This window comes from Streptococcus sp. ELY_90, assembly GCF_058314475.1.
Window position 1 is genome coordinate 1 of the sequence record NZ_JBZFUJ010000008.1, and the last position, 97140, is coordinate 97140.

Sequence of the window (97140 nt, forward strand, 5' to 3'; positions counted from 1 at the left end):
GTTATAATCTGGTTTTTCTTTGTGAAACATGGCCTTACCTCACAAACCGTTTTCTTTTAGTATACTCCTAAACAGAGCAAAAAGCTCTTAGAAACCAATTTCTAAGAGCTTTGTCTTCAGTCTGAAACGTGCCAAATTCTGGCACGTTTTCGCTTTTTATTTCCCGCCGAAAAGTCTTTTGACTTTGTCAGCAAGGCCGTCCAGCCCCTTGCCGCCGTCAAGCAGGGCTTTCGCCTGATCAAAGTAATCTCCCAGATCGTTTTTATGCTGATCAATGAAATCCTGAGCAGCAGAGAAATCGCGTTTTTCAATCAGTTCTTTGACCTGATTAAACAGTTCAGTTGGGTTCATAGGCTTACCTCATTTCTTTTTCTCTATTAAACCATAAAAGCCCTGAATTTGGAAGTCCTGCCCTTATTTTTGTGACAGGCTAAGCAAAAAATCATGGCTTTGCAGCTGTTCAATAGGATCCAGCAGATCTTTAAGATTAATTTCATAGATAGAAGTGGCATTTGGATTGAGCAGCTTAAGAACGGCTTCCCAGTCAATCTTTCCTTGCCCCAAAGGCAGGCTGTCATGCGTTTTGCCCATGGAATCCACCAAATGGTAATGAACAATATGGTCTTTTAAAGTTTTTAGTGAAGCAAGGAGTTTGGGGTTGCTCCCTTGCATTTTGATAAAGGCGTGTGAAAGATCGTAGGCCAGTCGGTAGTTTTTGGCAAAGAGCAGAGCATCATAGTCAGGATCGCCAAAGTAAAAGAGGGGTGAGATAGAATTTTCAAACATGATGTGCTCCCGGCCTAAGTCTGAAAACTTATCCAGCCGGTCAAAAAGGTGTTGATTTGCTGCTTCCCAGCTGCCATAATAAGACATCACAGCCTTGTTGCGCATTGTGTAAGAGCCGTGAACCAACACCTGAACATTGTGGTCAAATGCTAATTGCAGCAGATCAGCGGTTGATTTTTCCAAGAAATAAAAGGTTTCAGGAAAAAGTTCTTCAGGCACAATCATCTCCAGAAAGTCACCTTGAAACGTCATAGGCTGATGGAGAATAATTTTATCTGTAGCGCGCGCTTTAACCTCTTGGATGGCTTTGTTCAGGCGTTTGAGCCCGTCTTTTAAAAAATCATCTTGATCCGTATAAAATTCAAGTACTTCGGGCTGATGAATCAGTCGGCTCTCCAATTGTTCGGGGTCGCTGCTGGTTTTTAAACCTAATTTTACCAGCATGTCCATCACACTTTCGTATTTTTAAAGGCTACACAAACCACTTCAGGAGCTTTAAAGTCATGGCTGAGCTCTGTCAGTCGTCCTGTTTGGCTGTCACGCCTAAAAACGGTAATGTTATCAGAATCCTGATGGCCGACAATCAGGTGATGGTTATCGGGCGTGAGATTGAAATCACGCGGCTGCCTGCCTGCTGTTGAGATGATTTGCAGGAATTCTAAAGCACCATCACCAGTGACCTTCAAGGCTGCAAGGGAGTCATGCCCGCGGTTGCTGACGTAGACAAATTTACCGTCTGAACTGATGCGAATAGCAGCGCAGGCATTTTCACCGCTATAGGCTTGCGGAAGAGTGGAGATAGTTTGGCGGTGTGTAAACTGCCCGCAGCCGCTGTAAGTTAGGACTTCTATGCTGGCGTTAAGCTCACAAACGAGATAAGCGGTTTTTAAATGAGGATGGAAGACAATGTGCCGGGCGCCGGCACCAGCTGCTGCCTGATAGCTGCCGATCTCAGCTGTCTGACCGCTTGAGCTGACAGTGTAAGTTGTCACACAGTCTGTTCCTAAATCGCAAGTAAGAAGGCAGTTATCGGGTGTCAGGCCTGCAAAATGAACATGAGGGCTGGCTTGGTTAGGATGTATTCCCGATCCGTGGTGGATTTCTTTATTCAGCAAACGGAGAGCACCGTTATCAGCAATACTGTATATTAGAAGTTCTCCTTTATGATAATTGGCACCGTAAACCAAGCGGCGCTTACAATCAACACTCAGGTGGCAGAGCGGAGCGCCTTCTTCCAAGACTCGGTTGATAAGCTGGCCGTCTTTAGTGAAGCTGGCAATCCCGCCTTTGTCATCTTGTTTTGAGACGCTGAAAAGATGATTTTGCCTATCAAAAGCCAGATAAGTCGGATTTTCTTCAGCTGCGAGCAGCTCCAGATCTGACAAATGTCCTGTCTCAGTATCAAAACGAGCGGTGTAGATACCCTTTGATGTGCGTTTGGTATAAGTTCCAAAATAAACTGTTTCAATCATTTGTGCCGTCCTTTTAGTTTCTTGTCCAAATTATAGCATAATTTTTGTTATAATAATAAAGGAGAAAAGGAAGGACACAAAAAAATGACAAAGTTAGCGACGATTTGTTATATTGATAACGGACGTGAGCTGCTGCTCCTGCACCGCAATAAAAAAGAAAACGATGTGCATGAGGGCAAGTGGATCAGTGTCGGCGGTAAAATAGAAAAAGGAGAAAGTCCCGATGAGTGCGCGCGTCGGGAAATTTTTGAAGAAACGCATCTGAAAGTCAAAAAAATGGACTTCAAAGGTGTGATTACCTTCCCAGACTTTACACCGGGTCACGATTGGTATACTTATGTGTTTAAGGTGACCGATTTTGCCGGCGAGCTTATTTCGGATGAAGAAAGCAGAGAAGGAACACTTGCTTGGGTTCCCTATGATCAGGTTCTTCAAAAGCCGACCTGGGAAGGCGATTATGAAATTTTTAAATGGATTTTAGAGGATGCTCCTTTTTTCTCGGCTAAATTTACCTATGATCAGAAAAAACTCGTTGATAAACAAGTGACGTTTTATGGCAAATAGCTGTAAAACCCTCAGACATAAAGTAGGAAATACTTGTTAGGAGAATACGGATGGATAATAATCAAAGAAAATTTGATGTGACTTGGTTTTTTAAATGGTTTCTAAATAACAAAGCCGTGACCGTTTTGCTGGTCTTGCTTTTAGTCTTTTTGAATGTTCTTGTTTTCACGAAAATAAGTCCTATTTTAAAGCCCGTCATTTCTTTCATGGCTGTTATTATGCTTCCTTTGGTTATTTCAGCTTTGCTTTATTACCTTTTAAAGCCTATTGTTGATTTTATTGAGAAGCGGGGAACCAACCGTGTGACAGCCATTACGCTTGTTTTTCTGGCAATCGCAGGGCTTTTGATTTGGGGAATGGCGAATCTTTTTCCTATGCTCAATGACCAGCTGTCTTCTTTTATCAGGCAGCTGCCGAGCTATGTCAGGTCTGTTGATGATCAAGTGTCGGATCTCTTAAAAAATGATACCTTGGCCAGCTTTCGCCCGCAAATCGAAGAGACGGTTACGGATTTCAGCCAGAAGGCTGTCGATTATGCAGAGTCCTTTTCTAAAGGTGCTGTAACCTGGGCAGGGAATTTTGCCTCTGTGCTTGCGCGTGTTACGGTTTCTGTTTTGATTTCGCCTTTTATTGTTTTTTACCTTTTACGCGACAGCAGCAAGATGAAAAAGGCCTTTATTTCTTATCTGCCGACAAAAATGCGCCAGCCGACTCACCGCGTTCTCAGTGATGTCAGCCGCCAGCTGGCAAGCTATGTTCAGGGTCAGGTAACGGTGGCTATTATTGTTGGCTTTCTGTTTTCGCTGATGTTCAGTATCATTGGCCTGCGCTATGCTGTGACGTTCGGGATTTTTGCCGGCTTTTTGAATCTGATCCCTTATGTGGGAAGTTTCCTGGCTACGATTCCGGTTTTAATTTTGGCACTGGTTGAGGGACCGATTATGGTGGTGAAAGTCATATTGGTTTTTGCCATTGAGCAGACCATTGAAGGGCGCTTTGTGTCACCGCTTGTTTTGGGCAGCAAACTCAGTATCCATCCCATTACCATTATGTTTATTTTGCTGACAGCAGGTTCTATGTTTGGTGTTTGGGGTGTTTTCTTAGGAATTCCTGTCTATGCTTCTCTGAAAGTTCTTGCCAAAGAGATTTTTGAGTGGTACAAGCCTGTCAGCGGACTTTATGAAAAAGAAGAAGAGGTCGGTAAAGAAGATGTTAAATAGTGAAAAAATGCTTGCAGCGCTTCAAAATCAAGATTTGGGGCATGCTAAAAAATATTTAAAACGGGCGCTGAGAGAAGATGATTCAGAAACGCTTCTATCTCTGGCAGAATATCTGCAGTCTATTGGATTTTACCCGCAGGCTAAAGAGATTTATCTGCAGCTGCAGCCTGATTTCCCTGAAGTCAATATCAATCTGGCGCAGATTGCCAGCGAAGACGGCCAGACTGACGAGGCGTTTATGTATCTGGATGCCATTGCTCCAGAGAGTCCTGATTATCTGGGAGCGCTTCTGGTTAAAGCTGACTTATATGATGCAGAAGGCCTGACAGATGTTGCCAGAGAAAAAATGCTTGAGGCCAGCCGCATCAGTCAGGATCCTCTTGTGATTTTTGGCCTGGCAGAAATCGAAATGAACTTAGAGCTTTTTCAGGAGGCGGTTGATCACTATGCTCAGCTGGATAACCGTGACATTCTGGAAGCAACAGGTATTTCAACCTATGAAAGAATCGGCCGTGCTTATGCCGATTTAGGAAAATTTGAAGCAGCAGTTGAGTTTTTTGAAAAGGCCGTCGAAATTGAATTCAATGACCAAACGGTCTTTGAAACAGCTGTCCTTCTCTATGATCAGGACGAATATCAAAGAGCCAATCTCTACTTTAAGCAGCTGGATACTATGAATCCTGATTTTGCGGGTTATGAATATGTCTATGCCCTTTCTCTTCATGCCGAGCACAAAACAGAAGATGCCTTGCGCGTGCTGCAGCAGGGGATCGCTAAAAATGAATTTGACAGCCGGCTGCTGCTCTTAGCTTCACAGCTGTCCTATGAGCTGCACGATAAAAAAGCAGCGGAAGACTATCTGCTTAAGGCTTTGGATGTTGCTGAGGATGACGAAGAAATTTTGATGCGGCTCAGCAATCTGTATTTGGAAGAAGAGCGCTTTGAGGAAGTGGTAAACTTAGACAGCGAGGCTATTGACAATGTGCTGACTAAGTGGAACATTGCTAAAGCCTATCAAGCCTTGGACGCTGATGAAAAAGCTCTCGGGATTTACGATGACTTGGCAGCGGATCTGACCGATAATCCGGAATTTCTCAAGGATTATATCTACATTCTGCGGGAATTCGGTTATAAAGAAAAGGCTAAATCCTTGGCTGATAATTACTTGCAGCTGGTGCCTGATGACAGCGATATAGCAGACCTTTTGGAGCAGCTCTGAGAAAACAAAAAAGCGAACCTTTGTTTTTGAAAGTGTTTTCATGATTTCGCTCAGAAATTCACAAATAAAAATTCACAAAGTCTTGAAAAATCTGTGGTATAATTGACATGAAACTTGTGAAGAAAGGATCTTAAATGACAGAAAACAATAAGAAAAACCATGGGGCTGACTTGATTGTTGACAGCCTCATTAATCATGATGTCAAGTATGTATTTGGCATTCCCGGCGCTAAGATTGACCGCGTCTTTGATACCTTAGAAGATAAGGGGCCTGAGCTGATTGTGGCCCGTCATGAACAAAATGCTGCCTTTATGGCTCAGGGCATCGGACGTATTACCGGAGAACCCGGTGTCGTTATTGCAACCAGCGGACCCGGTATCTCGAACCTAGCGACCGGTCTTGTGACAGCGACAGCTGAAGGCGACCCTATTTTGGCGATCGGCGGTCAGGTTAAGCGGGGGGATCTTTTAAAACGTGCCCATCAATCTATGAACAATGTAGCGATGCTGGAGCCGATTACCAAGTATTCGGCTGAGGTCCAGGATCCGCAGACACTTTCTGAAAATATTGCCAATGCCTATCGTCTGGCTAAGGCTGGAAAACCGGGAGCCAGTTTCCTTTCAATCCCTCAGGATGTGACGGACAGTCCTGTTTCTGTTAAAGCGATTAAACCTCTGACAGACCCTAAACTGGGATCTGCATCTGTTGCTGATATCAATTATTTAGCGCAGGCTATTAAAAATGCTGTTCTTCCTGTTTTGCTTCTAGGAAACGGTGCATCAGCAGCACCCGTTACAGCGTCTATCCGCAGGCTGCTGGGCGCTGTCAAACTGCCGGTTGTTGAGACCTTTCAGGGAGCGGGGATTGTTTCACGTGACTTAGAAGATGATACGTTCTTTGGCCGTGTCGGTCTGTTTCGCAATCAGCCGGGAGACATGCTGCTTAAACGTTCTGATCTGGTTATTGCGATTGGCTATGACCCAATCGAATACGAAGCCCGCAACTGGAATGCTGAAATTTCAGCCCGCATTATCGTTATTGATGTAGCTCCTGCTGAGATTGATACCTACTTCCAGCCTGAACGTGAACTGATTGGCGACATAGCAGAAACACTGGATCTGCTTTTGCCTGCGGTCAACGGCTATGAGCTTCCGGATGGTTCAGTGGAATACCTTAAAGGCCTTCGCAACAATGTGGTAGAAGATGTCAAATTTGATAAGACACCAAGAAAGGGACTTGTCCATCCGCTTGATGTGATTGATGTCCTGCAAAATCAGACCACCGATGACATGACTGTCACTGTTGATGTTGGCAGCCACTATATTTGGATGGCTCGTTATTTCAAGAGTTATGAAGCCCGCCATCTGCTCTTTTCAAACGGTATGCAAACTTTGGGAGTTGCTTTGCCGTGGGCTATTTCAGCCAGTCTTTTGCGCCCCAATACCAAAGTTATTTCTGTTTCGGGAGACGGGGGCTTTCTTTTTTCCGGGCAGGAGCTGGAGACGGCGGTTCGTCTTAATCTGCCTATCGTTCATATCATTTGGAATGACGGCAAATACAATATGGTTGAATTTCAAGAGGAGATGAAGTACGGCCGTTCATCGGGCGTTGATTTCGGGTCTGTTGACTTTGTTAAATATGCTGAAAGTTTTGGTGCCAAGGGCTACCGGGCTGACAGCAAGGAGCAGTTTGATGCTGTTCTGAAAACAGCTCTGAAAGAAGCCGAAAACGGTCCGGTACTCATTGATATTCCAATTGATTACAAGGATAATATTAAACTGGGTGAGACGATTTTACCAGATGAGTTTTACTAGAAAGGAGTTTGAAAATGGAAGCCAATAAATTGTTTCAGTACAATACCCTGGGAGCTCTTATGGCAGGTCTTTACGGCGGTTCGCTGACAGTAGGCGAACTGCTGGAGTACGGTGATTTGGGTCTTGGGACACTTGATTCTATTGACGGAGAGCTTATTGTTTTGGACGGCAAAGCCTATCAGGCTAAGGGATCCGGAGATAAGCCTGAGGTTGTTGAAGTACCTGATGATATGAAAGTTCCTTATGCAGCTGTTATTCACCATCAGGCTGAGGTTATCTTTAAACAGCGTTTTGAAATGACCGATAAAGAACTGCAGGCGCGCATAGAATCTTATTATGACGGCGAAAATCTTTTCCGCTCTATTAAAATTCACGGTAATTTTGCCAAAATGCACGTCCGTATGATTCCGCGTTCGACATCAGACAAAAAATTTGCTGAAGTCGCAACCCACCAGCCTGAATACACAGCAGAAAATATTACCGGGACCATTGTCGGTATCTGGACGCCGGAAATCTTTCACGGAGTCAGTGTAGCAGGCTATCACCTTCATTTCATTTCTGATGATCATACCTTTGGCGGGCATGTCATGGATTATGTGATCACAGAAGGTCAGGTTGAAGTAGGGGCAGTTGATCAGCTGGATCAGCGTTTTCCTGTTCAAGACCGCCAGTATCTTTTTGCGAAGTTCAATGCCAAAGAAGTTCGCGGTGATATTGATAAGGCTGAATAACTGGCAAGCAAAACGGCTGATCAAAGTCTGAATAAGAGCTGCCTGTGCCGGCAGCCGGAAGGCAGAACTTAAAGCTGATTTTTCAAAAAAAGTGAGATACAGAATTAATTCCTAAGGAATACTGATTCTGTATCTCACTTTTAATTTTACGCGTTTATGGCTGGTGCTTAAATTTGAGCTTGCTGTAAAGGCCAAAGCCGATAATCCAAATCGTTGCACCGACAGCACCGATATAGGTTGAATCCTGCAAAAAGAGGGAAACAAAAACAAAGAGAAGAAAGAGTGTGGTGATAGGATTAGAAAGCTTATAAGCCGGCATCAGGTAGCCGTCCGCCATGAAATCACTGGATTGTCTGTATTTGTAGTGGGCAATCATAGTCAGGATATAAATTGCAATATAAACACCTGATGAGGACGCCGTAATCAGGGCGAAAGCATCTGATATTCCCGGCAGCACAGTGATAAAGGCTGAGATAGCAATGACAACTGCTGACATGATAATAGCTCTGCTTGGAACACCTGTCCGTGACAGGCGATTAGCCTTGAAATAACTTAGGACGGGGTTGGGCACTTCATTGGCCAGCTGGTAGAGATGCCGTCCTGTCGAATAAAGAGTGGAATTAAGCGCCGAAGCTGCTGAAGTCAAAACGACAAAATTGATTAAGGCAGCAGCCCATTTGATTCCGGCAAGTTTAAAGACCATGACAAAGGGCGATGCGTTAACCGGCAGAGCCCGCCAAGGGAAGATAGCCATGATGGCAATCAGTGCGCCGATGTAGAAGATGACAATCCGAACCGGAATTTCTTGGATGGCCTTAGGCAGAACCTTTCTGGGGTTTTGCGTTTCCGAGGTTGTAATTCCGACAAATTCGATAGCCTGATAGGCAAAAAAGACCATTTGAAAGGCCATAAAGAACCTCGTCCAGCCCTTAGGGAAAAATTCAAAATTGTTGGTAATATTGCTTAGGCTGGCATGGCCCTGAGACGTTTTAAAATCAGTCAGTACCATGAAAATTCCGGTCGCAATCAAGGCCAAAATGGCAACAATTTTGATCATGGCAAACCAGAATTCTGTTTCTCCGAAAACTCTGACGGCAATCAAGTTGATAGACGACAGCAGTATCAAAAAGACAATCTGGATAATCCAGGCCGGCCAGGTAGGAAACCAATACTGAACATAAGTAGCAACTGCAGTGATTTCTGCCATGCCCAAAAAAATAAGCGACAGCCAGTAGGACCAGCCCGAAAAATGTCCCCAGTCCTTACCGACATACTTGGTAATAAAGTTAATAAAGGTATGCTGGTCGGGGTCGTAATAGAGCATCTCACCGATAGCCCGCATCATCAGGAACATAAAAAAACCTGTAATCAGGTAAACGATGATGATCGACGGGCCGGTCAGGCTGATGGATCTTCCGGCTCCCAGAAAAAGTCCGGTTCCGATGGTTCCGGCGATGGCAATGAGCTGAACGTGGCGGTTCTGCAGACCGCGGACCATACCGTTTTCCAGTTCGTTGGAATCTTGGCTGGTCTGTTTGGTATCTGATTGATCTGACATAATTTCATCCTTTTCCATAATATTTTATTATTATAGTATTATTTTACAAAAAGTACAAATAAAGCTTCAAATGCGCAGGAGCTTAGCAGCAGAAAATAAGAAGGCGGGACCTATAAACTGGGCTGAAAGCGCAGAGTTTTGTCCCGCGTTTTTAAATTTTCATAGCCTTTATCTTATGCTCATCAGGAGTGACACGCAGGGTTTTTTGCCCTGTATAGGTGACAAAACCTGGTTTGCCCCCGCTTGGCTTGTTGAGTTTTTTGGCTTCAATCATATCAACCTGAACAAGGTTGGAAAGGCGGGCTTTAGAAAAATAGGCAGCTAATTCAGCGGCGTCAGTCTTAATCTCATCACTGGGACTGAGATTATCCTTGATGAGGACGTGGCTGCCCGGAATATCCTTGGCGTGAAACCAGAGTTCGCCTTTTTTGGCCATTTTAAAGGTCAGCTCATCATTTTGCAGATTATTTTTACCGACCATAATGATGGTTTTACCGTCAGAAGCCAAGTAGCGTTCAGGTTTTTTGCGCTTTTGAATCTTCTCTCTGTGGCGGCGCTTAACAAAACCTGTTTCGACTAATTCTTCGCGAATCTCGCTGATTTCAGACAGGCTGGCCTGATTGAGAGCCGTATCGACACTTTCTAAGTATTGGATAGTAGCTTTGGTCTCTTCGATCAATCCGCCCAGATGCTTAACAGCTTCTTTTAACTTTTGATACTTTTTAAAATAGCGCTGGGCATTCTGGCTGGGGGTCAAAGCCTTATCAAGTGCAATGGCTACTTTTTCACCTGTATAATAATTATCAAGCACGACACTGTCCTGATTGTTAGGGACCTGATTCAGATAAGTTGTCAGCAGTTCTCCTTTTTGGCGGAAGTCCTCGGCCTTGTCGGTATCCTGCAGTTCTTTTTCTTGTTTTTTGAGTTTTTTCTTATTTTTTTCCAGTTCATTTTGAATGCGGTGAATCAAATCGCTGGCCTGCTGGGCAATGCGGTCGCGTTCGGCCTTGTCTTGGTAAAAATAATCCAGTAAATCAGAAAGACTGGCAAATGTTTCCTGAGAGTTATTCCAGTTGACCGCAGAAAAGGATTTTTCCGTCAAAACAGGACAGACCGGCAGGCTGAAAAACTGCTTAAATGCTTTCAGTCTGTCGGCAGTTAAACAGCTGCTTAATGCCTCAGCCGTATCGCGCCCCAGTCCTTGAAAAAGTTTTTGCAGGCTGCGGGCTTCAAGATTTTGCGTCTGCAGGATTTCAAAGAGCTTTTCATCAGAGATGGTAAAAGGATTTTGCCCGCTCGTTTTTGGCGGTGCCAGATAGGCAGAGCCTGGCAAAATGGTTCGGTAGCTGTTTTGGGAAAAGCCGATATGTTTAATGGACTCAATGATTTTTCCTTCATTTTTGTCAGTCAAAATAATGTTGCTGTGTTTGCCCATAATCTCAGTAATGAGAGTAACCTTGATTTGATCTCCGATTTCATTTTTGTTGGAGACAGTGATTTCGATGATTCGGTCGTTATCAATCTGCTCGATCTGTTCAATCACGGCTCCCTGCAAGTACTTTCGCATAATCATAGTAAAAGTATTGGGATGTTGCGGATTTTCAAAATCCGTTTTCGTTACCTGTATCCGGCCGAAAACAGGGTGGGCCGAGAGCAGCAGCTTGTAATTTTGTCGGTTGTTGCGGACTGATAGAACCAGCTCATGCTCAAAAGGCTGATTAATCTTTTGAATCCGGCCTCCCAGGAGCTGTTCTTTTAATTCCAAGGTTAAATGGTGCAAAAAAAAGCCATCAAAGGACATGGTTTTTCCTCTTTTCTCTTAGTCTTTTCTATTATACCACACGAAAGCTTCGATGCGCCCTTAAAGAACAGCGAAAGCGTTTTAAACTGTATTGAAAAAAGCTGAAAATTGCTGTAAAATAAAGGCAGGACTTATTTGAGGAGGAACTATGAAAAATAAACGTCTAATAGCAGTTCTGTTGGTTCTGGCCCTGCTTGTTATCGGCATCCTTGCTTACCAGTCTCTCAGCAGCAAAAATCAAAAGGCTTCTCAGTCAGATACTTTTAAGGTCGGTGTGCTCCAGTATGTCAGCCACGATGCTCTGGATGAAATTTACCGGGGGATTAAAGACGGCATGAAAGAAGAAGGCTACTCCGGCAAGAAAATCAAAATTGATTTTATGAATGCTGAAGGAGATCAAAGCAAGGTTCAAACCATGAGCCAAAATCTGGTTAATCATAAAAATGATGTTCTGATCGGGATTGCTACGCCGGCAGCACAGGGCTTAGCCAGCGCTACAAAGGATATCCCGATTGTCATGGGTGCTGTGACGGATCCGGTCGGTGCTAAGCTGGTTAAAAATCTTAAAAAACCAGACGGCAATGTCACGGGCGTGTCTGACAAGACGCCGATCAAAGCTCAGGTTGATTTGGTAAAAAGCCTGACACCAGAAGTCAAAACAATCGGTGTTATCTATTCAAGCAGTGAAGATAATTCTAAATCTCAGGTTGCCGAATTCAAGAAAACGGCAGAGAAAAAAGGCTACAAGGTAGTGGAGTATTCTGTTCCTTCAACCAACGAGATTGCTACTACCATGAACGTTATGCTGGAAAAAGCAGACGCTGTCTGGATTCCGCTGGATAATACGATTGCCAGTGCCTTTCCGACTGTCATATCAGCCGCTAAGGCAGCAAAGAAACCTGTTTATCCAAGCGTAGATACCATGGTTGATGAAGGCGGACTTGCTTCGGTTGTGGTTGACCAATATGAACTTGGTGTTGCTACCGGCAAGATGGCAGTGAAACTATTTGAAGGAAAAAAAGTTTCTGACCTGCCTGTTGACATCTTTGACAAGGGGAATCCTGTTGTCAATGAAAAAGTGGCTAAAGAACTGGGCGTAACGATTCCTTCTGACGTGCTTAAAAAGGCAAAAAATAAGTAATTCATATCTAAAGAAAACAAATTCAGACTATAAACAAAGCTTCATTTGCTTATCTTGATAAGCAAATGAAATCCGCAGATTACCGTATAAATTTAACTTTTCACGAGCGGCGAGCTAAAAAAGTATCAAAGAAAAGAGACTTTTGTTTCAAGCTGGACAGATTTCCTTTATTCAAGAGGGAGACAGGGTCAAACAATCACAAATGATTTTTGTCCCCCTCCTTTTTTTGTGTTAAAATAGAAGATATTTATAAGAGAAGGATAAAAGATGTTACTTTCAACAATTTCACAAGGTTTTCTTTGGTCTATTTTAGGTTTGGGCATTTTTATGACCTTTCGGATTTTAGACTTTCCGGATATGACTACTGAGGGTTCTTTTCCCTTGGGCGGTGCTGTAGCGGTGACGCTGATTACGCAAGGCACCAATGCACTGTTAGCAACTGTCATAGCTGTTTTGGCAGGCTGTCTGGCAGGTTTGGTAACGGGTCTCCTTTATACAAAAGGAAAGATTCCTACTCTTTTGTCGGGAATTTTGGTCATGACCTCCTGCCATTCCATCATGCTGATGATTATGGGACGTGCTAATCTGGGCTTGCTCAATGCCAGAAAATTACAGGATCTGCTGCCGTTTTCCGGCAGCGTCAACCTGCTGGTTCTGGGCCTTATCTTTGTCATATTGGTGGTCGGCAGCATGATTTTCTTTTTGAATACCCGTCTGGGTCAGGCCTATATTGCGACTGGTGACAATCACGATATGGCGCAAAGTTTTGGAATCAATACCGATAAAATGGAGCTGATGGGCTTGGTCCTATCTAATGGTCTGATTGCTCTGGCCGGTGCCCTTATCAGCCAGCAAGACGGTTATGCTGATGTTTCCAAAGGCATTGGGGTTATTGTCATCGGCTTAGCCAGTATTATTATCGGAGAGGTGCTCTTTTCAACAAGTCTGACCCTGCTGGAGCGTCTTATAGCGATTGTTATCGGGTCTGTTCTTTACCAATTTTTAATTTTGGCAGTCATTTCTCTGGGCTTTAAAACCAACTACCTCAAACTCTTCAGTGCTGTCGTGCTGGCTGTTTGTCTGATGATTCCGGAATTGAAAAAGAAATTTTTTAAAGGAGTGAAGCTATCCCGATGACTAAAAAAATTGTTGAATTAAAAAATGCCACCGTCAAAGTCAACAATGGTTTTGATGATTACAAGACAATTCTCGACGATGTCAGCCTTGATATCTATGAGCATGACTTTTTGACCATTCTTGGGGGGAACGGAGCTGGGAAATCAACGCTTTTCAATGTTCTGGCCGGGACGCTCAGCCTGACCAGCGGCAGCATTTCAATCATGGGAGAGGATATGACTGCCTATCCGGCCCAAAAACGTGCCAAATACCTATCGAGGGTCTTTCAAGATCCTAAAATGGGAACAGCACCCCGAATGACAGTAGCTGAAAATCTTTTAATCGCTAAGTACCGCGGAGAACGTCGCAGCCTTGTTTCGCGTAACATTCATGCGCATAAAAAGGAATTTCAGGCAGTTATTGATAAAATCGGCAACGGTCTTGAGAAGCATTTGGAAACACCTGCAGGTCTCCTGTCAGGAGGACAAAGGCAGGCCTTAAGTCTTCTTATGGCGACAATCAAGCGGCCGGAGCTGCTTTTGCTTGATGAACATACAGCTGCTCTTGACCCAAAAACCAGTGTGGCTCTGATGGAGCTGACCGAAGAATTTGTCAGCCGTGACCATCTGACCGCCCTCATGATTACCCACCGTATGGAAGATGCTCTCAAATACGGCAACCGGCTGCTGGTCATGAAAGAAGGACGCATTATTCAGGATCTGTCAGCTGAAGAAAAGGCTGAAATGGATATTTCCGACTACTATGGCCTGTTTGAATAAATTGAAAAATAAGCTGAAAAGTTGTATACTACTCATGTATGCAATTTTTTATTGCCCGCAGTAATTCGACTTGTCAGTCTGTGCATGAACGCAGGCGGCGAGGACCGTTTGTATGAAAATAAAAATAGTAAAAAATGGCAGAAAGTCATCCGACTTATGCTGTTTGAAAACACTATGAAAACATAAGGAGAACTAATGACTGACATTAAAATTATGGCCCTGGGAGGAGTTCGGGAGAACGGAAAGAACTTCTATCTGGCAGAGGTCAATGATTCTATTTTTGTTCTGGATGCCGGATTGAAATATCCGGAAAATGAACAGCTGGGTGTCGATGTGGTGATACCCAATTTGGATTATCTGATTGAAAATAAAAAACGAGTTCAGGGAATCTTTCTGACACACGGGCATGCTGATGCCATCGGTGCCCTGCCTTATCTCTTGACCAATGTCAAAGCACCGGTTTTTGGCTCAGAGCTGACTGTTGAGCTGGCTAAACTGGTTGTGAAAAATAATGATGCGACAAAGAAATTTCATAATTTTCATGTAGTTGATGCTGAGACTGAAATTGAATTTAGCGATGCTTTAATTTCTTTCTTTAAAACGACGCACTCAATCCCCGAAAGCTTGGGAATTGTTGTCGGTACGAAGGAAGGCAGTATTGTCTATACCGGCGATTTTAAATTTGATCAGGCCGCAAGCAAGCTCTATCAAACAGATTTAGCCCGCATTGCTGAAATCGGACGTGACGGTGTTCTGGCTCTCCTGTCAGATTCGGCCAATGCTGACAGCAATGTCCAAATTGCCAGTGAAGCAGAAGTAGGCGTGGAAATGGAGCAGGTTATCTCCAACTGGGAAGGACGCATTATTGTTGCGGCAGTGGCCTCTAATCTTGTGCGTATCCAGCAGGTTTTTGATTCTGCTGCTAATAATGGCCGCCGTGTCGTTCTGACCGGTTTTGATGTGGAAAATATCGTCCGTACGGCTATCCGCCTTAAAAAGCTCTCAGTTGTAGATGAAAAGCTCATTGTCAAACCCAAAGACATGCATAAGTTTGAAGATCATGAGCTGATTATTTTAGAGACAGGCCGGATGAGCGAGCCTTTGAACGGCCTTAGAAAAATGGCTATCGGTCGCCACCGCTATGTTGAAATTAAAGACGGAGATCTGGTGTACATTGTGACAACACCGACGGTTTCTAAAGAAGCTGTTGTGGCACAGGTTGAAAATCTGATTTATAAGGCGGGCGGCAATGTCAGACTGATTACACAGGATCTTCGAGTATCAGGACATGCCAATGGCCGGGACCTTCAGCTGATGATCAACCTCCTTAAACCAAAGTATCTTTTCCCAGTTCAGGGAGAATACAGAGAACTGGCTGCTCATGCTGATTTGGCACTTGAAATTGGTATGTTTCCGGAAAATATTTACATCATGAAGCACGGGGACATCATGGTTTACGGCAAGGATGGCTTTGTCCATGAGGGATCTGTGCCTGCAGGGGATGTTATGATTGACGGTAATGCGATTGGTGATGTGGGCAATATTGTCCTGCGTGACCGTAAGGTTCTGTCAGAAGACGGTATTTTTATTGTCGCTTTGACGGTCAATAAGAAAGAAAAGAAGATTATTTCCAAGGCAAGAATCAATACCCGCGGTTTTGTCTATGTGAAAAAAAGCCGGGATATTCTGCGTGAAAGCGCTGATATTGTTAATAATGCGGTTGAAAATTATCTGGCTCAGGACAATTTTGACTGGAGTGAATTGAAGTCTCTTGTCCGCGATGAAGTCGGTAAATTCCTGTTCGATCAGACCAAGCGCCGTCCGGCGATTTTACCGGTTGTTATGGAAGTCAGAGGATAAAGAATATCAAAATAAGGAAGAGCGATAAAATCATCACCTAAAAGCGAGTGATTTTGGCTCTTCCTTTTTTATTGCTATGCTGAGGTCTCTTTTTAGCTGTTTGTGAAGGGGTTATCGGTAAAATAACGGTCATAATGGCGGCTGCAGCCGGGATTAAAGGGATGGCCGCAGTTAGGACAGGCTGCTTTTCCTTTATAGTCTTCAATGGTCAGCTCCTTTTGACAGGCTCCGCAAAAAACGACCCGGTCTTCTTTCAGATGCTGCGGATAAGGTTCAAAAGGATGGTTTTCATGTCGGTTGTGGCATTTAAAACAAGGGTAGTATTTCTGACAGGCAAAGCATTTCAAAGCGACAATATCTGTCGGACCGTGGTAGTCTGTGCATCTTGTTTCTTTGTCAGTCAAATCGCCGTAAATTGTAAGCATTTTTCTTTCCTGCCTTTCTTTTTAAGTTTATCAAAAGAAAATAAATTATGCTATAATGAAGGCAAAAATAAAGAGGAGAAAACGATGGCCTTTTTTCAAATAGAATATCAATCACAAAGCTTAGATATGGTACGCCATGTCAATGTCATTTATCCGGATGCTGCAGAAATCAAAGAACAGTATGTTAATGATACCGATATTCCTGTACTCTATCTCTTGCACGGCATGGGCGGCAATGAGAATTCCTGGCAGAAACGCACAGCGATTGAGCGCCTGCTGAGAAAGACAAATTTAATTGTCATCATGCCATCAACGGATTTAGCATGGTATACCAACACTGCTTACGGCCTTAATTATTATGACATGATTGCTGAAGAATTGCCTAAAGTCATGCAGCGCTTTTTTCCTAATATGACGAAAAAACGCGAAAAAACCTTTATTGCAGGTCTTTCTATGGGCGGTTACGGAGCTTACAAAATTGCTCTTTCCACTGATAAATTTTCGCATGCTGCCTCATTTTCAGGTGCTCTTGGCATCGGTATTGACGGAAAAAATTTAACCGAAGCTACAGAAGGTTCGCTAAGTTATTGGCAGGGCGTTTTTGGTGATTTACAGAAAGAAGAAGAGCTGGAGAAACATTTTTTAACGACACTGGCAAAAAAATCGGATAAGCAGACAAAATTCTATGCTTGGTGCGGCTATGAAGATTTTCTCTACCCGGCTAATGAGATTGCTGTTCAAAAGTTAAAAGAGCTGGGACTCGATATTGACTATCGTACGGATCATGGCAGGCACGAGTGGTATTATTGGGAAAAACAGCTTGATTTTCTTTTAGAATGGCTTCCCATTGACTACCAAAAAGAAGAGCGGCTGTCTTAGTTGTATGCCAAGGCTTCATTTTTGAAGAGCTTGACAGGTTATTTGTAAGGGGTTACAATGAGGAGTATAAATGGAAAGTGAGGAATTTATTTATGAAAAAGAAACTTATCTTTGTTTTGGGAGCATTTGCTGCAGTTTTACTCACAGCTCTGCTGGTTCAAAACACAGCCAGCGCAAAGTCTTCCAATACAAGGGCTGTCTATTATCAAATGTTTAAAGAAGATACAGCAGATGTCCGGCTGACTTACTACCATAAAAAAGGGAGCGATCGCGTCACTAAACAGGTAACACAAAACACGATAACCTATGCAGCACTTAAGGTAGATGATGCAGAAGCAGCTAAGGAAAAGCTTTCTGACGAAGCAGGAAAATACCAAGGTATTACAGGTGTCAAAGAAAGCATCGACTATAAAGATACCTATTTGGTAGAAAAACTCAGTGTTGACTATAACAAAGCTGATCTTGATGAGTTGGCAGAAAAACTGCCGGAAATAGATCTTGATACACCTTCAGGTAAAAGGGCAGCTTATATTAGTTTAAAGAAAAGTGAAAAATTGCTTAAGAAACAAGGATATACCAAGGTTAAAAAAGGACAGTTTAAAGAGCTGAACCTTAAATAAAAGAGCAGCTATAAGCGAAACAGCAAAGCTGAGGCTAAGGCCGGCTGCCTGCTGTCTCGCTTTTTAGTTTTAAAAATCTGTGACGGCACAAGAAATTCTTGCTTTTTATTTTAATGCCTGCTATACTTAAACGTAATTTGAAAGTTTTGGGTCTTTTCTAACAAAAACGAAAGGACATCTCCTTATGAAAAGAATAATTAGAATTTTATTTTTTATTCCCAGGTTAATTTTCAGTCTGATTTGGAGTCTTTTGCGAACGGCCATTATTCTGGCAGTTATTGCAATAGCTTTTTTCTATTTTACCAGTAGCAATAAAGCTGATTTTGGGGCTGCTGTTTCTAATCAGCTCAATAGAATTTCCACTTTTTTCAGCAGTGATTTCAACCTTCAAGATACTATGTCCAAATTGTCTACCGATAATTATGAGCATGAAGGCGGCAGCCGCTGGGCTGAGAACAAAGCTGCAGTTTATATAGCTTCAACTGATGAGACTTTTATTAAAGCTTATCAGACAGCCCTTGCTAATTGGAATGCGACAGGCAGTTTCACTTTTAATCTTGTTTCTAATAAAGAATCTGCTGATATTATAGCTACTGATTATACAGATGCTGCCTCCCAGGCTGCCGGTCTGGCTGAATCTGAAACCAACGCTGTTACCAACCGTATCAGTCATGTTGATGTTAAGCTCAATCGTTACTATCTTTTGAACAAGGACTACGGCTATAGTTTTGAGAGAATTGTTCATACCGCAGAACATGAATTGGGTCATGCTATCGGGCTTAGTCACGATGATAATGAGGCCTCTGTCATGGCGTCATCAGGTTCTTATCACGGTATCCAAGATGTTGATGTTACTGCTGTCAAGAAGCTCTATGCTTCTTAAATGTGAAACAATTTGAGCAGTATAATATAGATATCATATTTATTTAATTTTATTGTTATCTATGAAATAGTTGAACATGGATTTTGTTAATTTTATTTTTCTATTAGAAAAATATGATGTTCTGTTTGAACTCAGCTGAAGGTTAATAAAACAAGGATTTTGAATAATTGAACGCTCTTATTTAATAAGGGCGTTTTTTAATATAATCATAAAATAAGGGAAAAGTTTTTTAAAGAATTCAAAGCTTTTTGTCTTGAAAATGTAATAAAATAGTGATATTATGACAAAGATGTATCATTTTAGTATACATTAATTTAAAATTATCATAAAGAGGAAACATGAAAAAAATTAAAGTTATGCTTGTTTTCGGTACGAGACCGGAAGCCATTAAAATGGCTCCGTTGATCAGGTCTTTGAAAGAGCAGGCTGACCGTTTTGATGCAGTGACAGTTGTGACTGCTCAGCATCGGCAAATGCTTGATCAAGTACTGGAAACATTTCACATTGACCCTGATTATGATTTGAATATTATGAGCAAGGAACAGACACTGTCAACGATTACGACCAATGTAATCAGCAAGCTTGACGAAGTTCTCAAGACTGAAAAGCCTGATGTCATCTTAGTGCATGGAGATACAACGACGACTCTGGCAGCCAGTATCTCTGCTTTTTACAATCAAATCAAAATCGGTCATGTTGAAGCAGGTCTCAGGACGTGGAATAAATATTCGCCATTTCCTGAAGAAGTCAACCGTCAGGTAACTGATGTTGTAACAGACCTTTACTTTGCACCAACCAATCAAAGCCGGGATAATCTGTTAAAAGAAAATCATCCTGCTGAGCAGGTATTTGTCACTGGAAATACGGCTATTGATGCCCTTGAACTGACAGTGAAAGAGGACTACCATCACAAGGTGCTTGATGCTATTAATCCGGATAATCGGATTGTTTTAGTCACTATGCACCGCCGTGAAAATCAAGGTGAGCCCATGCGCAGAGTCTTTAGAACGATAAAATCAGTTTTGGACGACTACCCCGATGTTGAAATTGTTTATCCGGTTCACCTCAGCCCTTCTGTTCAGGAAGCAGCCAAGGAAATCTTAGCTGATGTGAAACGGGTGCACCTGATTGAACCGCTCGATGTTATGGATTTTCATAATCTGGCGAATAAGAGCTATTTCATCATGTCTGATTCCGGCGGTGTTCAGGAAGAAGCTCCTTCATTAGGTAAGCCTGTCTTAGTATTGCGGGACACGACAGAACGTCCGGAAGGTGTAGCTGCCGGAACTTTGAAACTGGTAGGAACCAAGGAAGCTGATGTAAGAAGTGCGATGACAGACTTGCTGGACAATAAAGCAGCCTATGATAAAATGGCGCAGACTAAGAATCCTTACGGAGACGGTCAAGCTTCTGAACGCATTTTAGATGCTATTTCTTATTACTTCAACGGCGGTAAGCGCCCGGAAGAGTTTGGAATGGGGGAATGAGTTCAGAATGAGACGATTACTAAACCTTTCCGGCATGCTTTTGCTCTTGCTGTTAGCTGCCGGTTCAAGCCTCTATATTTCTTTGCAGTACGGAACGATGATTGCGGGCATTTACGGCTTTCTTATTTTTATGGCTGTGCTGACGCCTTGGTTTCTGACTGATTTGCTGGTAACCTGGACAGAGCTCTTTACGCTTATTATCAGTGCCTTTATTCTTGTGATCGGTATTTCTTATATTCCCTTGAGAGACCGTTTAGTTTTGATTTTTGCTCTGCCTATTATTTTAATGATTGCCAATCAGCTGGAAGCTCTGATTTTAGAGAAAAAAAGTGCCATTGCCGTTCAGACTTCTAAGGCTAAGAGCTACTATGAGTATTATGCCCGTAAGGCTCAGCATGATGATGGCATTACCATTCAGACCATGCTGGTCAGCTGGGCACATGCTGAACAGTTTAAGCAAACGCAGCCCAAAGAATACTATGCCAGTATTAAGCGGATTAACCGTGCTATCTTTAAGTCCAAAGAAGACAGCGACAGAGTTTTCTACTTAAGAAATGGTTTATTTCTCATTATTCAAACCAGTTCGGATCCTAATTGGCGCAGAGGACTGGAAGAAGAAATCAGTATTAACCTGAGCAAGATACGCTTCAATAACGAAAACAGTATTCATGAAATCCAATTCCAGTATGGCTATCAACTGGTCGATCATGAAAATTGGCAGCGTTATGCTTATTATGAGGATATTATCAAGAGGCTGGAACGTCTGTTGGAAACTCATATCATTGTAGAATATTAGGTGAGTGGAGTTATGAATTTAACAAATGTATTTTTTAATATCGGGCTTGGCATAAGTCTCTTTTTTGCGGCCTGTTTTGTCATCTTATTCATTAGCTATTTAGTTATTCTCGAAAGAGTCAATAAAAACTTTAAGGCGGTGGATGATGATTAGTCAGATTTTAATGATTATTAGTTTAATCTCAATTTGGTCTTCCTTGGCGATGGCCTTGATTATCCTTATGTCGGCCGTTCATTTTTGGTTTAAACACAGTGATTTTGATGTTGATACCAGCCCGTTGCCGGAATACCCGGTGATAACGGTAGTTGTTCCGGCCCATAATGAAGATGTGGTTATTGCACAGACAGCTAAGGCTATTTTAGACATGAATTACCCGCATGACAAGCTGGAAGTTATTCTTTTTGCAGATAACTGTGAAGATAATACCTATCAGGAAATGCAAAAGGTAAAGGCCCTGCCGCAATATGCCGACCGTGATTTAACCTTGATTGACCGTACCGGTACAGGCGGAAAAGCAGGCGTTTTAAATGATGCCCTGAAAATGGCTAAGGGAGATTACATCTGTGTTTATGATGCCGATGCCATGCCTGAAAGAAATGCTCTGTACTTTCTTGTGCAAAAAGTCATGGAAGATCCTGAACGTCATGTTGCAGCCTTTGGACGCAATAAGACGCGCAATGCCAACCAAAATTTCCTAACCCGCTGTATCAATCAGGAAATCGTTGTAACACAGCGGATACAGCACGTTGGTATGTGGCACTTAGGTAAAATCGGCCGAATTCCCGGAACGAACTTTATCATCAATACCGAGTTTGTTAAGAGTATCGGCGGCTGGCGCAACGGTGCGTTAACAGAAGATACGGACATTTCCTTTAAGATTATGCAGAGCGGCAAGCTGATCGCTCTGGCCCACAACTCTGAGGCCTTCCAGCAGGAGCCGGAAACGCTGAAATCTTACTATTTACAGCGAAAACGCTGGGCTAAGGGAAATTATGAAGTGGTTATTGCCAATTTCAAGCACCTTTTCGGCCGCGGCAACTGGCGTGTAAAATGGGAAGTTTTCTATTATACCTGTACTTTCTTTTGGTTTAATGCGGCCATCGTTTTGTCAGATATTCTTTTCTTCTCTAATCTGATTGCTTTATTTATCGGCTTATTTAAACCGGGAGTGCAAATTCCTTTTGCCTTTGATACCAATAATGTATACATGGCTCAGCTGTTGCTGTTCAACTGGTTCTTGATGATTCTGCTCTATCTGTTGCAGATTTCTATCTCACAGGCCACTCAGTACGGTCAGGCAACGGTTAGACAGATTTGGATTGCCTTATTGTCTTACTTTACTTATACGCAGCTCTTTATCATAGTATCTATCTCATCTATCAGTTCTGTTATCATGGACAAAATCTTACGCCGTGACGGAACGAAATGGGTTAAGACAAAACGATTTGCAGGCTAAAGGAGAAAGAAGTGAAAAAGAAGAAATTAAAGTATATTTGGTTTATCCTCTTTCTTGCCATACTGACTGCAGGGTTTTACCTTATCCGCATTAAGAGCACTGATGATATGCAGCAAAATGTTTATGACGAATGGTCAAAATACTACGTGGTAACCCACGGTAAAAGTGCCTATGTTAAGACGGCAGCAAACGAAGATGAAACAACCGCTCTTTCTGAAGGACAGGGCTACGGGATGTATATTGCTGTTGAGGCGGCTCAAAAAGGTGTCAACAGCAAGTCCGAATTCAGCAAACTCTATCGCTATTACATGGATCACCGCACTGCAGGTACGCAGCTGATGTCTTGGAAACAAAACATCAAAGCAGACGGATCGATTGAAGATCTGTCTAACAGCGCTACAGACGGGGATCTCTATATTGCGTACTCGCTGATCAAGGCTGCTGAACTCTGGTCAGATAAAGCGGACACCTATAAGAAGCAGGCTAAGCTCCTTTTAAATGATATTTTAGCCTACAATTACAATTCGGAAACGAAATCTTTGACTGTCGGAAATTGGGCTGTCAAGGGAAGTGATTATTATGATCTGGTCAGAACGTCGGATGTTCTGCCGGAACAGTTTGATGTTTTCTACAATTTCAGTAAAAATGACACTTGGAAGACGATTAAGGCTTCAATGCTTGATAGCTTGGAAAAAATGAGCGACCAGCACAAGTCAGGCCTTTTCCCAGACTTTATGTGGGTTCGTAAGTCCGGTGAGGTCAAGGCGGCCAAAGCGAATTTGGTTGCCAGCAAGTATGACGGCGACTATTATTACAATGCCTGCCGTATGCCTTATAACTTAGCCAGAAGCAAGGACAAGCAAAGTCAAAAAATGCTCAAAAAGATGATGAATTTCTTTATGAAACAAAAAACCATCTATGCAGGCTATAAACTAAACGGCAAACGCTTGGACGACCATCAGTCTGCCAGCTTTGACGCACCTGTCTTTTATGCAGCTAAGAAGCTGGAGCATAAATATGAACGCCTGCATCAGCAGGAAAAGAAAGTCTTTATCGATGGTCTGTCGTCAACCAACTATTACGACTCAGCCTTGACAACTATGGCTGTTTTGGGAGACTGATTTTTTCTTGAGAAGCAGCAAAGAATAACCAATAATAAAAAGCGGTTTGACTTAAACTCCGGCAGCTGTGCTTGGAGCTGAGCAGCCGCTTTTTTTGGTATTGCTGCTGGCTTAGTTAACAGAGATTTGATAAAATAGACCTATGATTATTTTACAAGGAAACAAGATTGAGCGCTCTTTTGCCGGTGATGTGCTCTTTGATAATATTACTATTCAGGTGGACGAGCGTGACCGCATTGCGCTTGTCGGCCGCAACGGTGCAGGAAAGTCCACCCTTTTAAAAATATTGGTAGGAGAAGAAGCGGCAAGCTCGGGAAGCGTTGATAAAAAGAAGGGCTTGTCCTTGTCATATTTGGCACAGGACAGCCGTTTTGATTCGGGAAAGACTATTTTTGATGAAATGCTCCACGTTTTTGATAATCTGCGTCAGGATGAAAAGCGGCTGCGCCAGCTGGAATTGAAAATGGGAGAGCTGACAGGCTCTGCATTGGAAGATCTTATGCAGACTTATGATAAGCTGTCTGAAGATTTCAGAATCCGAGGCGGTTTTACTTACGAGAGTGATATTCGTACTATTTTAAATGCTTTCCAATTTGATGAGTCCATGTGGCAAATGAAAATTTCAGATTTGTCAGGCGGTCAGAATACACGTTTGGCCCTAGCCAAGATGCTTTTGGAAAAGCCTGAACTTCTGGTTCTGGATGAGCCGACCAATCATCTGGATATTGAAACCATCGCCTGGCTGGAAAATTATCTGGCCCATTATCAGGGGGCGCTGATTATTGTCAGCCACGACCGTTATTTCTTGGACAAAACGGCAACCGTAACGCTTGATTTGACAAAGCATTCGCTGGATCGTTATGTGGGCAATTATTCCAGTTTCATGGAACAAAAAGCTCAGAAACTGTTGGCTGAGGAAAAGCTGTTTGAAAAGCAGCAAAAAGAGATTGCCAAATTAGAAGATTTTGTTCAGCGCAATATTGTCCGTGCGTCAACAACCAAGCGTGCACAGTCGCGGCGCAAGCAGCTGGAAAAAATGGAGCGCCTGGACAAACCCGACAGCAATGCTAAAAAAGCACATATGACTTTTAAAGCGAGCAAGCCTTCCGGCAGGGAAGTTCTAAAAGTTACCGATGGAGCGATTGGCTATGAGGGTGAGATTTTGTCTGCTCCTATTAATATGGACGTCAGCAAGTATGATGCTATAGCTGTTGTTGGCCCAAACGGCATCGGCAAAACAACCCTGATAAAGTCAATTCTCGGGACCGTACCTCTTATTAGGGGCGACGTCAAATACGGTGCTAATGTTCTGCTGGGTTATTATGACCAGACGCAGTCCAATCTGACAGATCGCAATACCGTCTTAGAAGAACTTTGGTCTGCGTTTCCGACAAGTCCGGAAGCAGACATCAGAAACCGTCTGGGAGCTTTTCTGTTTTCCGGCGATGATGTTCAAAAGACGGTCTCTATGCTGTCGGGCGGCGAAAAGGCCCGCCTGCTGCTGGCTAAATTATCCATGGAAGACAATAATTTCTTGGTTTTGGACGAACCGACCAACCATCTGGATATTGACAGCAAGGAAGTTCTTGAAAATGCTCTGATTGATTTTGACGGCACCCTGGTCTTTGTCAGTCATGACCGCTATTTCATCAATCGAGTGGCAACTAAGATCTTGGAAATTTCCAAAAACGGCTCTAAACTTTATCTGGGAGATTATGATTATTATTTAGAAAAGAAATCAGAAGAAGCAGCCAAGGCTGAAGAGCAAGCACCGGCATCATCTTCAGCATCCGCTGCCGCCCAAGACTACCACAGCCAAAAGGCCGGTCAAAAAGAGTTAAGAAAAGTGCTCCGCCGGCTGGAAGAAGCAGAGAAAATGATAGAACAGCTTGAAAATCAGCAAAACACTGTCAGCGAACAGATGGCAGCAACTAACGATGCCAATCGGCTTATGGAACTGCAAAAGGAGATAGACGAGTTAGCGCTTCAGCAGGAGGAGCTTATGGAAGAGTGGGCAGAATTATCTGAAAAGGCAGAAGAGATCAGCAGCTAAAGAGCAGAAAATCTCCGCCGGCAAAAAAGATCGCCAGTTAAAAGTATGGGCTTGTGGCTACGGGAGTTTCTACCGTGTTCAGCTCTAGCAAATTGAGTCCGTAAGAGCTCCGCCTCTTTTTGAACAGTCCAAAGACAAGCAATGGCATGAAAAAAGTGCAGTGAAATCAAATATTCCTAAGAGAAATTGATTTTGCTGCACTTTTTACTGTTTGCTAGTTCTCAAATTCTGCCTTGCTTTTAACATCACCGTATTCTTCGGCGACTTCAAGGCTGAGAATGTCTTGATAGCTGGGGAGGCTGATGTCTTGGCCGTATTTGTTTTTTAAAGCAGTAGTGACTAAGCGGTAGGCAAGATTGGCATTGCGTGAAAGCAAGGGACCGTGAAAGTAGGAACCGAAGATGTTTTTATAATGAACGCCTTCAGTAGCATCTTCCTTATTATTGCCATTGCCGTAGATCACTTTACCCAGAGGCTTTTCATCCTCAGACAGAAATGTCCGGCCCTGGTGATTTTCAAAGCCATAATAGATTTCATCGAATTCGTCGTTGTGGATTTTAATATCACCGATATAGCGATTGTTATCTTGGTTGAGCGTGTAATGTCCCATAACACCGATACCGTCAATTTTTTTCCCATCGGCTTGGATATAGTACTGTCCAAGCAGCTGAAATCCGCCGCAGATTGCCAGACCGACGCCGCCTTTGTCAATAAACCGTCCGATAGCCTCTTTTTTTCCGGGCAGGTCTCTGGCAACGATAGACTGTTCATAATCCTGTCCGCCGCCAAAGAAAATCATGTCATAGTCTTCTTCATTAAAGGGATCTTCCAGTGAGACAATATCAAAGGTCATTTGCGCTTTTAATTTTTCACCGACATATTTGAGCATCAGCACATTGCCGTTATCGCCGTATGTGTTGAGCAGATTGCCATAGAGATGGGCAACTCTGAGCTGATAGCGATAATCAGGCCTGTCAGGAGATTGCAAAGATGTATAAACCATTAGTTCATCTCCTTTCCGACAGCGTGTCTGCTTGCTAAGAGACTGCGAAATTCCAGCATAGCCGTATAGGTCGCAAGAATATAGGCGTGGTCTGTTTCTTGCTGTTCGATCATGGTCATAATGTCCTCTAATTTTTGGGCCTGATGAATCTTTTCCTCGTCATATCCTGTTACCCGCAGGCGTCTGGCGATTTCTGAATGGCGGATACCGCCTGTGAAGATTTCAGGAATATCCATATCCAAGATGCTTTCAAAATTGGCATCCCAAATCCAGCTGGTATCAATGCCGTCAGCATAATTGGCATTGAGAAGCACAGACAAAGTGAAAGGATAAGGAGCCAATTTAATCATATCAAGCGCCTGGCTGGCACCGACAGGATTTTTGATGAGAATCAGCGTACAGGACTTATTGCCGATTTTAAAGGTTTCCTGGCGGCCAAAGACAGCACGGCTCTTGTCAAAACCAGCCTTAATCTGTTCCGGTTCAACCCCGAAAAATTCGGCGACAGCAACAGCAGCCAGAGCATTGTAAATATTATAAAGACCGCCGACATTAATCTTATAGCTGTGCTTATCAATGATAAATTCAGAAGCTGTATTGGTGATTTTAGTCAGATCCGTCAGGGCATAGTCCAGCTGGGGCCGCTTAAAGCCGCAGTTTGAGCAGATATAATCACCCAAATTCGCATAGGTATTGAAGTGGTACTGTAAGATATGCTGACAGTTGGGACAAAGAATACCTTCGGTATTGTAGTGAGCCAGCTCAACATCGTGCTTGTCAATATCAAAGCCGTAGTAGCGCATAGGATTGACCGTTTTGACAGAATGAAAGAGCGGGCTGTCTCCGTTAGCCAAAATAACAGCTTCAGGGGCTTTAGCTGCACCGTCTAAAATCATCTGATACGTTGTATAGATTTCTCCGTAGCGGTCCATCTGGTCACGAAAGATGTTAGTGAAAACGAAAAGACTGGGTGTCAGGTATTTTGTAATCTTAGGGAGGCTGGCTTCATCAATCTCCAAGACTGCAATCTTTTTACCGCTTTTGCTCTTTTTGGCTGTTAAAAAGGTCGCTGTGATACCTGTAATCATATTGGCACCGCTGGGATTTGTCAGCACTTCGCCGTAGGCTTCCTTGAGGATACCTACTGTCAGGGCAGTGGTCAGGGTTTTGCCGTTGGTGCCGGTGACAACGACAATTTCATAATCCTTAGCCAAAGTATTTAAAATATCTTTATCGCATTGAAGGGCAATTTTCCCCGGCAAAGTGGAGCCGCGCCCTAATTTACTAAGAACAAAATGGGCTGTTTTGCCGGCAACAATGCCTAATTGTGTTTTAAGAGTCATAAGACCATTTTATCATAAAAAAAGAGTTTGAGATACAGAAAAATCGCTTGAAAAGTGATATAATGATAAAGCATGTATTGAGCTAGTTTTTACTAAAAGAGAGAGTTGTATGAATACTTTATTTGATGTTGATGCCAATTTTTGGACCAGTCTGTTTGACAGCCCGCTGAAAATTTTTATTCACGTCCTTGATATTGCCATTGTATCGTGGCTGATTTACAGATTTATCAAGGCTCTGGCCGGAACGAAGGTCATGGCTTTAGTCCAAGGGGTTGTCTTATTTGTCCTTTTTAAATTTATTGCAGAATTTCTGGGACTTACGACGATAGCTTTTTTGATGAATCAGGTGATTACTTACGGGGTCATCGCCGGTGTTATTATCTTTGCTCCGGAAATCCGCTCGGGGCTGGAACGTTTTGGCCGGACACCCCAGTCACTTATTCAAAGACAGCAGCTCAGCGATGAAGAAAAGCTGGTCAATGCGTTTGTCAAAGCTGTTGCTTATATGAGCCCGCGAAAGATTGGAGCCTTGGTAGCTGTTGAAGAGACGCAGACCCTGCAGGAATATATTGCGACGGGAATTCCCTTGGATGCAGATGTTTCAGGAGAGCTGCTGATTAATATTTTCATTCCCAATACGCCCTTGCATGATGGAGCTGTTATTGTTCAAGACAATAAGATTGCGGCTTCCTGTGCTTATCTGCCTCTTTCAGAGTCCAGCCATATTTCCAAGGAATTTGGGACAAGACACCGGGCGGCTATCGGACTTTCTGAAAACTCTGATGCCTTTACTTTTGTCGTTTCTGAGGAAACAGGAGCTATATCCATTGCTTATAAAGGCGATTTTGTCCACGACCTGTCTATCGATGCTTTTGAAGTTTTGCTGCGTGATCATTTTATCAAAGAAGAACCCAAGAAAAAGAATCGTCTGAAACAATTCTTCGGAGGTCAACATCATGTTTAAACGAATTTCTACCAAACGCCTCTGGCTGCCTCTTGTTTCAATCTTCTTTGCCATCTTGCTGTTTTTGACAGCAAGTTCTGTTAATTATAATTCAAGGAATAAAACAAACGGTCTCCTGCAGACATACAGTCATACCTTGGAAAACGTTCCTATTGATATCAAGTATGACAGCAATAAATACTTTATCAGCGGTTATTCTTATGATACAGAAGTCTACCTGACATCAACCAATCGCGTCAAATTAGACTCCGAAATCAACGGTGACACCAGACATTTTAAGGTAGTAGCTGATTTATCCAATGCCAGGGAAGGAACCAACAGAGTGCCTCTGGAGGTGAAAGATCTTCCGAGCGGCGTCAGTGCGGAATCTTCACCGACCACTATAACAGTGAATGTCGGCAAGAAAAAGACGAAGACCTTTAGAGTTGAAGGAAGGGTTACTGCTAATCAGATTGCAGACGGTTACAGACTGGCGAAAGTGTCAACCGGTGTATCTGAAGTAGAGGTAACCAGTGATGAAGCAACCATCAATCAAATTGATCATGTGGCGGCTATCCTGCCGGAGGAGCAGATCCTCTCAAAGGATTACAGCAGTATGGTAACCATGCAGGCAGTTTCTGAAAGCGGCAAAATTTTGCCAAGTATCATTAATCCAACGAAAACAGATTTGGATGTTGATGTGGAAGAGCTGTCAAAAACAGTTCCGATTGTTGTTGAGCTGACCGGTCAGCTAAATCATAATCTGTCTGATATTCGCTATGAACTGCAGACCAAAGAAGCTGTTATTTACGGCAAACAGGCAGAGCTGGATAAGACCTCTTTTATTAAGGTCAAAGTCAATATTTCCGATGTTACCAAGGATACGACCAAGACGGTCGGCCTGTCAGCCGGCGATCTTAAGATCAGTCCTAATAAAGTTGCGGTTAAGTTGACAGCTAAGAAAAAATAATATTATAATGACATTAGATTAAAGGGAGGAAGATGCCTAGCATCAAATAATTATGGGAAAATATTTTGGTACCGACGGTGTGCGCGGTGAAGCAAATGTTGAATTAACGCCGGAGTTAGCCTTTAAACTCGGCCGTTTTGGCGGTTATGTGCTCAGTCAGCACGAAAAAGAAAATCCAACAGTTTTTGTAGCGCGTGATACACGTATTTCAGGTCAGATGCTGGAAAGTGCTCTGGTTGCGGGTCTTTTATCAGCAGGTATTGAGGTCTATCAGCTGGGAGTTTTAGCAACACCCGGTGTGTCTTATTTGGTTCGCACCGAAAAAGCCAGTGCCGGTGTTATGATTTCGGCCAGCCACAATCCGGCCTTGGACAACGGCATTAAATTCTTTGGCAGCGATGGTTTTAAACTGGATGATGACCGCGAACTGGAAATCGAAGCACTTTTGGATGCGGAAGAAGACCGGCTCCCACGGCCAAGTGCTGCCGGTTTAGGAAGACTGATTGACTACCCTGAGGGTGTCCGCAAATATGAGAAATTCCTCGTTTCTACCGGTGTAGATTTGGAAGGAATGAAAGTCGCTATCGATGCAGCTAACGGTGCGGCCTCTTCATCTGCCCGTCAAGTATTCCTTGATTTAAATGCCGACATTGCGGTCATTGGTGATGATCCAGATGGCCTTAATATCAATGATGGCGTGGGTTCGACTCATCCTGAACAGCTTCAGGAGCTGGTTAAAGAATCCGGTTCGGCTGTTGGTCTTGCCTTTGACGGCGACAGTGACCGCCTTATTGCTGTTGATGAAAACGGCGAGATTGTTGATGGTGATAAGATCATGTACATTATCGGCAAGTACCTTTCTGAAAAAGGCAAACTGGCTAAGAACACGATTGTTACAACAGTAATGTCAAATATCGGTTTTCACAAGGCGCTGGATCGGGAAAACATTAATGAGGAAGTCACTGCAGTCGGCGACCGCTATGTGGTTGAGGAAATGCGCCGTTCCGGCTATAATCTGGGCGGTGAGCAGTCCGGTCATGTGATTATTATGGATTACAATACTACCGGAGACGGCCAGCTGACAGCTATCCAGCTGACCAAGGTCATGAAAGAAACCGGCAAATCACTGTCTGAATTAGCCGGCGAAGTAACCATTTACCCGCAAAAACTGGTTAATATTCGTGTTGAAAACGGCATGAAAGATAAAGCTATGGATGTGCCTTTAATTGCAAATGTAATTGAAAAGATGGAAACAGAAATGGCCGGCAACGGGCGTATTCTGGTTCGTCCGAGCGGAACAGAACCGCTTTTGCGTATCATGGCAGAGGCACCCAGTTCTGAAGAAGTTGATTACTATGTCGACACGATTGCCAAGGTTGTCGAAGCAGAAATCGGTATTTAAAAACTTTGTACACGTCAATACTAAATGTAATTCATAGGAGTCAGAAATACCTTTATTTCTGCTCCTTTTTGTTTGCCGGTGTACTGTCTGAATCAATGCCAGAAAGCATAATTTGTGCTATACTAAAGTAAACTGGAAAATGTAAGCGTTTAATAAATGTGAAAGGGTGATTTTATGGCAGATAAAATGACTCAGCTGGTTGAGGATTCTCTGGCAGAGGCCAAAGAGCTGGCTGTTTCCCACCGCAATTATCAGGTGGATATTCCCCACTTATGGTCAGCTTTCGTACAGCCGGAGCAGTTTGGCTTTCAGTTTTACGAATCTGTAGGAATAAGCGGCCGTCAGCTGCTTAAAGTGATTGACCAAGAAGTTGCCAAAATCCCTGCTCTTTCAAGTACTGAAAAAAGCAGCTATGCGCGCCTGTACAGTCAGCGTCTGAAAAATCTCTTGGACGATGCCCAAGAAGAGATGACGGATTTAGGTGATCAGGTGGTGACTGCAGAACACCTCATTTTGGCGCTTTTTAACCAGCAGCGCAATCCAATCACCGTTTTTTTGCTGGAGCATGGTCTAACCAAAGATAGGGTCTATCAAAAAATGAACAAGATGCGAAAAGGGAAGCCTGCTATCTCTTCCAGTCAGGAGGATGTCTATGACGCTTTGGAGAAATACGCTGCTAATCTTAATCAGCGTATTATTGATGGCCATGTGAATAAAATTATCGGCCGCCAGGATGAAATCAATGACATCATCCGGATTTTGTCACGGAAAACTAAAAACAATGCCGTTTTGGTAGGACACCCGGGTGTCGGTAAGACAGCTGTTATGGAAGGCTTTGTCCAGCGTTTGGTCAAAAATCAGGTTCCTAAAAATCTTCAAGGAAAATTGATTTACAGCCTTGATATGGGGGCACTGCTGGCAGGAACCAAATACAGAGGTGAATTTGAAGAGCGTTTCAAGGCTCTCTTAAATGAAGTTGTAGCTTCAGAAGGCAAAGTTATTCTTTTTGTGGATGAGATCCACTCCATTGTCAGTGCCGGGCGGACAGAAGGTTCGGTTGATGCCGCCAGCATTTTAAAGCCGCTTCTGGCAAGAGGTGATATTCGGATCTTAGGATCAACGACCTATGCGGAATATCGGGAGAGCATTGAATATGACAAGGCTCTGGAAAGACGTTTTCAAAGGATTCTGATCCATGAACCGGATACAGAGCAGACCATGGACATTTTGAAGGGCCTGCAGCCGATCTATGAAAATTTTCACGGGGTCAGGCTTGCAGACGACACGCTCGAAGCAGCAGTATCACTGTCCAAACGTTACATTTCTGATCGTTTTTTGCCGGATAAAGCTTTGGATTTGATAGATGAAGCCTGTGCGGTCAAACAAATTGCTGCCAGAGCCTATCCTAAGCAAATCGATGACCTGTCCGTACAGATTGTCTCCCAGAAGATTCATCTCCTGCGCTTGGCGGATGCCGAAGAAACAGACCCGTTAACAGATCGTTTGGCAAAATTGGAAGATCAACAAAACGCTTTGTTGGCACAGTGGCAAAATGAGCGTCAGCTTTTGGATCAGGAACAGGACATTCATCTGAAGCTGGCAGAATTGGAAGATCAAGCTGACCGTGCCTTAGAAAACAATCAGATTGCTGAGTACGTTGAGTTAAAAGACAGTAAAATTGCCAAGCAGCATCAGATTATCAAAGACTTGGAGCAGGAGCGCCTGTCTCAAACATCAATGATTGACATTTCAGTCACGAGAGAAGATATTGCGGCCATTGTTGAGCGCTTGACCGGTATTAAAGTACAAGGTGTTATGGAAAACGAGCGTGACCGACTCTTGCACTTAGAAGATTTGCTGCATGAAAAAATCATCGGCCAAAATCAGGCTGTTCAAAAGGTATCACAAGCTATTATTCGTTCGCGTGCCGGGATTCAAAATCCTAAACGGCCGATCGGCTCATTCCTTTTTCTTGGTCCGACAGGTGTCGGAAAGACTGCCTTAGCCAAGCGCTTGGCCGAAGTCCTTTTTGGCAGTGAACTTGAAATGGTGCGTCTGGACATGTCTGAATATATGGAAAAGCATGCCGTTGCCCGTTTGGTCGGACCGCCTCCGGGCTATGTCGGCTATGAGGAGGGCGGCCAGCTGACAGAAGCTGTCCGCCAGCGGCTGTATTCCATCGTTCTTCTTGATGAGATTGAAAAAGCTCATCCGGATGTTTTTAACACGCTTTTGCAGGTTCTTGATGAAGGCCGCTTGACTGATTCCAAGGGGCGGACCATTGACTTTAAAAATACGATTCTGATTATGACCAGCAATATCGGATCGTCTAAGATTTTGCAGAGTCTGCATGACTATGGATGTCTGACTGATGACATTCGGCAAGAAGTTTTAGAGGAGTTAAATCATAGTTTCAGACCTGAATTTCTCAATCGGATTGATGAGACCGTTGTCTTTAATGCACTCTCTGCAGAAAATATGATTGGTGTAGTTAAGGTCATGGTCGCTGATCTGCAGAAACGTCTCTTGGATCAGGCTGTCCATCTTGAGCTGACAGAATCTGTCTATTCATTTTTGGCAGAAAAAGGATTTGATGTGGCCTTTGGTGCCCGTCCCATACAGAGAACAATCATGCAGGAACTGGAAAATCCGCTTGCTCTGCATATTATTAAGAACCAGACAGACTCTAAAAAAGACCTTTTTGCCAAGGTCTCGCTCAAAGATGGGAAGCTTTCCTTTAGCTTTTCTTAGTTTTTAATGTTTCACTAATTTTTGATTTTTGGAAAATAATTTATTGGGAAATCGCTTGATAAAACCACCTTAACCGGTGGTTTTTTAGCTTAAAAAAGTATGATAAAAAGAAATTTCACAAACTTTTTTTGCTTGAAATTCCCTATGGAAAGTACTACAATCAAGTTAGAGAAAGCGTTTTCAACAACAATATATAATGCCCTTTAGTTTTTGGAGAAAGGAGCGTGATATTTTGGCTAAATACGACGTTTTAATTATTGGTGCCGGACCTGGAGGCTATGTTGCCGCTGAAGAAGCTGCCAGGCTTGGCAAGAAGGTTGCCGTTGTTGAAAAGAAGTTTATCGGCGGAACCTGTCTGAATGTCGGCTGTATTCCCTCAAAGGCCTACCTTCAGCACAGCCATTGGCTCTTGTCAATGAAGGAAGCCGCAAAGCACGGAATTTCAACCAATCTTGAAGGGATTGATTTTGAAAAGTTAGTCAATCGTAAAGATCAGGTTGTCTCTGCCTTGCAGGGCGGCATCCATGCGACGTTTAAAACACTGAAAATTGATTATTATGAAGGTGAGGCGATATTTGATAAGGATAAGACTTTCATCGTCAATGGCGAAAAAATTTCAGGAAAAGATGTCATTCTGGCAACCGGAAGCTATCCGTTTATTCCGCCCATTAATGGGATTGACTCGGCAGCCTATCTGACAACAGACACTTTTTTTAGTCTAAAGGTTCTGCCGAAAAAATTTATCATTATCGGCGGCGGTGTGATTGCTATTGAATTGGCTTTTGCCATGAAACCGCTGGGTGTGGACGTTACAGTTGTCGAAGTGGCACCGCAAATTCTCTTAACAGAGGATGAAGCTGCGCGCAGCATTATCAGAAATAAGCTAAAGGCATTAGGAGTGCGTATCTTTGAAGGCGCTTCAATAAAGGAAGTGACGAAACAGGCAGTTGTTCTGGAAGACGGCGGCGCTCAGGAGTTTGACCAATTATTGGTAGCGACAGGGCGCAAGCCAAATACAAAACTGGCTCAGGAAATGGGTGCTGCTTTGACAGAGCGAGGATTCATCAAGGTTGATGACTACTATGAAACATCAATTCCCCATGTCTACGCTATTGGTGATCTGACAGAAAGTTATATGCTGGCTCATGTTGCCAGCATGGAAGGCATCAAGGCAGTCAAGGCTATTTGCCGCAGGGCAGAAGAGCCTGTAGATGCTCTGGGTGTGCCGCGGTCTCTGTATACAAGCCCGGAAGTGGCCTCTTTTGGGCTCAGTGAAGAAGAAGCCAAAGAACAGGGATATAATGTTCAGACTGAACAGCTGCCGTTTTCCTTCAACGGCCGGGCTCTGGCAGCAGCCGAATCAGAAGGATTTGTAAAACTTATCTCAGAAAGGAGGTACCATCAACTATTAGGAGCTGTTATTGTTGGCGAGCACGCAACAGATTTACTGCAGCAGCTGATTTTACTGAGGCAGGCAGAGGGAACCTTGGATCAAGTTGTTGACACTGTCTTTGCTCACCCAACTATTTCAGAACTGATACAGGAAGTTGCTAAACGAATTGTTCAGTAAAGACTTTAACATAGGAGGGAAGCAGAATGCCAAACTATAAAGATTTACCACAAGAATTAACGAGAACCAGAAGCAATACATCTGTTTCAGAACTTGTTGACCTGAAGGTTCACACAGCAACGGACATTGAAGCTGAGGAAGTTTCAAAAGAACAGGCTAAGGCCATGTACAAGACCATGTGGGATATTCGGAATTTTGAAGAAAATGCCCGCCGCTTCTTTGCAGCTGGACAAATTCCGGGCTTTGTTCACCTTTATGCAGGTGAAGAAGCAGTTGCTACAGGGGTCTGTGCCAATCTGACAGACAAAGATTACATTACCAGTACTCACCGCGGCCACGGCCACTGTGTGGCTAAGGGCGGCGATCTGAAAGGAATGATGGCTGAAATTTTCGGAAAGGCGACCGGTCTTGGCAAAGGCAAGGGCGGCTCCATGCACATTGCGGATATCGATAAGGGCATTTTAGGTGCCAACGGCATGGTTGGCGGCGGTTTCGGCTTGGCAACTGGAGCAGCCATGCGCAACAAATATCTCAAAACCGACAATGTCGCTGTCTGCTTTTTCGGTGACGGTGCCGCTAATGAAGGGCTGTTTCACGAATGCCTGAACATGGCGTCTATTTGGAAGCTGCCTGTCATCTTTGTTAATGAAAACAATTTCTTTGCTGAATCAACACCTCAGTGGTATTCATCCGCATCTCCAACAATTGCTGAAAGAGCTCTGGCTTACGACATGCCGGGTATCCGGGTTAACGGTAAAGATCTCTTTGCTGTTTACCAAGTGGCTAAAGAAGCAGTTGAACGGGCTAGAAGAGGTGAAGGACCGACTCTTATCGAAGCTGTTACTTACCGTAATTACGGTCACTTTGAAGGTGATGAGCAAAAATACAAGGCACTTGAGGGTGAAGAAAAGGAATGGGCAGATGTTGATCCTTTGGAAGTCTTCCGCGATCATGTGATTGAGCACGATTTGCTGACAGAAGAAGAATTGGATGAAATTCTGGAAGAATCCAAAAAAGATGTCGAAGAGGCTATTCAATACGCCCAAGACAGTCCGATTCCTGCTCCGGAATCCCTGCTTGAAGATGTATTTGCTGAGTAAATGAAGGAGGTTAGAAATGGCTAGAGAACTGTTATTTATGAAAGCAATTAACGAAGCGCTTGATATGGCAATGGCCAAAGATGACACAGTCGTTTTACTTGGTGAAGATATCGCAGGCGGTGTCGAAGTTAGACGTTTGGAAGAACAAAATGAAGAAGCTTGGGGCGGCGTTATGGGCGTTACGATGGGACTTATGCCTAAGTACGGCCGTGACCGTGTCATTGACACTCCTCTTTCAGAACACGGCTATATGTCAGCAGCTGTCGGCATGGCTCTGACGGGCTTACGTCCGATTCCTGAGCTCATGTTCAATGATTTCCTAGGCTTTTGTTTTGATGCTCTTATCGGTCAAGGCTCTAAAGTACGCTACATGTTTGGCGGTAAGGCCAAGGTGCCTATGACTGTAAGAACCATGCACGGAGCAGGAGCTTCAGCAGCAGCTCAGCACTCAGGCACCTACTATGGTATTTTTGGTTCGATTCCGGGCCTTAAGGTTGTTGTTCCGGCAACACCTTATGATGCTAAAGGTCTCCTTCTTTCATCTATTGAGGACAACAACATTGTCATCTTTTCAGAAGACAAGACTCTCTATGGATTAAAAGGCGAAGTTCCGGAAGAATATTATACGGTTCCAATCGGAAAGGCTGCTGTTCGCCGCGAAGGCAGTGATTTGACTATTGTAACGATCGGCAAGATGCTCTATGTAGCCTATGAAGTGGCTGACCGCTTGGCACAAGACGGTATTTCTGTTGAAGTTATTGACTTGAGAACTGTTGCGCCTTGGGATCAGGAAACAGTCATCGAATCAGTTAAAAAGACCGGACGCTTGATTGTTGTGGATGAATCCAATCCGCATAACAACACCGCGACAGATATTGCTTCTGTGGTTAATGATAAAGCATTTGACTACTTAGACGGCCCAATCAAATGTGTCTGTGCACCAAATGTGCCGGTGCCATTTGCCACCAACCTTGAACAGCTATACATCCCTAATGCAGACCGTGTCATTGAAGAAGCAGCTGAATTAATTGATGACTTGAAGGCCTAGAAGGGGGGATAATATGGCAACAGAAATTGTGATGCCTAAATTAGGTTTAACGATGTCAGAAGGACTGATTAATCAGTGGCTCGTCAAAGAAGGCGACACCGTTGCTATGGGCGATCCTGTATTGGAAATCAGTTCTGAAAAATTAACAAGCGAAGTTGAAGCTCCGGCAGCCGGTGTCATTTTAAAGATTCTCAAAGACGAAGGGGAAACTGTCCCTTGTAAGCAAGTCATTGCCTGGGTAGGTCAGGAAGGTGAGACTGTTCCTGAGTCAGAAAGCACAGAAGAGCCTGAACCAGATCTTACAGCAGAAGACAGCGGCAGTTCTTCAAATGATACAGAAACTGCAGCAGTTCCGGCTGCGGCAGCTGTTAAGCACGAAGGCGGACGAATCTTTATTACACCTCTGGCACGTAAAATTGCTGCGGAAAAAGGTTTGGATATTTCCTCTATTAAAGGAACAGGCGGTAATGGCCGAATTACACGGCGGGATGTTGAAGCCTTTAATCCGGCAAGTGTTCCGGCTGCCAAGCCTGCAGCTGTTAAAGCAGCTCCAGTGTCTGCTGAATACGGAGCTGGTTTGACAGGTATGCGCAAAGTTATCGCTGAGCGCATGATGAAGAGTCTGCAGACAGGTGCGCAGTTAACCATTCACCGTAAGGCAGATATAACATCTTTGCTGGCTTTCCGAAAAAATATCCAGTCTAAGGTTAAGGAACCGTTGGAAAACGGCGAAATCGGAATCACAACACTCTTAACCAAGGCAGTTACTAAAGCTTTGCGGGATCACCCAGAAGCCAATGCTTGGTATGCTGACGGACAGTACCAGTTGCAGTCGGAAATTCACATTGGTATAGCGACTGCTTTAAGCGATGGTTTAGTAGTGCCGGTTATCCATAATGCAGACAAGCGGACCTTGTCGGATTTGGGACGGACTATTAAAGAACAGGCAGCACAGGCCAGAAAGGGAACTTTAGATGCTTCACTTTATTCCGGCTCAACATTCAGTATCACCAGTCTTGGCGGTCAGGGCGTTGAATACTTTACCCCAATTTTGAACACGCCGGAAGTGGCTATCTTGGGTGTCGGTACTATTCAAAAAGCTCTTGCTTTAGATGAAGAAGGACAAATAGTCGAAAAACAATACCTGCCGCTTAGCTTGACCTTTGACCATCAAGTTTTAGATGGGGCACCTGCTGCTGAATTCTTAGGAACAATTGTTTCCTACTTAGAAGATGCTTACAGCTTGATATTCTAAGCAGCAAGGCTTAGAGCTGACAAATTAAAAGGGATCGAGAAATAATTTCGGTCCCTTCTTTGATTCAAATTATATGCTGCATGCTGTCTGAGCAATCTTGTCCAGCAGTTTCTGACGTTTGCCAGCAGATATTTTTTCGACAGGGGTTAACTGGGTTAGTTTCACTGGCCAAATACCGCAGGATTTTAAAATTTGCCGTTTTAAGACCTTCCCGTAATCCTGAGCAAAAGGAGTAATCAAGGTCGGTGTATTGTGAGTCGTAATAATCCAGGCAGATTTTCCCTTTAAATGGCCTGCAAGTCCTGCTTTTTTATAGGAATAAGCAAAACCGCTGACAAAGACCCGATCAATAAATCCTTTGAGAATAGCCGGCATGCCGCTCCACCAGATTGGAAAAATAAAAATCAGCTGGTCCGCCCAAGTGACAGATTGGCGATAGTTTTCCATTTCAGCGACCTTATCTAAATCGCGGCGTTTATGCTGCTCGTCGAATCGCAGCAGCGGATCAAACGCTTCAGCATACAAGTCAATGGTTTTAACTGTATGAGCCTTGGAGAGGTTAGTCTGAACCGTTTTGAGAATTTCAGCATTGAAACTTTTAGGGTTGGGGTGTGCATAAACGATTAAGGTATTCATGAGCGTTCTCCTTTGATATAGATATCAAGCATGTGATTGATGATTGTTTGAATGGCCTTATTATCTAAGTCCGCGCCAATCGGGCTTTTGGTCAAAATCGCTAAGCCTGAAATAAAGCTCCAAAAATGGAAAAGGGTTTCCGTTTCACTGTTTGAAAAGTTTTCTTCTTTGCGAAGCTTTTTAACGATGCTTTTGAAAATATCAAATCCCGGCAAATCATAATAGGTCACGATAGTTTCCTGGGTGACTTCCATATATTTAAAGGGAAATTTGACAAAGAGAGCCTCGAAAAAATATGGATAGGTCTGGGCAAAAGCAATGAAATTAAAGCCCATCTTTGCCAGCTGACTGCGGGCAGATGTCTCTTGCTGAAGTCCTTGCTGCATCTCCTGACTGAGAAAAGCAGAAAGACGCTTTAAAACGACCCTCAGGTAGTCTTCTTTACTTTTAAAATGGCGGTAGGGGGTGGCGTGAGTAACCCCGCAAGTCTTGGCTACTGTCCGTAAAGAGAGTCTGTCAATGCCGTGTTTTTTTATCTCAGCCATACCGGTTTGGATCAGTTTTTCTTTGAGTTCTGCAGTATTTCGCTTCATGGTAAAATCTCCTTAACCAGACAAAGGCAGCAATTATTTCTGATTCGGTCGTTATTTTTTTCTGCTTTGTTTCTTTGTGGTTTCCAAAAAGTAGTCAGTGTCTACTTTTTGGAATAAATTTACACTGTCTACTTTATTTTGTCAAGTCGCTGCTGTAAAAAATTGGGATTTTCTGCTATTTTAAACTAAAAGTGGTAAAATAATAGCATGTATTTAAAACCAAGATCAGCTTATGTGCATATTCCGTTTTGCACACAGATTTGTTACTATTGTGATTTTTCAAAAGTTTTTATCCAAAATCAGCCTGTTGATGCTTATCTAGAAGCTTTGATTAAAGAATTTAACGCTTATTATCAAATTAAGGATTTGCGAACCCTTTATATCGGCGGCGGTACACCGACAGCCATTTCAGCAGAGCAGCTGGATTATTTGCTGAACCATTTGTCCAAAAATCTTAATTTAGACATGCTGGAAGAATTTACCATTGAGGCTAACCCTGGTGATCTGACTCCGGATAAGATAGCAGTTTTGGAGCAATCAGCGGTCAACCGTGTGTCTTTGGGGGTGCAGACTTTTAATGATAAACATCTCAAACAAATTGGCCGAGGGCACAATGAGGCGCAGATTTATGACAGCATTGACAGTCTGAAAAAGGCAGGCTTTGACAATATTTCGATTGATCTGATCTATGCCCTGCCCAATCAAACCATGGCCGATGTCAGAGAAAATGTTGCTAAGGCTCTGGCCTTGGATATTCCCCATCTCAGTCTTTACAGTTTGATTTTGGAACACCATACTGTTTTTATGAATAAAATGCGCCGCGGCAGGCTGAACTTGCCGACAGAAGATTTAGAAGCCGAAATGTTTGAGTACATTATTAAAGAACTTGAAAATAACGGCTTTGACCATTATGAAATTTCCAATTTTACCAAGCCCGGCTTTGAAAGCCGCCACAATCTCATGTACTGGGACAATGTCGAATATTTTGGCTGCGGTGCCGGTGCTTCAGGTTATATCAATGGTGTCCGCTATCGGAATCGCGGACCCATTCAGCATTATTTAAAGGCCATCAAGGAAAACGGACATGCCAGATTGCAGGAGGAAAGACTGAGTCAGTCCGAAAAAATGGAAGAAGAACTTTTTCTGGGCCTGCGCAAGAAATCAGGTGTTTCTGTCAAGCGCTTTGAAGAAAAATTTGCTCGGTCGCTTGAGGAAGTTTACGGTCCGGCTCTTCGTGATTTAGAAGCAAACGGCTTGATTACAGCAGATAAAGACAGGATCAGGATGACTGAAAAAGGCCTCTTTTTAGGGGATACGGTCGCTGAAAAATTTATTTTGGAGTAAAATCATGGGAAAAAAATACAAAACACGTTATCAAATACCTTTTTATGAATGCGATGTCAACCATCATGTTAAGCTCCCGCATATCTTATCGGTTGCTTTGCAGATTGCAAGCAGCCAGTCTGTAGAGTTAGGCATCGGCGATGAGCGGCTGCTTGAAGACTATAATCTGGTCTGGGTTGTTTCCGAGCACGAAATAACCATTAAACGGCTGCCTCAGTTTGGAGAAACCGTGGAAATTGAAACCGAACCGATTTCTTACAACCGCTATTTTTGCTACCGAAAATTCAGACTTTTCGATGCTCAGGGTGAAAAGATTATAGACATTCTTTCCACCTTTGTTCTCATGGACTATGATACGCGCAAGGTTCATGATGTTCCGGAGGAACTTATTGCGCCTTACGGATCAGAAAAAATTCGAAAAATTCTGCGGGGTCCTAGGTACAGACCGCTGGAAAATGCTGACAGTACTCTTTATCATGTGCGCTATTTTGACCTTGATATCAATGGGCATGTCAACAACAGCCGCTATTTGGAATGGATGTATGATGTGCTTGACTTCGAATTTTTAAAACACCATATTCCTAAAAAAATCAATCTTAAATATGTTAAAGAAGTCCAATACGGTCATGATATCAATTCACGCCTGGAACAAGAAGGACTCCTGACCAAGCATGAGATTGCGTCAAACGGCAGCATCAACGCCCAGGCTATCACAGAGTGGGACAGTATACAATAACAGCTGTTTAAAAACCCTGTATGGCTAAGGGCAGGAAAACTCCACAGTGGCAGCTACAAAAGAAAATCAAAAAGAGAGAGGGCAAAAAACGAATGGCGTATAAGGGTTATCTGATTGACCTGGATGGTACGATTTATAAGGGCAAAGACAGAATCCCTGCAGGGGAAGACTTTGTGAAAGAGCTGCAAAAGAGGCAGATCCCTTATATCCTAGTAACCAATAACACAACTCGAACTCCTGAAATGGTGCAGGAGATGCTGGCGACTTCTTTTAATATTCAGACGCCGCTAAAAACCATTTATACAGCAACACTGGCTACTATTGATTACATGAATGATATGAAACGCGGCAAAACAGCCTATGTTATCGGGGAGACCGGCCTGAAGACAGCAGTGGCTGAGGCTGGCTATGCCCATGACAGTAGCAATCCAGCCTATGTGGTTGTGGGCTTGGATACAGAGCTGACTTACGAAAAGCTGACAGTGGCTACCTTAGCCATTCAAAAGGGAGCAGTCTTTATCGGCACTAACCCTGATCTTAACATTCCTACTGAAAGGGGTCTCCTGCCGGGAGCAGGTGCTATCTTATCGCTCCTAGAAAAAGCAACACGGGTTAAACCCATTATTATCGGTAAACCTGAGGCTGTTATTATGAATAAAGCCTTGGATCATCTGGGTGTCAAGCGCCACGAGGCACTCATGGTCGGTGACAACTACCTGACGGACATCACGGCCGGCATCAAAAATGATATTGCTACCCTTTTAGTGACAACAGGCTTTACCAAAGCAGAAGAGGTGCCCGGTCTGCCAATTCAGCCGGATTATGTCTTATCGAGTCTTGCGGAGTGGGATTTCGATGAAAAATAGGCTGCATTTCGGACTGACAATCCTTTTCTTACTGTCTTTTTCCATTTTAGCAACTATTTATTTCGTCTGGCTTTTTTATCCTTTGGAGATTTCCTGGCTGAACTTAGAGAAAACGGTTTATATGAAAAGCAGTCAGATTCACTATAATTTCAACCGTCTCATGCTTTATCTGACAAATCCTTTTAACTGGCAGCTGTCTATGCCGGATTTTCCCTCTTCTAAAGACGGCCTCCACCACTTTAAACAGGTCAAGCTGCTCTTTCATCTGGCTCAGCTGACTGCTCTTATAAGTTTGCCGAGTTTTTTGATGTTTATGAAAAATAGTATTCAAAAGGGCTATGGTCTTTTGTACAGGCGGGCGCTTAGAATTTGTGCCCTCATCCCTGCAGTGCTTACTTTAGCGGCAGGACTTGTCGGTTTTAACACTTTTTTTACGCTTTTCCATCAGGTTTTATTTGCCGGAGACAGCACCTGGCTTTTTAACCCCTACACTGATCCTGTGATTTATATCTTGCCTGAGTCTTTCTTCCTGCACTGCTTTCTGCTTTTTTTCCTTATCTATGAAATTGTTTTTTGCAGTCTTTTATGGGAAATTCGGCGGCAAAGGCACAGCAAAATGAGCTCTAGCGAGTCCTAAGGACTTGCTTTTTTTGATACCTGAGTGATTTTTAGATGTATTTAGCGTGGGACAGACGTTTTTTAACGTTTTTCGTTGCAGTTTCCGGCCTAAAACCTTACAATGATTAGTATAACTATTTAATGAGGAGCTGTGCATGTTAGAGCTAAAACATATTACTAAAATCTATGATACAGCGGGGATCAAGCGGACAGCCTTAGATGATGTCAGTATCAATTTTCGGGCCAATGAGTTTGTCTCTGTTTTGGGGCAGTCCGGATCTGGGAAAACGACCCTGCTGAATATTATAGGCGGTTTAGATCAATATACAGCCGGTGATTTGCTGATTAACGGTAAGTCAACCAAAGATTTTAAAGATAGGGACTGGGACCGGTATCGCAACAATACGATTGGCTTTGTCTTTCAGTCCTATAATCTGATTTCACATCAGACAGCACTTGCTAATGTTGAGTTGGCACTGACCCTGTCAGGTGTTTCCAAGTCAGAGCGCCGCAGCCGCGCTTTAGAAGCTTTGAAACGTGTCGGCTTAGAAGATCATATCCAGAAAAAGCCCAGTCAGATGTCGGGCGGCCAGGTACAGCGGGTTGCTATTGCGCGTGCTTTAGTTAACAATCCGGATATTTTATTGGCTGACGAACCGACCGGGGCCTTGGATTCGGAAACTTCCTTGCAGATCATGGATTTGCTTAAAGAAATTGCTCAGGAACGTCTGGTTATCATGGTAACTCACAATCCGAATTTGGCTGAGCAGTATTCTAACCGCATTGTTCGGGTTTTGGACGGCCGGATTATTGATGACAGCAATCCTTATCACGATAAGGACCTCGATCAGTCAGCAGTTGATTTTAAGAAAACCAAGATGTCTTTTATGACAGCTCTGTCACTGTCCTTTAATAATTTGCTGACCAAAAAAGGACGGACTTTTCTGACCGCTTTTGCAGGTTCTATTGGTATCATTGGAATTGCCCTGATTTTATCTCTTTCAAACGGTGCACAAAAATACATCGCAAAAACTCAGGAAGATACCTTAGTTGCTTATCCCTTATCGATTGAAAAATCTTCCAATGAAAACGTTATGGGCTTGCTTGCAGCCGGCAATGAAGAAAGCAGCAGTGACAAGAAGAAATCAGACAAGAAGACTATTAAAAGTGATAATATCCTGAAAAATATGATTTCAACTCAGGTTGTGGATAATGATCTAGCTTCCTTTAAATCTTATATTGAAAAGCATTCCCGCAAATTCCGCAAGGTCACTAAGGACATCCAGTATTCTTATAAGCTGTCACCAAGAATTTATCAAGCTGATACTTCTAAAGGTGTCAGACCGGTTAATCCCAGCAATCTGAGCAAGGAAGTGAAAAATGCCGGCAGCAACATTCAGGTTTTGCTGTCCAATCTTAATGTTTGGCAGGAACTGTCGTCAAATGCCAAAATGCTGTCTTCTCAATATCAAGTTGTTAACGGTCATCTGCCTGAAAAATATAATGAAGTTGTTCTCATAGCAGACGAAGATGACAAAATCGATGATTATGTCCTCTACAGTCTGGGAATTAAGGACGTCGGCGAATTAAACAACCGCAAAGATCTGAAAAATACCAAAGAAAGCAGCTATAAGTACTCCGATTTAGTCGGTAAAAGCTATAAGCTGGTTGTCAATTCAGATGTCTATCAAAAAGAAGGAAGAATCTGGGTTGATCGCTCTGATAATGATGCTTATATGAAAAAGGTAGTACAGGCAGCTGAACCGATTAAAATTGTGGGTATTGTCAAACCCCAAGAAGGCACTGCTTCAGGCAGTTCAAATGCCGGAGTTGGTTACAGCCAGAAATTGACTGCTTATATTTCTAAAAAAGTTAATGCCAGCAGTATTGCCAAAGAGCAGCTGGCTAATAAGAAGCGCAATATCTTTACCGGTCAGGATTTTTCCAGTTCCGGCAAGCCCTTCTCATCTGATAATTTAAGCGCAGAACAGGGGGCTGCTTTAGCTTCGATGTCAGCAGAAGAGATGGCAGATTATGTCAATCGCTATAATGAAAATGCGACTGCTACCTACGATGACAATTTAGAAAAAATCGGCATTATAGACACCGCTAATCCTGAAACCATCAACTTTTATGCGGATTCTTTTGAAAATAAAGAAGCCCTTAAAGATTTGATCAGTGATTATAATAAGCAGGTCAAAAAAGATAAGCAAAAATCAAAAGTCATCCATTACACGGATACCATTGGCCTGATGATGTCATCCGTTACTACAATGATCAATGCCATTACCTATATTTTGGTTGGTTTTGTAGCTATTTCACTGGTTGTGTCATCTATCATGATTGGTATTATTACCTATATTTCAGTTCTCGAACGGACCAAAGAAATTGGTATTCTGCGTGCGATGGGAGCTTCTAAAAAAGATGTCATGCGCATTTTTACCGCAGAAACCGTCATTGAAGGAGCCATTGCCGGTATTCTTGGGATTCTGATCACCCTCCTTCTCAATATTCCGATCAATATGATTGTCAAAAATCTGCTGGATATCAGCAGTATCTCTTCTCTGCCTGTCTGGTCAGCAGTAGTGCTGATTGCCATTTCGATTTTGCTGACCGTTTTTGCAGGCATTCTGCCATCTCGGGTTGCCGCCAAAAAAGATCCGGTAGAAGCACTGCGGACAGAATAAAAACAAACAAGCGAAACATCAGATTAACATCTTTTGTTTCGTTTTTTATTCCTCAAATCAAATTCTGGGAGCTGGCCAAATTTTTGTGTATAATAAAACAATCATGATGCAAAGGAGAAAAAAATGAAACTGCTGGGAATTGTTGATACGAGCACCTCTTTTTCCTATAATCATTTATTGATGGCTTTTATTCAAGAGCGATTTGGACTGGCAGTTGATTTTGAAACGATTCAACTGGAGATGCTTCCCCTTTTTAATCAAGATGAAAGCTTTGATCAATATCCTATCTTAGAAGAATTAGAGAGCAGCATTTCAGCTGCAGACGGCCTTATTTTAGCCGTAGAAGAATACAATCACAGCCTGACGCCTAATCTCAAATCTCTGTTAGAATGGTTTTCCCGCCAGCAAAGCCCCTTTGAAAATAAACCGATTATGCTTGTTGGAATCTCCCTTGACGGGCATATCCCGCAAAAGGCTCAAGAAGATCTAAAACGAGTTCTCGCAGCTCCCGGCTTAAAAGCATGGGTCATGGCTGATAAGCCTTTCTTTCTGAAAAACGCCTCAGCCGCTTTTGACGAAAACGGTCAAATCAATGACCCTGATCTCATTGCCCGCCTGGCCGGCAGCTTACAGCACTTTATCCGTTTTATCAATCTGACTGGCAGTTTAAAAGAAAAGTAGGCATACCCTTTTAAAGTTTACCCAATATATCTAATTGAAAAAATACAGAAATATTTCTGTATTTTTTCGTTTATATTGTTAAAATATTTCATAGATAGTGGTATAATAGAAGCGCTTACATAAAATAAAAGGGAGTTCTTTATGACAAACGGAAAAATTTTAGATTTAAATATTGGGATTATAAAATAAAAAAGCACCGAATCGGTGCGCACTTTTTCAAGTTGTGTACGGACTGGATTAAAAATCACGGCCTTATTTTAACTTGCTGTGTTGTTTCGAATAATTCCAACACATTTATTTTACAATTTTTAATACTATTTTGCAAGAGATTTTTGAAGGAGAATTTGATGAAAAAGCCTTACTCTATTGGACTTGATATTGGTACCAACTCTGTCGGCTGGGCTGTCATAACAGATGACTACAAAGTTCCTGCCAAGAAGATGAAAGTTCTGGGAAATACAGACAAAAATTACATTAAGAAAAATTTATTGGGAGCTTTATTGTTTGATAGTGGAAATACTGCGGAAGATAGACGCTTGAAACGTACAGCACGCCGTCGTTATACACGTCGGCGAAATCGTTTGCTGTATTTGCAAGATATTTTTTCAGATGAAATGAATAAGGTTGATGAGAGTTTTTTCCATCGTTTAGAAGATTCTTTTCTTGTTGCTGAAGATAAGCGAGGAGACCACCATCCTATTTTTGGAAATGTTGTGGATGAAGTGAAATATCATGAACAGTTTCCTACCATTTATCATTTACGAAAATATCTTGCAGATACTCCAGAAAAAGCTGATTTACGTTTGGTTTATTTGGCTTTGGCACATATGATTAAGTTTAGAGGTCATTTTTTAATTGATGATCCGAAATTGGATGTAAAAAATACTGATAGTCAGGAATTGTTCAGTCAGTTTTTAACGGCTTATGATGTGACACAGGAAGATAGTCATCTGGCAGATGTAAAGCTCAATATCTCTGATATTATTACTGAAAAAATGAGTAAGTCTCGTAAAGTAGAAGCTTTATTATCTCATTTCCCAAGTCAAAAGAAAAATTCATTTTTTGGAAACCTTGTGTCACTTGTTTTTGGATTACTCCCTAATTTTAAGACGAATTTTAATTTAGCTGAAGATGCTAAGCTACAGTTATCTAAGGATTCTTATGATGAAGATTTGGAGAATTTATTAGGACAAATTGGTGATGAATATACAGATGTCTTTGTAGCTGCTCGAAAGCTGTACGACAGCATTTTGTTATCAGGAATCTTGACGGTTAATGATTTGAGTACAAAAGCGATCTTATCTGCTTCTATGGTTAGACGTTATGAAGAGCATAATAAGGATTTAGCTAAACTAAAAGCCTTTGTCAAAGCGAATTTTACACATGATGTATTTAAAGAAGTCTTTTCTGATGCAAGTAAGAATGGCTATGCGGGTTATATTGAAGGTAAAACCAGCCAGGAAGACTTTTATAAATACGTGAAAAATCTAATTGGTAAAGTAGATGGCAGTGCAGACTTTATTGAAAAAATCGATCGTGAGGATTTTCTAAGAAAGCAACGTACCTTTGATAATGGTTCAATTCCTCATCAGGTGCATTTAGCTGAGATGAAGGCTATCTTAAGACGTCAAGGTGAATACTATCCGTTCCTAAAAGAACATGCTGAAAAAATTCAACAAATTTTGACCTTTAGAATCCCTTACTATGTCGGTCCTTTGGATCGTCATGGTCATAGTGATTTTGCTTGGGCAAGCTTTAATTCGGAAGAAAAAGTGACACCTTGGAATTTTGAAGAGATTATTGATAAAAACAAATCAGCTCAGGCTTTTATTGAACGTATGACTAATCAAGATTTGTATTTGCCAAACGAGAAAGTGCTACCAAAGCATAGTCCCTTGTACGAAAAATATACCGTCTATAATGAATTGACTAAAATTAAATATGTTACTGAAACAGGTACAGCTAAATTCTTTGATGCGAATTTGAAACAAGAAATTTTTGATGGTCTTTTCAAGAAAGAACGAAAAGTTACTAAGAGAAAACTGTTAACGTTCTTAGAGAAGAATTTTCATGAGTTTAGAATTGTTGACATCCAAGGCTTGGATAAGGAAACTGAAACATTTAATGCCTCTTATGGTATCTATCAGGATCTATTAAAGATTATTAAAGATAAGGCGTTTATGGACGATTCTGAAAACGCTGATATTCTTGAAGATATTGTTCTTACATTAACACTCTTCGAAGACCGAGAAATGATTAAACAACGATTGGCAAAATATGCGGACTTGTTTGATAAAAAAGTGATTGATAATTTTGCACGCCGTCGCTACACGGGCTGGGGGCGTTTGTCAGCGAAATTACTCAACGGAATTCGAGACAAACTATCACGTAAGACAATCATGGATTATTTAGTTGATGATGGTCGTTCAAATCGTAATTTGATGCAGCTAATTACGGATGATAACTTAACGTTTAAAGATGAGATTGCGAAGGCTCAGTATAGTGATAATAGCGATGATTTGCATCAAGTTGTTCAAGATTTAGCAGGCAGTCCTGCTATTAAAAAAGGCATTTTACAAAGTGTTAAGATTGTTGATGAACTGGTGAAAGTCATGGGATACGAACCAGAACAAATTGTTGTTGAAATGGCACGTGAAAATCAAACGACGGCCAAGGGGCGTCGCAATTCACAACAACGTTATAAACGACTTGAGGAGGCAATAAAAAATCTTGACCGCGATTTAAATTATAAAATTTTAAAAGAACATCCAACAGATAACCAAGCTTTGCAGAATGATCGTCTTTTCCTGTATTATCTCCAAAATGGCCGAGATATGTATACTGGTGAGTCATTAGATATTAATCGTTTAAGTGACTATGATATTGACCATATTATTCCGCAGGCCTTTATTAAGGATAATTCGATTGATAATCGTGTTCTAGTGTCGTCAGCTAAAAATTGTGGGAAGTCAGATGATGTACCAAGTGAAGATGTTGTCAATAGGATGAGACCGTTTTGGAATAAATTGTTGAACTGTGGGCTGATTTCTCAACGGAAATATAGTAATTTAACCAAAAAAGAATTAACACCAAATGATAAGGCTGGCTTTATCAAGCGTCAATTAGTTGAAACACGTCAAATTACTAAACATGTAGCACGTATTCTTGATGAACATTTTAATAAAGAATTTGATGAAGATAAGAAACGGATTCGTAAGGTCAAAGTAGTCACTCTAAAATCCAATCTGGTATCTAACTTCCGTAAGGAGTTTGAACTCTATAAAGTGCGTGAAATTAATGATTACCATCATGCGCATGATGCTTATCTTAATGCAGTTGTGGCTAAGGCTCTCCTAATGAAATATCCTAAACTGGAACCGGAATTTGTGTATGGCGAGTATCCAAAATATAATAGCTACCGAGAACGTAAAACGGCAACTCAAAGGATGTTTTTCTATTCTAATATCATGAATATGTTCAAATCCAAAGTCAAACTAGCAGATGAGCGAATTATTGAACGTCCGATGATTGAAGTGAATGATGAAACAGGAGAAATTGCTTGGGATAAAACAAAGCATATCGCTACTGTCAAAAAAGTTCTCTCCTATCCACAAATCAATATTGTGAAGAAAGTAGAAGAGCAGACAGGTGGATTAACAAATGAAACGATATATCCGCGTGGTAGTTTTGATAAATTATTGAATCGGAAAAATACTTTAGAAGCTAGTAAGTATGGAGGATTTGGCAGTCCAACAGTAGCTTATTGCGTTTTAGTAGTTGCAGATAGTAAAAACGAGAATGGCAAGGTAAAGAAATTAAAATTAGGTTCTGAATTGCTTGGTATTACAATTCTTGAAAAAAATGATTTTGAAAATAATTCCTTAGATTTTTTAAGTAGAAAAGGATATCAAGGAGTTCAAGAGAAAAAGATAATCAAGTTACCTAAATATAGCCTATTTGAGTTCCAAGACGGTAGTAGGAGAATGCTATCAAGTGTTATGGCTAATGATAACAAACGTGGAGATCTGCAAAAAGCAAATGAAATGATTTTGCCAGCTTATCTTGTGAAATTGCTTTATCATGCTAAACATATAAATAGCGTTGGAGAGCCAGCTCATAAAAACTATATAAACGAGCATTGCTCTGAGTTTCAAGATTTATTGAATTATATTAGGCAGTTTGCGGATAAGTTTGTTGATGTAGATAAAAATTTAAGTAAAATAAGATCTCTTTCTAAATCTATGGCAGAGTATTCCGTGAGTGAAATCTGTAGTTCTTTCGTTAATTTATTAACATTAACAGCATTGGGTGCACCAGCAGACTTTAAGTTTTTTGGGACAACAATACCGAGGAAGCGATATGGGTCACCTCAGTCCATTCTCTCTGCCACCCTCATCCACCAATCTATCACTGGCCTTTACGAAACGCGGATTGATCTTAGTAAATTAGGGGGAGACTGATGGCAGGATGGAGAACAGTGGTTGTTAATACGCATTCTAAGTTGTCTTACAAAAACAATCACTTGATTTTTAAAGATGCTTATCAGACAGAGATGATTCATCTGTCTGAAATTGACATCTTATTACTTGAGACAACGGATATTGTTTTATCAACCATGTTAATGAAGCGCTTGGTTGATGAGAATATTTTAGTTATTTTTTGTGATGATAAACGTCTGCCAACAGCTATGCTCATGCCTTATTATGCGCGTCACGATTCCAGCTTGCAGCTGAGTCATCAGATTTCTTGGACAGAAGAAGTGAAATGCGATGTTTGGACGACTATTATTGCACAAAAGATTTTGAACCAATCTTGTTATTTGGGGGAATGTTCCTATTTTGAAAAATCTCAGTCCATTATGGAGTTATATCATAGCTTAGAGCCTTTTGACCCTAGCAATAGAGAAGGGCATTCTGCACGGATTTATTTTAATACCTTATTTGGGAATGATTTTTCTAGGGAACAAGATAATGATATCAATGCAGGTCTTGACTATGGTTATACTCTGCTTTTGAGCATGTTTGCGCGTGAAGTAGTTGTGTCTGGCTGTATGACACAGTTTGGTCTCAAGCATGCCAACCAGTTTAATCAGTTTAACTTTGCCAGTGATATTATGGAACCTTTCCGTCCTATCGTTGACCGTATTGTTTATGAAAATCGAAACAGCACTTTTGTCAAAATAAAACGTGAGCTGTTCAGTATGTTTTCGGATACTTATCTTTACAATAATAAAGAGATGTATCTGACGAATATTGTCAGCGATTATACTAAAAAGGTGATTAAGGCGCTGAATAATGATGGGAAAGGAGTTCCTGAGTTTAGGATATGAGTTACCGATATATGCGAATGATTTTAATGTTTGATATGCCAACAGATACTGCTGAGGAGCGCAAAGCTTATCGTAAATTTCGGAAATTTTTACTGAGCGAAGGGTTTATCATGCATCAGTTTTCCGTTTACAGCAAGCTGCTTTTGAATAACTCTGCCAATACAGCAATGATTGCTCGTTTGAAAGAAAATAACCCTAAAAAGGGCAGCATCACTTTGCTGAAAGTGACTGAAAAGCAGTTTGCCCGCATGATTTATCTCAACGGTGAGCGCAATACCAGTATTTCTAATTCAGATTCACGTCTGGTATTTCTGGGGGAGGACTTCTTGGATGAAGCTTAATTTTTCAATATTAGATGAACCGATTGAACTTGAGGAAACAACTATTTTAGTCATAGAAGATGTGCAGGTTTTTGCTCAAATCGTAAAAAATCTGTATCAATATGACGAAGACAGTGAGCTCAAATTATTTGATGAAAAATTGAAGGGTTTAAAAGTATCCGAGCTGATGCTTGTGACAGATATTCTAGGCTATGATGTCAATGCACCGTCACTCTTGAAGCTGGTTCACGCTGACTTAGAAAATCAGTTTAATGACAAGCCGGAAGTGAAGTCTATGATTGATAAGCTGGCTAACACTATTACAGAGCTGATTGCTTATGAATGCTTAGAAAATGAATTAGATTTGGAGTATGATGAAATTACTATTTTAGAATTGATCAAGGCTTTAGGTGTTAAAATTGAAACGAAAAGTGACACTATTTTTGAAAAAATGTTTGAAATCCTTCAAGTTTATAAATATTTAAGTAAAAAGAAAATTCTGGTTTTTATCAATTCTTTGTCGTATTTTCAGAAGGAAGAAATAGCTCAAATTCTGGAATATATTCACTTGTCTAATATGAATGTTCTATTTCTTGAACCGCACAAAATTGATGGTTTTACGCAGTATGTTTTAGATGAAGACTATTTTTTAATGATAGAAAGCAATAACTAAATACGAATAATAAGACAGTTCCTAAATGGGGAACTGTCTTTTATTATTACTTGACAAATACGTATAATGCGTATAATATAGAAATGAGGTTAGTAGTTTGCCCTTAACTGGAAAAGAATTAGCTAAGCTGGCTGTAAAGAATGGATGGAAAGAGGTTAGAGTACGAGGGAGTCATCATCAGTTCAAGAAAGATGGCATACCTTATATTGTGACGATTCCGATTCATGGGAATCAATCAGTTAAAGTTGGGCTTGAAAAGAAAATCTTAAAAGATTTAGGTTTGCGATGATAGAGGGAGAGTAGCTATGCTGAAAACATATCCGGCAATGTTTCATAAGGAAGAAGAAGGATATTGGGTTGAATTTCCTGAATTTGGCGGCGGTACGCAGGGAGAAGACTTGGAAGAAGCTATGCAGAATGCTCGTCAAATGTTAGAAAGTGTACTGGCATCTTATCTGGATGAGGGAATGAAATTGCCTAAGCCGAGTGATATAAGAAAAATATCTGTTGAGGATGGTTTTGTTAGCCTGATTCAGGCTGATCCCAGTCCCTACCTTAGAAATAATAAAGCCATTCGGAAAAATGTCACAGTTCCTGAGTGGCTGGTGCGATTGGCAGATCGTGATCAAGTGAATTATTCTGAGGTATTAACCAGGGCTTTAGAGAAGAAATTACAATTATGAAACAAGAATAAAAGTGCTGGAAAGCTTGATTTCTAGCGCTTTTTTGAGTATAATATAAGTAATTAAAACATTAAAAAAGGAATCATTTTGAAGCTGAAATCTGGCTGAGATGAATGGCGCGATTACGAAATTTCGAGACGAAAATTGGTCCACGGGGTTTTAGAGCTGTGTTGTTTCGAATGGTTCCAAAACAACGTAGAGTAATAGTCAATCAAGACCAAAGTTTTAGAGCTGTGTTGTTTCGAATGGTTCCAAAACTCATCATCTGAATTTTGAGTTACTTCTTCTGTTTTAGAGCTGTGTTGTTTCGAATGGTTCCAAAACCGATATTCAAATCACAAACCTTAACTATATGTTTTAGAGCTGTGTTGTTTCGAATGGTTCCAAAACTAAAGACACCTCCGACACTACCATCTGAATGTTTTAGAGCTGTGTTGTTTCGAATGGTTCCAAAACAGCAGACACTAGATAATCTCCTAATTCTTTGTTTTAGAGCTGTGTTGTTTCGAATGGTTCCAAAACCTTCTTTCCATGACTTGATAGAGCGGTCAAGTTTTAGAGCTGTGTTGTTTCGAATGGTTCCAAAACTGACTATAGCTCATGGATTGAACAACTTAAGTTTTAGAGCTGTGTTGTTTCGAATGGTTCCAAAACAAACGATATTCCGAACGATGACCAAAATATGTTTTAGAGCTGTGTTGTTTCGAATGGTTCCAAAACGGAGATCGGCAATGATTGAAAACAAAAGTAGGTTTTAGAGCTGTGTTGTTTCGAATGGTTCCAAAACTATGGGAACGGCTATTAAAACTGCTTTGAGGTTTTAGAGCTGTGTTGTTTCGAATGGTTCCAAAACAAGTCAAGAGATTATTCAGGGGGTAAACATGTTTTAGAGCTGTGTTGTTTCGAATGGTTCCAAAACAATTACTCAAAAGACTATTGAAATCAGCGTGTTTTAGAGCTGTGTTGTTTCGAATGGTTCCAAAACACAGAAGAGGATATCCCGTTTTAAAGAAAGGTTTTAGAGCTGTGTTGTTTCGAATGGTTCCAAAACAAACGATATTCCGAACGATGACCAAAATATGTTTTAGAGCTGTGTTGTTTCGAATGGTTCCAAAACGGAGATCGGCAATGATTGAAAACAAAAGTAGGTTTTAGAGCTGTGTTGTTTCGAATGGTTCCAAAACTATGGGAACGGCTATTAAAACTGCTTTGAGGTTTTAGAGCTGTGTTGTTTCGAATGGTTCCAAAACTGAGTAGAGCCAATAAACAACCCTAGGATTGTTTTAGAGCTGTGTTGTTTCGAATGGTTCCAAAACCCGCAAAAGCGTTTGGTTTTACCGGGAAAGGTTTTAGAGCTGTGTTGTTTCGAATGGTTCCAAAACTCGATGTCTTTACTCAAATATCAAGCAAAGGTTTTAGAGCTGTGTTGTTTCGAATGGTTCCAAAACCGGAGTCGTGACCGCTTCTGCACAAAAAGGGTTTTAGAGCTGTGTTGTTTCGAATGGTTCCAAAACTTTTTCCGACAGATAATCAATCATCCAGTCGTTTTAGAGCTGTGTTGTTTCGAATGGTTCCAAAACAGGTCAAGAGATTATTTAGGGGGTAACCATGTTTTAGAGCTGTGTTGTTTCGAATGGTTCCAAAACTTTAAAACAGGTAACATCGGTTCTGAATTTGTTTTAGAGCTGTGTTGTTTCGAATGGTTCCAAAACGATGAACAAATAGACATCATCTTTGACCGAGTTTTAGAGCTGTGTTGTTTCGAATGGTTCCAAAACGTGAACGTGTGCTTTATACACAGCACCACCGTTTTAGAGCTGTGTTGTTTCGAATGGTTCCAAAACCCATTATTTTAGGTTTCTTTTTTCTTTTTTGTTTTAGAGCTGTGTTGTTTCGAATGGTTCCAAAACACCTAGTGAAGATTAAAACGAAAGTTGTGGGTTTTAGAGCTGTGTTGTTTCGAATGGTTCCAAAACTCAGTATCTTCCTCAAATTAGAACAGCAATGTTTTAGAGCTGTGTTGTTTCGAATGGTTCCAAAACCGAAAAAGAGACAATTAAGGAAGCAATTCTAGTTTTAGAGCTGTGTTGTTTCGAATGGTTCCAAAACGCCACTACTACTACCACTATCTTTATAGAAGTTTTAGAGCTGTGTTGTTTCGAATGGTTCCAAAACTTTAAATCAGTTGCATTGATGATAGCTGTTGGTTTTAGAGCTGTGTTGTTTCGAATGGTTCCAAAACTGTCGTGGCTGACAATGTCGACAGACGTCTGTTTTAGAGCTGTGTTGTTTCGAATGGTTCCAAAACAATGCGATTTTCCAAACGGGTGTGAGAATTGTTTTAGAGCTGTGTTGTTTCGAATGGTTCCAAAACTTTGACTGCTTTCTTAGGTTTAGACTTTCTGTTTTAGAGCTGTGTTGTTTCGAATGGTTCCAATGCCATAAGGAATACATTCATAATGGTTTATGTGATTTTGTGAAACCATATTTCAAGGGAAAAAAGAAAATCTGCGGATTTTCTTTTTTTATCATCAAAAAACTGCAGCGCTGTGCTGCAGTTTTGGCTGTTAGGCACAAGGTTTATCAGGTGATAACGGTGCCGATAATTTCAATGTCATCATCTTCCTGCAAAATGAGATCGTCATAATGAGGATTGAGCGAAATCAGCCTGATTTCACGGTCTTTTTTGTAGAGTTTTTTGAGATAGGCTTCATTGTTAACGATGGCAACAATAAACTGGCCGTGGTAGATCTCCTGTGTTTTCTTGACAAAGATGACTTACCCGTTGTAAAAGAGAGGTTCCATACTGTTGCCGTTTACTCTGAGAGCGATATCGTGTTTGGGGATAGGCGCCGGATAGTTAATGGTTTCTTGTTTTTCATGACCGACCCAAATGCCGGTTCCGGCTGAGACTTCCCCGTAAAGTACAATAGACTCGTAACTGTGCCCCAAGGCCTGATAGAGGTCCTTGGCTTTTTTAATACTGTCTAAACGAACAGTATCCTGATGCTTTATTTCATCCGCAATAAATTTATCAACAATTTCCTGGTATTCAGCGCCGCCCGTATCTTTTGAAATTTGCCTGTCGACCAAGTGCTTTTGAGCAGGCAGTTCTGTGGTTTGCCTTTGTTTCGTCAGCTGCTGTTGGCTGAAATCAAGGACTTTTTGCTGTCTTTTTGCATCCAGCTGCCGAGCGGTGTAGGTAATTTTTTCGAGGACAGAAGAGCCGGATCTTTTTGAAAATCTAGGGTCAATATCAGATTTCTGCAATCCAAAATAATCAGCAATCTTTTGAATATTTCCGGCCTTTGGCAGCGTTCGCCCTTTGACGTATTCGTTGAGGCTGCTTTTGGGAATATTGAGAACAGATGCTAATTGAGATTGCTTCATGCCGCTTTCTGCCAGCAGGCGCTGAATATTGGAGGAGATCACTTTCATGTCTTCTAAATCTTGTGGCGTTAATTTTCCGCGTCCCATACTTCACCTTCTTTAGAAAAATACTATTTACATAATACCGCTTTCAATCGCAAAAGTAAATAAAAAAAGAGTAAAGGCTTGACTTTCGTTTTAAAACGAATTATAATGTTTCTATTAAAAATAGTTTTCATTGGGGCCAAGTTTTGACGATATAAAATCTTCACCTCAACATTATTTTAAAATTTCAAAATCTTCGTTTACGTCAAAACGACTGGCTGGTTTCCCTTTTTCTAAGTCGGTCCCCTTCTGAAAGTAAAGAGCGCTGCTATAACGCTGCTATTTTTGACCATGCTCCTAAAAACGGGCTGTGTGGGAATGTTGGTGAGATGAAAGGGGATGTGACAGTGGAGAAGTTGGCATTGCGAGCTCTCAGAGTGAACTATAGTTTAAGTCCTAAAGAGGTGGCTGATTGTCTGGGCATTCAACAAGAAACTCTGCTGAAATATGAAGATGATAGCTCTGATATCCCCATTCATCTGGCTAACGCTTTAGCTGATTACTACGATGTTAATCTGGATTCTGTTTTTTTAGGTCCTATATCCGATTTAAAACAGAAATTCAAAGAGAGTAAACTTGGAAAAGAGCCTAAAAACGGTAATTAGGCTCTTTTGTTCGTTAAATTTAAGGATTCTCTCATTTTTATAAGATAAGCATCAGCAGACCTTTCAGAAAATCTTAATTTATAGTCGAAATGGTTGAAATTACAGCATATCCTGTTATAATGGAGTTGTATTTTATATTTAGAATTAATACGATAAAGGAAGGCTTTTTATGAAATCGAAAACTGCTAGGATTACTTTATTAAGCGGTCTTGCTTTAGCCGCATTTGGAACTACAAATGTATTGGCAGAAGATGCAGCCGCCGGTCAAACACCTAGTACGCCTGCAAATACCAATGTCAGCAGCAACACTGCTGAGACAGTTCCTGCGGCTTCCAGCCAGCAGACACAGTCCCCGTCAGTGACGGTTACAAATACAGAAACAGCAGACAATACGACGGTAACAACATCTGAAGTTGCTTCTCAAGAGTTAGAGGATGCAAAAGCAGCAGCGCAAAATGCCAATCTGAATCTTACAGAAACTTCTCCTGTGGAGCAGCCTTCTGTGGCAGCGGCAGATGCCGATAACAAGGCTCAGGCACAAAAAATTAATCAGGCAGTGGCTGATTATGATGCGGCCAAAACTCAGTATGCCCAGAATCAAAATCAGTACCAACAGGATTTAGCGGCTTATAATACCCAAAAGGCTGAATATGATGCTAAAAAGACGGCCTATGATGAATACCAGCAGCAGGTTTCTTCCGGTCAAGATGCCGGCAGAGTTGAGAAGGCTCAGGGACTCATTTTTGAAAACGAGCCACATGCTACCATAACTATTCATGGAGTTAACCATTATTTGAATAAAACAGCCAGAGCGGCTCATCAAACAGATGATATTCTGGAACAGTTTAATACGGATAAGTATGTGGATACCGACTTTACTTTAACCAATCCTTACGATCCCAACGAGGATACTTGGTTTAAGATGGCTGTTGGTGATACGATTGCGGTCACTTATGAAAATATTGTCAATTCAAGTTATAATAAGCAAAAAATCAGCAAGATTGTTATCACTTATAGGCTGAACAGCTCCACAAATAACGATGGAACTGCTATTGTTGAGTTGTTCCATGATCCGACCAAGACAATTTTTATCGGTGCACAGACATCTAATGCCGGCAGAGATGGTAAGATTAGTGTGACGATGCATATTACCTTCTTTGATGAAAATGGCAATGCTATTGACTTGCTTGATAACAGATCTATTATGAGTTTGTCATCGCTTAACCACTGGACGGCAGATTACGGCGATCATGTTGAGAAAGTTGAGTTAGGAAATAATGAGTTCATTCAAATTCCGGGGTCATCTATAAGCTTACATGGCAATGAAATCTACTCGATTAATGATAATCAGTATAAGAAAAACGGTGCCACTTTTGACGGTGACGGCGATGATGGCTGGGATGCGGTCAATGCAGACGGTGACCCTCGTTCTGCCACAGCTTACTACGGTGCCGGTGCCATGACTTATAAGGGTGAACCGTTCACCTTTACTGTCGGGGGCAATGATCAGGGAATACCGACAGCTATTTGGTTTGCGACTAACTCCACAGTGGCTGTTCCTGAAAATCCGGGTGAGGAACCTAAGAAGCCCAACGAACCAAAACTGGAAAAACCGAAAGTAACTTGGCATAAAAACTTTATTGTGGAAACACAAAGCATTCCGCCGGAAGATCCGGAATCACCAACACCGGAACCGCCAATGCCGCCGACGCCTCAAACACCGCAGCCGCCAACTCCGCCAAGGGCAGAAAAAAACAGCGTTATGGCAGCTGTTAAATCAAATGATTTTAGACTGGCTCGAAAAGACGAGACCCGTGTCAGAGAGCGTGAATATCAGCCAACTCTCCCTCAAACCGGAGATGACCGCCATAATAGCCTGAGTGCTATTGGTCTGGTTTCAGCGGCTTTCGCCGCAGCTACCTTGTTGGCTGCTAAAAAGCGCGAAGAGCAATAGACATGATAGAAAAAACTGAGGGATATCTATTCCTCAGTTTTTTGTTTTTAGGACAGACATGTGTGTTGTGCAAATCGTTTGTTTGTTTACAGGTACGGTGTACGGCCATTTTGGGGTGGCTGATGGTGAGCGGCTAGCTAAACAGCAAAACTAGAGAGTATTCACCTGAGGTTAGCAGAAAAAAATATAGATTTCTTCTCTCTTACTCTGCTTTGAAAAAACAGCAGACCGTTAAAGGCTATCAGCTTTCCGGATGCTTGCGTCTTCCATTTAATAATCTATGGTAAGAGCCCCTCTTTTTTGTTATAATAGAGCTACTGATTAATTTTGACAAGGACAGCAAATGGATACTGAAAAACTTAAAAAACGTCAGGAGAAAATTAGAAATTTCTCGATTATCGCCCATATTGACCATGGGAAATCCACGCTGGCGGATCGTATTTTAGAAAAGACAGAAACAGTCTCCAGCCGTGAGATGCAGGCCCAGCTCTTGGACAGCATGGATCTGGAGCGTGAGCGCGGTATTACCATAAAATTAAACGCTATTGAGCTGAATTACACGGCTAAAGACGGCGAGACTTATATTTTTCACCTAATTGACACACCGGGGCATGTGGATTTTACCTATGAAGTCTCTCGCTCCTTAGCTGCCTGTGAGGGAGCGATTTTGGTGGTTGATGCTGCGCAGGGGATTGAAGCGCAGACTCTGGCTAATGTTTACTTGGCGCTGGATAATGATTTGGAAATTTTGCCGGTCATCAATAAGATTGATCTGCCGGCTGCGGATCCAGAACGTGTGCGGACTGAGATTGAAGATGTAATCGGCCTTGATGCCAGCGAAGCTGTTTTAGCCTCTGCCAAGGCGGGAATTGGCATTGAAGATATTCTTGAGCAGATTGTGGAAAAAGTTCCGGCTCCTACAGGTGATGTTGAAGCACCGCTTAAAGCACTGATCTTTGACTCTGTTTACGATGCATATCGCGGGGTTATTCTGCAGATCCGTGTCATGGACGGCATGGTTAAACCTGGGGATAAGATCAAGCTGATGAGTAACGGCAAAACGTTTGATGTCACAGAGGTAGGTATCTTTACGCCTAAGGCTATAGGACGTGACTTTCTTGCAACCGGCGATGTTGGCTATGTGGCAGCTTCTATCAAAACGGTGGCAGATACACGTGTCGGCGATACCGTCACACTGGCTGACCGTCCGGCGGAGGAACCGCTCCATGGCTACAAACAGATGAATCCTATGGTTTTTGCAGGGATTTATCCGATTGACTCCAGTAAATACAATGATCTGCGGGAAGCCTTGGAAAAACTGCAGCTCAACGATGCCAGTTTGCAGTTTGAACCGGAAACCTCTCAGGCTTTGGGATTTGGTTTTCGTTGCGGTTTCTTGGGATTGCTGCACATGGACGTCATCCAAGAGCGTTTGGAACGTGAGTTTAACATTGATCTCATCATGACAGCGCCATCGGTTGTTTACCATGTCAATACGACTGACGGTGATATGCTGGAAGTATCCAACCCGTCTGAATTTCCGGATCCGACTATGGTTGATACGATTGAAGAACCTTATGTCAAAGCACAAATCATGGTGCCGCAGGAATATGTCGGCAGCGTCATGGAATTGGCACAGCGTAAGCGCGGTGATTTTGTGACCATGGATTACATTGACAATAACCGTGTCAATGTTATTTATCAGATTCCTTTGGCTGAAATTGTTTTTGATTTCTTCGATAAATTAAAATCCTCAACACGCGGTTATGCCAGCTTCGACTATGAAATTTCTGAATATCGGAAATCACAGTTGGTTAAAATGGACATTCTGCTTAACGGAGACAAGGTTGATGCGCTCAGCTTTATTGTGCACAAGGAATTTGCCTATGAACGCGGTAAATTAATTGTTGAGAAGCTGAAGAAAATTATTCCGCGGCAGCAATTCGAGGTGCCTGTTCAGGCAGCTATTGGTCAAAAAATTGTGGCTCGTTCAGACATCAAAGCTCTGCGCAAGAATGTTCTTGCCAAATGTTACGGCGGGGATGTTTCCAGAAAACGCAAACTGCTTGAAAAACAAAAGGCCGGCAAGAAACGGATGAAATCTATCGGCTCGGTTGAAGTACCGCAAGAAGCCTTCTTAAGTGTGCTTTCAATGGATGATGATGATAAGTAAGACTGAGAAATCAGCTCCAAGCTAGGCCGGTGTCTCTTGAAGACCGTTTACTGGCAGGAGGATGATTTGACGGCAAAAAGGAAAGGAAGCAGCAGTATGGCCATTAGACTAGCCCAATCAAAGGATATTCCGGCTATTGAAAAGCTCTTGCATCAGATATTTCAAGTTCATTATCAGGTGCGGCCGGATCTTTTTAAAGAAACTAAGGCAGGAAGTAAATATTCTGAAAAAGAACTGGAAGAACTCTTACAAGACGCATCCAGACCGATTTTTGTCTATACCGATGATGAGGAGCGCATTTTGGCTCACATGTTTCTAGTGCTGAAAGAAAGTAAGGATTCTCCTGTTTCCAAGCCCATGAAGACACTTTTTATTGATGATTTGTGTGTGTCTGAAGAAGCCAGAGGGCATAAGATTGGCCAGGAACTGTATGAATTTGCTTTACAATACGCTAAAGACAAGGGGTGTTATAATTTAACGCTCAATGTTTGGAATGATAATAAAGGAGCCTTGGCTTTTTATGAGCGTCAGGGATTAAAACCTAGGGAAACCAAAATGGAAAAAATCCTTTAAAAAACCCTAAAAAGTCTGTTTTTTTAAAGGAAATTTGTGTAAAATAAAGGCAAGAGTAATATTGAATGGGAGGGCTGATTATGCCAAGACGTCGTGCTAGCCGCAGAAAATTCAGAAGAAAAACGGTACTTAGTATCTTATTGCTGGGTCTGCTTCTTATTATCATAGGTCTGGCTGTCTATTTTATTTCTGCCAATCTTAAAGATTCGGACAAAGCTGCAGACAGCAAAACACAGACACATGTGGTCAATCCGAAGAAAGATCCGGAAGAAAAAGAGGAAACAACAACGTCTTCGCAAGCACCGGCGCCAAGCCTTGATCTAGCAGCCATTGCAGCAGGGGACTACAGTTCTGCAGCGGGCACTTGGACCAACGAAGCAGGTGACAGCCTGAAATTAAATGCAGCAGGTCTTGAAAGTGCCACTATTCAAAAGGCAACAGATTTTACACTGACTCCCGGTCAGGCTACAAACGATGCTATTTATCAGGCAACCTTGACTTCTGCTGACGGAACAGTCGTTTATAACCTCTTGTTTGTTAAGGGCGGAACAACGATTCCTGCTGACTTCTTTACAGAAGGTCACAGTGATACATCAGATACCTCCCGCGACCGTCTTTACGTCAGTGCAGAAACCCTCTTTGGAAGTGATGACTTCAGCAAGAATGTTCTTTATAAATCTGATAGCGAATAACGAAAAAGCAGAGCGACAGCTGTCTATATCTGACAGTTTTGCCGCTCCGCTTTTTTAATTTGAGGAAATGTTCATTGCCCTTTGATGCTTAACTGCTTTGTTTCCGGAACCGATAAAACATTTGAGAAACATCAGCATATAGCTGAACAAAAGATAAATAAGGGCAATGCCGAGGGCATTGATCAGGACGCTTTTGAAGCCATACTTGGTCACATTGATAAAAAAATAGGGGAAAGGGCTGTCTGCAGAACCAGGTACCTCCCATTTTACGATAAGCCCGTTAAAGAGCGCTGCCGCAAAATACACTAAAGGAAAAGCCGTCCAAGTCAGCGGGTCAAACCAGTGATAGACTTTTGGCCGATCCATAATCAAGGTATCAGCAATCATTCCCAAAGGAAGAATGTAGTGGACCAGAAAATTCCGCAGTGTGTAGTAATCATAGGCGCTCACCTTAGGAGCTAAGATAAAATGATAAACCATAAAAGTCATGACAATAATCATGGTGATGCCGCCTTTGAGGCGCAGCAGCCGATAATCAAGAGGTTTATGAGGCTCCAGCATTTCTTTGATAATGAGATAAATAAGAAAGCTAAAAACGAAAACATTGGAGAGAGTTGTATAGTATAAAAGCATGCCCCAGCCGGACTGCATGATTTGGATAGAAACGCCAATAATACCGGACAGGGCAATAAGCATTCTAAAAACAAGTGTTTTTGACATGGACTGACCTTTCTAATGTGCTGTGTGTAAAACCTTTCTTATCATATCATATTTTCATTGACCTGTAAGCAAAAACTTTGTAGAATGAAAGTAAACAAATCAATCTTAAAGTAGGGAAACTGTGGCTAATTTTATTGATTATGTGAAAACAAATGCCGAGCGGTCCTTTGAGGATTTGCCTTTAAATGAAGTGGATATTGCCTGTTTAAATGAGCTGGGCTATCTGCCTTTGGGAGAGTGGCTGCAGCAGCCGTATTTAACCAGAGACAGCCTATGCCTTAAAGATTATCTGGATGAAGAAATGCTGGCCCGTTTTAAGCGCGACTTTTTAGTGACCAAAGAGCGTCTGCTGCTGCTTGAGAGTGTCCTTTCCAGCCGGCGTTTTGCAGATTTGTCTCTTAGTTACTATGTCAATGAAGTCAGCCAAGAATTTGAGCGTCAGTTCGCAGCCATGGTCTTAAGTCTGCCCAAGCATACGCAGCTGATTTTCCGGGGAACTGATGACAGCTTGATTGGCTGGCAGGAAGATTTTCGGATGACCTATATGCGTGAAATTCCTGCTCAGCGGATGGCCAGCCGTTATCTTTCTGATTTTTTAAAGGACTTTGAGGGGTCAATAGTGGTTTCCGGTCATTCTAAAGGCGGCAATCTGGCTGTTTATGCGGCCAGTCATTTGCTCAGTTCCTATCAAGAAAAGATTTCAGCTGTTTACATGCTAGATGCTCCCGGACTTCACCAAAGTGTGCTGTCTTCTTTTGGCTATGGCAATATTCAGTCAAAAATCCTGGCAATCCGTCCCAAGGAATCTATTGTTGGCGTTATGCTTACTGCCGGCGTTGATGTTAAAATTGTAGACAGTCTTTCTTTTGGCATCAATCAGCATAATGTGGCTAACTGGCAGGTTGATTTGCTGCTGGGGCGGTTCATCGAAGTCAGCCAAGGAACAGACTTCAGCCTTGCCTTGGAGAAAACCTTTAAAACTTGGAATGAGGAATTATCCAGTCAGGAGCTGAAAATCTTTTTTGACACTTTCTTTAATCTCTTTATAGATAACGGCATTGACAGTCTCAATGATTTTTCAGGCTGGAATCCGGATATTCCGCAGAAATTAGGGCATGTCATGACGGATTATTTTCAAGATCTTGATGATGACAAACGCCGCCTCATGCGCAAGTCGCTGGCCGCTTTGGTCAGCCATTTTGCAGAACATTCTTTAGAGAATACCAAAGAAAGCGTCAGCAGCCAATGGCCGGATTTCCTAAAGCGTTTCCAATTACCGCTGAAATAAATGTATGATGATAGATTTCTGCCAGCACCTCAGGTTTCATGACGTAAATTATGACTATTTCATCAGGGAAATATATTTTCCTTGATTTTTTTCTTGCCTTGAAGTTCACTCCAAGGTGTATAATGATAGGTGTTAACGAGCGCATCTGTGCATAGCGGCACAGATACTCAGCTATGTTTAGAGAAAGAAGGATTATATATGAAAGTAGCAACTTTTATTGAGCCGGGGAAAATGACTGTTACTGAGGCACCCAAGCCTGAACTGCAAAAAGATACGGATGCCATTATTAAAATTGTACGTGCCTGTGTGTGCGGGTCTGATTTGTGGTGGTTCCGCGGTATTTCCCAGCGTGAAAAGGGCTCGTTTGCCGGCCACGAGGCTATCGGAATTGTCCAAGAGGTTGGTGCTGCTGTGACAGACATAAAGGCTGGGGACTTCGTTGTTGTTCCCTTCACACACGGCTGCGGGCACTGTGCGGCGTGCCGGGCCGGCTTTGACGGCAACTGTACCAACAAAGAACAGGGCGGCAATGCAGGCTATCAGGGAGAGTATTTGCGCTATACCAATGCCAACTGGGCTCTGGTCAAAATTCCGGGTCAGCCTTCCGACTATTCTGATGAGCAGCTGAATTCTTTTTTAACGCTTGCAGATGTGATGGCCACAGGCTATCATGCGGCTAAGACAGCAGAAGTGAAAGCAGGCGATACAGTTGTTGTTATGGGAGACGGCGCTGTCGGTCTTTGCGGAGTTATCGGTGCTAAGCTGTTGGGTGCCGGCCGTATTATTGCCATGAGCCGCCATGCCGATCGTCAGGCTCTGGCTGAGGAATTTGGTGCGACAGACATTGTGGCAGAGCGCGGCGATGAAGGTGTGGCAAGGGTTCTTGAGTTGACCGAAGGCAATGGAGCTGACGCTGTTCTTGAATGCGTCGGAACAGATCAGTCTGTTGATACAGCCACAAAAATCTGCCGTCCGGGTGCCATTATCGGCCGTGTCGGTGTACCGCACAATTCGGAGATTGCTACCAATGACTTGTTTTGGAAGAATATCGGGCTGCGCGGCGGTATAGCATCTGTGACAACCTATGATAAGGAAATTCTTTTGGATGCTGTTTTAAATGGTGATATCCACCCCGGCCGCGTCTTTACCAAGCGTTTCCGGCTGGATGATATCCAAGCAGCCTATGAAGCGATGGATAAGCGTGAGGCTGTCAAATCTTTGATTGTTGTCAGTGAAAGCTAGCTCTTAAGCTCTGCTATGTTTTAAAAAATCAAGGAGAGACAATGAATATAAAAAAAGTCAGTGAACTGACAGGCGTGTCTGCAGATACCATTCGCTATTACGAGCGGATCGGTCTGATTCCGCCTGTACCGCGCCAGAAGTCAGGTGTCCGGGATTTTACAGAACATGAAATCGGTATTTTGGAGTTTGTCCGCTGCTTTCGTAAGGCCGGTATGAGTGTGGAGTCGCTTATTGAGTATATTGCCTTATTGGAAAAAGGGGAAGGTACCGAAGAGGCTCGCTTGGCTTTGCTTGTAGAGCAGCGTGAAGAAATGGATGCTCGGATTTATGAACTCAATCAGGCTCGTGAGCGTCTGAATTATAAAATCGAAAACTATGAAAATAAAATTCAAAAGCGAGAGCACGAATTGTTCGATGAAAGTGAAGAAAACTGATGGAATATACTAGCTTATCAAATGGCGTGCAAATGCCAATTCTTGGCTTTGATCTCTATCAAGTTCCTGATTTGGCAGAGATTCTTTGTTTGCACCAAAGTGAAAGCTATCCTATCAGATGCTGCCTACCTGCAGCAGATGTGTTTCCGGCAAATCATAGATGGAGGAAATTATGGAATATATTAGTTTAAATACAGGGGCTAAGATGCCCATGGAAGGGTTCGGTGTTTTTCAAGTGACCGATCCGGATATTTGTAAGCAGTCTGTACTGGATGCTATCAAAACAGGCTACCGGCTCTTTGATACGGCGGCAGTTTATGGCAATGAACAAGCGCTGGGAGAAGCAATCCGTGAGGCGATTGAGCAAGGGCTAGTCAGTCGGGAAGAACTTTTTATCACCTCAAAACTCTGGGTTCAGGATATGGACTATGACGCTGCCAAGAAGGGGATTGAGCGTTCTTTGGAAAATCTTGGCTTGGATTATCTTGATTTGTATCTGCTGCATCAGGCTATGCGTGATTATTTCGGCGCCTATCGTGCCTTAGAAGAGGCTTACCATGCAGGTAAACTAAAAGCTATTGGTGTTAGTAATTTCTATCCCAACGTTTTGACCAATTTTTGTGAGACCGTTAATGTCATTCCGGCAGTTAACCAAATTGAGCTGCATCCTTTTTTCATCCAAGAAGATGCTCTTGAGACAGCTAAACATTATGGTGTTGTAGCAGAAGCATGGGCTCCTCTGGGGGGCGGTCGGTATGAGGCTTTTGATAATGATGTTTTAAAAGCAATTGCCGGCACTCATCAAAAAACGGTTGGACAAGTCATGCTGCGTTGGAATGTTCAGCGCGGTGTGGTTGTCATTCCAAAATCAACCCACAAAGAGCGTATCGAAGAGAACTTTGATATTTGGGATTTCAAGCTGACTGATGATGAAATGTCTAAGATAGCTTCTTTAGATATGGGTTATGGAGATACGCGCACCAAGCACTTTGACCCCGATTTTGTCAGAAGTGTCCTCAATCTTAAAATTCATGATTAACATTCTATAAAAATTTTAAGAACAGCTATTCTTTTTAGGCGGCAAAGAGGCTGGCAAGCGGCCATTCGCCGTTCCGCCATCTTGCAGCCGCTGCTTAGAATGCTGGATGATCGAAAGCTGTCAGTAACGGCCAATACGCTAAGGCCAACTAAGAAACTGGCAGTTCAATTAAACAGAAAAGAAGGTAAATTTTATGACCATTAAACAAACTGCCGGACGGGACCGTTTAGGCGATTTTGCACCAGAATTTGCTCATTATAACGATGATATTCTTTTTGGTGAAAATTGGAACAATGAAGATATTGATTTAAAAACAAGAACGATTATTACGGTCGTTGCGCTTATGTCATCAGGAATTACGGATTCTTCTTTGAAGTACCACTTGTTAAACGCTAAAAATAACGGTGTCAGCAAAGAAGAAATTGTAGCTATCATTACGCACGCAGCCTTCTATGTCGGCTGGCCAAAGGGCTGGGCAGTTTTTAATCTGGCTAAAGAAATTTGGACAGACTGAGCTTAGCTCTGCTGCTGATTGAGAGCTGGCAAAGCTAGGAGAGAAGGACTGTTCTAGCAATTAAAGCTAGACTTGTCATCAGTATAGGAGTCTCAGCAGGAATCGGTGAAGCTTAAGTTAAAGGCTGAACTGTTAAAAATGGATTTTACAAAACGGATGACTCCTCAAGGGAAGCATTTCTTAGGAAAAACAGGGTATTATTTGATGGCAGCCGGAAGGAGAAAGAGATGGCCAAACCGATTTTTAGACTTTTTAAACTGGGATTAGATGAAGCTTATGCCGAAGACTATGCTCAAGTTGGTTATGATAATTTGACAACTTCTATTGAAAAAGAGGCAGGAACTCTTGCCATGTATGCTAATCATCTTAAAGATGACAGGGCCAGACAGATTGTTGTGGAACTCTATGCTGATGACGCTGCTTATCAGGAACATGCCGCTTCCGCGCATTTTCAGGCTTTTGCCGGTTTGGCAGCCCGAGCACTGACCAGCCGCGAAGTGATTGCTTTAGATGCACAAGCCTTGCTGGAAAAAGAGAAAGCCTTGCGTGTTTTTGAAGCCAATGAGCTGTCTGTCCATCTTGCCCACATCAAGGTGAGTGACAGCAAAGCCTTTGCGGCTATTGTCCTGCCGGAAATGCAGGCCAGCATGGAAAAAGAAGAGGGTGTTTTGGTTATATATGCCGGAACAGAAAATTCTGATACTGAGTCTTGGTATTTTTATGAAGTCTATGCTAATGAAAGAGCGTATAACAGTCACAAAGAAACTTTGCATTTTAAGGAATATATCAAGAAAAGCGCAGGTCTGGTGCTGACTAAAGACCTGCAAGAGCTGACAGGCGATATTTTGGTCAACCGTGGTTCTTAAGAGTTACCCAAGAAGTAAGGCCAGCTGCCTCACAGCAGCGAGAAAATGAAAGAGTTTGAGACAAAAGTCCCAAACTCTTTACGGTTGGTATACTTAATGAATCATTTTAAAAACAAAAAGTCTGGCATTATTTTTGTGTCAGTTTTTGATAAAGACAGCCGCTGAGCAGAGCACATAGGATAATACCCAGCAAGTGCATGCTGATTTCAGACAAACTTGCAGGAATCATGACACTGTCAATATAAGACTGAGTTTTACCTTCGGCAAGGAGCTGGGCAATATAGGCTTTCGGTGCCAGCCACATGGTTAGAATCGGTGCCAGATTGCCCAGAGAAAAAACAGTATAGGAAACCAGATTGCGGCTCTTACTGCTGTATTGACCGGACTTGGCAATGCAGTCGGCCGCAAGGGCACAGAGGATATTGGGGAGTGCCGCACCGACAAAATGTCCGGATGCCAGAAAGAAGAGGGACATCATGGCGCCAAGGGCAGTAATAGGACCGAAAGTCTCAGTTTTTCTAATCAAACCAAGATAGACCCAGCCGGCAAAAAGGGCAGACATGGCAGGCGTGTGGGCCATATTGGTAACTTTAAAAAGGACTAAGTCAATAGCAGTCGCTAAGCCGACGCAAAGGAAGTAAAGAAGCATGGCTTGGGCTGTTGTCAGTAATCGTTTTTTATTCACGTTAATCTCCTTAGGATATGATATAGTTTTATCTTATCATACGGGTCTGTATTTGGCTAGAGGCTGATCTTTCAGAGCCTGTCAGTTTCACTTATAATCAACCTTAGTCCTAGAGATTTCAGGTTATTTATAGTAGACTAAACTATAGAAATAAAATGCTTAATTGGGGATTGGGCTATGAAAACACTTGATTTACATGACTTTACTTGGACGCGTCAGCCGGCAGCTGTTACTTACGGTTCTTCGGATATTCAAGTCACAACCGCTCCGCATACAGATCTCTGGCAGAAGACCTATTACCACTTTATCAATGACAATGCGCCTGTTTTTCTGGCGCCGGTAGATGAGCAGTACTTTTCATTTACGGTTAAGACAAGCTTTGCGGACAGTCACCATCGTTTTGACCAATGCGGGGTCGTGCTTTACCAAGACAGTGAAAACTGGATCAAGGGTTCTATTGAATATGAAAATGATGATTTCCAGCATTTAGGCAGTGTGGTGACCAACCACGGTTATTCAGATTGGGCGACGACTGAGATTCCGGCCAGCACCAAAAGCATGTGGTACCGGCTCAGCCGCAGGGAAAGTGACTTTCTGATCGAATGCTCTGAGGATGGCAAGACCTTTCGCCAGTTGCGAATTTGTCATTTTTATGAGGGAACAGGTACCGTCTATATTGGAGTTTATGCCTGCTCACCAGAAGATTCTTCTTTCACGGCTGTCTTCTCAGATTTTAGTCTGACAGACTGCCAGTGGGCCGCCCACGACGGTCAGGCACCGAATATGTAGCTATTTCAAGTCATCAGTTCCAAACAGCTGAGGTGCTGTCGGTTTAATCTGAAAATTGATTTTTGTCTCAGTAACTAAGTAAAATACGAACATTAATTATTTAAATTATTATATTTTTAGACAAAAGAGGGGTATTTTTATAATATAGCTATGGAAGGGTAAGAAATTGCCTAGCGATGCTCTGAAAGCTGTATCGGTTGCCGGAGTTATAGGAAGGTCATCATAGTAATGCTGCAAGCTGAAGGTGACCGTTTGATATACTCAAAAATCCTCTGTCAGTTTAGCGGCTGAAAGAGGATTTTTTATGTATAATGATTTGCCCGTTTTTGATTATGAAGACATTCAGCTGATCCCCAACAAATGTATCATCGACAGTCGATCTGAGGCTGATACGACAGTGACACTGGGCAAGCATCAATTCAAACTGCCTGTTGTCCCTGCCAATATGCAGACCATTATTGATGAAGATGTGGCGGAGATGCTGGCAAAGGAAGGCTATTTTTATATCATGCACCGTTTTAATGAAGAAGCTCGTAAGTCCTTTGTGACGCGCATGCATGCTCAAGGGCTGATAGCTTCCATCTCAGTTGGGGTCAAGGATTATGAATATGGCTTTGTCAGCAGTTTAAAAGATGATGCACCGGAATATATTACCATTGACATTGCTCACGGACATGCAGATAGTGTCATCAAGATGATTAAACATATCAAGTCCGAGCTGCCAGAGACTTTTGTCATTGCTGGTAATGTCGGAACACCTGAAGCGGTTCGTGAACTGGAAAATGCAGGTGCAGATGCGACCAAGGTCGGCATCGATCCAGGAAAGGTCTGCATTACCAAGGTCAAAACAGGCTTTGGAACCGGCGGTTGGCAGTTGGCGGCCCTTCGCTGGTGTGCCAAAGCTGCACGCAAACCCATTATTGCAGACGGCGGTATCCGCACCCATGGCGACATTGCCAAATCTATCCGTTTTGGCGCAACGATGGTTATGATCGGCTCACTGTTTGCCGGCCATATCGAAAGCCCGGGTAAGCTGATAGAAGTAGATGGCAAGACCTTCAAAGAATATTACGGTTCTGCTTCGGAATATCAAAAGGGTGAACACAAGAATGTCGAAGGCAAAAAAATTCTTCTGCCAACTAAGGGATATCTCAAAGATACTCTGCTTGAAATGGAGCAGGATCTTCAAAGCGCTGTCTCTTATGCCGGCGGACGTGATCTGGAGAGTTTGCTGCATGTTGATTATGTCATTGTCAAAAACTCAATCTGGAATGGCGATGCTATCTAGGATATGAAAAAAGAGAGTGGAATAAGGACTTACTCCAAAACAAGAATACTGGACGAGTTTTTATCCACCCTCTTTTTCCAATTTCTAAAGATTTTCTTTGAGAAACGTTAAAAAGCTTTGGACAACCCGTGCCAACTGGCTGTACCGCTTCCAGATAAGATGAAGGTTAATATCCGGCAAATCATCAGTCAAAGGAATAAAGACCAAAGGACTGGTTGGGCTATCGGTATTGACGAGGTTGGGCCAAGCAATCGCAATCCCCATGCCGGACTCGACCATGAGACTAGCATTGTAAACCAGATTAAAGGTAGCAGCCAGCTTTGCTTTTTTGCCAACCTTTTCAAGAAATAAATTTCTGGCTTCCTTCTGATTGGTGATAATAAGGGGGTAGGGCTCAAGGTCCTTCAGGTGGAGACTCTTTTTGCCTGCAAGTAGATGATCTTTCGGCAGGAGAACACCCCAAGTTTCCTGAGACGGCAAGGTCATGCTCTTGAATTGTTCATGATTGACATCGCGCGTAACGATCCCTAAATCCAGGATACCGGCATTAATCTTTTCAATAATATCATCGGCATTTCCGCTGGTCACATCAAATCTGGTATTGGGGAATTTCTCTTGGAAAGCTTTAGCTTGGTCAATGATGGTTTTAACAGATCGTCCTTCTGCAGCACCGATAGCGATCGGACCTGAGATGGGGCCTTTATCGATTAGATTATTGGTGGTTCTATCAACCAGGGCTAGGATTTCTAAGGCCCGATTGTAGAGGTAGTGACCATCCTCAGTCAGACTTACTTCACGGCTCCCGCGATAGAGGAGCTGGGTACCAAGCTCCTCTTCTAAATCCTTCATTTGGCGTGATAGGGTTGGCTGTGTGATGTGACGTTGCTGGGCAGCTTTGGAAATCGATTTTTCTTCAGCGATAGCTACAAAGTATTGTAAAACACGTATATCCATAGTTAGTCATAGTCCTTTCTAAACTAGTATACCATGAAAATTCAATATATGCTTAACAGGCATTCTATAAATACAATATAAGTATTTGTAATATCTAAAATGAAGGGTTATACTGTATTTACAAACAAAGAAAACAAGGAGAAAGATAAATGACTGAACAACGATTTAACCTGACACAGGAATGGGATAAGGTCTTTCCTAAGAGCAATCACGTGAATCACCAAAAGGTGACTTTCCAAAATCATTTTGGCATCACTTTGGCTGCTGATTTATATATTCCTAAAAATGCTGATGCTAAATTACCGGGACTTGCCGTAGCCGGACCTTTCGGGGCTGTTAAAGAGCAGTCTTCAGGACTTTATGCTCAAGAAATGGCAGAGCGCGGCTTTGTAACGATGGCTTTCGACCCGTCCTATACTGGCGAATCCGGAGGTTTTCCACGCTTCATGCAATCACCGGATATCAACACAGAAGATTTTCAAGCAGCAGTTGACTATTTGAGTACCAGTGACTTGGTTGACGCTGAAAAGATTGGCATCATTGGGATCTGTGGTTTTGGCGGGATTGCCCTCAATGCGGCGGCTATCGATCCCCGTATCAAAGTGACTGTGGTCTCTACCATGTATGACATGTCGCGAGTAGCTGGCAATGGCTACTTTGATGAAGGGGATAATGAAGAAGCTCGTTACCAACAACGTTTGAGCCTAGCTAAGCAACGGACAGCTGATTATAAGAATGGCAGCTATGCCCTTGCCGGTGGTGTTGTGGATCCCTTGCCAGATGATGCACAGCAGTTTGTCAAAGACTACTATGCCTACTACAAACAGCCTCGCGGTTACCATGCCCGCAGTGTCAATTCAAATGATGGCTGGGCTGTTCAAGCCAATACCAGCTTTGCTAATACGCGTTTTCTCTACTACAGCGATGAAATCCGAAACAGCGTTCTCTTAGTGCATGGTGATGCTGCCCATTCTTATTATATGGGTAAAGACGCTTTTACCAAACTCAAAGGGGATAACAAAAAGATGATTACCATTAAAGGGGCAAGTCATGTTGACCTTTATGACCAAAAGGACAAGATTCCTTTTGAGGACATCGAAAAGTTTGTCAAAGAAAACCTATGATCAAGCGTCTTTTCTTCTCGTGTCTTATCTGCTGGACGGCCGCTGCCTTATGTGCCTGCCGCCAGCCAAGAAAAGCAGCAGCGCCTGATTCAGCAGGCAAACAAGCCCATTCGGTAATAAAAGGTAAGGAGGACAGCATGGCAGATCATATTATTCTCAGGGTTAATCACCAAACGCTTACTCTGGAATTAGAGGATAATCAGGCAGTCAGCACGCTGGTCAATAACCTCTCACAAGGCGATATTAAAATGACTCTGTCAGATTACGGCGGTTTTGAAAAAGTGGGAGACTTGCCTTTTTCTCTGCCGACGGAGGACACCCAGCAAACGGCTGAAGCTGGGGACGCCATGCTCTATCAGGGGGACAAACTGGTGATTTTCTATGGTTCTAACAGCTGGTCTTATACGAAACTTGGTCATATTTCCGGCTACTCAGGTAAGGAGTTACAGCAGATATTGGGGCAAGAGAAAGTGACCCTCAGTTTGTCTTTAAAGAACTAGATACTGTAAAACTTACCTGACTAATAAATAGTAAAATAGGATTGGAAACATATTGGTTCCAGTCCTTATTTTCATGATATCGTACGGTGACTTTCAGTGTTTAGTTACAGTCAACACAGTATCAAGTTTCCTGAACTTCCTAAATAACTTGTGAAATGTTAAACTTGATTTATCAGAATAAGGAGGCGCTTTCATTATGAAAAAATTAACAGATACGGTGACTTTTCGCCATGGCGCAAGTATCAAAACGCGGACGGCTCAGTCGCCCATGCTGACCAACAGCGGCTTGGACGAAAAGGTAACTCAGGACACCATTGATTATTATGCAGCACGCTCGCAGTCTGCAGGCATGGTTATTGTAGAATATACCAGTGTCAGTCCAAATGGCGGTCCCTCACGCTCATGGGCAAAAGACCGTGAACAGCTAGCCATTTACAACGATGATTTTAAGCCGGGCTTTGCTAAAATTGCTGAGGTTCTTAAAAAAGATGGCAATAAGGCCATTTTGCAGCTGGTGCATTCCGGCCGGGAAGCTCAGTACCGCCATGTCCTCGGCGGCCGTGTTGAAGTGCCGTCCGCAATCGATTTTCCTTGGATTGACTACCCTTTGCATGAATTGACTGAAGATGAGGTCTGGCAAATTGTCAAAGATTTTGGTGCTGCGACCAAACGTGCGATCGACTGCGGTTTTGACGGTGTTGAAATTCATGGTGCCAACCACTATCTCCATCAGGAATTTTTCTCGGCTTTTTCCAATCTTCGTACAGATTTCTGGGGCGGATCGCTGGAAAAACGCATGAATTTTGCTATTGAAGTGGCGCGTGAAGTGTTCAAGGTTGCCGAAGAATTTGCTCCCAAAGATTTTATTATCGGCTACCGCATCAGCCCGGAAGAAATCCATGGCGATAATGTCGGCTACACCTGGCATGAGTCGCAGCAGCTGGTTAAAAAGCTGACGGAAACCTTTGAATTTGACTATGTTCATCTCTCAACCAATGATTACACATCGACTCCTGCTGATTCGGATAAGAATTTTGCCCAATTGCTGGGTGAAGGGATTCAGGCACCAACTTTAGAGCTAATTGCCGGCGGTATTCACAACGTCGAAAAAATGGAAGATGCCCTGAATTATGTGGATATTGCAGCGCTTGGCCGTGCAACGCTGATTGATCCGCAAATTGCTCATAAATTGCAAACGGGTCAGGCAGATAAGATTTTCTTGGAATTTAATGAAGAATCGGTTAAAAATTCTCATCTGACACCGGGCTTGATTGATCTGCTGGCAAATGCTGAATACTTTGCCATGCCGGGTATGGATTATCTGAAAACTCTGTCAACAACCAGTCTTGATGATGTTGTTACCCACGATGGTACCCAATAATACTGCCTTTTATAACCAGATTTTGGCTTGTCGGATCTAGTTTGTCTGTTTTTGGTAAAAGAAAAAAGAATACAGCCAAAATCAATTTTTGTGTTTTGCTGTATTCCTTTTTTATTACTTTATTCAATAAGTTTAGACTGTTGACGTATCGAGTCACTGTCTTAAGTGTTTAAAATTTGTATCTCAGACGTGATGTCTGCCATTAAGGCTTGAGCTTTGCTTGATAACATGTGGTTGGGATTTGTCAGCCAGCCGAGTTTAAAATTATCATCAATAAGATGACCGATATCAATACTGACAAATTCTGAAAAGTCGGTACTGCTGGAGAGGCTGCTTTGCAGGGTTCTGCCAAAGCAGACGGTATTGAGTTTGCTGATAGCTTCTTTCATAGCCCAGGCATCGTCAACGCGCAGGACAAGCTGCAAAGGACCGCCTTGAAACTGAAGGCGCTCAAACAAAATATCGTGAAAGCGGTCATTAAAAAGACTAAATTTTTGGGTTTTTAAATCCTCCAGTGTAATAGGCCGCTTTAATCGGCTCAACGGATTGTTTGGGGAACAGATGAGCTTTAGCTTAGTGTCGCAGACAGGTGTGAAAATCAGATGCTGCAGCAAGTCGTCATCACTTTGTTTGATGGCAATAAAACCAGCATCAATTTCCTGACTGTGAAGGCGCCTGATGATAGAATCCAGCTCGTGGCAGCTGATGTCAAACTGAACGTGGCTGTACTTAGTATGAAAATCCCTGATAAAAGGTGTCATAAAGGGTTTTAACAAGGTATTCATATAATGAACAGCCACTGTTTGATAATCATGAGCAGTGATTTGTTTGGCAGTACTCTCAAGATTATTTTTATGCCGCAGAATATCGGAAATCGAAGCTAGGAGCTGCCGGCCATCTTTCGTCAGATAAGTTCCTTTAGCCGAACGTTCAAAAAGTTTGACACCCAATTCGTTTTCCAGCTGAGTGATGGCCAGACTCAGACCGGATTTGCTGATGTGGAGTGCATCGGCAGCTTTTTGCATGGAATGGTGCTGTGCTAAAATTTCGGCATAGAGCAGTTGTTCAAAAGTCATGACAAATCCCTCAAAAATAGACAGTGCCAGCGGCAGAGCAAGTTTTAGCGCTGCTGCAGCACTGGTTATATGAATACAGCAACAGAACAATTGGAACCATCTTTGCATTCAGCAGAAGATGGTTTTTATTTTGATTGGATACTGGCTGAAAAAGTATCCAGTAAAACTCTGCCTAAAATATAAAGCGGCAGGCGGGAATGCACCTCGAAATCCGGGAAATAGGACAGTTCTGTTTTAAAGCCGTATAGTGTTAATCCGGCAAATTTAGCCAGACTTCCGGATTTGTTAGCGGTGATTAATAGATTGGGAATCTTGTTTTTTTGGCAGTTTTTGGCTGCCGCAACAAGAGATGCGGTCTCACCGTTTAAGGAAATAAAGAGAACAAAATCATGCAGCGACAGCTGTTTGCTGACAGGCACAATGATATTTGGATCGGTATGCATCTCACAGTATTTATGCAGCAGCTGAAATTTCACCAGCATCTCATTGCCCAGCATTTCAGAAAACCCTCTGGCAAAAATAATAATCCTTTTAGCTGCAGTCAGCTGAGGAATGGCTCTTTCCAAGGCATCGACATCAAGCATATTTAGGGTTCTGACAACCTCCTGATAATTTTTGACGATGGAATGCTTGGTATCTATGGTCATTTTTTTACTGTCAAGGATGTTGAGCTGATCTTTCTTTTGAATAAGAATAGAATGTTTAAAGTCAGAAAAACCGGTATAGCCTTTCTTCTGAAGGGTTCTTGTAATCGTGGCATTTGAAACATTGGCTGCTTCACTGAGCTCGGAAATGCTGTAATCTGCAATAGAACCGGTATTTTTAGTGATATAAGACCAGAGATAGTTTTCGGTATCTGTCAGCTTTGTTGGTTTGTTCATGACAACTCCTGAAAATCGTTTCAGACTTCCCCTTATTTTTGGAAACACTTTCAACAATAAAATAGTAAGATAAGGACTGTAAAAAGATTATATCAAAAAAACGAGAGGAGGGAAATAATGTCGAGGATTTACACGTGTACGATGAACTTGGCTATTGATTTGTTTATCGAAACTGAGCACATGCTGGCCTCAAAAGTGAATCGTACCTTATCCGACGATGTTCAAGCCAACGGGAAAGGGGTCAATGTTTCCTTTATCATGAAGCAGCTGGGCATTCCGACAACGGCTATTGGCTTTGCAGGCGGTTTTACAGGCAAGTTCATTGCTGATACCTTAGTGTCTAAAGATATCGGGGCGCAGTTTGTTGAGGTTGACGGTCTCACCCGTATCAATGTCTTTACCAAAGTAAATGCCGATCACAAAGAATTCAAACTGGTTAACCGGGGTCCGCTGGTCGGTACAGAGGCTCAGAGAAAACTTTTAGAACAAATCAAAAGTTTCGAGGAGGGAGATTATTTGGTCGTCTCAGGAAGCCTGCCTAGAGGAGTGGAGCCTGAAATTTTGACAGAAATCGCTAAAATCGGTAAGAAGAAAGGCCTGCATCTGATTTTCGATGTCAGTCACCCGACGATTTTGGAGAGTTTAGCCTACAGGCCTTACCTGCTGAAACCCAATGAAGAAGAGCTGGCCGACTGGTTTGGCAAAGAATCGCTCAGCCACAATGAAGTCATTGACTGTGCTAAGGAACTGGTAAAGCGAGGCGCCCAAAACATTCTGGTTTCACTGGGCGGAGCAGGTGCTGTGGCTGTGAATTCAGCTTTGGATGTCTTTGAATGCAACGCCCCGCAAGGTGAAGTCGTCAATACAGCCTGTGCAGGTGATACCCTGCTTGCAGCCTTTTTAGCAGGCTTGATCAAAGAGGAGACCATTGCTGCTGTATTGCCGAGAAGCGTTGCGGCCGGCTCATCGACAGCTTTTCGAAGCGGCTTGACAGATTTTAGCGATGTTGAATTATTGCAAAAACAAATTAAATGTCATCAGATATAGGAGTTAGAAAATGGCAAAATATAAAATTATTGCAGCAACTGGCTGCCCGACAGGAATTGCTCATACATTTATGGCACAGGAAGCTTTGGAAAAAGCAGCAGCTGACAGAGGGGTCAGCATCAAAGTTGAAACGCATGGACAAGTTGGTGTGGAAAATGCCCTGTCACCGGAAGAAATTGCTGCAGCAGATGCGGTTATCATTGCAGCGGATAAAGACGTTCAAGCCGAGCGTTTTGCCGGCAAGCGCCTGATTGAAGTATCTGTAGCAGACGGTATCAAAAAAGCCGATCAGTTAATTGACGATGCTCTTGCCGGCAAAGGCCGTATTAAAGAAGGCAAGCAGCAAAAAGAATTCTCAAAAAGCAAAGATAATCCTGGGCAGGAAAGTATCGGCCGCCAGATATATAAACATTTAATGAACGGTGTTTCGCACATGCTGCCCTTTGTTGTAGCCGGCGGTGTGCTGGTAGCTGTTTCCTTTCTCTTTGGAATTTATTCCGCTGACAAAAGCAGCGCTCAGTATAACTGGTTTGCAGCCCTTTTAAAAACCGATATTGGCGGTGTGGCCATGGGCATGATGACGCCGGTCTTAGCTGCCTTTATTGCTGAGTCCATTGCCAAACGTCCAGGCTTTGTAGCCGGTCTTGTAGCCGGTTTGATGGCGGCAAACGGCGGTTCCGGATTTTTGGGAGGAATACTCGGCGGTTTTGCTGCAGGTTACATCGTTTTAGTCTTAATGAAAGTATTCAGCGGTCTGCCAAAGTCATTAGATGGCTTGAAAGCAATTTTCCTTTATCCTGTGTTTGGTGTTTTGCTGACAGGTCTTGTCATGGCCCTCATTAATTCTCCGATGGTATGGGTGAATACTAGCTTGATGAAGTGGCTGGCTGACTTTGAAAATGCCAATCCGCTGGTTTTGGGTATTATTATTGGCTGCATGAGTGCTTTTGATATGGGCGGACCTGTTAATAAGGCGGCCTATGTTACAGGAACAGCCCTTTTGGCGCAGGGAAATACCTCCTTTATGGCCGGAGTGTCGGCGGCTTGTATTGTACCGCCGTTAACAACCTTTGTTGCGACCGCTCTTTTTAAAGATTCCTACAGCGCTGAAGACCGTAATGCCGGCTTAGCAAATCTTATTCTGGGTTCTACCCATATTACTGAAGGCGCCATTCCTTTTGCTGCCAAAGATCCGCTGCGCAACATTCCCACTCTTATGCTAGGCTCATCCATAGGAGCTGTTCTGACTTATATGTGGAAGGTGAAAGTACCTGCTCCGCACGGCGGCTTTTTGGTCCTGCCGGTTGTTACGCACGCCTTTCTCTGGGTACTGGCTATCGCCATCGGTGCCGTGGTTTCAGGCATTCTTATGGGTTTTATCCAAAAATCAAAAGTTAAGAAAGCATAAAGGAGGTGGACAGTATGATTGATGAATCGCTAATTAAAATCGCTTTGACTTTGGAAAGTCAAGAAGGCGTTTTTCGTTATCTGTCTGAGCTGGTCGTTAAAGAAGGCTATGCGAAAGAAGCTGACGACGTTTTAAAAGCGTTAAAAGGCAGAGAAGCAGAAGGAACGACAGGAATGATGGACGGCTTTGCTATTCCTCATGCAAAATCAAGTACTATCACTAAGCCTGGCGTTGCCATCTTAAAACTGGCAGCAGGGATTGATTGGGAATCAATGGACGGAAAACCGGCTCAATATATTGTTGCCCTCTTTATTCCGGAGAACGAAGCCGGCACAACCCACTTAAAATTACTATCTCAGCTGGCGCGTTTGCTGATGAGGGATGATTTCAAAAAAGCTTTTGAAGCTGCTCAGACATCCAGTGAGTTAAAAGAGCTGCTCGAAGATCAATTGGGGGTCTGATTCAATATGTTTTTAATAGAAAGTAGGATGAAAAAAGTACTATGTTAACATTAACGCCTAACAAAAGAGCTTGTCTGGAAAAGATAAGCCGAAAGGGGATTATTTCCGCATTGGCATTTGATCAGCGTGGCGCTCTTCGCAAAATGATGGCACGTTATCAAGACAGCACCCCGGTGAGCGAACAGATGGTGCGTCTGAAAGCTTTGGTGTCTGAGGAACTGACAAAATACGCCTCATCTATCTTACTGGATCCAGAATACGGTCTTCCTGCTGCCAAAGTCAAGGATGAGCAGTCAGGACTCTTGATGGCTTACGAAAAAACAGGCTATGACACGACAACCACCAGCCGTCTGCCTGATTGCCTGCCGGAATGGTCAGTCAAACGTTTGAAAGAGCAGGGGGCTGATGCGGTTAAATTTCTGCTTTATTATGATGTTGATGGGAATTCCGACGTCAATCAGCAAAAGCAGGCCTATATCGAACGTATAGGGGCTGAGTGCCAGGCAGAAGATCTTCCTTTCTTCCTTGAAATTCTGACTTATGATGAAGGTATTGAAGACAAGAGCAGTGCTGATTTTGCCAAAGTAAAACCTTACAAGGTAAACGGTGCTATGACAGTCTTTTCTGACCCTCGGTTTAGAGTAGATGTTTTGAAAGTAGAAGTGCCGGTGGATATGCATTTTGTGGAAGGCTATGCTGATGGTGAAGTTCTTTTCACAAAAGCTGAAGCTGCTCAAGCCTTTCAGGAACAAGAGGATGCCACTGATCTACCTTATATTTACTTAAGTGCAGGGGTCAGTGCTCGGCTGTTTCAAGAAACCTTGGTATTTGCTCACGAAGCTGGTGCCCAATTCAACGGTGTTCTCTGCGGCCGGGCGACTTGGTCAGGCTGTGTGCCGGTTTATATTGAAAAAGGAGAAGCAGCAGCCAGAGATTGGCTGCGGACAGAAGGATTCAGAAATATTGACGAACTCAACAAGGTACTTGAAGAGACGGCCTCTCCCTGGGAAGCTAAAGTTCGTTGAGTTCCGGTCAATTACTAATTACTGATAGTCAAGAAGAGAAACTCAAACCTAGGTTTCTCTTTTTTGATGGCTGCTTATGTATTTACTGTGCAAAAAATTCGCAAGAGCTAGGGGCAAGTGTCGTGAACGCCCTTAAATATGTCGTGAATGGGGAAAATAGTTCTTGATTTTTCAATAAAATGACCATTCACGACCTATTTGATACCATTTACGACAATCACCACACAAACGGATCAAAATAAGTTATACTATGAGTGTTTCATGGCCAAGGGATAAGATCAAAAAATGAAAAAGGAGTTTTGGTATGAATACAATGATATTTGAACAATTTGAAGCAATGGATAGCCAAGCACTCGCTGCTGTTGAAGGCGGGAAGGTATTGGGTGGAGAAGCAGTTTCAGCAATTGGAATATGTGCCACTGCTTCAGCAGCTGTTGGAGGACTGGCAGGTGCAACTCTTATTACTCCATATTGCGTAGGCACTTGGGGATTGCTTAGAAAATAAGAAAGAAATAGAGGTGTATATGAATAATTACAGAAATTTAAATGACAATGAATTATCAGAAATTTTTGGGGGCAGTAAGAGAAATGGAGATTTATTTCTTTCCGGTGTTGCTGGTGCTGCTCAGGGTGTAACTGCTTGTGCGACTAATGGTATTATTGTTCCCGCCCATCTCGCAGTTTGTGGAGCGGTTGGTGCAGGTATGAATATAGTATTTCCTCATTAATTATGTGTACACGGAGTTACTAAACTTTGCTTATTTGTAGTTACTAGAAGCATAATAATGTATATGAAAAAATTAAGTTCTACTACTTTACGGTTCATCAGACTGGGAGCTAGCCTCATGGGGCTTTTAAATGCTCATCTTTGTATCTATGCTGTAGATAATAATAATGCTATATGGCTCTGGCTGCCGCTAGGTGTTTTGTCTGGATTATCTTTCGTGGTAACCTATGTTGCTTATAAAGAGATAAAAAGGCGTCCTATAGAAGAACAAAGCTTTACACAGTACCAAACTCAGATTGGTATACTCATAGTTGCATTTTTGACTTTTTTTCTTCTTTTATATGTAGCAGTTACCACTGGTGATGAAGCTCAACGAGCGGCCTTAATTATTGTTCTAATCATTTTAATTATTACTATCATTTGGAATTTGATAAGATTTATCAAATTACATAAAAAACACTAGATTGCTCGTTTAATTTTACTTATACAGGTGATAGAGGATTGGCTCTTAATATTGGTTGTTCGCAGTTTCTGAATGAATACAGTGGCTTTGTCTGGTTTGTCAGCCTATTTGGTAAAAAGGCAACTGGAAATGAGAGCTGAGCCCTTATTAATTTTTAATACACTCCAGCAATTGTAGCTGTATTAATGGCTTTGGCAATTGCTCTTATAGTTTTGATTTTCAAAATATTAAATAATACGGGTAATGATGTCAATAAGGTTTATTGGTTACTTATAGACACTGTCTTGCTAATCTTCTATGGAAATAGTACAGATCTGTATAAAGAATTTAAGAGAAGAAAGAAAAAGATTTTAGAAAATAAAGTACAGAAGTAAATTTATGTGGCAGGTATTTTAGTAACCTTGTCTTAGAAGTCAGACAGAAAAGCTAAAGATTGAGGTGTTTTTTCTATGTTATAATGTTATTGATAACATTTTTAGAAAGCAACGATATGCCTCAGACAAACCTTGATATTGACAAATACCATGAATTAGCCCTGCAAAAGCAAAAGGAGCACCGTCTCTTTTTGGCGACATTGAAGAAAAAAGCCCCGAAAAATTTAGACAGAATTGTTCAGGAAGTGCACAGCCAAGTATTTGAGGAAATTGACTGTACAGCCTGTGCCAATTGCTGCAGAACTTTGGGGCCGCTATTCACAGAAGCTGACATCACCAGAATTGCCAAGCACTTTCGCATGAGACTTCCGGTTTTTGAAGATTTGTATCTGCGCGTGGATGAAGATGGCGATAAGGTTTTCAAAAGTATGCCCTGTCCCTTCTTAGGTGATGACAATCTCTGTTCTATTTATGACATGCGCCCTAAAGCCTGCCGCGAATTTCCGCATACAGACCGTAAAAAGATTTACCAGATTAATCACCTGACCCTAAAAAATACCTTAACCTGCCCAGCTGCCTATCTTTTTGTGGAAAAGCTGAAAGAGAGGCTATAAGGCTGTTTGGGAAAAGAGCTAGCTGATTTCTTCAATTCTAGCTTGGAGCGGTATTATCATCGGTAACCACTGTCTTGTTTGGTTATGGTTTGAGAGTTATGTGTGATTTTCTGAGTGTAAGAAAAATTTTTGGATGATGTTGTATGTAATAGGAATGTTACTCCTTATCTACTTGCTTGACATTTTCATCTGTTAGCATAAGAATATTAGTCAGTTTATTTATCTGCAATCCAATAGTAATAAAGGAGGACTCGCAATGCTCTCCATATATATATTAGAAGATGATTTTCAGCAGCAAAGCCGCCTTGAATCTGTTATCAAAAGTTATGGTCATGAAACAGACACTCCCTATCGGCTGAAGGTGCATGGGAAGTCCGAACAGCTATTAGAGGCTATCTCTGTTAAGGGCAGCAATCAGGTCTTTTTTCCAGATATTGAGATTAAAGAGGAGACCAAGAAGGGATTAGAGGTTGCTAAGGCTATTCGTGAGATGGACCAATCGGCTGTTATTGTTTTTGTAACGACACACTCGGAGTATATGCCTCTGACTTTTCAGTATCAGGTTTCGGCCTTGGACTTTATTGATAAGAATGTTAATGAAGAATTGTACAAGCAAAAGATTTTTGATACCCTCAATTATGCTAAGAGCAACTTTAGTACTAAAAAGGAAGGTCTCTTTATTTTTGAAAATCGTTTCAGCCGTATTCGGCTGTCTTATGATGAAATTTACTTTATTGAAACTTCAGAAACAGTCCATAAGCTTATCCTTCATGGTAAATACGACTATATGGAATTTTATGGTACGATTGCAGAGATTGCTGAAAAAACAGCTCTGGTCAGGTGTCATCGTTCTTTTGCGTTAAATCCTCAAAATATGACTCATGTGGATAAAACGAAAGGCCTTGTTTATTTTCCTAATGGTGAGAAATGCAGTGTTAGTAAAAAGAACCTCAAAAAAATCACTCAGCTGATGTCTAACCAAAAGGGTGGGGTAAAGTGATATGGCGGTAGTGATCTCCTTGTATATTTCAAGAATAGTTGTATTGCTGACCAGTTTATTCATTCTGAAAAGAAATACCAAAATAAGCTATTGAAAAAAAGACTTAATTGTCTTTTTTCTGATTAGTTTGCTCTTATATGTCCCCTTATCCAATGTTTATTATTTAGATTATTTTTTTGATCTCTCTCTTTTATATTGGCTATACTCAAGAAGCCGTCAGCACTACGAAATACGTTGGGTGAAAATTTTTATTGTGCTTTACTCTAGAGGAATATATGAACTTACGGCTCGCTTTTATTCCTTGAACGTCATTAGTCAGATATATCCAAGTGTCACCAAAATAACGGGAGCAGATGTCATTGCGTCACCGGTATTGATATTAGTCCAATGCCTGTTAGCAGTGGCAACGAATGAATTGTTTATAAGAATTTTAAAAGTAGATTTTGTAAAATTTCAAAAATTATCAGCTTATAATAATGTATTAAAGATATTCCGAGCCACCTCAGTCTTGTTATTGATTTATTACAGTACGCAATGGTTAAGCTATATATTATTCAATTTTTTTGGCGTAATAAGTAAAAATACTGAACTGACTATTCGGCAGTATATTTCTTTAATCGCTATGTTTACTTTGATATTCTTTGTTGTCAGACTGAACCAAAGGGTAAATGAGGGACTGGAAGAAGAACTCCTTCAAAAAGAAGAAGAGCAATATAACAATTTAATAGCTTATACCCACCAGATTGAGTCCCTGTACAATGATTTGCGTGCCTTTCGGCATGACTATACAAACATTCTGGCCAGTTTGCAATATAGCATTAACCAAGGAGACTTAGAGAGTATCCGGCAAATCTATGAGGGCATCTTAAGTGAGACTTCTGACTATGTACAATCGCCAAAGTTTGATATAGGAGATCTTTCCTTGATTGAAGATGAAGCCATTAAAAGTGTAGTGCTGTCCAAGATCAATCAGGCTCACTATAAAGGTCTCGATCTAACCCTTGAGATTGTTAGCCCTATAGGCAAACCCAATATGCCTTTAGTAGATTTTATCCGTATTATCTCTATCCTTATGGATAATGCTATCGAGGCTGCTCAAGGGACAAAAGACCACCTCCTGCAATTTTCCTATTTTAAGGACGGCAACAAGACGGTTCTTATTGTTGGTAATTCCTTAGATGATTATTCTGAAAAGATCAATTTAAACCAATTATATGAGCTCGGCAGCTCTAGCAAGGGGGAGAACCGAGGAACCGGACTAGCCAATGTTAAACAGCTGATTTCCCAATTTCCCCACCTTAATTTAAAGACACATAGGCGGACTAATTATTTTCGTCAGACTCTGGAAATATGGGAAGAAGAGATGGGTTAAAGATGATAAGGAATAAAAAATCTGTGAAGGAGTTTGTCTTCACAGATTTTTTATTTAAACCTAACTAGCGATTCCCTTTTTCTTTGTGATAATTAGCACTGGATCGCTTTTGCAGTAACGCTGTGGTATCAAGAAACCCTAGACTAATACTGCCTTCTCTTCCGCCATTTACTTGAGAGAGTTCATAGTTAGTGAGTATTTCATAGTGATTAAGGAATGTAAATATTTCTATTTTTTATTTGTCGGGGTGCTGGACCAATTCTTTTTACCTTTCCATTCTTTCATAAATCTGCCTTCACTATACCAAAAAAATTACAAGAATTGGAATGAATGTCGTGAACGCCCTGAAATATGTCGTGAATGGGGAAAATAGCTCTTGATTTTTCAATAAAATGACCATTCACGACCTATTTGATACCATTTACGACAATCACCACACAAACAGATTAAAATAAGTTATACTATAGGTGTTTCTTGGCCAAGGAACAAAATCAAAAATGAAAAAGGAGTTTTGTTATGAATACACAAGCATTTGAGCAATTTGAGACAATGGACATGGATCTGCTTTCCAAAATTGCTGGCGGAGGCACGGGAGCTTGTTTGGCATCTGCAGCAACCGCATTAGGACTCGGGGCTGCAACGATTGGCTCATCTGTTGTACCGGCTGCAGCAATGTATTTGGGAGCACAAGCCTTTGCTACTGCTGCAAACTACCATTATTGTACACACTAATATCGCTGAAAAATGACTTTGATTAAATAAAATGAGAAATAATAATAAACTAGTTTCACTTGGCTTGTTGCCACTACCATTTGTTCTTGCCTGGCTGCTGTGGCCTATTTCGAAAATTTTGGCTATTATAGGATTCATACTGGTTACGGTAGCAAATATTTTGCTTTATTTTTCGGATAATAAATGATACAAAAAGACATATCTAAAGAACTTTGTAATGCCATAGATATTGTAATATTGCTAGTCATTTCTGACATAACCGCTGGTAAATTAATTATACAATTTCTTAAAATATTTGTGCAGTTATTGTAGGAAGATCTATTTAATTAAAACAATTTTCTATCTATTATTAAGGGTGGAAAAATGGAGGGCGCCTGTTTAAGTGCAGGAGCGCTTGCATCATCTGCCCTACCAGTTGTTTCAATGTATCTCGGAGTGCAAGCTGTAGCTATTGGTGCAACTCTTTATTCTTGTTTGGGATGATAGCTAACTTTAAAGAATGGAGCGAATTTGAAAATGAAAAAAGGAAATCACAGACGACAAGCACTGGTACTTATGCCGGCTGCCTTTATGCTTGCTTGGGGCATGGGGCGGACCTGCTGGCATGGCAGCAGGATGCGCAGTAGGTATTGTAGAATCTTTTTTCTAGGACTATAACTAACTTCTATGGAACTCATTATTAAAGTTATTATCTTTTTCTTCTTTTTATTAATTTCAGTTTGTTTAAAAAAAAGAAAATGGTTCAATGATAAACAATTCTATTCGTTTGTTGTTGTTTTATTCATGATATTATTTAGCTATTACTTATTTGAGATTATAATAACATTTATAGAGTAAAGGTATTTATGCAATTAAGAAAATACCATCGTTCTATGTACGTTGATAATCCTGTTGCTAGGTGCCACAGTTTTAATGACTTCAAATTATTTATGGTAAATAGCGTTTGCAATTATTGGTATATTACTGTATTTAGCTGGTCTAGTAGTAAAATTTTGGAAGAAAAAGTAGGTTTGTATTGTACAATAACAGATGAAAAATAGTTATTGTACACTACTCAATATCTTAGAATCTAGGACAAACAGCTATAATGACTGTCTGTCCTGCTCTCTTTTACTGCTCACGACAAAATAAGGACCAGTCATGACACAGGAGGGCATGGTTTGAAAATTAGGATAATATCATCGGTTTGCCAAGCAGCTAAAATTAAATATTATGAAAACACAAGCATTTAAACCGTTTGAAGCAAATGGATAAAGATATAATTTCTGGAATTGCCGGCGGAGGCACGGGAGCTTGGGATGATAGATGTAATGAATCGAGTTTAAAAATGAAAAAAGGAAATCACAGACGACAGGCACTGGTACTTATGCCGGCTGCCTTTATGCTTGCCTGGGTGCTGTGGCCTATTTCAAAAATTCTAGCAGTTATAGGTTTTACAGTATTTACAGCTGCCAATATTTTATCCTATTTTTTAGAAAACTAATATAGAAATGAAGTGCCTTCTCTAAGAATTACTGATACAGTTCCTTAGTTATACAGCGCCTTGTTTTCATATTTGTGAATTTTTAAAAACGTCAATCAAAATGGTAAGATAAGATTGAAGAAATTCCTAAAGGTTTCCCTAGTCTTAGTTTTATTTTGGGGTGAGCACTTTGTCGATTAGTATTAATTTTTACCTTTCTTCTCATGATTATCATTCCAATTTTGAAAGAAAAATAATTATATTTGATAAACGGAGGTCATATTGTACCCCCTAAAAGTTAGTTTTTGTATCTAACTTTTAGGTGGGTACAGGAAGGCTTCCGCTTTTTACAAGTATGTGATTTTAGATCAAAGGCAGGATAATAACCACCGATTTTTAAAATCACAAACTAATGAAAGGAAAAGTTATTTATGAATCACTATAAATCATTATTGCTATTATCAGCGGTAGCTTTGTTATTAGCAGGAGGTAGGATTTTCGCTGACGAAGTGAGTCAAAGTGTTGACCAAGGGCAAGTACCTGCAGCCGCTGCGCAAACCGATAGTCAAGAAAATCAACAAACTACGGAGCAGCAGATTCTTCCAGCTGAGACGAATCACCAACAGCAACAAGACTTGACTGCTTCTGAGGAGATTTTACAAGCTCAGGATGTTACAGAGAATCAGGATCAAACACCTACCTCCTTTGATCAAGAAGCCTCAAATCAGGCGGTTGAAGAACAACAGAGTCAACAAGCTTCTGTTATTACGGAATCTCAGGCGGCTACAGCAGCGAAAGAGAGTGAGAGTACAGAAGGTCAAGAGTCCCTATCTATAGAAGAATACGAGGCAAATGTTGCCGACCTCAAACAAGTCACCATGGCTGATGTCTATGACATGTTTGATGACCAGGATGGTAATTACACCCTCTATATTGGTCGGCCAACTTGCCATTATTGTCGCGATTTCTCGCCAGTTGTTAAAGAGTTTTATGGAATGACTGGTGGACAGGTCTATTATCTCAATACCGATAATCCGGACTTTACACCAGCTTCTAAAGATTTTTTGAGAGGAAAGATTGGGGAATATGCAACACCGACTATCCTGCATCTGGAGAAGGGACAAATTGTCTCTGGTCAGTTAGGCAGCGGTGGAACCGCTCAGGAACTGTACAATAAAGTCTTTCCTGCAGTTAGTAATGAACAAGCTGATGAAGTACAAACACCGGCTGCACAAGATACCGCCCCTCCTAAAATAGCTCCTGAACCAGCCAATGCAGATCCAGCTCCAACGACTGTTCCAGAACAATCTTTAACAGAGAATAAGGAGAAGCAGGTAAGTAGTGAGACGACATTTGACAGTAGTCATTTTCTTAAACAGGTGCTTGAACAAGCAAAATCATGGCTAACAAGCATTTTAGAAAAATGGAAGGCTTAAAGAGTAAAAGGTTATGATTAAGTCAACTTCAGCAGTGGCCATACAGTAGAAAAACTTGTCACAAAGCTTTGTGACAAGTTTCCATGGTCTGTCTGTGAATTGTAAAGAGCAGCTCTTTGGCTTTGGTACTGCTGATGTCAGGGTGTTTAAGCCATTCAAAGATAAAGCCGGCGATGGAAGAAGCCAGATAAGCATTGTTGAGACGGACAGCAGGACTGTCTCCTTTTTTCGATAGTTTTTGTGATCCAAGCATACACTTTTCAAAAATGGTATCAGTAAACTGCTTAAGAAAAAGCCCCTTGTCGCGTGCAGCCAGAATACCGATAGCTTTCTTATTTCTAGAAATACTGTCAATGATGCTATTAGTATAGGCCCGGTTTACGCTGTCATCAACTTGGCTGATGTGACTGACACGCGTTTCAAAAGCATCAGCCAGGTTGTCTAAAATATCTGCCACAATGGTTTGATAAAGATCTTCTTTGACTTCATAGTGCAGATAGAAAGTATTGCGGCTGCATTGTGCTTGTTTGCAGATATCTTTAACCGTGATGTCATGGCAAGGTTTCTCCTCAATCAGTGTCAAATAGGCACTTTTGAGGTTTTTTTCTGTTTTGAGATATCTCAGGTCATTTTTATTCATAGGGCACCTCTTACTTATAGGACATTATACCATATAAAAGCAACTTATAGGACATTTATACCTCATTTGACTATTGATTGGACAAAAGAAAACCCTTACAATAAAGCTGTAAAATAAATCACAAAGAGGTAATGACAAATGAATCGTGTTTCTGAAATCTTAGGTATCAAAAATCCTGTCATCCAAGGTCCGCTAAACTGGCTGACGGATGGGAAATATGCTGCTGCAGTAAGCTAAGCTGGGGGTCTAGGCGTCCTTGGCTTTAACGCAGGACAGAAGGAAGCTGTCTACACAGTTGACGAAACTGTTGAAAATATGCGTCGGGAAATTCGTATCGCCCGCGAATTAACTGATAAACCATTAGGGCTGAATGTATCACCAACAGTTGAAGGTGAAGAGGATATGTTCGGAAGAGCTATGCTTGATTTGATGGTAGAAGAAGGTGTGCAAGCAGCCATAATGGTTGGAGATTTTTCACCTTATTGGACAAAACAATACCATGATAATAATATTAAAGTCGTTTTTAGAGCGCATACACCAACCGTTGAAAACACGGAAGAAGCTGTTGAAGGCGGTGCTGATATTATCGTGGCAACTGGCTTTGACGAAGGCGGAACAGTTCCTAATAATGTGATTGGTACATTTTCAATTGTTCCCTTGATTGTTGATGCAGCCAAAGGCCGTGTTCCAGTCATGGCAGCTGGAGGGATTGCTGACGAGAGAACAGCAGAAGCTGCATTTGTGCTGGGAGCAGAAGGGCTCTTTGTTGGGACAGCCTTTATGATGGCAGAGGAATCCGTTTTAGCAGGAAATATTAAAGAAATGGCTCTTGAATCAGATGCTACAGATTTGCTGATGTATCGTACGGTTCCATCTTTCTATCGTTCATTACGGGGAGAACTTCCTGAGAAGTTACTAGAAATGAGCAAGGCCGGTGCTACAGAAGAAGAAATTTACGAGGCTCAGCATGCTTATGACGGTATGCGTGACGGCATGCTCTTTGGAGATCTCAGCAAAGGCTATGCCTCATTCGGACTTGGAATTTCCTTTATTGAAAAAGTCGAACCTGTTCAAGTGATTATGGATCGCTTAGTCAAGAATATTGGTAAATTCTTATAAAAAGAATAGAAGATTCCCGAAAAGGAATCTTCTATTTGTGTAGACTATTGTTGAAATCTAGACGCTATTCTGATGCTTTTCTAAAATAGAAATTAGTCCTTGGTGCGCATCTAATAGATTTTGTGCGATTTCTGGTGTCAAGTCAGAGATTTGAGCAAAACATTTTGATAATTGTTCTGTAATGATAGGGTGGTGGGACCAGGCTTTTTCAGTTAGTTGTACTATAAGTTGACGCTTGTCCTTATCAGGACGCAGACGAAGAATCCAGCCACCATCTTCTAAGCGTTTCAGTAATGGTGTCAATGTATTACTTGCTAGATTCAACTGTTGCCCCAGGGATTGGAGATTTTGACCATTCTTTTCCCATAGAACCACGAGAACCAAGTATTGGGTATAGGTTAGATTGAAACTAGCTAAAGCTTTTTTGTAAAATTGATGAAAAAAGCGATTGATATGGTAAAAAGAATAGCAGAGTTGATGAGATAGGTTTGATGATTCAGACATGTGTTCTCCATTTCTATCGTGTGCGATATTATATAGCATATCACAAACAATAATGCTTGACAATTAGAATGGTAAAGCGTTACACTATTAATTAATCGCGAACGATTAAATTGCGCGAAAATAACTTATCTAAGAAAGTAGGAAGCCCATATGAAAAAAATATTTTCAACAAAAATGATTAACACCGGTGGACGTACAGGTGAAGTTCACGCACCAGATAACTCCATTCAATTTCAAATTGTGCAGCCTGGACAAAAAGTAGCAGGTGCAACTAACCCAGAACAATTGTTTGCGGCAGGATTTAGCAGTTGTTTTAACAGCGCCCTCAGCTATGTCTTATCTAGTCAACAATTGACAAATAAGGCCACAGTTTCTGCGACTGTTTCTATGTATAACGTCAGTACTGGACCAGTACCGGACGTGGTTCTTGGTGTCGATATTGAAGGTCATATTGACGGTTTACCACTTGATCAAGCGCAAGCCTTATTAGAAGAAGCGCATAAGGTTTGCCCATATTCTCGGGCAGTTTCGGGGAATATTGAAGTGACGGTCAAAGCAGTCTGAGAAATTATCGCTAACGTTCAAAAACGTAAAAGTATAAAACGGATATCTTTACGTTTTTATGATATAATGGAGTAAATTTAGGTGGTAAAATGATGTCCCCTAGAAAGGATATTCTTACCATGTCTTACAAATTCCTACTTTTTGAAATTGATACAAATTAAAAATTAATATCCCTTGAAATCACTTGGTTTCAAGGGATATTTGTCTATGTTGATATTTAGAAACAAATTAGACTAGACTGGTTCTTATTGAGTGGTTTTATAGTTTGATTGGTTTTTAGAAATCGTTTTAATAGTATTAAATCGTTAAAAAATATTACTGAAATAGCTAAGTTAGAGTTTTTGATTCAATTTTGAGGACAAATCTTGATTAGGTATTTAATAACAAAGTTTACGTGGTATAATATAATTAGAATGAATACAATCAAAGGCATAAAAAACTATGGGAAAATATGACGATGATTTTGGCTGGGGAACACTTTTAGGTGTTGGTGCTCTACTAGGTCTGCTCGGTTGGGCAAATTATAAAAGTTATAAAGCATCTGCTGAAGCTGATCGAAGAAGAAGGGAAATTCCAATTGTATGGTCAGCAGGCCTATCCGAAGAGGTTTTCGAGACTTTTTGTAGAAAATCCGCAAGGGAAATTAAAAGATTAAAGATAATTTCAACTGATGGTTTACATGTGAGATGCGAGGTGAAATCAAGTAGTGGAATTTCAACTTGGGAATTTAGTGCAGATTTTTATGATTATGGTAGTCTTTCAGGTAAATATTTTATAGGATATAAAGAAAATGATGATTCTACGATTCCAAAAGTATTTTTGGATAAAGTTGCTAGTAGAATAAGAGAAATCACTTATAACTATGAGGTAGCTGCTCCCTTGTCATCAGTAGATTTAATCGGACAAAACGTTAATGATGTGGAACATTTGTTTGTTAGTAGTGGCTACATAATGGTTCATACAACGCCCAAAGAGAAGGGGTTTTTTAGGTTGTTATCTAAAAACGGTACTGTGACCGAGGTAAGGATAGATGGTGTTTCAGAATTTTATAAAGATCAAATTTTCAGAAGTGGTAGTGTCGTGAACATCACCTATTTAAAAAATTAAACAACTCCTTGCTACTTAGTTGCTTAATGAAAAATACGAGAGGTAATAAAAAATGGATGAAGGGATCCTATATTTTGGACCAGATGATTATGAGATTATCGATATCGAAGGTTATGAGACTAGACCTAAAGGAGTTATTAGCAAACTCCCTGAAATTGCCAAACCATTATTACGTAATGCCGATATTATTTTTTCTAAAGTAGAGAATTTACTTTACACTGCGCCATCATTTATTAACGTAGTTAAAGCCACTATCCCTGAAGAAACGTTACAAGCTGTATTATCCAGGGAACAAAAAGAAGCGATAGCAAAAGGGGCTTTAAAATTAATGACCAAGAAAGATGGTTCATTAATGGCAACTTTGTTGAATACAGAAACTGGTAAAATTGCTGCCATAGTCCCTTTGAAATCTGTCAAACTCTCGCCAGAGATAACTCAAGCAACTACAAACTATGCCTCTCAACTTCAAATGGCTCAAATTGCAGAGCAGATTGAAAATATACAGCTTGCAATTGAAGATGTTAGAAAAGGACAAGAGTCTGATAGACTAGCCATAGCATATAGTTGTCAACAAAAATTATTACAGGCTAGAGAAATTGTAAATCCGCAGCTAAGGACGTCCATGTTGCTTCAAGTAATATCGGATGCTGAGGATAGTCGAAATCTCTTGATGCTTAGCCAGAAATCGAATGTTGCCTTTATACAAGAACAGCCCGAAGATACACTTGGGAAATTTATTAAAGGAGAAAAACAAAAGAAAATCGATACCAGAATTAATGAGATAAGAGATGGCCTATCAGCAGTTAACTTAGTTTCACTATCAGCTGCTATGGCTTATAATGAATTGGGTGAGGAAAAGGCCGCTCAAAAAAGTCTTGAGTACTTTGCCCATTTTCTTAATGTGACTTATTTAACTACACCTCATTTAATAGAAAGATTAGACTTGCTTGATCCATCTCCAACGAATTATTGGACTGAAGAACTGCCCAAAATTAAGAGTTCTATTCTGAATTTACCGAATAATAATTTAAGTAAAATAGAAACTGAGGAATTAATATGACAAACAGTAATACTTGTAAAAAATGTGGCAGAAAACTACCGATAGATTATAGATATAAGAAATGTGAATCATGCAGAAACAAGAATATTGACGGTCTTAAAAAGTTTGGAAAAGTAATTGGTGGAGTTGCTGTTACTGCCATTCCTGTCATATTAAACAATGCTTTTGGTGGTAAAGATAAAAGTTAAACAATGCACCCCCTTTTTTTAACCCTTGCACCCTAGAAAGGAAGTATCAATAGCTCACAGATCCTTGGACAGACAAAAGAAAAGTCAGACTCCAATCTACTGTACGCATGTACAATGATATTCGAAAGAATGACTTTCTCAAAATTGATAACCTTCAGTCCATCAGAACTATCTATGATCAGTTAACTGATGGTGAAATAGATAGCGAAGATATGCTGGATGGTGAGCTTTTCAGGGATAATCTGGTATCAATCATTGATGCTGTTAATAATAAGACCGAGCACGTCCCGCCCATATCTGAAAAACAAATCTTTGCCATGCTGCAATCATGGATTGGCTTTATCAATGATAAGACGGTGCCGGTGCTGATTAAGTCTTTTCTGGCTCACTATTTCTTTGAAAATGTCCATCCCTTCTATGATGGCAATGGCAGAACAGGCAGATATATCCTAGCAAGATATTTAGCCCGCAAACTTGATATCTACTCGGGTCTGGTCATCTCTCAAAGAATTAATCAGGAAAAGAGGAAATACTACGAAGCCTTTAACATCACCGGGGAAGCAGACAACAAGGGAGAAGGAACTTTCTTTGTCCAATCCCTAATGGAAATCCTCAAAAATGGTCAGCAGGACATTATCAATACGCTAGAAGAAAAGAAAGCTATCTTAGACGACTATTCTCACGATCTGGATCATTCTGATTACACTGAGCTCCAAAAGCGGATCCTCTATCTCTTACTCCAATCCAAGGTCTTTGTGGATGATCCAAATGAAGGCCTTTCAGACAATGACATCATAGAACTCCTCTCACATGACTTTGCCAAACTTGCTATCAAAAGAGAAATCGACCACTTGGAAAAAATCAATGTCATAAAACTAATCGCACAAAGGCCTAAAAAACATCTGCTCTTGTAAACCTCTCTAATTCAATATTTTCACAAGAATAAGAAATATGAAAAGTCGGAAGCAGCAGAACCACCAGCATTTCAATGAAGGTAGTTCTATTGCATGAAACTATGATTACTGGAAAAATAGATATTGGGAGATAATCATAAACTAGTTAAAGCAGCCCAAAATTAGGGGCTGTTTTTCAGATACTCAAGTAAAGAAAAAGACCCTCAATGAGGGTCTCAGACCGAAGACAAACTTCTTTTTGGAGGTTTGTCTTTTTTTAAAATTCTCCAGAAAGTATGTCCTGAGGTGACAATAACTAAGGCATTTACTTGAATTTGACCAAAATAAAAAGGCTTTCCT

88 protein-coding genes, 2 pseudogenes and 1 CRISPR repeat array are annotated in these 97140 nt (G+C 41.7%); of the genes and pseudogenes, 72 read left to right on the plus strand and 18 right to left on the minus strand.

Going from position 1 to position 97140, the window contains the following annotated elements:
• Positions 1–156: 156 nt before the first annotated feature.
• The 3 genes from AC4HAF_RS06050 to AC4HAF_RS06060 form a co-directional block, all read right to left on the minus strand.
• Positions 157–351, minus strand: coding sequence for a hypothetical protein (locus AC4HAF_RS06050; RefSeq protein WP_491097065.1), 195 nt, complete (start codon positions 349–351; stop codon positions 157–159).
• Between the two features lie 63 nt (positions 352–414).
• Complete coding sequence (locus AC4HAF_RS06055; protein WP_491097066.1) at positions 415–1230, minus strand: sugar phosphate isomerase/epimerase family protein; 816 nt, start codon at positions 1228–1230, stop codon at positions 415–417.
• Between the two features lie 5 nt (positions 1231–1235).
• Positions 1236–2258 (minus strand): lactonase family protein, encoded by a 1023-nt coding sequence (locus AC4HAF_RS06060; protein ID WP_491091305.1) that lies wholly within the window; start codon positions 2256–2258, stop codon positions 1236–1238.
• 84 nt (positions 2259–2342) lie between these two features.
• Here AC4HAF_RS06060 and AC4HAF_RS06065 point away from each other — a divergent pair, with 84 nt between their 5' ends.
• The 5 genes from AC4HAF_RS06065 (at position 2343) to budA (ending at position 7806) form a co-directional block, all read left to right on the plus strand.
• Positions 2343–2822 (plus strand): NUDIX hydrolase, encoded by a 480-nt coding sequence (locus tag AC4HAF_RS06065; RefSeq protein ID WP_491091304.1) that lies wholly within the window; start codon positions 2343–2345, stop codon positions 2820–2822.
• Between the two features lie 50 nt (positions 2823–2872).
• Positions 2873–4042: an AI-2E family transporter gene (locus tag AC4HAF_RS06070; RefSeq protein WP_491091303.1), complete on the plus strand. Its 1170-nt coding sequence runs from the start codon at positions 2873–2875 to the stop codon at positions 4040–4042.
• Positions 4032–5261: a tetratricopeptide repeat protein gene (locus AC4HAF_RS06075; RefSeq protein ID WP_491097067.1), complete on the plus strand. Its 1230-nt coding sequence runs from the start codon at positions 4032–4034 to the stop codon at positions 5259–5261. Before AC4HAF_RS06070 ends, AC4HAF_RS06075 begins: the two co-directional genes overlap by 11 nt.
• A gap of 134 nt (positions 5262–5395) precedes the next feature.
• Complete coding sequence (gene alsS, locus AC4HAF_RS06080) at positions 5396–7075, plus strand: acetolactate synthase AlsS (RefSeq protein ID WP_491097068.1); 1680 nt, start codon at positions 5396–5398, stop codon at positions 7073–7075.
• A gap of 14 nt (positions 7076–7089) precedes the next feature.
• Positions 7090–7806, plus strand: a complete 717-nt coding sequence (gene budA / locus AC4HAF_RS06085) for an acetolactate decarboxylase (RefSeq protein WP_491091300.1) — start codon at positions 7090–7092, stop codon at positions 7804–7806.
• Positions 7807–7960: 154 nt separating this feature from the next.
• Here the strand turns inward: budA and AC4HAF_RS06090 are convergent, their stop codons facing one another.
• Complete coding sequence (locus tag AC4HAF_RS06090) at positions 7961–9364, minus strand: amino acid permease (protein ID WP_491097069.1); 1404 nt, start codon at positions 9362–9364, stop codon at positions 7961–7963.
• A 151-nt stretch (positions 9365–9515) separates the two neighbouring features.
• Positions 9516–11165 carry an Rqc2 family fibronectin-binding protein gene (locus tag AC4HAF_RS06095; protein ID WP_491097070.1) on the minus strand — a complete coding sequence of 550 codons (1650 nt, stop codon included), beginning with the start codon at positions 11163–11165 and terminating at the stop codon, positions 9516–9518.
• A 148-nt stretch (positions 11166–11313) separates the two neighbouring features.
• Here AC4HAF_RS06095 and trpX point away from each other — a divergent pair, with 148 nt between their 5' ends.
• The 4 genes from trpX to AC4HAF_RS06115 all read left to right on the plus strand — a co-directional run bounded on the left by trpX (position 11314) and on the right by AC4HAF_RS06115 (position 16061).
• On the plus strand, positions 11314–12306 hold the full coding sequence (trpX, locus tag AC4HAF_RS06100; protein ID WP_491097071.1) for a tryptophan ABC transporter substrate-binding protein: 993 nt from the start codon (positions 11314–11316) through the stop codon (positions 12304–12306).
• Positions 12307–12573: 267 nt separating this feature from the next.
• Positions 12574–13443 (plus strand): ABC transporter permease, encoded by an 870-nt coding sequence (locus tag AC4HAF_RS06105; RefSeq protein ID WP_491097072.1) that lies wholly within the window; start codon positions 12574–12576, stop codon positions 13441–13443.
• On the plus strand, positions 13440–14201 hold the full coding sequence (locus AC4HAF_RS06110) for an ABC transporter ATP-binding protein (protein WP_491097073.1): 762 nt from the start codon (positions 13440–13442) through the stop codon (positions 14199–14201). The genes AC4HAF_RS06105 and AC4HAF_RS06110 overlap by 4 nt, the downstream gene beginning before the upstream one ends.
• A gap of 195 nt (positions 14202–14396) precedes the next feature.
• Positions 14397–16061: a ribonuclease J gene (locus tag AC4HAF_RS06115; protein ID WP_491097074.1), complete on the plus strand. Its 1665-nt coding sequence runs from the start codon at positions 14397–14399 to the stop codon at positions 16059–16061.
• A 92-nt stretch (positions 16062–16153) separates the two neighbouring features.
• On the opposite strand, the gene AC4HAF_RS06120 is transcribed toward AC4HAF_RS06115, so the two are convergent.
• Complete coding sequence (locus AC4HAF_RS06120; protein ID WP_491097075.1) at positions 16154–16486, minus strand: CHY zinc finger protein; 333 nt, start codon at positions 16484–16486, stop codon at positions 16154–16156.
• 84 nt (positions 16487–16570) lie between these two features.
• On the opposite strand from AC4HAF_RS06120, the gene AC4HAF_RS06125 reads away from it, so the two are divergent.
• The 8 genes from AC4HAF_RS06125 (at position 16571) to AC4HAF_RS06160 (ending at position 25781) form a co-directional block, all read left to right on the plus strand.
• Positions 16571–17365 (plus strand): alpha/beta hydrolase, encoded by a 795-nt coding sequence (locus AC4HAF_RS06125; protein WP_491097076.1) that lies wholly within the window; start codon positions 16571–16573, stop codon positions 17363–17365.
• Positions 17366–17457: 92 nt separating this feature from the next.
• Positions 17458–17985 carry a DUF1307 domain-containing protein gene (locus AC4HAF_RS06130; protein WP_491097077.1) on the plus strand — a complete coding sequence of 176 codons (528 nt, stop codon included), beginning with the start codon at positions 17458–17460 and terminating at the stop codon, positions 17983–17985.
• Positions 17986–18169: 184 nt separating this feature from the next.
• A complete protein-coding gene (locus AC4HAF_RS06135; RefSeq protein WP_491097078.1) occupies positions 18170–18868 on the plus strand; it encodes a M57 family metalloprotease in 699 nt (232 codons plus the stop codon).
• 338 nt (positions 18869–19206) lie between these two features.
• Positions 19207–20355: a non-hydrolyzing UDP-N-acetylglucosamine 2-epimerase gene (wecB, locus tag AC4HAF_RS06140; protein WP_491097079.1), complete on the plus strand. Its 1149-nt coding sequence runs from the start codon at positions 19207–19209 to the stop codon at positions 20353–20355.
• Between the two features lie 7 nt (positions 20356–20362).
• Positions 20363–21151 (plus strand): hypothetical protein, encoded by a 789-nt coding sequence (locus AC4HAF_RS06145; protein WP_491097080.1) that lies wholly within the window; start codon positions 20363–20365, stop codon positions 21149–21151.
• 145 nt (positions 21152–21296) lie between these two features.
• Positions 21297–22607, plus strand: a complete 1311-nt coding sequence (locus tag AC4HAF_RS06150; RefSeq protein ID WP_491091582.1) for a glycosyltransferase family 2 protein — start codon at positions 21297–21299, stop codon at positions 22605–22607.
• 11 nt (positions 22608–22618) lie between these two features.
• The gene (locus tag AC4HAF_RS06155; protein ID WP_491097081.1) at positions 22619–23728 is read left to right on the plus strand and encodes a glycosyl hydrolase family 8; all 1110 of its coding nucleotides are present in this window, start codon (positions 22619–22621) and stop codon (positions 23726–23728) included.
• 142 nt (positions 23729–23870) lie between these two features.
• Entirely contained in the window at positions 23871–25781 is a 1911-nt protein-coding gene (locus AC4HAF_RS06160; RefSeq protein WP_491097082.1) for an ABC-F family ATP-binding cassette domain-containing protein, read from the plus strand.
• A 214-nt stretch (positions 25782–25995) separates the two neighbouring features.
• On the opposite strand, the gene gatD is transcribed toward AC4HAF_RS06160, so the two are convergent.
• Together gatD and murT are read right to left on the minus strand one after the other, a co-directional pair.
• Complete coding sequence (gatD, locus tag AC4HAF_RS06165) at positions 25996–26784, minus strand: lipid II isoglutaminyl synthase subunit GatD (RefSeq protein WP_491097083.1); 789 nt, start codon at positions 26782–26784, stop codon at positions 25996–25998.
• On the minus strand, positions 26784–28127 hold the full coding sequence (murT, locus tag AC4HAF_RS06170) for a lipid II isoglutaminyl synthase subunit MurT (RefSeq protein ID WP_491097084.1): 1344 nt from the start codon (positions 28125–28127) through the stop codon (positions 26784–26786). The genes gatD and murT overlap by 1 nt, the downstream gene beginning before the upstream one ends.
• Positions 28128–28236: 109 nt before the next feature.
• On the opposite strand from murT, the gene cdaA reads away from it, so the two are divergent.
• From cdaA to AC4HAF_RS06210, 8 genes are all read left to right on the plus strand, one after another.
• Positions 28237–29091, plus strand: a complete 855-nt coding sequence (cdaA, locus tag AC4HAF_RS06175; protein ID WP_491091283.1) for a diadenylate cyclase CdaA — start codon at positions 28237–28239, stop codon at positions 29089–29091.
• On the plus strand, positions 29084–30040 hold the full coding sequence (locus tag AC4HAF_RS06180; protein ID WP_491091282.1) for a CdaR family protein: 957 nt from the start codon (positions 29084–29086) through the stop codon (positions 30038–30040). The genes cdaA and AC4HAF_RS06180 overlap by 8 nt, the downstream gene beginning before the upstream one ends.
• Before the next feature lie 52 nt (positions 30041–30092).
• The gene (gene glmM / locus AC4HAF_RS06185) at positions 30093–31442 is read left to right on the plus strand and encodes a phosphoglucosamine mutase (RefSeq protein WP_491091281.1); all 1350 of its coding nucleotides are present in this window, start codon (positions 30093–30095) and stop codon (positions 31440–31442) included.
• Positions 31443–31616: 174 nt separating this feature from the next.
• Positions 31617–34193 (plus strand): ATP-dependent Clp protease ATP-binding subunit, encoded by a 2577-nt coding sequence (locus AC4HAF_RS06190; protein WP_491097085.1) that lies wholly within the window; start codon positions 31617–31619, stop codon positions 34191–34193.
• A gap of 232 nt (positions 34194–34425) precedes the next feature.
• A complete protein-coding gene (gene lpdA, locus AC4HAF_RS06195; protein WP_491097086.1) occupies positions 34426–35763 on the plus strand; it encodes a dihydrolipoyl dehydrogenase in 1338 nt (445 codons plus the stop codon).
• Between the two features lie 26 nt (positions 35764–35789).
• On the plus strand, positions 35790–36863 hold the full coding sequence (locus tag AC4HAF_RS06200; RefSeq protein ID WP_491097087.1) for a thiamine pyrophosphate-dependent dehydrogenase E1 component subunit alpha: 1074 nt from the start codon (positions 35790–35792) through the stop codon (positions 36861–36863).
• 16 nt (positions 36864–36879) lie between these two features.
• On the plus strand, positions 36880–37911 hold the full coding sequence (locus tag AC4HAF_RS06205; protein WP_491091277.1) for an alpha-ketoacid dehydrogenase subunit beta: 1032 nt from the start codon (positions 36880–36882) through the stop codon (positions 37909–37911).
• A gap of 13 nt (positions 37912–37924) precedes the next feature.
• Positions 37925–39166 (plus strand): dihydrolipoamide acetyltransferase family protein, encoded by a 1242-nt coding sequence (locus AC4HAF_RS06210; RefSeq protein WP_491097088.1) that lies wholly within the window; start codon positions 37925–37927, stop codon positions 39164–39166.
• 69 nt (positions 39167–39235) lie between these two features.
• On the opposite strand, the gene AC4HAF_RS06215 is transcribed toward AC4HAF_RS06210, so the two are convergent.
• Together AC4HAF_RS06215 and AC4HAF_RS06220 are read right to left on the minus strand one after the other, a co-directional pair.
• The gene (locus AC4HAF_RS06215; RefSeq protein ID WP_491097089.1) at positions 39236–39802 is read right to left on the minus strand and encodes an NAD(P)H-dependent oxidoreductase; all 567 of its coding nucleotides are present in this window, start codon (positions 39800–39802) and stop codon (positions 39236–39238) included.
• The gene (locus tag AC4HAF_RS06220; RefSeq protein WP_491097090.1) at positions 39799–40395 is read right to left on the minus strand and encodes a TetR/AcrR family transcriptional regulator; all 597 of its coding nucleotides are present in this window, start codon (positions 40393–40395) and stop codon (positions 39799–39801) included. The genes AC4HAF_RS06215 and AC4HAF_RS06220 overlap by 4 nt, the downstream gene beginning before the upstream one ends.
• Before the next feature lie 207 nt (positions 40396–40602).
• Here AC4HAF_RS06220 and hemW point away from each other — a divergent pair, with 207 nt between their 5' ends.
• The 12 genes from hemW to AC4HAF_RS06280 all read left to right on the plus strand — a co-directional run bounded on the left by hemW (position 40603) and on the right by AC4HAF_RS06280 (position 54332).
• Positions 40603–41739 carry a radical SAM family heme chaperone HemW gene (gene hemW / locus AC4HAF_RS06225; RefSeq protein ID WP_491097091.1) on the plus strand — a complete coding sequence of 379 codons (1137 nt, stop codon included), beginning with the start codon at positions 40603–40605 and terminating at the stop codon, positions 41737–41739.
• 4 nt (positions 41740–41743) lie between these two features.
• The gene (locus AC4HAF_RS06230) at positions 41744–42475 is read left to right on the plus strand and encodes an acyl-ACP thioesterase domain-containing protein (RefSeq protein ID WP_491097092.1); all 732 of its coding nucleotides are present in this window, start codon (positions 41744–41746) and stop codon (positions 42473–42475) included.
• 92 nt (positions 42476–42567) lie between these two features.
• A complete protein-coding gene (locus tag AC4HAF_RS06235; protein ID WP_491097093.1) occupies positions 42568–43341 on the plus strand; it encodes a TIGR01457 family HAD-type hydrolase in 774 nt (257 codons plus the stop codon).
• Positions 43331–43978 carry a TIGR01906 family membrane protein gene (locus AC4HAF_RS06240; RefSeq protein WP_491097094.1) on the plus strand — a complete coding sequence of 216 codons (648 nt, stop codon included), beginning with the start codon at positions 43331–43333 and terminating at the stop codon, positions 43976–43978. The genes AC4HAF_RS06235 and AC4HAF_RS06240 overlap by 11 nt, the downstream gene beginning before the upstream one ends.
• A gap of 136 nt (positions 43979–44114) precedes the next feature.
• Complete coding sequence (locus tag AC4HAF_RS06245; protein WP_491097095.1) at positions 44115–46646, plus strand: ABC transporter ATP-binding protein/permease; 2532 nt, start codon at positions 44115–44117, stop codon at positions 46644–46646.
• Positions 46647–46769: 123 nt separating this feature from the next.
• On the plus strand, positions 46770–47327 hold the full coding sequence (locus AC4HAF_RS06250) for an NADPH-dependent FMN reductase (protein ID WP_491091268.1): 558 nt from the start codon (positions 46770–46772) through the stop codon (positions 47325–47327).
• Between the two features lie 347 nt (positions 47328–47674).
• On the plus strand, positions 47675–51787 hold the full coding sequence (cas9, locus tag AC4HAF_RS06255; RefSeq protein WP_491097096.1) for a type II CRISPR RNA-guided endonuclease Cas9: 4113 nt from the start codon (positions 47675–47677) through the stop codon (positions 51785–51787).
• Positions 51787–52656 carry a type II CRISPR-associated endonuclease Cas1 gene (gene cas1 / locus AC4HAF_RS06260; RefSeq protein WP_491097097.1) on the plus strand — a complete coding sequence of 290 codons (870 nt, stop codon included), beginning with the start codon at positions 51787–51789 and terminating at the stop codon, positions 52654–52656. Before cas9 ends, cas1 begins: the two co-directional genes overlap by 1 nt.
• Positions 52653–52997, plus strand: a complete 345-nt coding sequence (gene cas2, locus AC4HAF_RS06265; RefSeq protein WP_491097098.1) for a CRISPR-associated endonuclease Cas2 — start codon at positions 52653–52655, stop codon at positions 52995–52997. The genes cas1 and cas2 overlap by 4 nt, the downstream gene beginning before the upstream one ends.
• Positions 52987–53649, plus strand: a complete 663-nt coding sequence (gene csn2, locus AC4HAF_RS06270; RefSeq protein ID WP_491097099.1) for a type II-A CRISPR-associated protein Csn2 — start codon at positions 52987–52989, stop codon at positions 53647–53649. Before cas2 ends, csn2 begins: the two co-directional genes overlap by 11 nt.
• Positions 53650–53746: 97 nt before the next feature.
• The gene (locus tag AC4HAF_RS06275) at positions 53747–53938 is read left to right on the plus strand and encodes a type II toxin-antitoxin system HicA family toxin (RefSeq protein ID WP_491091263.1); all 192 of its coding nucleotides are present in this window, start codon (positions 53747–53749) and stop codon (positions 53936–53938) included.
• A 16-nt stretch (positions 53939–53954) separates the two neighbouring features.
• Entirely contained in the window at positions 53955–54332 is a 378-nt protein-coding gene (locus AC4HAF_RS06280; protein ID WP_491091262.1) for a type II toxin-antitoxin system HicB family antitoxin, read from the plus strand.
• A gap of 156 nt (positions 54333–54488) precedes the next feature.
• A CRISPR array of direct repeats spans positions 54489–56772; the repeat unit is 36 nt; unit sequence GTTTTAGAGCTGTGTTGTTTCGAATGGTTCCAAAAC.
• A gap of 143 nt (positions 56773–56915) precedes the next feature.
• Here the strand turns inward: AC4HAF_RS06280 and AC4HAF_RS06285 are convergent.
• A pseudogene (locus AC4HAF_RS06285) lies at positions 56916–57809 on the minus strand (XRE family transcriptional regulator).
• Positions 57810–58135: 326 nt separating this feature from the next.
• Here AC4HAF_RS06285 and AC4HAF_RS06290 point away from each other — a divergent pair.
• From AC4HAF_RS06290 to AC4HAF_RS06310, 5 genes are all read left to right on the plus strand, one after another.
• Positions 58136–58411 (plus strand): helix-turn-helix transcriptional regulator, encoded by a 276-nt coding sequence (locus tag AC4HAF_RS06290; protein ID WP_491091260.1) that lies wholly within the window; start codon positions 58136–58138, stop codon positions 58409–58411.
• Between the two features lie 169 nt (positions 58412–58580).
• The gene (locus tag AC4HAF_RS06295; protein ID WP_491097100.1) at positions 58581–60365 is read left to right on the plus strand and encodes a GbpC/Spa domain-containing protein; all 1785 of its coding nucleotides are present in this window, start codon (positions 58581–58583) and stop codon (positions 60363–60365) included.
• A gap of 343 nt (positions 60366–60708) precedes the next feature.
• A complete protein-coding gene (gene lepA, locus AC4HAF_RS06300) occupies positions 60709–62538 on the plus strand; it encodes a translation elongation factor 4 (RefSeq protein WP_491097101.1) in 1830 nt (609 codons plus the stop codon).
• A 96-nt stretch (positions 62539–62634) separates the two neighbouring features.
• Positions 62635–63111 carry a GNAT family N-acetyltransferase gene (locus AC4HAF_RS06305; RefSeq protein WP_491097102.1) on the plus strand — a complete coding sequence of 159 codons (477 nt, stop codon included), beginning with the start codon at positions 62635–62637 and terminating at the stop codon, positions 63109–63111.
• Positions 63112–63191: 80 nt separating this feature from the next.
• Positions 63192–63803 (plus strand): DUF6287 domain-containing protein, encoded by a 612-nt coding sequence (locus AC4HAF_RS06310; protein WP_491097103.1) that lies wholly within the window; start codon positions 63192–63194, stop codon positions 63801–63803.
• 54 nt (positions 63804–63857) lie between these two features.
• Here the strand turns inward: AC4HAF_RS06310 and AC4HAF_RS06315 are convergent, their stop codons facing one another.
• Positions 63858–64523 (minus strand): Pr6Pr family membrane protein, encoded by a 666-nt coding sequence (locus AC4HAF_RS06315; protein WP_491097104.1) that lies wholly within the window; start codon positions 64521–64523, stop codon positions 63858–63860.
• 121 nt (positions 64524–64644) lie between these two features.
• Here AC4HAF_RS06315 and AC4HAF_RS06320 point away from each other — a divergent pair, with 121 nt between their 5' ends.
• The 6 genes from AC4HAF_RS06320 (at position 64645) to AC4HAF_RS06345 (ending at position 69906) form a co-directional block, all read left to right on the plus strand.
• Positions 64645–65811, plus strand: coding sequence for an Mbeg1-like protein (locus AC4HAF_RS06320; protein WP_491097105.1), 1167 nt, complete (start codon positions 64645–64647; stop codon positions 65809–65811).
• A 198-nt stretch (positions 65812–66009) separates the two neighbouring features.
• Positions 66010–67053 (plus strand): zinc-dependent alcohol dehydrogenase family protein, encoded by a 1044-nt coding sequence (locus tag AC4HAF_RS06325; protein WP_491097106.1) that lies wholly within the window; start codon positions 66010–66012, stop codon positions 67051–67053.
• A gap of 41 nt (positions 67054–67094) precedes the next feature.
• On the plus strand, positions 67095–67487 hold the full coding sequence (nmlR, locus tag AC4HAF_RS06330) for a stress response transcriptional regulator NmlR (protein WP_491097107.1): 393 nt from the start codon (positions 67095–67097) through the stop codon (positions 67485–67487).
• Positions 67488–67659: 172 nt separating this feature from the next.
• On the plus strand, positions 67660–68526 hold the full coding sequence (locus tag AC4HAF_RS06335) for an aldo/keto reductase (protein WP_491097108.1): 867 nt from the start codon (positions 67660–67662) through the stop codon (positions 68524–68526).
• Between the two features lie 193 nt (positions 68527–68719).
• Positions 68720–69040: a carboxymuconolactone decarboxylase family protein gene (locus AC4HAF_RS06340; RefSeq protein ID WP_491091245.1), complete on the plus strand. Its 321-nt coding sequence runs from the start codon at positions 68720–68722 to the stop codon at positions 69038–69040.
• Positions 69041–69267: 227 nt separating this feature from the next.
• Positions 69268–69906, plus strand: coding sequence for a putative quinol monooxygenase (locus AC4HAF_RS06345; RefSeq protein ID WP_491097109.1), 639 nt, complete (start codon positions 69268–69270; stop codon positions 69904–69906).
• 127 nt (positions 69907–70033) lie between these two features.
• On the opposite strand, the gene AC4HAF_RS06350 is transcribed toward AC4HAF_RS06345, so the two are convergent.
• Positions 70034–70591, minus strand: a complete 558-nt coding sequence (locus AC4HAF_RS06350) for an MptD family putative ECF transporter S component (RefSeq protein WP_491097110.1) — start codon at positions 70589–70591, stop codon at positions 70034–70036.
• Between the two features lie 177 nt (positions 70592–70768).
• On the opposite strand from AC4HAF_RS06350, the gene AC4HAF_RS06355 reads away from it, so the two are divergent.
• On the plus strand, positions 70769–71380 hold the full coding sequence (locus AC4HAF_RS06355; RefSeq protein WP_491097111.1) for a DUF1349 domain-containing protein: 612 nt from the start codon (positions 70769–70771) through the stop codon (positions 71378–71380).
• A gap of 304 nt (positions 71381–71684) precedes the next feature.
• On the plus strand, positions 71685–72668 hold the full coding sequence (gene guaC / locus AC4HAF_RS06360) for a GMP reductase (protein WP_491097112.1): 984 nt from the start codon (positions 71685–71687) through the stop codon (positions 72666–72668).
• A gap of 84 nt (positions 72669–72752) precedes the next feature.
• Here guaC and AC4HAF_RS06365 read toward each other — a convergent pair whose 3' ends face one another.
• On the minus strand, positions 72753–73622 hold the full coding sequence (locus tag AC4HAF_RS06365; protein ID WP_491097113.1) for a LysR family transcriptional regulator: 870 nt from the start codon (positions 73620–73622) through the stop codon (positions 72753–72755).
• Positions 73623–73771: 149 nt separating this feature from the next.
• Here AC4HAF_RS06365 and AC4HAF_RS06370 point away from each other — a divergent pair, with 149 nt between their 5' ends.
• The 3 genes from AC4HAF_RS06370 to AC4HAF_RS06380 all read left to right on the plus strand — a co-directional run bounded on the left by AC4HAF_RS06370 (position 73772) and on the right by AC4HAF_RS06380 (position 76627).
• Positions 73772–74746, plus strand: a complete 975-nt coding sequence (locus AC4HAF_RS06370) for an alpha/beta hydrolase (protein ID WP_491097114.1) — start codon at positions 73772–73774, stop codon at positions 74744–74746.
• 137 nt (positions 74747–74883) lie between these two features.
• Positions 74884–75246: a cyclophilin-like fold protein gene (locus tag AC4HAF_RS06375; RefSeq protein ID WP_491097115.1), complete on the plus strand. Its 363-nt coding sequence runs from the start codon at positions 74884–74886 to the stop codon at positions 75244–75246.
• Between the two features lie 196 nt (positions 75247–75442).
• Entirely contained in the window at positions 75443–76627 is a 1185-nt protein-coding gene (locus AC4HAF_RS06380; RefSeq protein ID WP_491097116.1) for an oxidoreductase, read from the plus strand.
• A gap of 161 nt (positions 76628–76788) precedes the next feature.
• On the opposite strand, the gene AC4HAF_RS06385 is transcribed toward AC4HAF_RS06380, so the two are convergent.
• Positions 76789–77703 (minus strand): LysR family transcriptional regulator, encoded by a 915-nt coding sequence (locus AC4HAF_RS06385; protein WP_491097117.1) that lies wholly within the window; start codon positions 77701–77703, stop codon positions 76789–76791.
• A 125-nt stretch (positions 77704–77828) separates the two neighbouring features.
• Positions 77829–78584 carry a MurR/RpiR family transcriptional regulator gene (locus AC4HAF_RS06390; protein ID WP_491097118.1) on the minus strand — a complete coding sequence of 252 codons (756 nt, stop codon included), beginning with the start codon at positions 78582–78584 and terminating at the stop codon, positions 77829–77831.
• Between the two features lie 117 nt (positions 78585–78701).
• Here AC4HAF_RS06390 and pfkB point away from each other — a divergent pair, with 117 nt between their 5' ends.
• The 13 genes from pfkB (at position 78702) to AC4HAF_RS06455 (ending at position 90705) form a co-directional block, all read left to right on the plus strand.
• Positions 78702–79631, plus strand: a complete 930-nt coding sequence (pfkB, locus tag AC4HAF_RS06395) for a 1-phosphofructokinase (RefSeq protein WP_491097119.1) — start codon at positions 78702–78704, stop codon at positions 79629–79631.
• A 10-nt stretch (positions 79632–79641) separates the two neighbouring features.
• A complete protein-coding gene (locus tag AC4HAF_RS06400) occupies positions 79642–81039 on the plus strand; it encodes a PTS fructose transporter subunit IIC (RefSeq protein WP_491097120.1) in 1398 nt (465 codons plus the stop codon).
• 14 nt (positions 81040–81053) lie between these two features.
• A complete protein-coding gene (locus tag AC4HAF_RS06405) occupies positions 81054–81500 on the plus strand; it encodes a PTS sugar transporter subunit IIA (RefSeq protein WP_491091232.1) in 447 nt (148 codons plus the stop codon).
• 41 nt (positions 81501–81541) lie between these two features.
• The gene (lacD, locus tag AC4HAF_RS06410) at positions 81542–82525 is read left to right on the plus strand and encodes a tagatose-bisphosphate aldolase (protein ID WP_491097121.1); all 984 of its coding nucleotides are present in this window, start codon (positions 81542–81544) and stop codon (positions 82523–82525) included.
• Positions 82526–82829: 304 nt separating this feature from the next.
• Positions 82830–83030: a Blp family class II bacteriocin gene (locus AC4HAF_RS06415; RefSeq protein ID WP_491091230.1), complete on the plus strand. Its 201-nt coding sequence runs from the start codon at positions 82830–82832 to the stop codon at positions 83028–83030.
• Positions 83031–83037: 7 nt separating this feature from the next.
• Positions 83038–83253: a Blp family class II bacteriocin gene (locus AC4HAF_RS06420; RefSeq protein WP_491091581.1), complete on the plus strand. Its 216-nt coding sequence runs from the start codon at positions 83038–83040 to the stop codon at positions 83251–83253.
• A gap of 57 nt (positions 83254–83310) precedes the next feature.
• Positions 83311–83715 (plus strand): hypothetical protein, encoded by a 405-nt coding sequence (locus AC4HAF_RS06425; protein ID WP_491097122.1) that lies wholly within the window; start codon positions 83311–83313, stop codon positions 83713–83715.
• A 490-nt stretch (positions 83716–84205) separates the two neighbouring features.
• Positions 84206–84703: a YkgJ family cysteine cluster protein gene (locus AC4HAF_RS06430; RefSeq protein WP_491097133.1), complete on the plus strand. Its 498-nt coding sequence runs from the start codon at positions 84206–84208 to the stop codon at positions 84701–84703.
• 256 nt (positions 84704–84959) lie between these two features.
• Positions 84960–85703: a response regulator transcription factor gene (locus AC4HAF_RS06435; protein ID WP_491097123.1), complete on the plus strand. Its 744-nt coding sequence runs from the start codon at positions 84960–84962 to the stop codon at positions 85701–85703.
• Between the two features lie 622 nt (positions 85704–86325).
• Positions 86326–87075 carry a sensor histidine kinase gene (locus tag AC4HAF_RS06440; RefSeq protein WP_491097124.1) on the plus strand — a complete coding sequence of 250 codons (750 nt, stop codon included), beginning with the start codon at positions 86326–86328 and terminating at the stop codon, positions 87073–87075.
• Positions 87076–87591: 516 nt separating this feature from the next.
• Complete coding sequence (locus AC4HAF_RS06445) at positions 87592–87807, plus strand: Blp family class II bacteriocin (protein ID WP_491097125.1); 216 nt, start codon at positions 87592–87594, stop codon at positions 87805–87807.
• A 1246-nt stretch (positions 87808–89053) separates the two neighbouring features.
• Positions 89054–89290 carry a hypothetical protein gene (locus tag AC4HAF_RS06450; protein ID WP_491097126.1) on the plus strand — a complete coding sequence of 79 codons (237 nt, stop codon included), beginning with the start codon at positions 89054–89056 and terminating at the stop codon, positions 89288–89290.
• Between the two features lie 410 nt (positions 89291–89700).
• Positions 89701–90705, plus strand: coding sequence for a DUF6568 family protein (locus AC4HAF_RS06455; RefSeq protein ID WP_491097127.1), 1005 nt, complete (start codon positions 89701–89703; stop codon positions 90703–90705).
• Between the two features lie 58 nt (positions 90706–90763).
• On the opposite strand, the gene AC4HAF_RS06460 is transcribed toward AC4HAF_RS06455, so the two are convergent.
• Entirely contained in the window at positions 90764–91345 is a 582-nt protein-coding gene (locus AC4HAF_RS06460; RefSeq protein WP_491097128.1) for a TetR/AcrR family transcriptional regulator, read from the minus strand.
• Positions 91346–91594: 249 nt separating this feature from the next.
• Here AC4HAF_RS06460 and AC4HAF_RS06465 point away from each other — a divergent pair.
• Positions 91595–92464 (plus strand): annotated as a pseudogene (locus AC4HAF_RS06465) (NAD(P)H-dependent flavin oxidoreductase); the annotation flags it as partial.
• A gap of 57 nt (positions 92465–92521) precedes the next feature.
• Here AC4HAF_RS06465 and AC4HAF_RS06470 read toward each other — a convergent pair.
• A complete protein-coding gene (locus tag AC4HAF_RS06470) occupies positions 92522–92968 on the minus strand; it encodes a MarR family winged helix-turn-helix transcriptional regulator (RefSeq protein ID WP_491097129.1) in 447 nt (148 codons plus the stop codon).
• Positions 92969–93118: 150 nt separating this feature from the next.
• On the opposite strand from AC4HAF_RS06470, the gene AC4HAF_RS06475 reads away from it, so the two are divergent.
• The 5 genes from AC4HAF_RS06475 to AC4HAF_RS06495 all read left to right on the plus strand — a co-directional run bounded on the left by AC4HAF_RS06475 (position 93119) and on the right by AC4HAF_RS06495 (position 96801).
• A complete protein-coding gene (locus AC4HAF_RS06475) occupies positions 93119–93532 on the plus strand; it encodes an Ohr family peroxiredoxin (RefSeq protein WP_491091221.1) in 414 nt (137 codons plus the stop codon).
• Positions 93533–93973: 441 nt separating this feature from the next.
• The gene (locus AC4HAF_RS06480; protein WP_491097130.1) at positions 93974–94639 is read left to right on the plus strand and encodes a hypothetical protein; all 666 of its coding nucleotides are present in this window, start codon (positions 93974–93976) and stop codon (positions 94637–94639) included.
• Between the two features lie 52 nt (positions 94640–94691).
• Positions 94692–95699 (plus strand): hypothetical protein, encoded by a 1008-nt coding sequence (locus AC4HAF_RS06485; RefSeq protein WP_491097131.1) that lies wholly within the window; start codon positions 94692–94694, stop codon positions 95697–95699.
• Positions 95696–95887, plus strand: a complete 192-nt coding sequence (locus AC4HAF_RS06490; RefSeq protein WP_491091218.1) for a hypothetical protein — start codon at positions 95696–95698, stop codon at positions 95885–95887. The genes AC4HAF_RS06485 and AC4HAF_RS06490 overlap by 4 nt, the downstream gene beginning before the upstream one ends.
• Before the next feature lie 107 nt (positions 95888–95994).
• Entirely contained in the window at positions 95995–96801 is an 807-nt protein-coding gene (locus AC4HAF_RS06495) for a Fic family protein (protein ID WP_491097132.1), read from the plus strand.
• The last annotated feature ends 339 nt before the right edge of the window (positions 96802–97140 follow it).

Excerpts from the sequence above, each read along its gene's own strand:
- AC4HAF_RS06050 (WP_491097065.1), bottom strand. The coding sequence starts at position 351 with ATGAACCCAACTGAACTGTTTAATCAGGTCAAAGAACTGATTGAAAAA.
- AC4HAF_RS06055 (WP_491097066.1), bottom strand. The coding sequence starts at position 1,230 with ATGCTGGTAAAATTAGGTTTAAAAACCAGCAGCGACCCCGAACAATTG.
- AC4HAF_RS06060 (WP_491091305.1), bottom strand. The coding sequence starts at position 2,258 with ATGATTGAAACAGTTTATTTTGGAACTTATACCAAACGCACATCAAAG.
- AC4HAF_RS06065 (WP_491091304.1), top strand. The coding sequence starts at position 2,343 with ATGACAAAGTTAGCGACGATTTGTTATATTGATAACGGACGTGAGCTG.
- AC4HAF_RS06070 (WP_491091303.1), top strand. The coding sequence starts at position 2,873 with ATGGATAATAATCAAAGAAAATTTGATGTGACTTGGTTTTTTAAATGG.
- AC4HAF_RS06075 (WP_491097067.1), top strand. The coding sequence starts at position 4,032 with ATGTTAAATAGTGAAAAAATGCTTGCAGCGCTTCAAAATCAAGATTTG.
- alsS (WP_491097068.1), top strand. The coding sequence starts at position 5,396 with ATGACAGAAAACAATAAGAAAAACCATGGGGCTGACTTGATTGTTGAC.
- budA (WP_491091300.1), top strand. The coding sequence starts at position 7,090 with ATGGAAGCCAATAAATTGTTTCAGTACAATACCCTGGGAGCTCTTATG.
- AC4HAF_RS06090 (WP_491097069.1), bottom strand. The coding sequence starts at position 9,364 with ATGTCAGATCAATCAGATACCAAACAGACCAGCCAAGATTCCAACGAA.
- AC4HAF_RS06095 (WP_491097070.1), bottom strand. The coding sequence starts at position 11,165 with ATGTCCTTTGATGGCTTTTTTTTGCACCATTTAACCTTGGAATTAAAA.
- trpX (WP_491097071.1), top strand. The coding sequence starts at position 11,314 with ATGAAAAATAAACGTCTAATAGCAGTTCTGTTGGTTCTGGCCCTGCTT.
- AC4HAF_RS06105 (WP_491097072.1), top strand. The coding sequence starts at position 12,574 with ATGTTACTTTCAACAATTTCACAAGGTTTTCTTTGGTCTATTTTAGGT.
- AC4HAF_RS06110 (WP_491097073.1), top strand. The coding sequence starts at position 13,440 with ATGACTAAAAAAATTGTTGAATTAAAAAATGCCACCGTCAAAGTCAAC.
- AC4HAF_RS06115 (WP_491097074.1), top strand. The coding sequence starts at position 14,397 with ATGACTGACATTAAAATTATGGCCCTGGGAGGAGTTCGGGAGAACGGA.
- AC4HAF_RS06120 (WP_491097075.1), bottom strand. The coding sequence starts at position 16,486 with ATGCTTACAATTTACGGCGATTTGACTGACAAAGAAACAAGATGCACA.
- AC4HAF_RS06125 (WP_491097076.1), top strand. The coding sequence starts at position 16,571 with ATGGCCTTTTTTCAAATAGAATATCAATCACAAAGCTTAGATATGGTA.
- AC4HAF_RS06130 (WP_491097077.1), top strand. The coding sequence starts at position 17,458 with ATGAAAAAGAAACTTATCTTTGTTTTGGGAGCATTTGCTGCAGTTTTA.
- AC4HAF_RS06135 (WP_491097078.1), top strand. The coding sequence starts at position 18,170 with ATGAAAAGAATAATTAGAATTTTATTTTTTATTCCCAGGTTAATTTTC.
- wecB (WP_491097079.1), top strand. The coding sequence starts at position 19,207 with ATGAAAAAAATTAAAGTTATGCTTGTTTTCGGTACGAGACCGGAAGCC.
- AC4HAF_RS06145 (WP_491097080.1), top strand. The coding sequence starts at position 20,363 with ATGAGACGATTACTAAACCTTTCCGGCATGCTTTTGCTCTTGCTGTTA.
- AC4HAF_RS06150 (WP_491091582.1), top strand. The coding sequence starts at position 21,297 with ATGATTAGTCAGATTTTAATGATTATTAGTTTAATCTCAATTTGGTCT.
- AC4HAF_RS06160 (WP_491097082.1), top strand. The coding sequence starts at position 23,871 with ATGATTATTTTACAAGGAAACAAGATTGAGCGCTCTTTTGCCGGTGAT.
- gatD (WP_491097083.1), bottom strand. The coding sequence starts at position 26,784 with ATGGTTTATACATCTTTGCAATCTCCTGACAGGCCTGATTATCGCTAT.
- murT (WP_491097084.1), bottom strand. The coding sequence starts at position 28,127 with ATGACTCTTAAAACACAATTAGGCATTGTTGCCGGCAAAACAGCCCAT.
- cdaA (WP_491091283.1), top strand. The coding sequence starts at position 28,237 with ATGAATACTTTATTTGATGTTGATGCCAATTTTTGGACCAGTCTGTTT.
- AC4HAF_RS06180 (WP_491091282.1), top strand. The coding sequence starts at position 29,084 with ATGTTTAAACGAATTTCTACCAAACGCCTCTGGCTGCCTCTTGTTTCA.
- glmM (WP_491091281.1), top strand. The coding sequence starts at position 30,093 with ATGGGAAAATATTTTGGTACCGACGGTGTGCGCGGTGAAGCAAATGTT.
- AC4HAF_RS06190 (WP_491097085.1), top strand. The coding sequence starts at position 31,617 with ATGGCAGATAAAATGACTCAGCTGGTTGAGGATTCTCTGGCAGAGGCC.
- AC4HAF_RS06200 (WP_491097087.1), top strand. The coding sequence starts at position 35,790 with ATGCCAAACTATAAAGATTTACCACAAGAATTAACGAGAACCAGAAGC.
- AC4HAF_RS06205 (WP_491091277.1), top strand. The coding sequence starts at position 36,880 with ATGGCTAGAGAACTGTTATTTATGAAAGCAATTAACGAAGCGCTTGAT.
- AC4HAF_RS06210 (WP_491097088.1), top strand. The coding sequence starts at position 37,925 with ATGGCAACAGAAATTGTGATGCCTAAATTAGGTTTAACGATGTCAGAA.
- AC4HAF_RS06215 (WP_491097089.1), bottom strand. The coding sequence starts at position 39,802 with ATGAATACCTTAATCGTTTATGCACACCCCAACCCTAAAAGTTTCAAT.
- AC4HAF_RS06220 (WP_491097090.1), bottom strand. The coding sequence starts at position 40,395 with ATGAAGCGAAATACTGCAGAACTCAAAGAAAAACTGATCCAAACCGGT.
- hemW (WP_491097091.1), top strand. The coding sequence starts at position 40,603 with ATGTATTTAAAACCAAGATCAGCTTATGTGCATATTCCGTTTTGCACA.
- AC4HAF_RS06230 (WP_491097092.1), top strand. The coding sequence starts at position 41,744 with ATGGGAAAAAAATACAAAACACGTTATCAAATACCTTTTTATGAATGC.
- AC4HAF_RS06235 (WP_491097093.1), top strand. The coding sequence starts at position 42,568 with ATGGCGTATAAGGGTTATCTGATTGACCTGGATGGTACGATTTATAAG.
- AC4HAF_RS06240 (WP_491097094.1), top strand. The coding sequence starts at position 43,331 with ATGAAAAATAGGCTGCATTTCGGACTGACAATCCTTTTCTTACTGTCT.
- AC4HAF_RS06245 (WP_491097095.1), top strand. The coding sequence starts at position 44,115 with ATGTTAGAGCTAAAACATATTACTAAAATCTATGATACAGCGGGGATC.
- AC4HAF_RS06250 (WP_491091268.1), top strand. The coding sequence starts at position 46,770 with ATGAAACTGCTGGGAATTGTTGATACGAGCACCTCTTTTTCCTATAAT.
- cas9 (WP_491097096.1), top strand. The coding sequence starts at position 47,675 with ATGAAAAAGCCTTACTCTATTGGACTTGATATTGGTACCAACTCTGTC.
- cas1 (WP_491097097.1), top strand. The coding sequence starts at position 51,787 with ATGGCAGGATGGAGAACAGTGGTTGTTAATACGCATTCTAAGTTGTCT.
- cas2 (WP_491097098.1), top strand. The coding sequence starts at position 52,653 with ATGAGTTACCGATATATGCGAATGATTTTAATGTTTGATATGCCAACA.
- csn2 (WP_491097099.1), top strand. The coding sequence starts at position 52,987 with ATGAAGCTTAATTTTTCAATATTAGATGAACCGATTGAACTTGAGGAA.
- AC4HAF_RS06280 (WP_491091262.1), top strand. The coding sequence starts at position 53,955 with ATGCTGAAAACATATCCGGCAATGTTTCATAAGGAAGAAGAAGGATAT.
- AC4HAF_RS06290 (WP_491091260.1), top strand. The coding sequence starts at position 58,136 with ATGAAAGGGGATGTGACAGTGGAGAAGTTGGCATTGCGAGCTCTCAGA.
- AC4HAF_RS06295 (WP_491097100.1), top strand. The coding sequence starts at position 58,581 with ATGAAATCGAAAACTGCTAGGATTACTTTATTAAGCGGTCTTGCTTTA.
- lepA (WP_491097101.1), top strand. The coding sequence starts at position 60,709 with ATGGATACTGAAAAACTTAAAAAACGTCAGGAGAAAATTAGAAATTTC.
- AC4HAF_RS06305 (WP_491097102.1), top strand. The coding sequence starts at position 62,635 with ATGGCCATTAGACTAGCCCAATCAAAGGATATTCCGGCTATTGAAAAG.
- AC4HAF_RS06310 (WP_491097103.1), top strand. The coding sequence starts at position 63,192 with ATGCCAAGACGTCGTGCTAGCCGCAGAAAATTCAGAAGAAAAACGGTA.
- AC4HAF_RS06315 (WP_491097104.1), bottom strand. The coding sequence starts at position 64,523 with ATGTCAAAAACACTTGTTTTTAGAATGCTTATTGCCCTGTCCGGTATT.
- AC4HAF_RS06325 (WP_491097106.1), top strand. The coding sequence starts at position 66,010 with ATGAAAGTAGCAACTTTTATTGAGCCGGGGAAAATGACTGTTACTGAG.
- nmlR (WP_491097107.1), top strand. The coding sequence starts at position 67,095 with ATGAATATAAAAAAAGTCAGTGAACTGACAGGCGTGTCTGCAGATACC.
- AC4HAF_RS06335 (WP_491097108.1), top strand. The coding sequence starts at position 67,660 with ATGGAATATATTAGTTTAAATACAGGGGCTAAGATGCCCATGGAAGGG.
- AC4HAF_RS06340 (WP_491091245.1), top strand. The coding sequence starts at position 68,720 with ATGACCATTAAACAAACTGCCGGACGGGACCGTTTAGGCGATTTTGCA.
- AC4HAF_RS06345 (WP_491097109.1), top strand. The coding sequence starts at position 69,268 with ATGGCCAAACCGATTTTTAGACTTTTTAAACTGGGATTAGATGAAGCT.
- AC4HAF_RS06355 (WP_491097111.1), top strand. The coding sequence starts at position 70,769 with ATGAAAACACTTGATTTACATGACTTTACTTGGACGCGTCAGCCGGCA.
- guaC (WP_491097112.1), top strand. The coding sequence starts at position 71,685 with ATGTATAATGATTTGCCCGTTTTTGATTATGAAGACATTCAGCTGATC.
- AC4HAF_RS06365 (WP_491097113.1), bottom strand. The coding sequence starts at position 73,622 with ATGGATATACGTGTTTTACAATACTTTGTAGCTATCGCTGAAGAAAAA.
- AC4HAF_RS06370 (WP_491097114.1), top strand. The coding sequence starts at position 73,772 with ATGACTGAACAACGATTTAACCTGACACAGGAATGGGATAAGGTCTTT.
- AC4HAF_RS06375 (WP_491097115.1), top strand. The coding sequence starts at position 74,884 with ATGGCAGATCATATTATTCTCAGGGTTAATCACCAAACGCTTACTCTG.
- AC4HAF_RS06380 (WP_491097116.1), top strand. The coding sequence starts at position 75,443 with ATGAAAAAATTAACAGATACGGTGACTTTTCGCCATGGCGCAAGTATC.
- AC4HAF_RS06385 (WP_491097117.1), bottom strand. The coding sequence starts at position 77,703 with ATGACTTTTGAACAACTGCTCTATGCCGAAATTTTAGCACAGCACCAT.
- AC4HAF_RS06390 (WP_491097118.1), bottom strand. The coding sequence starts at position 78,584 with ATGAACAAACCAACAAAGCTGACAGATACCGAAAACTATCTCTGGTCT.
- pfkB (WP_491097119.1), top strand. The coding sequence starts at position 78,702 with ATGTCGAGGATTTACACGTGTACGATGAACTTGGCTATTGATTTGTTT.
- AC4HAF_RS06400 (WP_491097120.1), top strand. The coding sequence starts at position 79,642 with ATGGCAAAATATAAAATTATTGCAGCAACTGGCTGCCCGACAGGAATT.
- AC4HAF_RS06405 (WP_491091232.1), top strand. The coding sequence starts at position 81,054 with ATGATTGATGAATCGCTAATTAAAATCGCTTTGACTTTGGAAAGTCAA.
- lacD (WP_491097121.1), top strand. The coding sequence starts at position 81,542 with ATGTTAACATTAACGCCTAACAAAAGAGCTTGTCTGGAAAAGATAAGC.
- AC4HAF_RS06415 (WP_491091230.1), top strand. The coding sequence starts at position 82,830 with ATGAATACAATGATATTTGAACAATTTGAAGCAATGGATAGCCAAGCA.
- AC4HAF_RS06425 (WP_491097122.1), top strand. The coding sequence starts at position 83,311 with ATGTATATGAAAAAATTAAGTTCTACTACTTTACGGTTCATCAGACTG.
- AC4HAF_RS06430 (WP_491097133.1), top strand. The coding sequence starts at position 84,206 with ATGCCTCAGACAAACCTTGATATTGACAAATACCATGAATTAGCCCTG.
- AC4HAF_RS06435 (WP_491097123.1), top strand. The coding sequence starts at position 84,960 with ATGCTCTCCATATATATATTAGAAGATGATTTTCAGCAGCAAAGCCGC.
- AC4HAF_RS06440 (WP_491097124.1), top strand. The coding sequence starts at position 86,326 with ATGTTTACTTTGATATTCTTTGTTGTCAGACTGAACCAAAGGGTAAAT.
- AC4HAF_RS06445 (WP_491097125.1), top strand. The coding sequence starts at position 87,592 with ATGAATACACAAGCATTTGAGCAATTTGAGACAATGGACATGGATCTG.
- AC4HAF_RS06450 (WP_491097126.1), top strand. The coding sequence starts at position 89,054 with ATGGATAAAGATATAATTTCTGGAATTGCCGGCGGAGGCACGGGAGCT.
- AC4HAF_RS06455 (WP_491097127.1), top strand. The coding sequence starts at position 89,701 with ATGAATCACTATAAATCATTATTGCTATTATCAGCGGTAGCTTTGTTA.
- AC4HAF_RS06460 (WP_491097128.1), bottom strand. The coding sequence starts at position 91,345 with ATGAATAAAAATGACCTGAGATATCTCAAAACAGAAAAAAACCTCAAA.
- AC4HAF_RS06470 (WP_491097129.1), bottom strand. The coding sequence starts at position 92,968 with ATGTCTGAATCATCAAACCTATCTCATCAACTCTGCTATTCTTTTTAC.
- AC4HAF_RS06475 (WP_491091221.1), top strand. The coding sequence starts at position 93,119 with ATGAAAAAAATATTTTCAACAAAAATGATTAACACCGGTGGACGTACA.
- AC4HAF_RS06480 (WP_491097130.1), top strand. The coding sequence starts at position 93,974 with ATGGGAAAATATGACGATGATTTTGGCTGGGGAACACTTTTAGGTGTT.
- AC4HAF_RS06485 (WP_491097131.1), top strand. The coding sequence starts at position 94,692 with ATGGATGAAGGGATCCTATATTTTGGACCAGATGATTATGAGATTATC.
- AC4HAF_RS06490 (WP_491091218.1), top strand. The coding sequence starts at position 95,696 with ATGACAAACAGTAATACTTGTAAAAAATGTGGCAGAAAACTACCGATA.
- AC4HAF_RS06495 (WP_491097132.1), top strand. The coding sequence starts at position 95,995 with ATGTACAATGATATTCGAAAGAATGACTTTCTCAAAATTGATAACCTT.